This is a genomic window from Rhodococcus sp. NPDC060176 (assembly GCF_042728675.1).
Classification (GTDB): domain Bacteria; phylum Actinomycetota; class Actinomycetes; order Mycobacteriales; family Mycobacteriaceae; genus Rhodococcus_F.
Genome location: NZ_JBHWYS010000002.1, coordinates 571395 through 686737, shown reverse-complemented (window position 1 = coordinate 686737; position 115343 = coordinate 571395). Strand labels below are relative to the sequence as shown.

The window sequence follows — 115343 nt, the reverse complement described above, 5'->3', positions numbered from 1 at the left end:
TGTCGAGGACCGCGTACCGGCCGTCGACCTTGCGGAGGGCGATCTTCTCGAAGATGTCCGCCATCGGCCCCGCGTCGTCGAACGCGCCGAGACGGCCGTAGTCGATCGACGCTCCGGAACGGATGAAGCTGTTGCGGAACTGAACTGGATCCTTGGCGTCACAAGCTCGCCAGTAGCCGTGCTTGAGCTTCTTGATTTCCTCGATCTGTTCGAGCGCGTCGAGGCGTTGTGCGAGATCCAACGTCGGTCCTTTTCGTCTGGGTTTCCCGGAGACATGTCGGATCGACTGTAGGGTGTCCTCAGTCACATGTGTGTAGTTTTTCCCAGTGACCGGTCAGGAATCGGTGTCGGTTTCGGTTTCGCTCGAGGATTCGTCGCCGGTGAGCGTGATCGCAGTCGAGTCGCTGAAGACGCTGCCCCAGAGCTCGCCGAGGGCCGGATCTTCTTCGGCGTGTTCGGGCGCCATCATTGCGAGCAGATTGTTGATCAGCATCCCGTTCGCGATGAACAAACGCGCTTGCTCGGGCGTGCAGCCGGTGCGCTCGCGCAGCAAGGTGTAGATGCCGGACATGGCGTTCCGGGATACGGCGGCGACGTCATCGGTGCTGGTGGCGAAGCCGTGCAACATGACAAGTAGTAGATCTCGGTCGAGAACCAGTTCGCCGTAGGCGGATCCGAGCTCGGCCCAGAACTGCGGATTGCTCGGATCGATCGTGACCGTATCCAATTTGTCGTTGAACGTGCGCACGATTTCGTCGAGCGCGCGCGTGAACACCGCGTGGAACAGATCTGCCTTGGTTCCGAACATGCGCACGACGTAGGGCTGCGAGACACCGGCTTCCTTGGCGACGGCGTCCGTACTGGTTCCGGAGTATCCGCCCTTTGCGAATGCTCGCGTTGCCGCGGCAAGGACGAGCGCGCGACGTTCCGGTGCGCTCATCCTGCGGGTACGTGGTTCAGCTGCACCGATCGACATGTTGACACGTTATCACCGGATAGCTTAGTTTCGACTTAAGTAATCATTCGATGCCTTAAGGCACCTTCACTTGAGGAATCACGATGACCGTTTTGACGAAGTCCGGATCGGACGCCGCATCCGGGTCGGAAAGCAGTGGAGGACGTAAGGTTTCGATCGCGATAGCGATGGTTGCTGCTTCTCTGCCCATGTTCATGGCCACCCTCGACAACCTCGTGATGACGAGCGCGCTGCCGGTGATCGAGAAGGAACTGAACGCGTCCGTCGGGCAACTTCAGTGGTTCATGAACGCGTACACACTCTGCTTTGCGACGCTGATGCTTTCGGCGACGACGCTCGGCGATCGGTGGGGGCGCCGCAAGATGTTCGTGTTCGGGATCGGGCTGTTCACGGCGGCGTCGATTGCTTCGGCGTTGTCGACGACACCGAGCCTGCTGATCGCGGCCCGAGCTTTTCAGGGCGCCGGCGCTGCCGCGATCATGCCGCTCTCGCTCACTCTCCTCGTGGCAGCGGTGCCGGAAGCCAAGCGCGCCATGGCAATCGGCGTGTGGGGTGGAGTCTCCGGACTGGGAATCGCGATGGGTCCGGTTGTCGGTGGGGCAGTAGTCGACGGGTTCTCATGGCAGGGCATCTTCTGGATCAACGTGCCGGTTGCGATCGTCGCTGTTCCTCTCGCGCTGTACGCGTTGCGCGAATCGACCGGTCGCACACAGCCTCTCGATCTTCCCGGTGTCGCGCTCGCCGGGCTCGGCGTGTTTCTGGCGGTATGGGGAATCGTTCACGGCAACGACGAGGGCTGGGGATCCTTCGGAGTGGTGGCGTCGCTGGTGGGTTCCGCAGTTGCCTTGGCGCTGTTCGTTCTTCGCGAGATGAAGGCGTCGCATCCGGTGATGCCCCTACGTCTGTTCCGCTCACGCAGCTTCTCGATGGCGAACGTCATCGGCTTGACCTTCTCGATCGGTATCTTCGGGGCGGTGTTCCTACTGTCGCAGTATCTCCAGATCGTGATGGGTTACAGCCCGTTCCAAGCAGGCCTGCGGACGCTTCCGTGGACGGCAGCGCCGATGATCTTCGCACCTCTCGCCGGTTTTCTGGCACCGAAGGTCGGGCTCCGTTCGCTCCTGCTGACCGGGCTGTTGCTCCAGGCCGGAGCCCTGTTCTGGTTGGCCGCGTTGATCGGTCCGGACGTGACGTACGCGTCGCTGGTTCCGGCGCTGCTGATGGCTGGCATCGGCATGGGCTTGACCTTCGCGCCGAGCTCGACGGCGGTACTCGTCGACATGGACGAGCCTGATCACGGAACGGCCAGTTCGACGAATTCCACGCTTCGTGAGATCGGTGTTGCTCTGGGAATCGCAGTTCTCACCGCAGTTTTCCTCGCCGCCGGCGGTGCGCTCACTCCGCTGGGCTACGGCGATGCGCTGACACCCGCTCTGCGCGTCGGCGGTTGCTTCGTGTTGGTCGCGGTAGTCGCGGCGTGGTTCGTGCCCTCGCATCGAAAGGCCTGAGCACTGCTGTGCGCCTTTATTAACCGCCGGGGGTTAATAAAGGCGCACAGCAGTTTACGAAGTCGGGTCCCCCGGAAACGCTGAGGTGGCCGGAGCGGTTCCCAGCGCGGAACGCCAACCGGCACCGCGGATTGCCGCATCGGTGAGGCCGTCGATTCCGAATGTGCGGAGTTGGTCGGTGTCGACTTGTTCGACAAACGCCCGGTAGGTCACGGCAGTGTCGGCTTCGATCTGCGCAGCCAGTTGTGCTGCGGTAACGGCATCGGTCACCGGGAACGGAATCTCGTAGGCCGCCGCGGCGGTCGGCGGGGTCTCGCCGGCTTCGGTCGAGAGTGCCACCAGAGCATCGCGTCGAGCGCGGTGCGCAGCTGTATGCGTAGCAACTTCGTTGACGCGGGCAGGGTTCGAAAATGCGGCGACTACTCCGTAAGCGAAGATCGCGGCATTCTCGGATTCGATGGCGGTCAGCAAGGCAGAGCTCTCGGATCGACGGGTGTGCGAGGTGATCACGGAAGCAACACCGCAACCTGGGTTGAACACGACGCGCTGATCGAGCCGAGCAAGCCTGCGCGATAGCCGGACATCGTCCGCGCCAGGTCTGCGGCACTGCGCGCCGAATCGGCCAGCGAGGTACCCAGCGCGTCGACGCCCGTAGGAGCGTTCGCGGCCGAGGTCGACGGCGATGCAGTGGTCGTAGCGCTGCCGCCCGCTGCCCGCGCGATCTCGGCGTCGAGTTCGAGTGCATGCGCTGTTCGTTCGGCGCTGATCGTCGTCAGCGGGGCCGACTTGTCCGGTGCAAGAGCGATCGCGGCGGTTGCCGAGGCCGCGTCCGAACGAGCTCTCTCGGCCTGGGCCGTCAGCTGGTCGACTTCTGCAGCCGCCTCCGCTGTGCCGTCGTCGGTGCAGGCGGACAAGGTGAAGGCTGCAGCGCCCAACGCTGCTGCGGTTCCCGTCATCTTGATCGCACTCCGCCGGGAGAGTGGGGTAGTGGTCATGGGCGTCAGCACCAGTCCATCGTGCCAGGTGGTCGGCCGATCGTTCGAATCCGCGGGTCGTGTTCAACTGTGACGTGCGTCGGGCACTCTGGTCACGGAGGCGCGCAATGAGCGGTACTCTTGGATGCTTGCAGCATGTGGCACCTGGTGTCTTTTCATGCTCGCAGCCGCCCACGTCGACCGTCGACACAAGTCGGACAATCGACGACAACTGAAATGAGGAGTTCGCGAGATGCCGGTGCCATCCAGGGAGAGGGTGATCGAGCTGATCTCCGAACTCGTGCACGCCCAGGGTTACGACGTCGAAGACGTAGTCGTGACCAATGCGGGCAAGCACAGCGCGGTGCGCATCATGGTCGACAGCGATGCCGGGATCGAACTCGATGCCGCCGCAGAGGTCAGCAGACTCGTTTCGGAACTCTTCGACAGTCTCGAGGAAATCGGTGAAACGCCGTACACCCTCGAGGTGACCTCGCCGGGAATCGATCGTCCGCTGACGCTCGAGCGTCACTGGCGTCGAGCCCGGGGACGTAAAGCGCGCATCGATTTGGCCGGCGAGACCGTAGTGGGCCGTATCGGAACGTTGAACGACGATTCGGTTGCGGTTGTCATCGGTGGGCGCGGCGGACTGAGCGTGCGAGAGATTGCCCTGGCCGACGTGCAGAAGGCAGTCGTTCAGGTGGAGTTCTCCAAGCCCAGTGAGGCGGAGTTGGAACTCGCGGGCGGCATCCCGGAGGGCCGTGCAGTCCCCTCGGATGCGACTGATGTCGGTGTCGACGGCGCTGAAGACGACGAAGCAGAATTAGAAGACGTAGAAAACGAAGAAGGGTTCGACAAGTGAATATCGACATTGCAGCGTTGCGAGCGATCGAAGCCGAAAAGGGTGTCTCGATCGAAACTGTGATCGCCACGATCCAGACCGCGCTGCTGACGGCGTATCGCCACACCGAGGGGCACAAGCAGAACGCTCGGATCGACGTCAACATCAAGACCGGTTCCGTGCGAGTGATGGCGCACGACACCGATGCAGACGGCAACATGATCGGCGAGGAGTGGGACGACACTCCTGAAGGATTCGGGCGGATCGCGGCGACAACCGCACGCCAGGTCATCCTGCAGCGCCTGCGCGACGCCGAGCACGAGCGCAGTTTCGGTGAGTTCTCCACCCATGAGGGTGAGATCGTCGGCGGTGTCATCCAGCGTGACACGCGAGCGAACTCTCGTGGAATGGTCGTCGTTCGCATCGGCAGCGAATCCAATGGCGCAGAGGGGCTGCTGCCGCCGGCAGAACAGGTTCCCGGCGAGAACTACGAACACGGTGAGCGCATCAAGTGCTACGTCGTCGGAGTTGCTCGCGGCGCCCGTGGCCCACAGATCACCCTGTCGCGGACCCACCCGAACCTGGTACGCAAATTGTTCGCCCTCGAGGTTCCGGAGATCGCGGACGGCAGCGTCGAGATCATCAACGTCGCGCGTGAAGCGGGACACCGTTCCAAGATCGCCGTTGCCTCACGCGTGCAGGGACTCAACGCGAAGGGCGCGTGCATCGGCCCGATGGGTCAGCGCGTCCGCAACGTCATGAGTGAACTCGCGGGCGAGAAGATCGATATCATCGACTTCGACGAAGATCCGGCGACCTTTGTCGGCAACGCACTTTCCCCGTCGAAAGTGGTCTCCGTCACTGTCGTCGATCCCGAAGCTCGTGCGGCCCGTGTCATCGTGCCCGATTTCCAGCTTTCCCTGGCCATCGGAAAAGAGGGCCAAAATGCCCGCCTGGCTGCGCGGTTGACGGGTTGGCGTATCGACATTCGCAGCGATGCGGCACCCGCTGGAGATACGTCCGAGCGGCCCGCCACGTCCAACGGATAACGGTGGAATGCAGTGATCGAGACGGTTCGGCGGTAGAGTGGACAATGGTTCGACGTGAGTCCTCGGATTCTGCGCGCGTGAAACCCGGTTCGCCGGTCAGAACGTGTGTGGGGTGCAGGGAACAAGGGTCGGCTGTCGATCTGTTGAGGGTCGTGGTTGGTGAGCAGGGGCCGGAGGGTTCCCCGCTGATCCCCGACGTATCGCGAAGACTCCCCGGTCGAGGTGCATGGCTGCACCTGGATCCGAGTTGTCTGAGCCTGGCAGAGCGGCGCCGAGCATTCAGCAGAGCACTGCGAGTGTCCGGAAATCTGGACACGTCCGCTGTCGACCAACTGGTCGACGCAGTTCACACAAAAGCAGTACCTCTCGAGAAGAACAGGCACAAGCACTCATGAGCACACCGTGAAGCACCAACGATGAACGTCCATCGGCGATAACCCGAGGTCGTGCGGGACCCACATCTGTGGGATGCCTCCTGCTCGACCTCATCAGTGAGGAGAGCAGTGGCAGGCAAGGCCCGCGTGCACGAGTTGGCTAAAGAACTCGGTGTCACCAGCAAGGAACTACTCGCAACGCTCAAAGAGCAAGGCGAGTTCGTGAAGTCTGCGTCATCCACAGTGGAGGCGCCCGTCGCCCGTCGTCTGCGGGAGTCATTCCCGTCGGCCGGCGGAGCAGAAACCAAGACCGAGACCGGCGCATCCGCTCCGGCCCGCCCCGCGGCAAAGCCCGGTGCACCGTCGCCGTCAGCTGCAAAGCCCGGCGCCCCGCGTCCCGGCCCCAAGCCGGCCGCACCCGCACCGGCCGCTCCCGCAGCACCGGCACCGGCAGCCCCCGCGGCTCCCGCAGCCGCTGCTCCGGCAGCACCGTCGGTGCCGGTCCCCACCCCGACGTTCAACGCTCCGAAACCAGCGCAGCCGGCACGCCCGGCTCCGGCTGCTCCCGCAGCGTCGGCACCGGCAGCCCCCGCGGCTCCGGCCGCACCGTCCACCGGCGCAAAGCCTGGCGGACCGCGTCCGGGACCGAAGGCACCTCGCGTCGGTAACAACCCGTACTCCTCGGCTCCTGCCGAGCGTCCGGCTCCTCGTCCGGCTCCCGGCGCACCGCGTCCGGGTGCAGGCCAGGGCGGTTCTCGTCCGGCTCCGGGTCAGGGCGGTCCTCGTCCGGCTCCCGGTCAGGGTGGACCTCGTCCGGCTCCCGGCCAGGGTGGTCCCCGTCCGGCTCCCGGCCAGGGTGGACCTCGTCCGCCTGCAGGTCAGGGCGGACCCCGTCCCAGCCCCGGCTCCATGCCTCCTCGCCCGAACCCGGGTGCAATGCCTGCTCGTTCCGCTCGTCCCGCGCCCGGTGGCGGCGGACGTCCGGGTCGTCCCGGTGGCGCTCCCGGTGGTCGTCCGGGTGGCGGCGGCGGTGGATACCGCGGTGGCGGCGCTCCCGGCGCCGGTGCCGGTGCAGGCGCTCCCGGTGGAGCAGCTCCGGCCGGTGGATTCCGCGGTCGTCCCGGCGGCGGTGGCCGTCCCGGTCAGCGCGGCGCAGCGGCAGGTGCATTCGGTCGTCCCGGCGGAGCAGTTCGCCGTGGACGTAAGTCGAAGCGGGCGAAGCGCGCCGAGTACGAAAGCATGCAGGCTCCCGCCGTCGGCGGCGTCAGGCTGCCACGCGGCAACGGTGAGACCATCCGTCTCGCTCGCGGCGCATCGCTGTCGGACTTCGCGGACAAGATCGATGCGAACCCCGCAGCACTCGTGCAGGCGTTGTTCAACCTCGGTGAGATGGTTACGGCAACTCAGTCGGTCAACGACGAGACGCTGGAGCTGCTCGGCGGCGAAATGAACTACGTCGTGCAGGTCGTCAGCCCGGAGGACGAGGATCGCGAGCTGCTCGACAGCTTCGACCTCACCTACGGTGAGGACGCCGGCGGAGAAGAGGACCTCGAGTCCCGTCCGCCTGTGGTCACCGTCATGGGCCACGTCGACCACGGTAAGACCCGTCTGCTCGACGTGATCCGTAAGGCGAATGTCCGTGAGGGCGAAGCCGGCGGCATCACGCAGCACATCGGCGCCTACCAGGTGCTGACCGAGCTCGAGGGCAACGAGCGTCTCGTGACGTTCATCGACACCCCGGGTCACGAGGCCTTCACGGCCATGCGTGCTCGTGGTGCCAAGGCCACCGACCTCGCGATCCTTGTCGTCGCAGCCGACGACGGCGTCATGCCGCAGACGGTGGAAGCGATCAACCACGCCCAGGCGGCCGACGTGCCGATCGTGGTCGCGGTGAACAAGATCGACAAGGAAGGCGCGAACCCGGACAAGATCCGGCAGCAGCTCACCGAGTACGGACTGGTGGCCGAGGAATACGGCGGAGACACCATGTTCGTCGACATCTCGGCGAAGCAGGGCCTCAACATCGACGCACTGCTCGAAGCAGTGCTGTTGACGGCCGACGCTTCCCTGGATCTGCGCGCCAACCCGGACATGGACGCTCAGGGTGTTGCCATCGAGGCGCACCTCGACCGTGGCCGCGGCCCCGTCGCTACCGTGCTCATCCAGCGCGGAACGCTGCGGGTCGGCGACTCGATCGTTGCCGGTGATGCTTACGGCCGCGTCCGCCGCATGGTGGACGAGCATGGTCAGGACGTCCACGAGGCACTGCCTTCACGTCCGGTCCAGGTCATCGGCTTCACGTCGGTCCCCGGTGCAGGTGACAACCTGCTCGTGGTCGACGAGGACCGTATCGCTCGCCAGATCGCGGACCGTCGCAACGCACGTAAGCGCAACGCGCTTGCAGCGAAGAGTCGTAAGCGCATCAGCCTCGACGATCTCGATGCAGCTCTGAAGGAACATTCACAGCTGAACTTGATCCTCAAGGGTGACAACTCGGGAACCGTGGAGGCCCTCGAAGAGGCTCTCCTCGGAATTCCGATCGACGACGAGGTGCAGTTGCGCGTCATCGACCGCGGTGTCGGTGGCATCACGGAGACCAACGTCAACCTGGCTGCTGCGTCCAACGCGATCATCATCGGCTTCAATGTCCGCGCCGAAGGCAAGGCAACGGAGCTGGCGAACCGCGAGGGCGTCGACATTCGCTACTACTCGGTGATCTACCAGGCCATCGACGAGGTCGAGAAGGCGCTCAAGGGTCTGCTCAAGCCGGTGTACGAAGAGGTCGAGCTGGGCAAGGCAGAGATCCGCGCCATGTTCCGTTCGTCCAAGATCGGCAACATTGCCGGTTGCTTGGTCACGTCGGGCAGCATCCGTCGCAACGCCAAGGCACGTCTCATCCGCGACAGCAAGGTCGTCGCCGAGACGGTCACCATCTCCTCGCTCAAGCGGGAGAAGGAAGACGCAACCGAGGTTCGCGAAGGCTACGAATGTGGTTTGACCGTCACCTATTCCGATATCAAGATCGGTGACGTTCTCGAGTGCTACGAGCTTCGCGAGAAGCCGCGCGACTGATTATGTCGACACGGGCGTTGGGGCGGACGCACGTGAGTACTAGCTGACATGGACTCTCCCGGACTTGAACATTCAAGTCCGGGAGAGTCCATTCGGCTCTGTCTAGGGGGAAAATGTTTGTAGGGGCACTGGAGTTCGACATCCTTTTCGGCGATGTCCACTCACTCAAGGAAAAGCGTTCGATGCTGTCGCCGATCCTGACGGAACTCCGTCGATTCGGCGTGAGTGCAGCGGAGGCAGGGGAGCAGGGACGCCTGCGTCGTGCGCTCGTGGGCGTCGGTGTGGTCAGCTCGTCCGTCGATCACCTGCACGATGTTCTCGATCATTGTGAACGGGCAGTGGCCGAGCGTCCGGAGATTCAGTTGCTGGCAGTGCGAAGGCGTATCTTCGGCCCGGAAGACTGAGCGTCACCGATCGGTGTCAGTGAGCCACGTTTCCAGGCGGCGTACCGAATCGAGTTCGTCGGCAAGGGATTCGGCGTCTCCGGGGCCCAGTGTGACGGCGTCCACCGCATCGCGTATTTTTCGCGCAATCTCGATTTCGCCCAGCGCAATGGCGATCTCGGCGCGAGCGGTCAGCGCTTTCACCAGATCCACCGCGTCGGTGCCAGGGAATCGACGTAGTCCGACGTCCAGAACCCGAGCGGCAGTGCGATCGTCGTTCTTGAATTCCCGAAGAATGCGGGCGTTGTCGACGGCCCTTGCCAACCCTTTCAACGACTTCGATCCGCCGTACTCGAGGTCTTCGGGTTCGTCACGCTGAATGAAGATGATGTTATTGCCCGAGGGATCGACGACGGTGAACCGACTCTGACCCGGCCGGAAGCGCGTGATTCGAGGCGCGCCCTTGGCGAGGACCTTGCCGTAGCTCGACACGTCCGCGCACGGGAGAAGTGGGACGGTGGTCTCGTTCTCGACTACGGAATCGATATCGGTCACAGGACTCTCCTCGATCCGATCAGGGTGGGGCTGATGTGTCGATGCTCACGCCCGATGCACCGGGTTGCCGTGGAGATCGACGACGACCTTGCCAGCGGTGTGAATGTGGTCGAGAACCTCTGCGTATGGTGATTTGGTTGCCGGGTAGCCGATGGACGAGACTGTTGTCGGTAATAATTCTTGTTAACCAGAACTTTGATCGATCGAGTCACCTCGATTCGAGTGGCCAGGTAGAGGAGACTGACAGTCATGGTAGATCCAGCCCGGGCACGCAAGTTGGCAAAGCGTATCGGAACCATCGTCGCGACGGCGATCGATCACGAGATCAAGGATCCGCGACTCGCATTTGTGACCATCACGGACACCAAGGTCACCAACGATCTGCACGACGCGACGGTGTACTACACGGTCATGGGCGAGAAGGTCGATTCCGCGCCTGATGTGGAAGCCGCAGCCGCAGGTCTCGAGAAGGCCAAAGGTGTTCTGCGCTCGAAGGTCGGTGCCGGAACCGGAGTCCGCTTCACACCGACTCTGACGTTTGTCGCCGATACTGTTCCCGACACCGCGCGTCATATGGAAGAACTGCTGGCCCGTGCCAAGGCCGCCGACGACGAGGTCGCCAAGGCGCGCGAGAACGCTCAGCCCGCCGGAGATGCAGATCCGTACAAGGAGCCGCGAGCAGCTGCAGACGAAGACGAGGCGTCGCCAGATGTTCGTGAAGCCGACTGACGCGCACCGAGAATGACGATCACCGCACTTTCGGACGTCGACCCCTGCGAGGCGAAGTTCGCACAGGTGGCCGAGGTTCTCGAAGCAGCACACACGGTGACAATTCTCTGCCATGTGCAGCCGGATGCGGACACGATCGGTAGCGGACTTGCACTCGGCCTCGTTCTCGAGCGTCGGGGCGTTTCGGTGCAGGTCGCGTTCAGTCGGCCGTCGGCGCTGCCCGAGTCGATGGGTGATTTCCCAGGTGTTCACTTGCTTGTGGCGCCCGCCGATGTTCGTGAAAGCGTCGATGTTCTGGTGACCGTGGATGTCGGGAGCGAGGGCCGGCTCGGTGAGTTGGCGAGTCGACTCGCCGGCGCGAATCGCACGATCGTCCTCGATCACCATCGCTCCAATTCCGAATTCGGAACGATCAACGTCGTCGACGAAACCGCGGCTTCGACGACGGCACTCATCGCACGCTTCTTCGATGCGTGGGGAGTTGCGATCGATCTCGATCTTGCGCACTGTCTCTATGCCGGACTGGTCACCGACACCGGCTCCTTCCGGTGGGGTGGTCCGCTTCCGCATGTGCTCGCGGCGCGTTTGCTGGCGACCGGCATCGACGGCGACGCGATTGCGCGCAAGCTGCTCGACACCCATCCGTTCGGGTGGTTGCCGATGCTGGCTTCGGTACTCGGGTCCGCGGTGCTGGTCCCGGAAGCTGCGGACGGCCGTGGGCTGGTGTACGCGGTGATCCGACGCAGTGACATCGGCAATCTTCGTTCCGAGGAGATCGAGAGTGTCGTCGATATCGTGCGAACCACTTCGGAAGCCGAAGTTGCCGCAGTACTCAAAGAGTCGGTTTCCGGAAGCTGGTCGATCTCGTTGCGGGCAAAGTCGGCGATCGACGTGTCGGCGGTCGCTGAAAGTCTTGGTGGTGGCGGGCACCGGCTATCGGCCGGATATACATCGACCACTTCCAGCGACGAGATTGTTGCCGCGCTCGTCGCGGCACTCGGCTGAATCCGCGGCATTGAGCGAATCCGACGCCACCTCGGCGGGATCTTCAGCAGCTGATTTCGACGTCACTGGACGACGAATCTTTTCCCTCGCCTTTCCGGCGCTCGGGGTGCTGGCGGCCGAACCTCTCTATCTGTTGTTCGACATCGCCGTGGTCGGCCGACTCGGGGCGCTTCCGCTGGCCGGGTTGGCGGTCGGTGGTCTGATCCTGTCGTTGGTGAGTACGCAGCTGACCTTCTTGTCGTACGGGACGACGGCGCGCGCGGCACGGCTGCACGGAGCGGGCCGCGAGCGCGACGCGGTGGGCGAGGGCGTTCAGGCGACCTGGCTGGCGGCCGCGATCGGCTTGGCCTTGGTAGTGATCGTGCAGGTGATCGCCGGCCCGTTGACTTCGGCGGTGGCCGGGACTCCTGACATCGCCGCGGCTGCGGAAAGTTGGCTTCGGATAGCAGTATTGGGTGTACCTCTGATCCTGGTAGCCCTGGCCGGCAACGGGTGGATGCGCGGGGTTCAGAACACGGTGCGACCGCTGCGGTTCGTCCTTGTCGGCCTGGGTATTTCGGCGGTCTTGTGCCCGATTCTCGTTCACGGTTTGCTCGGTGCTCCGCGTATGGAACTCGAAGGGTCGGCTGTCGCGAATCTGGTTGGCCAGAGCGTTTCGGGTGTCCTGTTCGCCTGGGCGCTCTTTCGTGAACCGGTCTCCGCCCGACCGCATTTTGCGATCATGCGGGCGCAGATGCTGATGGGCCGTGACCTGATTCTGCGCAGCCTCGCATTCCAAGCGTGTTTCGTCTCTGCGGCCGCGGTGGCGTCGAGGTTCGGTGCTGCCGTCGTGGGTGCACACCAAGTTGTCCTCCAACTGTGGAACCTGGTTTCGCTCCTTCTCGATTCACTGGCCATCGCCGCTCAGACGCTCATCGGGGCTGCACTCGGCGGCGGATTCGCAGCCGCGGCGAAGAAAATGACCTGGCGGATCACCGCATGGTCGACGGTATTTGCCGTGGTGCTCGCGATCTTCTTTGCCGCCGGCCACTCCGTGATCCCCGGACTCTTCACATCCGACGCCGAGGTGCTCGGTCAGATGTCGATCGCGTGGTGGTTCTTCGTCGCGATCATGCCGGTAGCGGGAATCGTGTTTGCACTCGACGGTGTTCTACTCGGTGCCGGCGACGTGGTGTTTCTGCGCAACGCGACCATGCTCTGCGCAGTTCTCGGGTTTCTGCCGGCGATCTGGCTCTCCCTCGCCTACGACTGGGGGCTGGCCGGAATTTGGGCAGGGCTTACCGTGTTCGTAGTACTTCGGATGGTCGCGGTGTCGTGGCGAGCGTTTTCCGGCAAGTGGGCCGTGACAGGTCCGGCGACGGCGATGCGCGGAAGTTCAACTGAGGAAGCAGAGGGATCGTGGCAGCAAAGTTGATGGCGGTGAGCGACATTCATGTCGGTCACAACGGCAACAAGCCGATGACGGAAGAACTGTTTCCGGATTCGCCTGACGACTGGCTCATCCTCGCCGGTGACGTCTCGGAGAAGACGGACGACATCCGGTGGGCGTTGAGGCTCCTTCGCAGCCGATTCGCAAAGGTCATCTGGATTCCGGGCAACCACGAGCTGTGGACGACCGCCAAGGATCCGGTTCAGATTCACGGAGCGCCGCGGTACGAATACCTGGTCAACATGTGCCGCGAACTCGACGTCATCACGCCCGAGGACCCGTTCCCGGTCTGGGAGGGCGACGAGGGGCCGGTCACGGTTGTCCCGATGTTCCTTCTCTACGACTACTCGTTCCTGCCCGCAGGTGCGCGGGACAAGGAACACGGGCTCGAGATCGCGCGGGACAAGAACGTCGTCGCCACCGACGAGTTCCTGCTCTCACCGCAGCCGTATGCAACGCGCGACGCGTGGTGCCGGGCGAGAATCGAATACACCCAGGCACGCTTGGACGCGCTCCCCGAAGGCACAAGAACCGTTCTCGTAAACCATTTCCCGATGGTCCGGCAGCCGACGGACGTGCTCATGTATCCGGAGTTCGCATTGTGGTGCGGAACCACTGCGACGGCCGACTGGCACGTGAAGTACAACGCGGTGTGCTCGGTGTACGGACACCTGCACATTCCCCGAACCACGTACTACGACGGCGTCCGCTTCGAGGAAGTTTCACTCGGATACCCGCGCGAATGGCGTCGGCGCGGTCTGCCGGAGAAGCTGTTGCGTCAGATTCTTCCCGTGCCGGAGTACCCGCCGGGAACGCTCAACAAGTGGGGTGGCCACTTCAAGGTCACGCCCGAGCAGGAAGCCGAAGTCGAGCGCATGCGCGCCGGACGCTGAGAGGTATCGCTACGTGATCGAACAGATTCTTCCCGGTGGGGTCGCGACGGCTGAGGCCTTCGTCGATCCGCCCGGTCTGGTACCGCATCCCAGCGAGGAGGCGTTGATCGGCCGCGCCGTCGAGAAGCGTCGTCGCGAGTTCGTGACTACTCGGCACCTTGCGCGTCAGGCGATGGGCAAGCTCGGTGTTCCGTCTGCAGCCGTCATGCGCGGCGAGCGTGGGGCCCCGCTGTGGCCGCAAGGAGTGGTCGGGAGCCTCGCCCATTGCGACGGTTACCGCGGCGCTGTCCTGGCGTACTCCATGCAGGTCCGCTCACTCGGGATAGACGCCGAACCGCACGGCCCGCTGCCGGACGGGGTTTTGCCCGCGGTCAGCATCGAGGCGGAACGAACGTGGCTGGGTGCCCAGGAGACCGGCGGTCCGGTGCATTGGGATCGAGTGCTCTTCTGCGCGAAGGAAGCCACGTACAAAGCGTGGTTTCCGCTCACCGGGCGTTGGCTGGGGTTCGAGGACGCCCACATCACGTTCGAGGCGGATTCGGAGACTTCCGGAACTTTCACGTCACGTCTGCTCGTCCCCGGTGAGGCGACGTCCGGTCCGCCTCTCACCTCTTTCGACGGCAGGTGGTTGGTGTCGGACGGGCTGATCCTGACGGCAATTTCGGTGCAGTGAGCGCGACTGGCAGAATCGGCACACGTGTCAGCTCGTGAAAAGCCTTCCTCCGGTCTTGTCGGCGCCGGAATCCTGATCGTCGACAAAGAGGCGGGTATCACCAGCCACGACGTGGTCGCTCGGTGCCGCAAGTTGTTGAACACCCGGAAGGTGGGACACGCCGGGACGCTGGATCCCATGGCGACCGGCGTCCTTGTTCTCGGCGTGGAGCGTGCGACCAAGTTGCTCGGACTCCTGGCGCTGACCACCAAGGCGTATTCGGCGACTATTCGTCTCGGGGCATCGACGGACACGGACGACGCCGAGGGGGAGGTCCTGACTTCCGCAGACGCTTCGCAGGTGACGGACGCGGAGATCGCGGCGATCGTGGCCACGCTGACCGGAGACATCAAGCAGATCCCGGCGAGCGTGAGCGCTATCAAGGTCGACGGTCAGCGCGCACACGCACTGGTGCGAGCCGGAGAAACCGTCGAGCTCGCGCCTCGCCCGGTGACGGTGTCGACTTTCGAGGTTCTGGCTCGGCGAGATGTCCCGGGTGGATTCGTCGATCTGGATGTCGACGTGGAGTGCTCGTCCGGTACGTACATCCGCTCGCTCGCACGGGATCTCGGTCGTGAGTTGGGCGTCGGCGGTCATTTGACGGCACTGCGCCGCACCCGCGTCGGGCCGTTCACTCTCGAACATGCGCGCACGCTCGAAGATCTGGCGCAGCAGCCGGGTGTGAGTCTCGACATCGATCAGGCCGCGCAGACGGCCTTTCCGCATCGGCAGATCACCGCAGAAGAAGCCGAGGCGATCAGCCAGGGGCGCTGGCTCGAGCCGATCGGGATCAAGGGGATCTGTGCGGCCATCGATCCCACCGGTCACACGATTGCGCTCCTGCAGGAGAAGGGTCGACGCGCCAGCTCGGTGATGGTCGTGCGGCCGGCGACGCTGCGCGGATGATCGTTCGCGAGCGTGTCGACGGCGACCTCGACGGTTGCGTCGATGTGCTGGCGCGGGTCCACGAGTGCGACGGATATCCGAGCACATGGCCGCTGAACCCGCACCGCTGGCTCAGTTCGCCCACACTGGTGAAGGCGTGGGTCGGTGAGAGTGACGGCCGTGTTGTCGGTCATGTCGCCGTGGACAGCGAGGTCGGAGGTGCGCCGGTAACCGCGGGGTCGACAGCCGTGTCGCGATTATTTGTTCATCCCCGTGTACGCGGGAAGGGACTGAGCGGTGTGCTACTCGACGCCGTGACGGATTTTGCAGCCGAGAGTAAATTGGGACTGGTGCTCGACGTCGTGGATGACGCTCTGCCGGCGATCGCGCTGTACGAGCGTCGAGGTTGGGAGTACGTCGACGAGAGGCTCGCCGACTGGACCCGGGCAGACGGCGTCCGGCCTGTGGAACGTCGATACCGGTTGCCGCTCTGAGCGGTTAGACAAGCCAAATTGCTTGAGCGACTGGGCTTCCCAAGTCGATGGTGTTCGGGCTGTCGCCGAGTCGCACGGATACGGTACCGGCGAAATCGCGGCGCTCCTCGACGGTGATCTCGACATCGAGACTGACGCCGACGGAATCGAAGTACCGGAGCATTTCGGGATCGGAATCGGAGATCCGGGCAACGCGGCCCCGTTCGCCGTTGGCGAAGTCGCTGAGCTGTCGGGCAGGGGGAGTCGGTACCGAACCATCGGTGGCGGGAATGGGATCACCGTGTGGGTCGCGTTCGGGGAAGCCGAGTTTGGCGTCCATCCGGGAGATCATCAAATCGGAAACGGCATGCTCGAGGACTTCGGCCTCGTCGTGGACTTCGTCCCAGCCGTACCCGAGTTCCTGAACCAGGTAGGTCTCGATCAACCGGTGGCGCCGGACCATGGACACAGCAGCGGCGCGGCCGCTGTCCGTCAAGGCGATGGAACCGTAGCGGGCGTGATCGACCAGGCCCTGGTCCGAGAGTTTGCGGATGGCCTCTGACACGGTCGAGGCCGAGACGCTCATCTTCTCGGACAGGAGCTTGGTGGAAACCCGTTCGTGGGACCACTCCTGGATCGTCCAGATGACCTTGAGGTAGTCCTGAGCCACCGACGAGAGCGCGAGCGTGTCGATTGCCGCGTCGTGCGCCGAAGTGTTGTCGCTGTCCGACGCCGATGATGCTTCCGAGGTTCCGGTCTTGTGAGCTGCCACAACGCTTAGCTTAGGCTACGAAATCCGGAACTTCCGTACGTGAGCGGCAGCACAGCGGTGATTCGCTGGGCGGGTCCGAACGTGACCCGCCGCTAGTGGACCCGTAGGCTGCCAATCGTGCTGAGATGGCGTGGTCTCGACGAAGTTCCGGCCGATTGGGGTCGTTGTGTGCTCACTATCGGTGTGTTCGACGGTGTGCATCGTGGGCATGCCCAATTGATAGCGAGAGCGGTTACCGCTGCCCGCAAACGTGGTGTTCCGAGCGTGTTGATGACGTTCGACCCGCATCCCATGGAGGTTGTGCGGCCGGGTAGTCATCCAGCCCAGTTGACGACGCTGCAACGGCGTGCGGAATTGGCTCAGGATCTGGGCATCGACGTCTTCTGCGTGATGCCGTTCACCGCTGATTTCATGAAGCTGACGCCCGAGCGCTACGTCCACGAAATTCTCGTCGAACGCCTGCATGTCGCCGAGGTGGTGGTGGGGGACAACTTCACCTTCGGGAAGAAGGCGCTCGGTAACGTTGATCTCCTGCGTGAGATGGGCGCTCGTTTCGGCTTTGCCGTCGACGGCGTCCAGCTGCTCGCCGAGCATGCGGTGACGTTCTCGTCCACCTATATCCGTTCGTGCGTCGACGCGGGCGACATGGAAGCGGCTACCGAAGCTCTCGGCCGTCCGCATCGTGTCGAAGGTGTAGTCGTGCACGGTGACAAGCGTGGACGCGAGCTGGGATTCCCGACGGCGAACGTTGCACCGCCGATGTTTTCGGCCATTCCGGCCGACGGTGTGTACGCAGCGTGGTTCACGGTGCTCGGCGCCGGTGAGGAACTCGGAACCGTCGTTCCCGGTCGTCGATACCAAGCCGCAGTCTCTGTAGGGACCAATCCGACCTTCTCCGGCCGGACCCGCACCGTCGAGGCCTACGTACTCGACACCGAAGCCGACCTGTACGGGCAACATGTCGCGGTCGACCTGGTTTCGCGGATTCGCGGGATGGAGAAGTTCGACTCGATCGAGTCGCTCGTCACGGCGATGAACCGGGACGTCGAACGCGCACGCGAAATCTTGAGTGAGGACGCAGAGCGCAGCGTGGGCTGAGCCCCGCGTTAGTGGCGGCGGCCACATTCGCTGCGGGCGTGCGAATATGCCGCATTACTGCTGGTAGGATCTTCTCTCGGTGCGTGCTGCGGTTTGCGGTGGCCGCGCCCGATCTAGTTCCTTTCACGCAAACGTCATTACAGGAGTGAATCAAGTGGCATTGACCACGGAAGAAAAGAAGGTCGTTCTCGGCGAGTACGGCTTGCACGAGACCGACACGGGATCGCCCGAAGCTCAGGTGGCAATGCTCACCAAGCGCATCACCGATCTCACCGAGCACCTCAAGACCCACAAGCATGACCACCACTCGCGTCGTGGACTGCTCTTGATGGTCGGTCGCCGTCGTCGTCTGCTGAAGTACGTGGCAAAGACCGACGTCGCTCGCTACCGCACGCTCATCGAGCGTCTCGGCCTGCGTCGCTAGATTTTTCTCACGACGCTGATCGAAAGCAACACGGCACGCTTCGGTTTGCCGAACACTCCGTCAGCCGGCGAAGCCACGCATATACTGGGCTTCGCTGGCTTTCGGCGTTAGCTGCCGCAAGGCAGTTTCCGCTGTCGGCGCACATGCACATTTGCCAATGCGCAGTTGTGCAGAGCGCAGTCAGCACACCGTATGCACCAGAGAACGTGGTGTCGGTTGTCGGTAGTGGTTCTCCGGACCGGGCAAGTGCCCGAAAGTTCCGGCGGACTTCGATCGACGGCCGCCCGAACGTCGTGACGTCCCGAAGCAGAAATCGCTCGCATAGTAGGAGCGTCTGCAATTCAAGAGGGGGACGTCCCTCGGTGCGCAGTTTCCACCAGGAGGGTGGAAACGCCCGCGCGGGTACGGCGAAGACGAGAGGGAAGTGAAGAGAAAAGAATGACAGACAATTCCGTAGTAGAGGTCGACGAAGGCGTGTTCGAATCCACCGCCGTGATCGACAACGGGTCTTTCGGTACCCGCACCATCCGTTTCGAGACCGGACGCCTTGCTCAGCAGGCCGCCGGCGCCGTCGTCGCTTACCTGGACGACGAGACCATGCTGCTGTCCGCCACGAGCGCCAGCAAGCACCCCAAGGAGCACTTCGACTTCTTCCCCCTGACGGTGGACGTCGAAGAGCGCATGTACGCAGCGGGCCGCATCCCCGGTTCGTTCTTCCGTCGTGAGGGACGCCCCTCCACCGACGCGATCCTGACCTGCCGCCTCATCGACCGGCCGCTGCGCCCGTCGTTCGTCGACGGTCTCCGTAACGAGATCCAGGTCGTCGTCACGGTCATGAGCCTCAACCCGCAGGATCTGTACGACGTCGTGGCTATCAACGCCGCTTCCGCGTCGACGCAGATCGCGGGCCTGCCGTTCTCCGGTCCCGTCGGTGGCGTGCGTGTTGCACTCATCGTCTCCGAGGACAACAAGGCCGGCCAGTGGGTTGCATTCCCGACGGTCGATCAGCTCGAGAACGCTGTCTTCGACATGGTCGTTGCCGGCCGCGTCGTGTCCGGCAGCGGTGACAACGCCGACGTCGCGATCATGATGGTCGAGGCCGAGGCCACCGACAACGTCATCGCGAAGATCGCCGACGGCGCTCAGGCACCGACCGAGGCCATCGTCGCCGAAGGCCTCGAGGCCGCCAAGCCGTTCATCGCACGCCTGTGCGCTGCACAGGCAGCACTGGCATCCAAGGCTGCAAAGCCCACGGGTGACTACCCGGTCTTCCCGGCGTACCAGGACGACGTTTTTGCTGCCGTCGAGGCCGCTGCGTCCGAAAAGCTCAATGCCGCACTGACAATCGCCGGCAAGCAGGAACGCGACGACAAGACCGACGAGGTCAAGGTCGAGGTTCTCGAGCAGGTTGCACCGAACTTCGAAGGCCGCGAAAAGGAACTGGGAGCAGCGTTCCGCTCGCTCACCAAGAAGCTGGTTCGCCAGCGCATCCTGCGCGATCAGTTCCGCATCGACGGCCGCGGCGTCACGGACATCCGTTCGCTCTCTGCCGAGGTTGCGATCATCCCGCGCGCACACGGCTCCGCACTGTTCGAGCGCGGCGAGACCCAGATCCTGGGTGTCACCACTCTCGACATGGTCAAGATGGCGCAGCAGGTCGACTCGCTCGGTCCCGAGACCAGCAAGCGCTACATGCACCATTACAACTTCCCGCCGTACTCCACTGGTGAGACGGGCCGCGTCGGTTCGCCGAAGCGTCGCGAAATCGGTCACGGTGCACTCGCCGAGCGCGCTCTCATGCCGGTTCTGCCCAGCGTCGAAGAGTTCCCGTACGCGATTCGCCAGGTCTCCGAGGCTCTGAGCTCCAACGGCTCCACCTCGATGGGCTCGGTGTGTGCTTCCACGCTCGCACTGCTCAACGCCGGTGTGCCGCTGCGTGCTCCGGTTGCCGGTATCGCCATGGGTCTGGTTTCCGACCAGGTCGACGGTGAAACCCGCTACGTGGCTCTGACCGACATCCTCGGCGCCGAAGACGCTTTCGGTGACATGGACTTCAAGGTCGCAGGCACCAAGGACTTCGTCACGGCTCTGCAGCTGGACACGAAGCTCGACGGTATCCCGTCGCAGGTCCTCGCCGGCGCATTGTCGCAGGCGAAGGACGCACGGACCACGATCCTCGAGGTCATGGCGGAAGCCATCGACACCCCGGACGAGATGAGCCCGTTCGCTCCCCGCGTGACGGCCATCAAGGTCCCTGTCGACAAGATCGGCGAGGTCATCGGCCCCAAGGGCAAGATGATCAACTCCATCACCGAGCAGACCGGTGCCAACATCTCCATCGAAGACGACGGCACCGTGTTCGTCGGCGCCACCGATGGACCGTCTGCACAGGCCGCGATCGACATGATCAACGCAATTGCCAACCCGCAGCTCCCCAAGGTCGGCGAGCGGTTCTTGGGCACGGTCGTCAAGACCACCGCCTTCGGTGCCTTCGTTTCGCTCCTGCCGGGACGCGACGGACTGGTGCACATCTCGAAGCTGGGCAGCGGTAAGCGCATTGCCAAGGTCGAAGACGTGGTCAACGTCGGATCCAAGATCCGCGTCGAGATCGCCGACATCGATGCTCGCGGCAAGATCTCGCTGATCCCGGTCGAAGAGGGCAACGACGAGGCTGCCGCTCCGGCCGCCGACGAGGCTGCTTCCGAGTAGATCTCACTTCGTACTCTGATGCGGCCCCGCGCGGATTTCCGTGCGGGGCCGCATCTGTACTGTCTGTAGACACGAACCTGTAGATACCTGATTCACCACTTGCACCGAGGACTGCTGAACCTTTTCATGGCAAAGACCACCCCCAACACCACGCGCAGCCGCAGCGCTGTGCTGAAATCGCCGATCGATGCGAAGTCTCCTGAATCGGGAGTGCAGCGCACGGTCCTTCCCGGCGGCCTGCGCGTCGTCACCGAATTCATCCCCGGTGTGCGTTCGGCCTCCGTCGGCGTGTGGGTCGGAGTCGGCTCCCGCGACGAGCAGCCGAGTGTGGCCGGTGCCGCGCATTTTCTCGAGCACCTGCTGTTCAAATCGACGCCGTCACGGACAGCGTTGGACATCGCGCAGGTCATGGATGGTGTGGGCGGCGAACTCAATGCATTCACGTCGAAGGAACACACCTGTTTCTACGCGCATGTGATCGACGACGACCTTCCGATGGCGGTGGACCTTGTCGCCGACGTCGTGCTGCGCGGGCGTTGCAGAACCGCGGACGTCGACGTCGAGCGGCAAGTAGTGCTCGAAGAGATCGCGATGCGCGACGACGATCCCGAAGACTTGCTCGGCGACGCGTTCCTGACCGCGTTGTTCGGCGATCATCCCGTCGGTCGTCCGATCATCGGTAGCGTCGAATCGATCGAGTCGATGTCGCGCAATCAGTTGCATTCCTTCCATATTCGGCGTTACACGCCGCAGCGGATGGTGCTCGCCGTAGCGGGAAACGTCGACCACAAGCAGGTTGTGACGCTCGCTCGCCGTGCATTTGCCGGGCATCTCGAGCGTGGGGTCAAGCCGGCGCCGCGGCGCGAAGGCACTCTGCGTTTGCGAACGATGCCTGAACTGAGCTTGACCCACCGCGACAGCGAGCAGGTCCACCTTGCGCTTGGGGTGCGCGCGTTCGGTCGGCACGAGGGCCATCGCTGGGCGCTGTCGGTTCTCAACGCCGCAGTCGGTGGCGGGCTGAGTTCTCGTCTCTTCCAAGAGATTCGGGAGAAGCGCGGGCTCGCGTACTCCGTCTATTCCGGCGTCGACACCTTCGCGGACACCGGAGCGTTCTCCGTGTACGCGGGTTGTCAGCCGGAGAACCTCGGGGAGGTCGCCACGGTGATCCGCGAGGTGCTCGCGAACGTGGCGAGGGACGGAATCACCGATGCCGAGATCGCCCGCGCCAAGGGATCGCTGCGCGGCGGATTGGTTCTGGCACTGGAAGATTCAGGCTCACGCATGAACCGTATCGGTCGCAGTGAGCTGAACTACGGCAACCATCGCAGTGTTGCGCAGACGCTCGCGACCATCGACGCAGTCACCTCCGAAGAGGTGCTCGAGGTGGCGCAGGTGCTCTTGACGAGGCCGTTTGCAGCCGCCGTCGTCGGCCCGTACAAGCGGGTTCGTGACCTCCCCGCGTCGGTACGCGGGATCGTGGGCAAGTAGCTCGAACAATCGAAATCGGGGTGTGCAGTTGAAGATCCGTGGTGCAGTGCTCGAAGAGATCGGCCGGGAGCGTCCCTTTGTGGAATCGACCCCGATTTCGATTTCGGAGCTTGATCTCGAATCCCCGGGCCCCGGCGAGATCCTCGTCAAGATCGAAGCTGCCGGGCTTTGTCACTCCGACCTCTCCGTGGTCGACGGGAATCGCGTGCGTCCCGTGCCGATGTTGCTGGGACACGAGGCTGCTGGTCGAATCGTCGAACTCGGCGACGGAGTCGATTCGCTGTCGGTTGGCGCCCGCGTCGTGATGACGTTTCTTCCGCGGTGTGGTGACTGCGCGGGATGCGCCACCGACGGCCGGATGCCGTGCACGGTGGGTAGCGCCGCCAACAACGACGGCAGTTTGCTCGGTGGCGCGCAACGGTTGCGGCGCTCCGGCGAGAACGTCAAACATCATCTCGGTGTTTCGGGTTTCGCGACGCATGCGGTGGTCAATGCCAAGTCGGTAGTTGCCGTCGACGACGACATCCCGGCCGAAATTGCAGCCGTACTCGGCTGCGCGGTGTTGACCGGAGGGGGAGCGTTGCTCAACGCGGCCAGGCCTCGCCCGGCCGACACGGTGATGGTGGTCGGCTTGGGCGGAGTCGGGATGGCCGCAATCCTGACGGCGAGGGCACTCGGGGTCGAGAACGTCATCGGCGTCGACGCACTGGAGTCGAAGTTGGCCCAGGCTCTGGAACTGGGCGCGACCGAGGTCTTCACACCGTCCGGCCTGTCCGAGAGTGGCGTTCGCGCAGACATCGTCGTCGAGGCCGCGGGAAATGCTCGGGCCTTCGAGACCGCGGTGGCTGCGACGGCAGCGGGTGGCACGACCGTCACGGTCGGGTTGCCGGCGCCTGACGCGCGCTCGTCGATCTCACCTCTCGGGCTGGTCGCCGAAGCGCGGACCATCATCGGCAGTTACCTCGGATCCGCCGTCCCGGCTCGCGACATCCCGATCTACGCGCAGTTGTGGCGAGACGGGAAGCTACCGGTCGAGAAGCTGATCTCCTCGCGAATCGAATTGGACGACATCAACTCCGGTATGGACGAACTGGCGGACGGAAAAGCAATCCGACAGGTCATTATTTTCGACTCGGAGTAGCGCCACGCTGGCGTTATGCAGCGTTTATGCGCCTGCGACGAGATGAAAATCCACGCGAGCCGCCCGGGAAAATCGTTACCTCCTGTAACGCTCATCTCGTACTGGACGACTACTCGAATGACGTTGCGTGACGCCCCGGGGGTCGGTCGTACGTTTTCCAAAAGCTGATTGGGGAGAAGATATGCCGGTTCGTGGGTTCTTTTCGCGACATCGAATACTGGCGGGTGCAGTAGCGCCCGCAGCGCTCGGCGTGGCCGCACTTGTCGCGGTCGCAGTTGCCGTGGATTCTCCGCAATCGCAGACGATCGAGACCGAGTTGACCGCGTCTGTCACCGAGTGCCACGACACGGTCGGGATCGGTGTCGCCGGTCGCGGTGACACGCCGGTCGAGGGCACGACGAAGATGCTCGTCGGTGCGGATGGAAAGACACTCCTGCCGGCGGCGCTCACAGACGACTACAGCAGCCACTGGGTAGACGGGGTACTCAAGGCACCCGCCGGTTCGGTCAAGGACGGCTCGTACGCCTCCGTCTACATCGCGTACCCCGCCAACATGGACAGTTACGAAGAAGCCGTGACTACGGGCGCGGACAATACGCGCGCTGTCATGAAGGCGATCAGCGCCGCGTGCCCGAACACGAAGTTCTCGATTGTCGGGTACAGCGAGGGCGCTGACGTCGTGCGCCGCGTCGCGATGGACATCGGCTCGGAGTCGAGTACCTCCGGCATCAATCCGGACAATGTTGTCGGTGTTGTCATCTTCGCCGACGCTGGTCGACTCGCGGGCGAGGGCCCGTTCCCCGGCGCGAAAAACCCCTACACGAATCCTGACGGTTTCAACGAGAAGTATCAGAACGGCAAGAACACCGCTTCCGGATCCGGGGCACTGCCGGGAACCAGCGGAGATTTTGGTGCCTTGAAGGGCAAGGTTGCGTCCTTCTGCTCTGACGGCGACCTCACCTGCGCAGCCCCCGAGAACATTTCACTCCTGATCCTGGCGGCAAACGTCGGTCGGCAGCTCAACGTCGATCAGTTGCAAGCTCAGAATCTGACGCCCGCCACCGGCATGGATATCGCGACGGTGATGGGACGCGTGATGTTCGACGCGTTCAACGACATCTCGAGCAATCCCACCTGGATGCAGAGCGACGAAACCTTCCTCCAGGTCTTGCTGAAGGTGTCCGACCCGGCATACAAGCCGAGCGAGGCCACCACCAAGCCAGTCGCGAAGGACTCGGTTTCCACTGAGGAAGTGTCGCCGTTGGCGTACCTGCCGCAGAAGCTGTTCAAGGAAATCGTGGGGCTCATCGCCACGAACCAGAACACGATCCCCGTAATCATGAACGACCCGTACGGCCTGACCTTGGGTCCGGACGTCGGCCACCACTTCGACTACTGGCGTGATTCGGATGTTGGAAACGGAAAGCCCCTGACATCAGCGGAGTACGCAGCCGCGTGGCTGACCTATCTGGCCAAGCAGGCTCAGGACGGCAAGCCTGTCGATTCGTCGGCGAAGCCGACCGCCGAAGAAATGGCGAATGCAATCGATGCCTTGGCTGCCTCACCTTCGGTTACCGACTCGGCCAAGACCACGACAACCACGGCCGCAGCGGTACAACCCGCACCCGCTGGTTCGGAATCTGCAGCACCGGTTCCCGCGGCTCCGACGACGACATCCGTTGCCCCGGCTGCGTCGCCGAGTGTGACTTCAACCGTGGCGCCGTCGACTTCAGTCGAGTCAAGTGCGCCGCCGACCGCGACCGCGACCGCGACGACGACAACGACGACGACGCAAACTGCGGCCGGGTAACCGTCAGGTTTCCGTTCGTCACGAATGACGCTGTCACAGGCTGCGATCCGCAATTAGTTGCGGATCGCAGCCTGTTTTCGTGTACGGGTTCCGTACGCCGACCGTTGGTGCTTATCGTGGAAGGGAGGTTTCCGGATCACGAATCGTGGGTTTCACCGTGCACGAGCTGTCTATTGCGCAGAGTGTGGTCGAAGCCGTGTGTGAGCGTGCCGGCGAGCGACGAGTATCGAGCGTGCGGCTGGAAGTAGGGCAACTCTGCGCGGTGGTTCCACACTCCCTGTTGTTCTGCTTCGACGTCGTCACTGCGGGTACTCACGCCGAAGGTGCCAGCTTGCACATCGATCAGATTGCAACCAGCGCGCGATGCAAAAGCTGCGGCGTGACGTTCTCGCCGCCCGACATGTTCTTGCTGTGTGAATGCGGCAGTGCTGATGTCGAGGTGCTTGCCGGCCGAGAGTTGCGGATCCTGTCGATGGAAGTGAGCTGAGCATGTGCGCGACGTGTGGGTGCGGGGATACCACAGGACCCCGGGTGTCGGTAGTCGCAGACGGAGAACACGAGCAGGAACAGGGTCACGGTCACGGTCACGGGTATGACCATGAGCACAGCCACCCCGACCACACTGTGATTCTCGAGCAGCAGGTGCTTGCCAAGAACGACGGCATTGCCCTGCACAATCGTGAGTGGATGCGGGCGCGCGGAATCACGGCGCTCAACATCATGAGTTCGCCCGGCGCGGGGAAGACGACGTTGCTGGCGCGAACGATCCGCGAACTCGAACGGCAACGACCTGTCGCAGTGATCGAAGGTGACCAGGAAACCCGCCTCGATGCCGAACGGATTCGCGAGACCGGTGCGTCGGTGGTCCAGGTGAACACCGGGGCCGGTTGTCACCTCGACGCGGAGATGGTCGACCGCGCACTACGCGCCCTGGACCCCGCAGACGAGTCGCTGCTTCTGATCGAAAACGTCGGAAACCTGGTGTGCCCCGCGCTCTTCGACCTGGGCGAGGAAGGCAAGGTTGTCCTAATTTCGACACCGGAGGGGGATGACAAGCCGAAAAAGTACCCGCACATCTTTGCCGTCGCGGACCTGGTCGTGATCAACAAGATCGACTTGCTCCCATACGTCGAGTTCGACGTCGATGCCTGTGTCGCACAGGCGAAAATCCTCAATCCTGCTGTGCGCGTGGTTGTTTTATCTGCGACGACAGGTGAGGGCATGGACGAGTGGTACGAGTGGATCGGTAGTCGTTCGGCGATTTCTCCGGTGGCCGTTGACAACTGATCTGCTCGGGTAGTTAATGAAATGAGTGGGTGCCACGCAAGTGGGCCGAGGTTCGACTCCGGTGGCGTCAGCGTTTCGGTGCCGCGGCAATTCGAGGCCACAGAGTTTTGAGGCCATAGCGTGTCAGGCCGGTGGCGGCGCCGAGAATCAGGCGCAAGTGCACCCGTGAAAGCGGCTGACATGGACACACAAAAATCGACTGCTGGCACCACGGCGGAACCTGCCTCCGAAAGCGCAGCGACCTCCCGAAGCGCAGCGGCGAAAGCGGAAGAAACCTTGATCCACGTGCTGTGGATCAATGCCGGGCTCAGTTGCGACGGTGATTCGGTGGCGCTGACTGCCGCCACGCAACCCAGTATCGAGGAGATCGCGCTCGGTGCGTTGCCCGGCCTGCCTCAGGTAGCGGTTCATTGGCCGCTCATCGACTTCGAATGCGGACCGCAGGGTGGCGCTGACGATTTCCTGGAGTGGTTCTGGAAAGCCGACCGGGGAGAACTGGAACCCTTTGTTCTTGTTGTCGAAGGATCGATACCGAACGAGAAACTTCACGACGAAGGGTACTGGTGTGGTTTCGGGAACAATCGCGAAACCGGCCAACCGGTCACCACGAGCGAATGGCTCGACAAGCTGGCACCGAAAGCCACAGCGGTAGTCGCAGTCGGCACGTGTGCGACATACGGCGGGATACATGCGATGGCCGGCAATCCGACGGGTGCGATGGGTGTGCCGGACTATCTCGGGTGGACCTGGAAATCGAAGGCGGGCATCCCGATCGTGTGCGTTCCCGGGTGCCCCATTCAGCCGGACAACCTCTCCGAGACCCTGACTTATCTTCTTTACATGGCCACTGACCAGGCGCCGATGATTCCCTTGGACGAATCCCTGCGCCCGCAGTGGCTTTTCGGTGCCACCGTTCACGAGGGCTGTGACCGTGGCGGATACTACGAACAGGGCGAGTTCGCGACGGAGTACGGGTCACCGAAGTGCATCGTCAAACTCGGGTGTTGGGGACCGGTCGTGAAATGCAATGTCCCCAAACGCGGTTGGATCAACGGAGTTGGCGGGTGTCCCAACGTCGGCGGGATCTGCATCGGGTGCACTATGCCGGGGTTCCCCGACAAGTTCATGCCGTTCATGGATGAACCGCCCGGCGGCAAACTCTCCACCAATGCGGTGGGAATGTACGGGTCCGTGATTCACAGTCTGCGCCGGATCACCGGTCACACGTTGGACAAGGAACCGCACTGGCGCGAGCGCGGGTCGAAGTTGCTCACCGGTGCAACGCGTACGTGGTGACCGACCGGATACATTCAAATCAGTTCGTGAGCAACGTCTCTGGGAGGCACTGCAATGACGGCCATCGTTCCCGAACCCACCTCGACTGCGGACCGCGACGGTCTAGTCGAGATGGCGTGGGACCCCATCACCCGAATCGTCGGCAGTCTGGGCATCTACACCAAGATCGACTTCGCCAATCGCGAAGTGGTGGAGTGCCACAGCACGTCGTCGATTTTTCGTGGGTATTCCCTGTTCATGAAGGGGAAGGACCCGCGTGACGCGCATTTCATCACCAGTCGTATCTGCGGCATCTGCGGTGACAATCACGCCACGTGCTCGTGCTACGCACAGAACATGGCGTACGGCGTCAAGCCGCCGCATCTGGGCGAGTGGATCGTCAATCTCGGCGAGGCCGCCGAGTACATGTTCGACCACAACATCTTTCAAGAGAATCTGGTCGCAGTCGATTACTGCGAGAAGATGGTCTCCGAAACGAATCCCGGTGTGCTGGCGCAGGCGGAGAACACGCGCTGCCCGCACGAGGATCAGCATGGTTATCGCACGATCGCCGACATCATGCGGACCCTCAATCCGTTCACGGGTGAGTTCTATCGGGAGGCGCTGCAAGTCTCGCGTTCGACCCGTGAAATGTTCTGCCTGATGGAGGGTAGGCACGTCCACCCGTCGACGCTCTATCCCGGTGGCGTCGGCACGGTCGCGACGATCGAACTGATGACGGACTACATGTCGAGGCTGATGCGGTACGTCGAATTCATGAAGAAGGTCGTGCCCATGCACGACGACCTGTTCGACTTCTTCTACGAGGCGCTGCCTGGTTACGAAAAGGTAGGACTGCGGCGGACCCTGCTGGGTTGTTGGGGTTCGTTCCAAGACCCCGAGTACTGCAATTTCTCGTACAAGGACATGACCGACTGGGGCCGGAAGATGTTTGTCACTCCCGGTGTGGTTGTCGACGGCAAGCTGGTCACAACAGATCTGGTGGACATCAACCTCGGTATCCGAATCATGCTGGGCTCCTCGTATTACGAGGACTGGAGTGATCAGGAGATGTTCGTCAAAACCGATCCGCTGGGTAACCCCGTCGATCGCAGGCACCCGTGGAATCAACACACCAACCCCCACCCGCAGAAGCGGAACCTCGAGGACAAGTACAGCTGGGTCATGTCTCCGCGATGGTTCGACGGAAAAGACAATCTCGCTCTGGACACCGGCGGGGGAGCATTGGCTCGTCTGTGGAGCACCGCTCTTGCCGGCCTGGTCGACATCGGATACCTCGAGTCGACCGGACACAGTGTGAAGATCAATCTTCCGAAAACAGCGTTGAAGGGTCCGGTCTCGCTGGAGTGGAACATTCCAGAACACGGCAGCAACACTCTCGAAAGGAACCGTGCGCGAACCTATTTCCAGGCGTACGCAGCGGCTGCTGCCCTTCATTTCGCCGAGAAGGCGCTTGTCGAGATCCGGGCCGGCCGCACCAAGACGTGGGAGTCGTTCGAGGTCCCGGACGAGGGTATCGGCTGCGGATTCACCGAAGCCGTCCGCGGAGTTCTCTCACATCACATGGTGATTCGTGACGGAAAGATCGCGAACTATCACCCGTACCCACCGACGCCGTGGAACGCGAGCCCGCGCGACAGCTACGGAACCCCCGGTCCGTACGAGGATGCCGTGCAGGGTCAGCCGATCTTCGAGGAGAACGATCGAGATCACTTCAAGGGCATCGACATCATGCGGACCGTGCGTAGTTTCGATCCCTGTCTGCCGTGCGGCGTCCACATGTACCTCGGCGGCGGTAAGACCCTGGAGAAGTTGCACTCGCCGACGCAGTCCGTGACCGGGGAGTGATCGATGGAACAATCGGCCGACTACTGGCGCGGAGCAGGTGAGCGCATCGAGACGTTGTTGCAGGCCAATGCCGGTGCAGGCCCGGTGGCCAAAGATCGCGCCGAACAACTGGTGCGCGAGGTCGTGCAGTTGTACGGCGAAGCACTCGAACACACCGTCGCGCTGGCGGATCCGGCCACGATGGATGCGATGGTTCGCGACGATCTGGTGTCCAGCCTGCTACTGGTGCACGGACTTCACCCGCACGACGTGGAGACCCGCGTCCGCACTGCGCTCGACAGCGTCCGTCCGTACCTCGGTTCGCATGGCGGCGACGTCGAACTGATCGAGGTGGCGGGCGGCGTGGTGCGACTACGGCTTCTCGGGAGCTGTAACAGTTGTCCTTCGTCCTCGGTCACCCTCGAAACCGCCGTTCAGGATGCGGTGCAGGCGGCGGCACCCGAGACCACCGGAATAGACGTCGAAACACCCGACCCGCACGAAGTGAAGTCGGGTGTGATCTCGGTCGAGTCCTTGTTCTCGCACGTACACGCAGGCGGGGGAGGTGCGCACTGGGTGGAGGTCCCCGAATTCGCCGAAGTCGACGTGGGCGAGGTCGCGGGGTTCCGGGTATCGGGCACCGATCTGTTGGTCTGTCGCTCCGGTGACGATCTGTACGCGTATCGCGACCATTGCCCAGTGTGTGAGCACTCGATGGCGGGGGCTGTGCTCGAACGCATGATGGGCCGACCTGCCCGAGACGCCGCCGTCCTCACCTGTCCGACGTGCTCTGCCCATTTCAGTGTGTACGGAGCGGGAGCGCGGGTGGGTACCGGTTCCGAGCACCTGGCGCCTGTGCCGGTGCTGATTCGCGACGGGGTGCTCTCGGTCGCGCTTGCTGACGATTCAGCGATATCGGTGACCTAGCCGTGAACGCAGCCCGGTCATGAAAGTCACTGTGGGAGAGGTGCTCACACGAATCGCCTCGGCGCGTGCCGTTCCGTCCGGACCGCGGTGTGAGATGTGTGCGGCGGGCATAGGCGACGAACACCAACACGTCGTGGACGTACAGGTCCGGAGCCTGATGTGCGTGTGCCGTCCCTGCTATCTACTTTTTGCGCCGGTCGACGCGGACCTTCGATACAAGGCGGTTCCCGATCGGTATCTCGAATTTCCGAACTTCGACCTCGGACCTGGCCGGTGGGAGTCTCTGGAAATCCCCGTCGGCCTGGCATTCTTCTTTCGAAACTCACTCCTCGACAAGTACATAGTCTTCTACCCGGGGCCGGCCGGAGCTACCGAATCCGAGTTGCCCATCGACTCGTTCGAGACTGTGCTCGCGGAGAATCCTGGGCTTTCGCAGATGCGGGCCGACGTCGAGGCGTTGATCGTGTCGGTGCCCACGTCAGGACAATCGCCGAGATGCTTTGTTGTTCCCGTCGACGCCTGTTACGAACTGGTGGGACGGTTGCGCACCGTGTGGCGCGGATTCGACGGTGGCCAGGATGCCGCACGCGCAGTGGACGAGTTCTTCGGGCGCGTCGAGGCGCGAAGCAGGTCGGCATGACTGTTCTCGACTTCTCGGTCGACGACGTGGAGGTGGAACCGTACGCGGTTACGCCGAATCTGACGGTGAGATTGAGGATGTCGGAATCCACCGGCGCGACCGTCCGTGCGGTTGCTCTGCGCGCGCAGGTTCGAATCGAACCGCACCGCCGACCGTACTCAGACGCGGAAGGCGAAGGTCTGCGCGATCTCTTCGGTCCGCGGGAGCGTTGGTCGAGTACGCTGCGCACCTTCCTGTGGATGGAATGTTCCACGGTCGTTCAAGGATTCACCGGAACCACGGTCGCGGCCTTACCCATGGCGTGTACGTACGACTTCTCGGTGACGGCGTCGAAGTACATGCACGCACTCGGTGACGGAACAATTCCGATAGTGGTTCTACTGAGCGGAACCGTATTCACCGACGGGCAGCGCGGTTTCTCGGTCCAGCAGATCCCGTGGGACAGATCTGCTGCCTACGAATTGCCGGTCGACGTGTGGAAACAGCTGATGGCCACGCATTATCCGGCCTCTGGTTGGGTACGCCTCGACCATGAGACGATTGCCGATCTCGTGCGATTCAAGGCAGCTCACGGCCTCACGGACCTCGATTCAGCCGTGCGGCAGTTGCTGACGGCGAGCCAGGTGCAGCGATGACCCGAACGGAGATGGATCACGACGTCCGCGCCGTGGCCGACGCTGTCCTGTACGAGGGATATCTCCTCTATCCTTACCGGGCCGGCTCGGCGAAGAATCAATCCCGTTGGCAGTTCGGGGTTCTCGGACCACCAGGCGCCGCCGAGGTCGGAGTCGGCGAGGAACCGTCGATGTCCGCGCAATGCCTGCTCGGCGAATTCGAGGGGAGGGGCCCTGCTGCCGAACCCGTCGAAGTGACTGCGACTGTGAGATTTCTGCATCACCAGTCGCGGACGGTGGAACGACTCGGTGCCGGCGGCGCGTGGATCCCGGTCGATCGGTTGGTAGTCGACGAGCGCGAGTCGATCTCGTGGGACGAAGCCACCGAATCCGAGATCGTGTTGGGTCCGTGGGGTCTGGACGAGCTCGAGGCCGGCGTCGAAGGAACCTTCTGTGCGGCGGGGGTTGTCGACGGAGAGACTTTGTCGGACTCTCGGGGCAGGGTGGTCGGACGGATCGTTCGGACGCGGCTTCCGGTGAATGGCTTCTTGGCAGTGAGCGCCTCCGCCGGGGGCGGGCGCACGGTGATTTCCGTGAAGATCATGAACGCCACGAGCGTCGACGCAAGGGACAAGGGCACAGCCACGGCGCAATCGATGCTCGGCACTCACGTCATTGTGAACTGCACAGGCTCGAGGTTCCTGTCGTTGTTCGAAGACGCAGATCACTCGGAGTCGCTGCGGCAAAATCGCTGTTATCCGGTGCTTGCGGGGACCGAGGACCCCGCTCACCCTGGTACATCGCCCACGGTTCTGGTATCACCGATCATCTTGTACGACTTTCCCGAGATTGCGCCGCAGAGCGAGGGATCTCTCTTCGATTCGACCGAGATCGACGAAATTCTCACCCTGAGAATCCTCGCCATGACCGACGAGGAAAAGGCGCGGGCGCGGGCAACCGACTCCAAAGCCGCCGACATCATCGACCGATGTGAGCGCTTGACGGACGATGATCTAGCCGGCCTTCACGGTGTGCTGCGAGATCCGCACGCCGGTTCTGATCTGATCCCCGAGGTGCCTGACGGCGTGGACTGGTGGACCCCGGAAGCCGACACCAGTGTTCAACCACGCACCGACGCAGTTCTGATCAACGGCGTCCGCGTCTGTGGTGGAAGTACAGTTCGGCTTCACCCCTCACGTCGCGCCGATGCTCAGGACCTGTTCTTCGACGGCCGGATCGCCCACGTCGCCACCATTCATGAAGACGTGGACGGCGACATTCATGTTGGGGTGACACTCTTGGACGATCCGGCCGCCGATCTGCACAACTGGTACGGCCGCTACCTGTACTTCGCGCCGGACGAGATAGAGCCGATGCCGCGAGACAGCGCGAGTTGACGTACTTCAGAGCTATCGGACTTCACAGCTATCGAGAGGAGAACTCGCCATGAGGAACATGGGATTGCTGTCGACGGCACTTCTCGGCGCCACCGCGATCGCAGCCGCGGTCGTTCTGGTGGTGTCGATGCCGGACATCCAGCGTTATCTGCGAATGCGAAAGATGTAAAACGCTGTGCGCGTGCTGATTGCAGGTGTCGGAAACATATTTCTCGAAGACGACGGATTCGGCCCCGAAGTTGTTCGGGCGCTGCAGCATGAGATTCTCCCGTCGGGAGCTCGCTTGGTCGACTACGGGATTCGGGGCGTGCATCTGGCCTACGACTTGTTGGAGTCGTGGGACGCGCTGGTGCTGATCGACGCCTTACCGGTGACCGGAGTCCCGGGGAAGCTCGCGATCATCGAAGTGGACCCCGAAAGTGAAGGTCCGCAAGGAGGTTTCGACGCGCACTCGATGCATCCGAGTTCGGTGTTTGCCAGCCTGCAGGCCCTCGGCGGAACACTCCCGCGGACGTTCGTGGTGGGGGCACACGCGAAATCGATTGGCGACGGAATCGGATTGAGTGCAGAGATGCGTGATTCGGTCGGACAAGCCGCCTCTGCGGTGATGGCACTCGTCCGGTCGATCGACGTGGATTGTGATGCCACCACATTGGGGCCGGAGGTGTGAGTCATGTGTCTGGGGATTCCGGGACGGGTACGCGAACTACTGGACGGATACGGCGGTCAACTCGCCCTCGTCGACGTGGAAGGTGCACCACGCAAGGTCAACATCGGAATGCTCGACGAAGGCGCCGTCACGGCAGGTGACTGGGTAGTGATCCACATGGGCTTTGCAGTCGAGAAGGTCGACGAGCAGGGAGCACGCCACGCTCGGGCCGGCCTCGAACTGATGGGCCGTGGTGATCATGACGGTCAGATCGACGACTCCGATACTCGTACGGGCGAGGTCGGGACATGATGATCGCCTGCCATGTCATCGTTCGTGGCGTAGTCCAGGGGGTGGGATTCCGGCCGTTCGTTCATGCGACCGCCACCGAGCTGGGACTCTCGGGTTCGGTAGGAAATTCTGCGCTCGGTGTCGTGATCGACGTCGAAGGCGACGGAGAGGCAATCGATGCATTTGTCGCTCGGGTGCGCAACCGCCCCCCACCGCTGGCCCGGGTGGAGTCGGTAGAGCGCGAGGACTCGCGGCCGGTAGGTCGTCAGGGGTTTTGCATAATCGAGACGGATGCAGGGTCGGTCGGACGAACGTTGGCGCCGGCCGACGTCGGGATCTGCGACGATTGCCTCCGCGAACTGACCGATCCGAGCGATCGACGATTTCGTCATCCCTTCATCACCTGTACCAATTGTGGTCCACGATTCACGATCATCGAGTCGCTGCCCTACGACCGAGCCGCCACGACGATGAAACGGTTCCCGTTGTGCGCGACCTGTGCGGCGGAGTACGTGGATCCCTCGGACCGGCGGTTTCACGCGCAACCGATTGCCTGCCCGGAGTGCGGTCCGACGCTCTCATTCGTGGAACGGGGCACGGACGCGGTGAGCGGCGAGGCCGCACTGCTACGAGCCCGATCGCTACTACGAGACGGGAAGATTCTTGCTGTCAAGGGGATTGGAGGGTTCCACCTGGCCTGCGATGCCCACGATGATCGCGTGGTCCACGAATTGCGTGAACGCAAACATCGAGCAAGCAAGCCGTTGGCGGTGCTGGTGCGAGATGTGCGAGAAGCCGGAGAGCTGGGTGCGGTCGGGGATGCCGAGGCCGATGCCATGTCCTCGCACGAGCGTCCGATAGTGCTGGTTGCCAAAGCGTCTGGCTATGCGCTTTCGCCCTCGGTTGCGCCCGGCATTCCGGATATCGGAATCATGCTGGCCTACAACCCGGTTCAGCACCTACTTCTGGGTTTGGCCGGAGATGCTGCGGGCCCGGCGGTGTTGGTCATGACATCGGCGAACATCGGTGGCGAGCCGATTCTGTACTCCGACAACGATCTCGATCGATTGGGCGAGTTGGCCGACGGAGTCTTGACGCACAACCGTCCGATCTTGATGCCGTGTGACGACTCGGTGATGCGAATAGTGGCCAGCCGACGACAGTTGCTTCGTCGCTCGCGCGGATATGCTCCGCTGCCCGTCACCGCGCCGTTCGACGTACCGCCTACCTTGGCGGTTGGGGCCGACCTGAAGAACACCTTCTGTCTTGCAGAGGGCGGATATGTGTGGCCGAGTCAGCACATCGGAGACATGGGCGACCTTGCTGTTATCGACAGTTTTGCTGCGTCGGAGAGTCACTTCGAATCGATCACGGGAGTAGTGCCGCACCAGATTGCCTGCGACGAGCATCCGCGGTATCGCTCGTCCTCGTGGGCTCGCAGTCGTAGTGGTGACCGACCGGTGCGCGTCGTCGGGCATCACCACGCACATGTGGCTGCCGTGATGGGGGAGAACGGCCGGGACGGGAGCGAACCAGTTCTCGGAATGGCGTTCGACGGCACCGGTTACGGGGCGGACGGCGCAGTGTGGGGAGGGGAACTACTGCTGGCGACGTACAAGGGTTATCGCCGTCTCGCGCATCTGGGATACGTACCGCTGCCCGGGGGCGATGCCGGAGTGGAACGGCCGTACCGAATGGCGCTCGCTCACCTGTGGCATGCGGGGTTGGACTGGGAATCCGACCTCGCGCCCGTGGCAGCCTGTCCGCCCCGAGAGCAGTCGGTCCTACTTCATCAGTTGGAGGCCGGTTTCGGGTGTGTGGACACCTCCAGCATGGGGCGGTTGTTCGACGCAGTCTCCTCGCTGACCGGAGTCCGACAGAGGGTCGACTACGAAGCGCAGGGTGCCATCGAGTTGGAGGGGATTTCGAGGGGAATCGACAGCGCCGGTACGCGGTACACCTTCGACGCGGTGCAGTCGGACGACGATTCGTGGACAGCAGATCCGCGGTCGGTCATTCGGGCTGTCGTCCGCGATCTCCGGGAGAAGGTGCCCGCCGAAGTGATCGGCGCCCGTTTCCACGAATCCGTAGCGCACCTGGTGCTCGAGTGGGCAATTCGTGGCCGGGAACTGGCGGGAGTGGACGAGGTAGTACTCACCGGAGGTGTCTTCCAGAACCCTCGCCTGCTCGTTCGGGCGTGTGCTCTGCTCGGAGCCGCTGGATTCACGCCGCTGACAGGACTGGAGCTACCACCGAACGACGGCGGTCTCGCTTACGGCCAAGTGCTGGTCGGGAGTTCGTCATGAGATCAGGAGTTGTGCCATGTGCCTAGCCGTACCAGGACGTATCGAGTCCCTGGAGGAACGCGACGGAACGACGATGTCGGTGGTGAACTTCGGCGGCGTCCGAAAAGAAGTGTGCCTCGAGTACATTCCGGGCGCCCAAGTCGGCGAGTACGTCGTGGTGCACGTCGGATTTGCCATCCAGCGACTCGACGAGGAATCTGCTCGCAGCACGCTGGCGGAATTCGAGCACCTCGGCGTACTCGAAGAGGAATTCGGTGACGGGTTCGAAAGGGCTGCCCGGGCCGCAGGGATCGAACCGAAGGAGAAAGAATCATGAAGTATCTGGACGAGTTCTCCGATCCGGAACTGGCCGGCAAACTGCTGGATCAGATCCGCGCGCTGGCCACACGGCGATGGGCGATCATGGAAGTGTGTGGTGGTCAGACACATTCGATCATCAGACACGGCATCGATCAACTACTTCCGCAACAGATCGAGATGATCCACGGACCCGGATGCCCGGTCTGCGTCACCCCGCTCGAGATCATCGACAAAGCTCTCGAAATCGCGGCAAGACCCGATGTCATTTTCTGCTCCTTCGGGGACATGTTGCGAGTTCCGGGGAGTTCGTCGGATCTGTTCCGGATCAAGAGCGCCGGCGGCGACGTGCGCGTGGTGTACTCACCGTTGGATGCTCTGACTGTTGCCAAGGAGAATCCGGACCGGCAAGTGGTGTTCTTCGGGATCGGATTCGAGACCACCGCGCCGGCCAACGCCATGACCGTCTATCAGGCCAATCGCCTGGGTATCGAGAACTTCTCGCTACTCGTCTCGCATGTTCTGGTCCCGCCGGCGATGGCCGCGATTATGGACTCGCCAGAGTGCCGCGTGCAGGCATTTCTGGCGGCCGGGCATGTGTGCAGTGTGATGGGAACGTCGGAGTACCCGGCGCTGGCCGAGAAGTACAAGGTCCCGATCGTCGTCACCGGATTCGAGCCACTGGATCTGCTGGAGGGCATCAGAAAGACGGTGCTGCAGTTGGAATCGGGTCGATACGAGGTCGAAAATGCCTACGCCCGTGCCGTCACGGCCGAGGGCAACACCGCAGCGAAGGCGATGCTCGAGGACGTGTTCGCGGTGTCGGATCGGACCTGGCGCGGCATCGGATCGATCCCGGACAGCGGTTGGCAGTTGGCACCGAAGTATGCGTATTTTGATGCCGAAGAGCGTTTTTCGGTGACCGATATCCATACTGACGAGTCGAGTGTCTGCCGTTCCGGAGAAGTGTTGCAAGGTTTGATCAAGCCACACGAGTGCAGTGCCTTCGGGAAGGAATGCACTCCGCGGAATCCGCTCGGTGCCACGATGGTGTCGTCCGAGGGGGCATGCGCTGCGTACTACCTGTACCGGCGCCTGGAACTTCAGGAGGCGGGTCATGCCGGCTGAGGAGACCGCTGTCGTGGACTTGTCGGCGTGGGTCTGCCCACTGCCGCTGCGTGATTCGCCGAATATCGTCATGGGGCACGGTGGTGGGGGAGCGATGTCCGCCGAGCTCATCGAGCATCTGTTCCTTCCCTCGTTCGGAAGCGCTGCCGATGCAGAACTCGGTGACGCGGCCGTGTTCGACGTCGGCGGGGTGCGGCTCGCCTTCTCGACCGACTCGTACGTCGTGAAACCCATGGTGTTTCCCGGTGGAACGATCGGTGACCTTGCTGTCAACGGAACGGTGAACGACCTGGCGATGGCGGGAGCGCAGCCATTGGTGATGTCGACGGCATTCATCCTCGAGGAAGGGACGGCGCTGACCGACATCGCGGGAATCGCGAAGGCACTCGGGCGGGCCGCGCACGTTGCCGGCGTCCGACTGGTGACGGGTGATACCAAGGTTGTCGATGCCGGTCACGGCGACGGAGTCTTCATCAACACCTCGGGAATCGGGATTGTCGCCGATGGTGTGGACATCAATCCCACCCGCGCACAAGAAGGCGACGTCGTAATAGTCAGCGGCGACATCGGCGTTCACGGAGTGGCCGTGATGAGTTGTCGCGAAGGTCTCGAATTCGGGACCGAGGTGCGCAGTGATTGCGCTTCCTTGAACGGCGTGGTCGCCGACATGATTGCTACGGGCGTCGACATCCATGTCTTGCGCGACCCTACCCGGGGCGGAGTTGCCGCGACCCTCAACGAGATCGCTCAGGCGTCGAACATCGGGGTTGCGCTTGTGGAGCGAGATCTGCCGATTCCCGCTGACGTGCGTGATGCCTGTGGGCTACTCGGGTTGGATCCGTTGTACGTCGCAAACGAGGGCAAGTTGATCGCTTTTGTTCCACGCGAAGATGCCGACCGAGTTCTGGAAGCGATGCGCGCCAATCCACTGAGTGTGGGAGCTGCCGTGATCGGGGAGTGCGTGGCCGAACATCGCGGAATGGTGGTGGCGCGAACAGCATTGGGGGGCAATCGGGTAGTGGATTTGCCGGCGGGTGAACAACTTCCGCGGATCTGCTGATGACTGCCGTCGATATGGACGGGCCGGTGTTGTTTGCTCGTTACGCGTATCCGCCGAACGAGTTGGGTTACTGCGGACCCGACGATCCTTCAGTGCTGCTTCGACAGGCCCACGGCATCTCGGCGAGTGGCGACCGTGACCGCGCTCGTCAATTCGACGGTGCGTGGCCGTACCTCGAGGCCTTGGCCGTAAGTGCGGGCATCGACGACCCCCTGGATTCGCGAGTGATCGAAGCCTATTGGGTGGGAGGTGATCTCCTCGACTCTCTCGATTCGGGGAAGTTGTTGCAGCACCTGAGAATAGCCTTCGGTAAACGCGAGAACACCGGGTTCCTCCCCGTCCTCGGGGATCGGGACCGCGCCCTCGCTCACCACAGCTTTCACGTACTTCTGGTGTATCCGTGGGTCAAACTGCTTCGGAAGCGCGGTGAGGTCCCACTGTCGGTCCTCCAGAATTGCCGGATCAGATGGGGAGTGGTCGAGGACGTCGGCGAGGAGCACGCGTTGGTGGTTTCGTCCCCGCTCGAGTTCGACGGTGAGAGACTCGCACGCGGCACGCCGGTAGCGCAGCGAGTGCGATGGAGCGTAGACGGCCGCTCACTTGCGGCGACGCCCGTCCCGGGCGCCGTGGTGACGATGCACTGGGATTGGCTGTGCGACAGCATCACTGCCGAGCAGTCACTGGCGTTGGATGCCGCGGAAGACTCGGCATTGCAGATCGCGAACCAGATGCTGTCGACCGATACGTGATCGTTGGTTCCTCTCCCGGACGGAGGCTGCGGTGAATTGGAACAACGCGGTACCGGACAGCGCACTGTGGTTGGCAGAGGCCTTCGCGATCACGGTTGTGGCTCTCGTGATCGCCGGACTGCTACTTGGCCGGTACACCCGCTGGGGCAACCAGTTTCGTCGAATGGCATGGCCCTACTTCGATCCCCGACGCAAAGTCCTTCCACTGTTGATTCTCGCGTCACTGCTGTTGCTGACGATTTTCGGTGTCCGCGTGACAGTGTTGTTCTCGTACTGGTACAAGGATTTCTACGACGCCATCCAGAACCTCGACGAGACCGCTTTCTGGCACTATCTGCGAGTGTTCGCGATTTTGGCAGCAGTCCACGTCGTGAGTTCCCTGGTCGTCTACCTGGTGGGCCAAACACTCGATATCAGCTGGCGCAGTTGGCTCAATGACACACTGACCGACGATTGGCTCGACGGCCGCGCCTACTATCGCGGAAATTTCTTGGAGAACCCGGTCGACAATCCGGATCAACGTATTCAGGCAGACATAACCGCGTTCGTCACGTCGTCCCGCACGTTGTCCATGGGCGCCGTCGCCGCAATGGTGTCGATCGTCAGCTTCACCAAGATCCTGTGGGATCTGTCCGGGCCGTTGACTGTTTTCGGTGCCGAGATTCCGCGAGCGATGATCTTTCTCGTCTACATCTATGTGTTGGTGACCACGGCACTCGCATTCTGGATCGGCCGGCCTTTGATCATGCTGAACTTCTTGAACGAGAAATTCGGCGCCACCTTCCGGTACGCGCTGGTTCGACTACGGGAGTACGGCGAAAGCATCGCCTTCTATCGCGGTGAAGATGCTGAACGGCGCACACTCGGAACACGTTTTGCTGCAGTGATCCGGAACATGTGGGCAATTGTTTTCCGGACGCTGAAGTTCAGTGGCTTCAATCTGGCAGTAGATCAGACAGCGGTGGTCTTTCCGTTTCTGGTGCAGGGATCTCGATTGTTCAGCGGGCAAATCACTTTCGGGGACGTGATGCAAACTGCACAGGCGTTCGGCCAGGTGCACAATTCGTTGTCGTTCTTTCGAGAGTCCTATGCCGATTTCGCAAGTTTCCGGGCCACACTGATCCGTTTGACCGGGCTCGCCGATGCCAATCGGCGTGCCCGCGCACTTCCCGTGCTCGACGCGTTCTCCTCTGGCAGTCATTTGGTTGTTCGGGGACTCGACGTGCGCACGCCGGGTGGTGAGGCATTGATCTCCGAACTCGACTTGTCACTGGGGCCCGGCGATGCACTGCTGGTGAAGGGTCCGTCGGGTAGCGGCAAAACCACGCTGCTCCGCAGTATCGCGCAGTTGTGGCCGTATACAAACGGTTCCGTGACCACCCCGGTCGGAGACGTCCTGTTCCTCTCACAACGGCCGTACCTACCTTTGGGTTCTCTGCGCGCGGGTTTGGCATATCCAGATCAGTTGCCCTCAGGTCAGCCGAACATCGGGCGCTCGAGCTTCGACGACCGCAGGCTCCACGACGCTCTCGCCGAAGTGCACCTCGCACATTTGATCGGTCGACTCGACGAGGCTGCTGATTGGACTCGAATTCTGTCGCCGGGTGAACAACAACGGTTGGCGTTCGCCCGAGTCCTCCTGATCCGACCGCGAACCGCGTTTCTCGACGAGGCGACATCCGGAATCGACGAAGGCCTCGAGTACACGCTCTACGACATCGTTCGCCGTGAACTGCCCGACAGCATCATTGTCAGCGTCGGCCATCGCAGTACTCTCGACGTTTTTCACAACCGACAACTCGAACTGCACGGCGTTGGGCACTGGGAGATCACCGATCGTGAAGGCTGAGAGTGCCTTTCGGGGCGCTGACAAATGACCGGTCTCGCTGCGAATGCGCGGTGGTCAGGCCCAGCGCGACGAGTTCGGCCACCCAACTCCCGCAGCAGTCGCAGCGAGTTCTGGAATAGCTCGATCCCCGAAGGACGGGTGCCATGACGCCACAGCGTGCACCCGTAGTTCGCGCCTCATTCGAAAGGGATGAGAGGCTCATTCCATCTTTCTGACGCGCTTACGATTCCGGCATGAAACGTGTGTGGGAAGGTGTGCGGCGCTATGGCAAGACGCTGCATTCGGTCGGGTTGTCTTTCGGCTTGGTGTTTTTCGTCCTCTCGATGAGCCCGTCGCTCTTACCGCGCGCGTGGTACCTGCAGGGCGTGGCAACGGGTATTTCCGTCGCCACGGGGTACGGCATCGGTGTGAGCGTGGCGTGGATGATCCGCAAATGCGGAGTCGAACCGACATGGTCGGATCGGACCAAGAGAATTGGTTGGGCCGTACTCGCCGTTCTGGCAGTGATATCGGTACCTCTCTTTCTGATCTTGGGTTCGTGGTGGCAGCAGATCGTCCGTGATCTGGTCGAGGCACCTCGCGTCAACCGGGCGAACTATCTTCTGGTGCTGCTGATTTCGATAGCGGTGTGGTTGATCTTGCTCGAGGCGGTTCGCGGTCTGCGGTATCTCACCAGAAGTCTCGCTGCTGTTGCTCTGCGGTTTGTTCCCAAGGAAGCGGCGAAAGTCGCAAGTTTGGTCGTCGTCTTCGCGTTGGCGATCTTCGTCGTCAACGGTGCCCTCTACAACGGGCTCATCGCGTTCGCGAACTGGAGTTTCTCCGGCGCGGACAACGACACACCGGATGGTATCGACCAGCCTTTGATCGCCGAACGCAGTGGTTCGCCGATGTCTGCCGAGGCATGGGATTCACTGGGCAAGGAAGGACGTACCTTCATGGGTAGCGGACCGTCTGCGGACAAGATTGCCGCGGTGACCGGCCGAGACGCGAAGCAACCCATCCGCGTGTACGCCGGCCGCGAGTCGTCCGATTCCGTCGACGGCGTCGCACAGCGGGTCGTCGACGAACTCGAGCGCACCGGCGGCTTCGACCGTGCCGTCCTGGCAGTGGTGACCACCACCGGCCGCGGCTGGGTCAACGACGACGTGGCGTCCGCTTTCGAATACGTCCAAGGCGGCGACACCGCCATCGCGGCGATGCAGTACTCGTTCCTTCCCAGCCCCTTGGCATTCATCGCCGACCGCGAAACCCCGATGGCCGCAGGCCGGGCGCTGTTCAACTCTGTCTACGCGAAGTGGATCGATCTGCCGCTCGACAAGCGTCCCAAGCTTGTCGTTTTCGGCGAGAGCCTCGGATCGTACGGGGGACAGGCCGCGTTCGCGGGAGCACAGGACATGGCGACACGTGTGGATGGGGCATTGTGGTCGGGCACTCCGAACTTCACCGCTCAATGGCAGGAGATCACGGGCAGTCGTGACTCCGGCTCACAGGAAGCCGTGCCGGTGATCGACGACGGGCAGTCGATCCGTTTCGCTGCCTATCCGGAGGATCTCGAACTGGATGCGCCGTGGAACGACTCTCGCGTTGTGTACTGGCAGCATGCCAGCGACCCGATCGTCTGGTGGTCCTTCGACCTGCTTCTGAACAAACCGGACTGGCTTGCCGAGCCTCTCGGCCGTGATGTCGATCCGGGAATGACGTGGATACCGTTCGTGACGTTCTGGCAGGTGACACTCGACATGGTCTTCTCGGCTGACGTGCCGCCTGGTCACGGGCACAACTACGGAGCCGAGGCAGCGGATATGTGGGCGCAGATCCTGCACCCCGAGAACTGGTCGCAGTCGGACACCGACGCGATTCGCGGCGCCTTGACGAACAACTTTCAACCCACCAAGTAGTAGTGCGGAGTACGGACCTCGCGACGGTGTCTCGTCGTTGGACCGGGAGTACTCGCTCTTGATCGTTCGATCATTGTTTGTCAGCTATCTAACAAGGAGCGCGATGCATTCATCAAGAACACTCGTAGCTGCGGTGGCGCTGAGCGCGATCACTGTATTTGCCGGGGCTGGGTCCGCGGTTGCCGCGCCGGCGATCGGATCTGTCGACTTCGGTTCGTCGAGCGGATCCGGAACCGGTTCGTCGAGCGGGTCCCATTCTGGTTCTGTCGATTTCGGATCCGGCGGACCGGACGTCGAGCATCCGGTGTCGACCTGCTTCTGGTCCGTGCCGATCAATCCCGAGCGCGCGGACCCGCAGCTCAACTACGCCTTTCCTGACACCGCGGCGATCTATTGGGCTGCGCAGTTCACAATCCCCGAGGATGCCGAGTTGGTTATCCGAGGGCAGTATGCGCATGCGCGCTATCAGTCGTTGAACTCGTACAACGCGGCAACCGCTATGCCGACCGCCGTCCTCAATGACATTTCGACTGCTCCGGACGCAGGCTCGCGCAATACCTATCTTCCCGGTGCCGATCGATCGAACGAAGGTGCCAGGTCATACACGGCTTCCGTCCTCAACGAGGCCTCGCCTGCTGAGCCGAAACCCAACACCTTGTATGCCGGTGTGCCAGGTCAGGACCGGATAAGCCTGCTTTATCGCATCTACCTGCCGGACAATGGGCGTGATCTCACCGGGGGCGTAGGACTGCCGGAGCCAGAGCTGCACCTTGCCGGTGGTCAGGTGCTGCGGGGGCAGGATCTGTGTTCAGCGGTCGGTGCGGACAACGGAATCTTGAAGCCGGCTTCGCTGCCGTTGGACACGTACAAGGCATTGCGTGATCAACCGGGCAAGCCTGCGACATTCCCTTCCGAGCAGACACCTGTCTGGCGGGCGTACTACAGCGCCGAGTTCACGCTCGGCTGTACCTATCTCGGCAAATGCGATGGCACACCCCAGCGGGTGGGCGGGCAGTACTCCAACATCGACAACAGCTACGTCACAGCCGAAGTCAACCGTGGGTTCGGCGATATTTTGGTACTTAGGGGAGAGTTGCCGAGGACTCCGAAGACGACTACCGGCGCAAAGAATCTCGACAGCGCTGTCGACATGCGGTTCTGGTCTATGTGCAGCAATGAATCGCTGGCAACGACGAAGGTAGCTACGTGTCTGTTCGACGAGCAGATGGCCACTGATGCGGATGGTCGCTACACGATTGTCGCGTCGCTGCCTGAAGACCGACCCGCAAACGCTACGAAGGAATGTGGGGTGTCATGGCTGTCGCTCTCGCCGGCCGGTGATGGCGCGGGGCATCTCGACGATTCCCTTCTGATCATGCGGAACATGCTGCCGGCCAAGGACTTCAGTCACGCCGCACACGATACCAAGACGCCCGGTGACGAGAAGGCCGTGATGGCGCAGTACTTGCCGGACGGGCAATATACGTCCAAGCTCGCGTTCGAGGAGAGTGGCTGCGCGAAGTAGACCGACTGACTCTAGGGTGAGTTCAGCGCCTGGGATTGTGTCTGGGCGGTCCTCATCGACGGTGTCGGCTGCGCTCAGTTGCGAGCGCAGCCGACACCGTTTCGGCGCCTGTACGCGTCAATCGATTGGACGAGGCCAGTGCCAGTTTGCGTTGGCGATGCACATCGCGAGTGAATCAAGGACGGCGGTTCGGGCACTCATCCCTTTCGAATGAGGTGTAAACGATGTAGGCGCACAGGGTGTCAGCATTGGCGCGCAGCGGTATCGACTGCGCCCCGATGAGAAACGAGTTTTGACATGGGTTCCGTTATCGGAGATCTCCTCCCCATAGCCGTCGGTGTGGCCGTGTCGCCGGTAGCCGTCATCGCCACTATCTTGATGTTGCTCTCCAAGCGAGCGGGTAGCACCAGCGTCGGGTTCGCCGTGGGCTGGTTACTCGGAATCTTCATCGCTACAGTTCTTTTCGTCATTCTTTCCAGTGCCGTCAGCACTTCGGACGATGGACCGTCTGCCACGGTTTCGTGGATCAAACTAGCCCTCGGTGTCCTCCTGTTGACGGTCGGGGTCAAGCAGTGGCGGGGGCGCAGCGGCGAGCACGAAACACCGAAGTGGATGCAAGCCGTCGACGAGATGACCGCGGTCAAGGGCTTGGGCCTCGGATTCGCGCTCGCCGCGATCAACCCGAAGAACCTGCTCATGTGCATCGCTGCCGGAGTGTCGATCGGTTCGGCGTCGCTGGCGACCAGCGGAGTGATCACCTCGATCCTCGTCTTCACGATCATCGCCAGCTCAACTGTCGCGATCCCGGTTATCGGATACCTGGTGGCTGCTGATCGCCTGCGCGAGCCGTTGGCCAATCTCAAAGTCTGGCTCCAAGACAACAACACCACGGTGATGAGTGTGTTGATCCTGGTCGTCGGCGTTGTTCTGATCGGCAAGGGAATCGGCGGAATCTTCTGACACCCACTCTTTCACGTGGTGTGAACGCACAATTCCCGGATGATCGTTCGATCAGGCTGGTTTAACCGCGTAGTCGCCGTCGGCGTGGCCGATCAGTTGCCATCCGCCCTCGATCGGGGACAGTCGGACGTCGGAGAGATTCGTGATCTCGAGCTGTGGCCGGTCGGTTCCTGGGTACCAGGCCTCGACCCTTCCGGAGCCGGTCCCGGTAAACCCGTTGCGCGACACCTCCGTCAGCGTGCCGGGCGCTGCTCGCGGATACGCTCGCGAGAGTGGAACGGCGAATCCCTCGACGAGCCCCAGTGATTCACCGGACGGGCAGTCGATGCGATTCAGATTTCCCTGTGGCTGGTGGGTATTGCCGTCGCGAACGGGGTGGGGGTCACCGCACGCTTGGTTCCATGACCACCACGCGCCGCCCATCCGGTACTTGTCGGTGGCGTCGACGAAGCGGTCGACGTCTGCTCCCTGCTCGTCGGCGTCCCCGAACCAACCCCATTCGCCCGTCCACAACGGGGCGTCGTACCAGGCGGCGGCGCCGTCGGCGATCCGAAATCCGTCTTCGATCGTGGGGAATTCGCTACTGACCGTGATGGATTCGCTGTAGAGGTGCGGCGAGAACACCACCAGAGGATCGGTCAGGTACTTGCGCGGGGGCAGTGCGTCGAAGCCGAATGCCGACCAGATCGCACTGGGTTCGAAGAACACCAGGTGCGGGAACCCACCTGCTTCGGCTTGCCGGATGGCGTCGGTGGCGCGCTGGTAGAACTGCCCGATCTGGTCTGCTGCAGTGAAGGGGTCGCGCAGACCGGGGTTCGGTTCGTTCAACAGGTCGTATCCGGCCACCGCGGGTTCGTCTTTGAACTCCGCGGCCAACTTCGCCCACGTCGCCACCAAGCGACTCTGAATTCCTTGCTCGTCGTCGTAAAACGCCTGGAAGGCATGGGCGATGGCCGGCGCACCTTCCCGGAGCCCACCGATGTTGCAGGTTGTCCATCCGCCGGTCAGGGTTGCCCACTCGGGTGCGCCGTCCCAGCCGACTCCCGGCCGCATGAATGACGGGCACGACTGGTCGCTCGGGGTGCCGACGTACGGGCCCCATGCGTCCTGATGCATGTCGAGAACGGTGTAGATGCCGTGGTCTTTCGCATCCTCGACCGCTACTCGAATGCGGTCGACGTACGCAGTGTCGAATGTTCCGCGGGTCGGTTCGAGGAGTGACCACGCGACGTTGAGTCGTACGACGTTGAAGCCCAGCGCTGCCATGTGCGCGAAGTCCGTTCGTCCCAGCGGCGTAACGGTGGGTAGCCCGGTGCCGTTGGTTGCGTAGTCGTTGAGACCGTTGGCGTTTACGCCGCGTAGCAACACCGTTCGTCCGTCGACGTCCTTGATCGTGCGATCTGCGACAGTCAGTTGGGGGAGAGACCAGCCCGATTCCGGTGGTGCGGCGTGAGCGGCCGGAGCTGCAATCTGAAGTGCCAGGATTGCAAGGGTGGCAAGCAGCAGCGCGCGCATCCGTAAACCTTTCTAGACAAACGTCCAATTCCGAGATGAGGCTAGCGTGACAACGCCCTTTTCCGGCACGCTTTGCTCATACCTGCCACGGTCGCCTTGTTGCCGAGTACACGTCGGCTACGTGCTGTTGCTGGAGGTGCGATCATTGTCGACAAGTCTCGACCCAAGGGAGCCCCGGTGAAGCTTGCATTGACCGATCTGATCGAACGAGTGTCTCGTGACGATGCGGCGAGTACCCGAGCGTTCTACGAGTCGCGGCCCGCCGGCGTCGGTCCGAGTTCACTGCAGGAACTGCTTGTGGTGCGAGCCTCCCGAGTGGTTGACCCAACACCCGCGACCCGGGCAGTTGAACACACGCTCGACATCGAGGGCCGATCCGTCTCGGTGCGTGTAGTCACGCCGAAACATGGCGATATCAACGGGGTCTACCTATATCTTCCGGGTGGTGGTTTCTACATGAGTTCAGCGGCTAGCTCTGACGCTCGTAGTACGAGACTTGCCGACGCGGTCGGAGTAGCAGTGGTTACCGTCGACTACCGGCTTGCGCCGGAATTCCCTTGGCCGGCAGCGCCGGACGACTGTGAGGCGGTCGCTTTGTGGCTGCTTGACGTCGCTGCCGAACGGTTCGGGACGACCAGACTAGCCATTGGTGGTATGTCGGCGGGAGCAACCTTGGTGATGACAACATTACTGCGCCTTCGCGATCGAGGTCTGGCCAAGGCATTTTCGGGTGCGGTGCTGGAAGCGGGCACGTACGACGTCAGTGCCCAGACTCCCGCTGGCCGCACCATCGGCGACGAATACTTCATCGAAGCCTATGTGGGCCATATCGGTGACCGCACTCTCCCGGATATTTCTCCGACATTCGGCGACCTGAGCGGCTTGCCGCCGACCCTCGTTGTCGTTGGATCAGAAGACGTGGTCCTGGCTGAGAACCTTGCGATGGTGGCGCGACTGTCGGCGGCCGGAAACGACGTCGACTTGCGTCTCTATCCTGATGTCCCGCATGGATTTACAAGCCATCCAACGCCTGTTGCCCGCCGCGCTGCGCTCGATATAGGTGCCTGGCTTGGGCATTGTCTCGACGGCGAGTCAGAGTGACAAGCACGGGCGCGGTTCAGCGTGCCGAAGGTGTAGGAGTGGCAGGAGCTCGTCCTGCGCGACCCAATAACGTAAGTCTTCGTGACGCAGGCACGCAATGTGACGCTCAAACCTCATCACGGCCGCGCCGGACGTGTGGAGCCGCCGCGGCCGCGGTCTGTCGTTCGAACGGGCCCGGCGTGGTCGATGGCGACGCAGTGACGGGCAAGAGTTTCTTCCTGCAGGATCGCGGCTGGCCGGGCACCTGAACACATGTCCGGTTTCTGGGGCAAAGTCGGGACGAGGAACGCGCCGCCCTTGTAATCTCGCACGTGGTTTGCGGGGCGCGGGGTCCTCCCGCACAGCGAGTGAGAGGATCAGAATGACGACTGTTTACGCGCGCCGCCGAGGGGTGCGCCCTTTCGGAATCGCCCTCGCTGCGCTGGTTGCCGTGGGTGCGGCCCTGACCGGTCCCACACTCGCCTCCGCCTCGAGCGACGACCTGCAATTGGGTTCGAGCCAATTCGGATCGTCCGGGGAGCAACCGCCGCTGCCGGAGATCCCACCGCCGTCCGCGGCCGAGATCAGGCTCGACGAGGCGCGGAACTTCCGCGACATCGGCGGCTACCGGACTACCAACGGCAGGACCGTCCGGACAGGCCTGGTGTTCCGTTCCAACAAGCTCAGCTCGCTCAATGAGACTGATCTGGCAAAACTCACCGCCGCGAACCTGACCCTCGACGTCGACCTGCGCAACGCCTCCGAACGCGTAGAGGATCCCGATCGGATCCCCGCCGGGGTCACCTACCAGGTCGCCGACGTCGTCAGTATCGAACACGGCATTGCGTTCCACGAGTTCGTTCCCCTGACCCTCGGTCGCGCGTTGATCGACGGCGCAGTCAAGGGGACCTCGAACATCGGCCAGAGCATCGGCTACCCGTTCATGGTCAACTACCGTGGTTCCGATGTCGCCTTCCATGACCTGCTGACTGCGATCGCGAACAATTCCGACGGCGCAACCGTCTACCACTGCAGTGCAGGGAAGGACCGCACCGGTTGGGGTACCGCGATCCTTCTGACCATTCTCGGTGTCCCGCGTGAGTTCATCAGTGCCGATTTCATGGCGTCGAACACGTACCTGGGCCGGGACGACGCGGTGGACCTGTCGTGGCTCGATGCGGCGTATGCACAGGTCGACCGGCTCTACGGCGATATGGATACTTACGTACGGGAGGGCCTAGGCGTCGACCAGGGCACTATCGACTCTCTGCGTGCCAAGCTTCTCCTCTAGGGGTAGCCCCACACCTCGGCTTCTTGCCCACTCGGACCCGCTGCTGTCCCAGTGCGACTGATGGTTGAGGGAACGCGTAATTGTGTGGCACTGCTCCTGTGGTGGGCCCGAGGTTTCTTGACCGCGTGCGATCACCAAGTGGCGCAAGCACTTTGCTGGCAGAAAGCACGCCTGATCACGCACTCGATGCTGGCCAATTGGTCAGCATCGAATCGAGTGCCTCGAGGATCCTGGACCAGCTTTCGGCGCTGTCCGGTGCACTGTGGCTGAACGATCCACCCAACTCGAGGCTGGCGTACCCATGAAAAACGCTGCCGAGCAACCGAACTGCGTGGGTCTGATCGAGATCGGTGAGGTTGTACCCGCGCAGAATAGATCGCATCATCTGCGAGTGCCTGAAGCCCGCGCTCGCAGCTGCTGCCTCCGGGGTGAGGCGCATCTGCGACGCGGCGTACCGACCAGGGTGTGACCTCGCGTAGTTGCGGTACACGTTCGCGAAGGCGGTCAAGGCGTCGCGGCCGGACCGGCCCGCAACGGCGTCGGAAGCCTGGTCGGCCATCTCTTCCAAGGCAAGCAATGCGATTCTGGTTTTGAGGTCGTTCGAACTCTTCACGTGCGAGTACAGGCTTGCCACCTTGACGTCGAACGCTCTGGCGACGGCCGATACGGTCACCTGCTCGAAGCCCACCTCGTCGGCCAATTCGGCGCCCGCCACGGCGAGGCGTTCGGGTGTCAGTCCTGCGCGAGGCATGTCCGTTGATCCTGTTCGTCGAGAAGTGAAACCGCTTGCCTAAATAGTATAGGCAAATTACTGTGTGGTCTAGTTAATACCTTCGCAACTTATCTACAGGTGAATGAGATGAACAGCCAGAGCAGCTGGATTACTACCGCAATTTCCGAGGACATCGTGCGCGGAGCCCTCGAGCTCGAGCGGACCGAACGCGGTGTGCTGACACACCGTCTGCCCGCCAGGGCTCGCACACAATTCGCTGACGGCCAGATGGCAATGGCGCAATCACAACCGTCCGGAGTGCGGCTGGTGTTCCGAACCAGCGCTACGGCCATCGAACTCGACACTCTGCCCACGAAAATGATCTACATCGGTGCCCCGCCGAGGCCACAGGGGGTGTACGACCTGCTCGTCGACGGCGAACCAGCCGGGCACGCAATCGCTGAGGGCGGCAACACGGTGACGATCGACATGGCGACCGGTACCGCTCAGAGACAATCCGGACCCGTCAGCACCATCCGCTTCGCGGACCTGCCTGCGCGATCAAAGGCTGTCGAGATCTGGTTGCCGCACAACGAAACCACCGAACTTGTCGCACTACGGACCGACGCCCCACTCGAACTCGCGGTCGAGACGAAGCGTCGCGTGTGGCTCCATCACGGAAGCTCGATCAGTCAAGGCTCCGGCGCTGAAAGTCCCTCCCGCACTTGGCCTGCTCTCGCAGCCTCCCTCGGCGGCGTGGATCTGATCAACCTCGGGTTCAGCGGCAGCGCCCTGCTGGACCAGTACACCGCCCGCGCTATGCGAGACACCGCAGCTGACCTGATCAGCATCAAGATGGGCATCAATCTGGTCAACTCCGACGTGATGCGCCTGCGGGCCTTCACGTCGGCAATGCACGGCTTCCTCGACACGGTCCGCGACGGTCATCCAGCGGCTCCACTGTTGGTCGTCTCGCCTGTCTATTGCCCGATTCACGAAGACACGCCGGGGCCAGGTGCATTCGATTTCGACGCGCTTGCCAGAGGCGAAATGCGATTCGTTGCTACCGGCGATCCCGCCGAGCGCGCAGCCGGAAAGCTGACGCTGCGCTCTATTCGGGAAGAGTTGGCGCGCATCGTAACCCAGCGATCGGCGGATGATCCCAATCTGCATTACGTCGACGGCTGCGATCTCTACGGTGCGGCCGAGAACGAAGAGTTGCCGCTTCCCGATCAGCTCCATCCGGACGCTGCGACGCACCGCCTCATCGGCGAACGCTTTGGCCAACGTGTATTCGCAGACGACGGCGCATTCGCACGCACGGTGTGATCGCGCAATCCGGTTCGATCGGATTTCACACGATTTGACCCTGACGTAGCGTGAGGGCTCACGATGACTTCATGACCGATACTTACCCAGCATTCGACATCAGCCCCGTCCCTGTCCCCGCTACCGATGCCGTGCCTCCGGAACAGTTCCGAGGTCTCTACGGAATGCCCATGTTCGTGTCGGTTCCGACTTCGAATCTGGCCGAATCGGCCGACTTCTGGATCGGTGGGCTCGGTTTCTTCGACCTCTTTTCGGTACCGGATCGACTGACGCACCTGCGACGCTGGGCATTTCAAGACGTTCTGCTCGTGCCCGGAGAACGGTCAGATTCATCACCGTCCGTCAGTGTGAGCTTTGCGTGTGTGCTGAGTCAGATCGATCAGATAGCCAAGGCGTGTGAGGAATTGCGGCCCGGATGCACCAGCGGTCCACATCTGAAGCCCTGGAATTCACTGGAGTTGGAGATTGTGACACCGGAGAACGCGCGCGTGATCATGACGGCCGCTCGTCCGTACGACCCGAACAGTGCCGAGTCCGAGTATCTGCGAGGTATGGGAATTGACGGACCCGACGACTGAACAGAGGGCTGACGCCGTGGCCTCCCGCACCGCGTCTGTCAGACTGGACGCCGTGACGGAGCAACTCTTCGGAGACGACGCAGGCAGTGCTCTCACTGTCGGTGCTGCCGCATCACGACTAGGCATAACCGTACGTACCCTTCATCATTGGGACGCAATCGGTTTGGTGCGCCCGTCCGGGCGCAGTGACGGGGGCTACCGGCTGTACACCGACGCGGACCTCGGCCGCATCGGCCGGGTGCTTGTCTACCGAGACGTGGGCTTGTCGCTCGACGAGATCGGGATATTGCTCGATGCGCCCGCAGCCGACGTGGACGAGACGCTGCGTGGGCAGCGCGCCGAGTTGCGGCAACGGATAGCCGACTTGGAGGAACTGGGCGAGTCCTTGGATCGCATTATCGATGCCAGGAAGTCGGGTGTGCTGCTGCCGGCACACGAGCAGGTCTCGATCTTCGGCCGACACTGGCAGCCGTCATGGGGACCTGAGGCGCACGAGCGTTGGGGTGACAGTGCGCAGTGGGCGCAGCACGCGGAACGGTCGGCGGGTAGGACCGCCGAGGATTGGCAGAAGATCGCCGACTGCGTCGAGACGCTCGACGAAGATCTGGCGCTGGCCTGCCGATCCGGTGTCGAACCGGGAAGCGCCGAGGCGAATTCGCTGGCAGAACGGCACCGAGCGTCGATCGGGGTTTACTTCGACTGCACACATTCGATACAGGTGTGTCTGGGACGGATGTACGTGGCCGATCCGGGATTCACCGCGTTCTACGAGCAGGTCGAGGCCGGTCTGACCGTGTGGCTCCGTGCTGTCATCGATGCGAATGCTCGGGCCAACGGGGTTGTCCCCGAATCGGCGACGTGGGTGTGAGTGAGCTGGTGGTCGCTCGTCAGTCCAAAGACGCGCAGGCAGTGCACCACGGTCGGCCGTCGACTCCGGGGGCACGATGGGACACTGCGATGCGCGCGGCCAAAATGCAGCTTTCGTTGTCGTGATAGACGTCGAGATCCGAAGGAACCGTCGAGTGGAACGCCGGGACCTTCATGTCTACCTCCGTTGTGACTTGCCAGGGAGTTGGCTCGTTGCGGTAATCCTCCCACCCCAGAGATCATCTCGCCTGTCGGCAGAAGCGGGAGTCAAGGCAGGGGCCGACACGTGCGGTCCCGTCCTCGCGATTGTGCAGCCCCGCAGCGACTTACAGGTGTGAGTGATTGGTCGTCTTGCCGGCCTAACAGATGCGCACTGCGTGCGCGGTGTGATCTTCGACGGCGCTCACCGCAGAGAATCCCGCAGGGATAGGCTGGACGGATGCGTGGAGAGTACAAGGTTCCTGGTGGAAAACTGGTCGCGGTCGACGTCGAGGTGGCGGACGGTCGGCTGGCCGAAGTCGCAGTCTCGGGGGACTTCTTCCTCGAGCCCGACAGCGCGCTCGACGACATCAACGCGGCGTTGCGCGGAATGCCCGCCGACTCGGATGCAGAACAGTTGGCGCATGCCATCTCCACTGCGCTCGACGAGTCCGTCTCGATGATCGGCTTCACGCCGCAGTCGGTCGGCATCGCGATCCGGCGCGCACTCGGCCACGCCACGAGCTGGGCGGATCACACGTTCGACCTCATCCCGCCGGTGGTTCTCGATCCCGCGATGCACGTCGCGCTGGACGAGGTCATCGCGCGTGAGGTCGCATCGGGTGAGCGTCCGCCGACATTGCGTTTCTGGGACTGGGACTCGCCCTTGGTCGTGATCGGATCGTTCCAGTCCGTGCGTAACGAGGTCGACTCCGAGGCGGCTGCGCGGCACGGCATCGGGGTGGTGCGCCGAATCTCCGGTGGCGGCGCGATGTTCATGGAACCGGGCAACTGCATCACGTACTCGTTGGCAGTACCGGCGTCGTTGGTCGAGGGATTGAGTTTCGAGCAGTCCTACGCGTTTCTCGATCAGTGGGTCATGGGAGCGCTTGCCGAGGTCGGTATCAACGCTCGGTATGTGCCGCTCAACGACATCGCCTCGGACAAGGGCAAGATCGCCGGCGCCGCTCAGAAGCGATTCGCGTCCGGCACCGTGCTCCATCACGTGACCATGGCCTACGACATCGACGCTGAGAAGATGACGCAGGTGTTGCGAATCGGACGAGAAAAGATGTCGGACAAGGGAACCAAGAGTGCGGCCAAGCGCGTCGATCCGCTGCGTTCGCAGACCGGAATGACGCGTGCAGCAATCCTGGAGTCGTTTGCGCAGCACTTCCGAGGTCAATACGACACCCACGACAGCGATTACACGGACTCGGAGTTGGAGCAGGCGCGCAAGCTGGTGGAGACGAAATTCAGAACCGAAGAGTGGACTCACCGCGTCCCGTGACGCCGTGAAACCGAGAAACCGGGACGAGACCCGAGCGGTCTCGTCCCGGTCGCCTAGGTAGCCGGAGTCGCTGAGTTTGCCCCGAGGAGCTCGGCGTCGGCCGTCCCGGAGTTCCGCTTCGGAATGGTGAAAGTTGCGCTCACGCACAGGATTGCGATGACGAAGCACGCCACTGTGTACCAGAGGTTCCCGATGGGATCTCCCGCGCTGGTGGAACCGTCGACCGCGTCGAAGAAGTCGGGAAGCGCACTCGCCCACAGGACGGCCATGACAACCAGGTACACCACGCTGTAGATCTGCACGAACCTGTTGGTGTGTGCAGGAGTGTTCGATTCTGCCGAGCGCAGGTGCGTCCATTGGCGGACGAGAACCACGATCGCGACCACTGTGAGGACTGCAAGTTCAGCGGCGTAGAGGAACCCACGAACGGTGTCACTGCCCATCCCGAAGACCGTCGCCGGGAGCGGGAGGATGAACGTACCCAGCGAGGCCAGCAGGCCGATCACGATGGTGCGCCATACCAACTGAAGCCCGGAGAAGTGCTTGCCGGCATCGACGTGCCGTCCGACGAAGTACTGGACGCAGAATGCCAGCGACATGGGCCACAGCGCGGCGAAGACGACCACGCTGGGCAGTGGAACCGCGTCGAACATGGGTTGGTTGATCGGGTTCGACGTCGACCACTCCCACCACCGCAACTGGGGTCCGAGGTGATCGAAGATTTCGTAGAACGCATGGTGGACGAAGCCGACGCAGACTGCGCCCAGTAGTGGACCGTATTTGCGGAAAACGCCCAGCATTCTGACTATTTCGAAGGCCAACGTCGCCATCAGTGGATAGATGGCAACGATGTACAGCGGCAGTCGACCCCACATGAAGTCGACGGTGAACACGTTGTGCGCGAACATCGTGTCCACTTGTTCTTCGATGCCGAACGCCGCCGGGAAGTACAGCGGAGGCTCGATGATGAACAGGTAGGCGGTGGCGCCGAACCAGAGAACCAGATTGGTGGGGTCGCCGTTGCGGCGCAACCGCACGATCGCCAGGACCAGTGCGAGCACCGAGCCGACGATGATGGTCCATTCGAGGACGGGCAGGGTCCAGTTCTCCAGCGCCGCCGGGTTACGGAACTCGACGAGTCCACCTGCTTCCTGACAGGAGAAACCGAGTTCTGTTGCGAGCTGGGAGAACGTAGGGGAGCAGTGTTCTGCCATCAGTTGGCCCCTGACGTGATCGACTCGGCTTGTGCCTGAGCTTCGGCGGTGTACCAGCGTGTGCAGTCGTAGCCGTCGTCGTAACGCTTGAACCACTGGTCGGCCAGTGCGGGGAGTTTCTCGTGATCCGGGTTGTGATTGGGCATCTGGCTGCGGAAGACACCGCCGAGCGCGACGAGTTGTTCGCCGAGTTGTAGGTGATCGAAAGCGCGGGGCATGGTGCCCTTGGTCAGGTAGGGCGCAAACGACGTCAGAATCTTCTGCTTGGTGCGGTGGGTGGCGAACATCGACAGTGAGTCCACTTGACGCTCGGAGAGCGGAACGTGCTGGTTGAAGCCTGCGCAGGCGATACGAATCACCTTCATCACGTGCGCGAAGATCGACGGCGCCATCCGCATCCGGTAAAGCTCGCTTCCGACAACGGAATTGAAGATGATCAGAGCCGAGCTACGATGCTCGACCTCCTCGACGAAGTGCCAGATGAACAGCGACGCGACGCGGTCGTCTCCGGGGCGGAACAAGGTCGCCTCGTTGTCGAGCATCAGTTTGAACACCGGTGTGAAGGTCGCCTCCAGATCTGCGGTGTACGCGAGCCGGTAGTTCAACGAGGTCGCCTCGGTGAGCAGATCGAATTCACCGATCACGGCGTCGAGCGTGTTCTGTAGTCCGGGATAGCGCCGGATCAGAGCCTTCACATGCTGGCGGTGCGCGGTCGAGTGATGGCCTTCTTGCCGCATGAATGCCACGGCTTCCTCGGCAACCTCCGGATCGCTGATCCTCGACTTGGTCTGCATGATCATCTTCACGATCATCTTCTCGAAACCGATGGCCAGGAACGAGACCGCGTTGGACATGCTCGACCAGGCCGGGTTCTCCGGGTTCCACAGGAAGGGAACGTCATGATCCTCGAATCCGAAATCCATCTTTCGGGGCTGAAGGTTGGTCACTTGTCGAACCTCGTCTTTCGGAGGGGCTGGTCAGGTGGCCGCTCTGGCACTGGAAGCCACGTGTGGCGGTAATCATACATATCGGTGTGCAGTTGTATGTTCACTTTCGCCGACGGAGGGAAATTCAAGCGGTCCGGATGCAAATCTCGCCTGTGTTAGCCTGTGGCTCTTGGACTTCGAGCGCAAAGACATGGTTCGAGCCTCGTTCGAGCGAGGAAGTGGGCAGTGGCACGAAGGCGTGGGTGGGGCGGCAATCCACCGGACAGTGACGAAGATGCGTCTCGTCGCATTATCGAGGCCGCGGTCGAGCTGATCGGACGGACGAGTTCGGAAATCAGTATCGGCGACGTCGCCGAGTCACTGGGCGTGATCCGGCAGACCGTGTATCGATACTTTCCCAGCGCCGACGCTCTGATGAGGGCAGCTGCGATCGCGTCGGTCGACGGCTATCTCGATCGACTGACCACGCACGTGAGCGGCATCGAAGACCCCGTCGAGGCGATGACCGAGGGTGTCGTCTACACCCTGACCCAGGTCCACCGAACGCCCCATCTCGGCATTCTGCTCACAAGCACGAATTCGAGTCTTCATCCCGAAGGTCTGACCTCTCAGGAGGCGCAGGCCTTCGGAATGGCGATGATCACCCGCTTCGACGTGGACTGGCTGAGTTACGGATACGACGACGCATCACTTCAGGAACTGGTCGAATACGTCCTGCGGACTATGCAGTCGTTTTTCCTCGCGCCCGGCGATCCGAAGCGGAGTGACGAGGAACTGCGGCGATACTTACGACGCTGGATGGGTTCCGCGATCATCGCGCAGTCGGGTTCGATGAGAAGTGACCCGGTCAGCGCAGAGTTATCGTCAAAGCGACCGCGCACGCGCACGCAACAATGACGACGACCAAGGCGAACAGGTCGGCCAGCTGAGGGCGCTTGGGGTACGCCGCGATCAATCCGGTGCCCCCGCGAGCGGAGATCGCTTCGCCCATTTCGGCAGATCGCCGAATTGCCACCGACATGGTTGTGGTGATCAGGTCGACTATCGAGTTGTCGGCAGCGCTGTTCACCACAGCTTTCGGGCGCAGTCGCCGTGCCGCAACGAGAGTGAGCATTTCGTCGATCAACAGCGGAAGCGAACGAATGCAGAGGGCTGTCGCGATCGCCCATTCGTCGACGGGAATCTTGAAGAATCGAAGCGGTCGGCCCAGAGTGGCCAGGGCAGGGGCCACATCGCTCATCGATGTCGTCCACGCCAACATCAGTGAGACACAGAGCAATACAAGGCCGAAGGTCACGGCTTGCAGGTACAGGAACACCGCGTCGAGGCCGATCGGAAGGTTGATCAATGCGCCGAGCAGAACAAGCGCCCACAGCCACCACGGAGGGTGGGGAACTGCTGTCGGGGGAATGCGTCCGATCACCGCGGTCAGCAGCAGCAGTCCGAGCACGACGCCGATCGTCGGCCAGGACGGTGTCACAACCACCACGATGCTAACGAGTACGACGGCCACGATCTTCGTTCCGGCCCACAGTCGATGGACCGGAGAAGAAGTCGGAACTTCACGCAGGAGGGTGGTCACGTTGTCGATCCTTCCAAAGCTGCGCCGGCGGCCGGATCGAGTATGCGACCCTGCGACAGTCGTATCGTTCTGCTGCACACGGCATCCATGCCGTCGACGTCGTGGGAGATGACGACAACTGCGGTTCCGTTCCGACGAATCCACCGGAGTACGTTCAGGATTTCGTGGCGGCCGGGCGGATCGAGACCGGCGAGAGGTTCGTCGAGAATAAGCACTCGGGGTTGGCGGACGAGGAGACCGGCCAGCACGACGCGTCGCATCTGCCCGCCGCTCAACTCGTCGATACTGCGGCCGGCGATGTGACGGTCGAGTCCGACGGCGTCGAGCGCCCAGGACACTTGTACGGATCCGATCTCCGGACCACCGGCGGCCTCGATGTCTTCGGCGACGGTTCGGCGTTGCAATTGCAGCCGCGAATGTTGGAACGTGAGCCCGACGGTGCCTAGTTGGCGCGAGACAGGTTTGCCGTCGAAGACTGCGGTTCCCTTGCTCGGTGTGATCAGGCCGGCCATGATCCAGGCCAGAGTCGATTTACCGGAACCGTTGCCGCCCAGGATCAGTAGCCCGTCCCCGTCGCCGATGGTCAGGTTCACCTCCGACAGTGCACGTCTCGACCACGGAGTCCGGTCGTTATAGGTGTGCGTCACATCGGTGAGTTGGAGGACCGTGCGAGTGCCGGCCGGCCAAGGCGCGGCGGGCGGACCTGCAAACGTCGACGTCATCCAACCGGGTTGGTGGTCGATCTGCCGTCCGCGTTGCAGTTGAATCACCCGATCTGCCGCGCGGGTGTCGGCGTGGTGATGGGTCACGAGTACCACGGCCATGGGATGGCGTCGTGGAAGTTCGGCGAGGAGTGCGACCAATTCCTCCCGGCCGGCCTGATCGACCATCGCGGTGGCTTCGTCCGCGATCAGGAGAGCGGGGCGCCGCGCCAGAGCGGCAGCAACCGCCAGACGTTGCATCTCGCCACCGGAGAGCCCCGAGGTCTCGCGCATACCCATGCCGGCGAGCCCTACTTCAGTGAGCAGTGCATCGACGTCGGGATGTGACTCTGGGGGGAGCCCCCAGACGACGTCGTCCGCGACGCGGGTTCCGAGGATCTGGCTCTCCGGTCGTTGCAGGACGATGGCGGTTCCGCCCTGTCGGCCGAGGCCGGCGGACCCGGGTCTCGTCAGGGCCCCGACAGTCGGGGCGCGACCGGCGAGCAACCGGGTGAGTGTGGACTTGCCCGAGCCGTTGTGGCCGACGACAGTGACGAACTCTCCGCGTCGGACGGTGAAGTTGACATCCACGAGGGCTGGCGTCGATGCACCCGGATAGGTGAAGCCCACGTGATCGAAAGTCACCGGCAACGGATCGATCGGACGGTCGTCGGGTGTTGTTTCGAGAGGGTCGGACGAGGGGAGTGCAGCCAATCGATCGAGGACGGCGCCGAGGACAAAATAGGAGACGACGGTGCTCAGGACGATCCCGGAGATGATCGACGCGGCGATCCACAACCACCAGTAATCGATGATCGAGCCGATGCTGTTCTCGATCCACTCGGCTGCCCCGACCAGCGAAGGTGCACGCTTCAAGATTGTGGCCACACCCAGCGCGGTGTTCTCGAGCGAGTTCAGGAACAAGTTGCGCAGGGGCGCGAGAACAAGCAACAAGACTATGGAGAACAACGCCAGCGCCGGCCCGATGACAAATGACGACAGCAATGCGGAGATGAAGCCGAGACCACGCCGCTTGACCGTGCCGATGATTCCGCCGAGTAGGGCGCACAGTGCCACCGCCCATGCCGATCCCGAACCGGCGGCGACAAAGGCGACCGCAGTAGCCGACACTCCGGCCGTCACTACTGCACGGACCCGAAAGCGCTGGGCAACAATTCCCATCGGAACCGCAGCCACGAGGTTGAGGGCGCTGGCCATGGGGATGACCGTGGCGATTACGGACAACGCGACCGTGAATCCAGCCATGACGGCACCCGTTGCCAACTCGAGTGGTCGAAGGCTGCCGGTTTCGCGGACTTGCGGACGGTTGCTCACCACGTCCAGTGTGCCAGTGGTGACATAACTCCTGCCCGACTGATGGTGAGCGCATCAGCGCGATTGCGTAGGCTTCACCTCAAACAATGCATCGGACGGAGCGTGGAAGACGTGAGTGCAGCACCCATCAGGGTCGGGGTTCTGGGAGCCAAGGGCAAGGTCGGTCGAGCGATCTGCGAGGCAGTGGAAGCTGCTCCCGATCTGGAACTTGTTGCGCAGGTCGACACCGGTGATCGCATCGAGACGTTCGTCGACGCCCGCACTCAGGTAGTGGTCGACTTCACTCACCCCGACGTCGTCATGGGAAATCTGGAATTCCTCGTGGCCAACGGAATTCACGCTGTGATCGGCACCACCGGTTTCGACGAGTCCCGGCTCGCGACTGTGCAGTCCTGGCTCGACGCCCAGCCGGCAACGGGTGTTCTGATCGCGCCCAACTTCGCCATCGGTGCGGTGCTGTTGATGCGTTTCTCGGCCGCGGCGGCGCGCTTCTTCGATTCCGTCGAGGTCATCGAACTTCACCATCCCAACAAGGCCGACGCGCCTTCGGGCACCGCATACAGAACGGCCGCCATGATTGCCGAGGCTCGCGCGGAAGCAGGCGTTGGACGCAGTCCTGACGCCACCACGACCGAACTCGAGGGTGCGCGCGGAGCCGACGTCGACGGCGTCCGGGTTCACTCCGTGCGCATGGCCGGCCTGGTTGCGCATCAGGAAGTCATTCTCGGAACGCAGGGCGAGACGCTGACCATTCGGCACGACTCCATCGATCGGAATTCGTTCGCGCCGGGCGTTCTGCTCGGTGTTCGTCAGATCGGTTCGCATCCGGGTCTGACGGTCGGTATCGATTCCTTCCTCGATCTATGAACAAGACCACCCGCACCCTCGCGCTGATCGTTGCGATCTGTATCGCGCTCGCGGTGTACTTCGTGCTGCTCGGTCAGCGCGGAATCCAGCTCATCCAGGACGGCGGTGGCGCCGCAATCGGTCTCGGGATCGGAGTGCTGATCCTGCCGTTCCTGGGGCTGTGGCTCGTCATCGCCACGCTCCGTGCGGGGTTCACGCACCAGCGTCTCGCGCAGCAGATCCACGACGAGGGCCTCACGGTCGACGCCTCTTCGCTTCCGAAATTGCCTTCGGGTCGGATCGAGCGAGCGGCCGCCGACGAGTTGTTCGCTCAGATCAAGGTCGACTGGGAAGCAGATCCGGACAACTGGAAGCAGAACTTCCGACTCGCTCGCGCCTACGACTACGCCGGTGATCGAAGCCGGGCGCGGGAAACCATGCGCCGGGCAGTGGAACTGGAACGTCGTTCGCGAGGCAAGTAGTTTCCTCTGCTGAGACCAGGGGATCGGTGAGGTGCTACCGCTCCGGAACCGTTGTGGGAGAAGACGGATCCGGAGTGGTGGGGTCGAATGGCGGCGGGTTGTTCGGGTCGAAGCTCGTTACCGGCACCGAACACGTCGCGCCCACTTCGGGATACGTGTTCGGATTGACCCGCAATGCCGAGACGAATTGATCGATGCGAGCGTCCTCGGCGTTGTCGAGCTTGAGTTGACGGCCCCATGACTGCAGCGAGATCGGCGAATCCAGGGTCGGGTACGGCGACATCAGTGTGTAGCTCATGCCCTCGACTCGCTGCGCCAAGCGGGTCTGATCCTCGCCCGAGACGAGGTCGGGGTTGTACGTGATCCACACAGCTCCGTGTTCGAGAGAATGAACCGCATTCTCGGTCCGAATCGCTTGCGGATAAACAACTCCGGTGCAGTTTGCCCAGACCGAATCATGACGGCCGCCGAAAGGCGGTGAATGCGTGTACGCCACACGTTCGTTCGGGCGTACGTGTTGAGCGGCTGGGTAATCGACCGCGACAACTCCGTCGATGGCTTCGGACGGATCCGGGTTGTCGACGCTCGGAACAAACGCATCCGGACGAGGTTTTCCTTCGACGGAATTCGCGCACGAAGCCAGCGCGAGAACTGCCGCGATCGCCACTGTCGCTCGAAGTTGTTTGTTCACTCGGTCATGATAGCGGCGTCCGATCGCTTTCCCTGGGACGTGAATCGACTACGAGCCGAGAGAGCCGCTCGCACCGCCCGACAGTGCGATGTCACTGGCACCGCGAAGAATTCGCAGCGGCGGCAACGGCCCTTTGTATGCCTCGGAACCGCTGATCAGATCACCCGCAGCGTCGAACGCGATCGCTTCACCTTGTGGCTCGTCGGGAAGGGGAACACGAATCGGTTTGGTGGTCAACGCTTTCACGACATCACCATCGGGAGCTGAATACAGGTAGACGTCCGTGTACGTGCGAAGCCCTACCACCGTGCCGTCCTTGCTCACAGCGCCGCCCGTGACGGCCATCGTGCCGGCATGAGGAACCGGCCCACCGGAAGTGAGGGTGGGTGTCAACCTCAGCTGGCCCACTTCGGCCAATATGGTCGGCGACGACGTACTCAGATCTTGAACATGCTGTCGCTCAGCGGTTGTGTAGACGACGCTTGCACCGAAATAGTCCTTGGTGACGATGACGGGAAGCCCGTCGCTCTGGATCAACAGTGTCTCGGCGTCGTGCGCCCCGTCCGGATAAACAAGGGGGTAGGAGGTAGCGGTACCTGAAGTCGGATCGAGTTCGATCAGCCCGATCGACGTTCGTACCGCGTTGTTGTCGCCGATGTCTGCCAGCCACAGATGGCCGTCAGGAGTCGACGAGAGATCCTCGACATCGACGCGAGGAGTGCCCACATTGATCCAGCGCTGAACGTGACAGTTCGAATCGAGTTCGGCGACGCGATCGTCAGAGCCGCTGTCGCCGATTGCGTACACCCCGGCCGCGGTGACGGTGAGTCCGGACAGCTCGGACAGGCCCGCATCGATGGGTGTGCACAGTGCGTCGAAGACGCGCGAGGCCTGGTGCGCCGCCGCCGGAGCAGCGTGAACGCCGACGATTGCGGCGGCGAGAGCAACCGAGCCGGCAGCCGCGGAGATCGAATGGGCAAGCGCGCGATTCCACATCACAATTTCCACATCACAATGGAGTCCTTCTTGCCGAAAATCGGGACTTAGTACCCAGACAATACTGGACGTCCGTCTCGGTTTGTCAGAAAGAGCAAGAAATGGTCTACGCCTCGACGTCGTGATGCGTCAGTGGTTCGCCGAATGAATGTGGGTGCCGGAGGGGATACTCGACTCACCGGCGATCGGCGACAACGAGCAGGAAGTGACGAAGCGATGGCGAAGAGTGATCCCGAAAAGCAGAGTGATCCCGAAAAGCAAGGCGCAGACTCCCCGTCTCAGTTGATCGACAAGCGAATCGAGGAACTCGGAGATTGGCGGGGCGAAACGCTCTCGCGGATACGCACTCTGATCAAAGAGGCGGATCCGGATGTAGTGGAGGAATGGAAGTGGCGAGGAGTCCCGGTGTGGTACCACGCCGGAATGATCTGTACCGGTGAGACTTACAAGAGCGCAGTCAAGGTGACTTTTGCCAAAGGCGCATCACTCGAGGACGCCTCAGGTCTCTTCAACTCCAGCCTCGAGGGCAACACGAGGCGGGCGATCGACTTTCACGAGGGCGAAGCCGTCAACGAAAAGGCGTTCAAGGCACTCGTTCACGCCGCGATTGCCCTGAACACCTCGAAAAAGTGACTCCCAGTCAGAGCTGATGTTCAGCGAGGTCGAACGCGCTGAGTAACGTGCGGAATTTTGTACTGGTCTCTCGCAGTTCGGTTTCAGGATCGGAAGAAGCGACGATGCCGCCGCCGGCGTACGCCCGCGCGGACAGACCGTCTGCGGCGATCTCGGCGCAACGAATGGCTACCATCCACTCGCCGTCTCCGGTGCGGTCGCACCAGCCGATCGCACCGGCATAGAACCCGCGATCGCCCTCGGTTGCGGTGATGTGCTCGCGCGCAGCGTTTGTCGGTGTTCCGCAGACAGCGGGAGTCGGGTGCAGCGCCATTGCCAGTTCGAGAGAGGTCAGGCTCGGGTCGGTCAGGACGCCTTCGATCTTGGTCCCGAGGTGCCACAGTTGCGGTGTCCGAAGCAGTTCCGGAGCACTGGGTGCACTGAATGACGTGCACAGCGGTCCGAGTATCGCGCTGATGGAATCGACGACAAAAGCGTGTTCGGTGAGATCTTTGGTCGAAGCGCGGAGTTGCTCGGCGTTCGCCTCGTCCTGATCCGCATTCGGATGCCGTGCAATCGAGCCCGCCAACGGGTGGCAGGTGACGATGTCGCCTCGCCGTTCGATCAGAACTTCTGGTGTCGAGCCGACCAGCGAACGTCCGCGGTACCCGCCACCGGCGGGGGACAGGTCGACGCAGAAGCCGTTGTGCGCGTGGTCGAGTGCAATCAATTTCTCGGCCAGAGCGGAGGGGGAGATCGCGGACTCGGCTTCGATTTTCAGCGAGCGTGCGAGGACAACTTTGTCGAGTTCGCCTGCTCGCAGACGGGCGATGGCGCTGCGGACCCTGTCGGTGTGGATCTGTGGACTCGGTTCGAATCCTGCTACCCGCGAAGAGGGGAGTACCGGAACGTTCGAGTGATATAGATCACCGCGGACTCGCGTGAAACTCAGCGGCGCAGTGAGGGCGGACGGTGTCTCCGGGGAGAAGGGCAGGGCGCCGACGACCGAGTCGATACGCCCCGTTTTGAGGGCTTCAGCCGCGTCGAAGGCCGAGTCGAATTCTTCGACTACTCCCGAAGTGCGGATCGACGTTTCCCTACGTGAGAGCAGGAAAACGGAGTCCGTTCCATCGTCAGTCCGGTTGTTGCGCAACGGGAATTCGGAGACTTCGGCGAGTGCTGACATGGACACCCTTCCAGTTCGACAGGATTGCTTGCTATGTTGAGGCTAGCCTTAGTTCGGACGAATTTGTGTCGCGAGCGTCTGGGTTGTGTACTTCCGTACCGTTATGGTTAGGCTGGCCTAAAGTCAAGGCGTGCGGACGGGGTCGACACGAGGGTGGGTTGGCTCGATCTGAGCGCGTCGACCACTACTCGAGGAGACCGATGAGCAACACCGTGGACCGTGACCAGATCGTGCGCGACGTCGCCGAGGTTCTGTCGATGAGGGCAGAACAACTCGGCGACGACGCGGACCTGGGTGACGAGGGCCTGGACTCGGTTCGTTTGATGACGCTCGTCGAACGGTGGCGAGGAGCGGGCGCGGATGCCGACTTCGCCGAGTTGGCAGAAGAACCCACGATCAATGCCTGGGTTCAGGTTCTGTGCCCGCAGTGAGCGCGCACCGAATCGCCGTGGTCACCGGTGCGGCGGCGGGTATCGGCGCTGCAGTTGCCCGGACTCTTGCGCGCGACGGGTATTCGCTGACGCTTCTTGATCGCGACGACGTCGAATTGAAGCGGGTAGCCGCGGAATTGGCAGAAACCATCACCGATGGCGCCTCGATCGAGTCCCACGTCGTGGACGTGACCGACCGGCAAGCAGTCGATGCAGCAGTGACCTCCACGATGGACACGTACGGCCGGATCGACGCGCTCGCGCACGTCGCCGGAATACTCGACACCGGATCGGTGCTGGACTCTGATCCCGATCAGTGGCGGAAGATCTTCGGCGTCAACGTCTTCGGTTTGCTCAACGTGCTGCAAAGTGTGGGACTGGAAATGCGTCGTCAGCGGACCGGGTCGATCGTGGTGGTCTCGTCCAACGCAGCCGGTGTGCCACGTATCGGGATGGGTGCTTACGGTTCGTCCAAAGCTGCTGCGACGATGTTGGTTCGAACCGCTGGACTGGAGTTGGCCACCGACGGGATTCGTGTCAACGTGGTCGCTCCGGGATCCACCGACACAGCAATGCAGCGTTCGTTGTGGTCGGACCCCTCCGACGATTCGGGTGCCGACGCGGTCATCGAAGGCAATCTGGCGAGCTATCGCCTGGGCATTCCGCTCGGAAAACTGGCCACCGCAGACGATATCGCCGACTCGGTGCACTTCCTGCTGTCCGACCGAGCGGCCCACATCACCATGCAGGCGCTGTACGTCGACGGTGGAGCGACGCTCAAAGCGTGAGACGTATTTGCTGACAGCACTTTCGAAGAGGAGTCACTTGTATGACCTCGAGGATCGCTCGCGAGCCCTTGGCGCCCGTCGCACAGTATCCGCCCGAATTGGTGACGCACTATCGGGAACGAGGCTACTGGACGGACGAGACGCTGGCCGGATTCATCACGGATGCGGCCGCACGACATCCCGACAACGAAGCTGTGGTCGGTAGCGATGCCGCTGGAGCAAAAACACGGTTGACGTATTCCGAGCTCGATCGTCGCAGTTCGGCAGTGGCCGGAGGCCTGTTCGCGTTGGGTGTTCGCGCCGGTGATCGTGTGCTCCTGCAGCTACCGAACATCGTGGAATACGTCGAAGCATTGTTCGGTGTGCTGAAGCTCGGCGCACTGCCGGTTTTCGGGTTGCCGGCGCATCGCCGAACCGAAATCGGATACTTCTGCCAGTTCGCTGATGTCGCTGCCTATATCGTGGCCGACTGTCATGGCGGGTTCGACTACCGCGCACTGGCGCGCGAGGTGAACGAAGGCCTCGAGACTCCGCCTGTTGTGATCGTGGCTGGTGATCCCGAAGAGTTTGTCGGTTTCGATTCGTTGCGCGGATACGAGGTTCCCGTTCTTGCCGACGTCGATCCGTTGTCGGTCGCCTTTCTTCAGCTTTCCGGTGGCACGACCGGTGTTCCGAAGCTGATTCCGCGAACGCACGCCGACTACCTCTACTCGGTGCGAGCATCCAACCCGATCTGCGGCGTCGACGACTCCACGCGCATGTTGGTGGTTCTTCCTGCAGCGCATAATTTTCCGATGAGTTCGCCAGGAATCCTGGGTGTTTTCCACGCGGGCGGCTCCGTAGTTCTGGCGCCGGACACCATGCCCTCCACAGCTTTCGGTCTGATCGAATCCGAGCGAGTCACGCACGCGTCTTTGGTACCACCGATCGCGTTGGCCTGGATGGCCGCCCCCAGCAAGGCAGATCACGATCTGTCGAGCTTGCGGGTTCTCGGCGTCGGCGGAGCGAAGTTCAGCGCCGAAGCCGCCGCGCGGGTACCCACGGAGCTGGGCTGCACCCTCCAACAGGTGTTCGGGATGGCCGAGGGGCTGGTCAATTACACCCGCCTCGACGACACACAAGAATTGATCGTCAGCACGCAGGGTCGGCCCATTTCACCCGACGACGAGGTTCGGGTGGTCGACGACGAGGGCGCGCTCGTCGAGCCCGGAACCACGGGGCACCTGCTGACGCGGGGGCCGTACACGATCCGTGGCTACTACCGTGCAGATGCGCACAATGCCGAGGTCTTCGATGCCGAAGGTTTCTACCGCACCGGCGATCTGGTCAGCGTCACCGCCACTGGTCACCTGATAGTCGAGGGGCGTGCAAAGGACCAGATCAACCGCGGCGGTGAGAAGGTTGCAGCGGAGGAGATCGAAAACCACCTGCTCTCGCATCCTGCGGTCCACGACGCGGCCGTCGTGGCTGTTCCCGACGAGTACCTGGGCGAGCGAACGTGTGCAGTCCTGGTGATTTCGGGAGAAGCACCGACTGTCGGCGAGATCAAGCGATACATACGAGGCCGAGGCGTTGCGGCGTACAAGGTTCCGGATCGAGTGGAATTCGTGACCGAGTTCCCCGTCACCGGCGTCGGAAAGACCAGTAAGGCGGCCTTGCGCCGTGTTCTCAGTGAATCGATTGCGGCGCAGACGCTGTCGAGTTGATCGGTTCTCACTCCCACTCTCTCGAGGAGATTTTTCATGGCGCTACCCACCGCAGTCCGATACGAGATGCCTACCGAGTTTCCGCAGAATCGGGTCGACTGGACACTCGATCCTTCCCGGGCGGTGCTGCTTCTGCACGACATGCAGGAGTATTTCGTGAACGCGTACGACCGAAGCGTCGACCCGCTCCAAACCGTGGTTCCGAACATCGACCGCCTTCGTTCGTCGGCGCGAGCTGCCGGGATCCCGATCGTCTACACCGCCCAACCCGGTGATCAAGATCCCGAGGAGCGCGCGTTGCTGTCGGATTTCTGGGGACCGGGGCTGAAGGCAGATCCTGCTCACACCGACGTGATTGCCGAGTTGGCTCCGCATCCGGAGGACGTCATGCTCACTAAATGGCGCTACAGTGCCTTCATCAAGACAGACTTGCGTGAGCGACTGCGCGAGAGTGGGCGTGACCAGCTGATCATCACGGGAATCTATGCCCACATCGGTTGCCTGACTACCGCTTTGGACGGGTTCATGCAAGACGTGCAGATCTTCTTCGTGGGCGACGCGGTCGCCGACTTCTCCCTGGACGAGCATGTCGGTGCACTCGAGTACGCGGCCGGACGCTGCGCCTCGGTCACCCGAACCGATGACCTGGTCAAGGCGATGAGCTCGGAAACGGTTTCGGCGTAGGAGTGAACGGCGACGGGTTCGCCACCCGTCGCCGTATTGTCAGTGTGTGAAGACTTTGTTGGTGGTTCACCACTCGCCCTCGCCGACAACCCACGAATTGTTGGATGCGGTCCTTGCCGGGGCCCGCGATCCCGAGATCGAGGGCGTCGAGGTGAAGGTGATGCCGGCGTTGGCTGCGACAGTGCCCGACGTACTCGCTGCTGACGGATATCTTTTCGGTACCACCGCCAATTTCGGATACATGTCGGGTGCGCTCAAGTACTTCTTCGACACCACGTACTACCAATGCCTCGGCGCGGTTTCGGATCGACCGTACGGCCTGTGGGTTCACGGAAACAACGACACCGCTGGTGCTGTGTCGTCGGTGCGCAAGCTCGCCACCGGGCTCGGATTGGTCGCGGTGGCGGATCCGCTCGAAGTGACTGTGAGCGTGGACAAATCGGTGCGCGATCGTTGTTACGAACTGGGCGGGACCGTCGCGGCAACGTTGATGGACTAGCCCTCACGTTCGTCGTTTCGATTCACGAAAGAACCTGCCCCACAATTTGTTGTGGCTGTGCGTGTCGACCCGCGAGTTCGTCGTGTGCTGTCGGTTCAGCAGATTTTCAGGTCGGGGGCGGGGCGGATTCCCCGATTCATCGACATTTAGTTTAGGCTACCCAAAATGACGTTAGGTCACCCTTGGGTGACGTGTGTCCACAGACGAGGGGATCAGTGTGAGCGTTCTTCCAGGTTCGAACTCCGGAGCGGCGAGCGAAGCTACGTTTGCTCTCACAGGAGCTCAACTCGGGATTTGGAACGCACAGAGACTCGATCCCGAATCCCGGAGCTACCTCGTCGGCGAGGTGCTCGAAATCTCCGGCGACGAACCGATCGACACCGAACTTCTGACAGCCGCCATCACTGCGACGATCGGTGAAGCCGAAACCATGCGGCTGCGGATGATCGAGACAGCGGACGGGCCGCGTCAGTACATCTCAGGCGAGCCGGTTGGCGTCATTCCCGTCACCGACGTCCGTGACGAGCGTGATCCGGTGGCCGTGGCGCACGCACTGGTCGACGCCGAGCGTAGCCGGGCCTCCGAGTACTGCCGCGTGATGGTGGAGCGTCCGCTGTACACCTACTCGCTGATCAGGCTCTCCGATCGCGAGATCTGGTGCATCCAGCTCTATCACCACCTGATCGTCGACGGATACAGCGCGGCCATGATTTCGCGCCGAGTCGCCGCGCACTACACGGCCGCGAAGAAGGGAACCGACGTAGCGCCAACGCGATTCGGTTCGATGACCGACCTGGTGACCGAGGACGAGGCATACCGGTCGGGCGAACAGTTCGTGGAAGATCGTGACTACTGGCGTGATGTCCTGACGCCGTTGCCCGCGTTGGACGGACGCGGCCAGCAGGTCACCGGTCCGGCGGAACGAACGATCCAGGTTCGCGAAGTCATTACCGCCGACGCTCTCCACCGCCTCAAAGAGGTGGCAGACGCGACGGGAACAACGTGGGCCGAGGCCCTGATCGCCTGCTACGGCGCGTTTCTCCACCGGCTGCTCGGCGAGACGGATGTTGTCATCGCGATGCCACTGATGGCGCGCGTGGGGCGCACGGCACTCAAGACGCCGGCCATGGCAGTCAACGTCCTGCCACTCCGGTTGACAATTCGCAGCCACGATCGACTCGGTGATCTGAGTAAGCAGGTGGCCGCCACGATGAAAAGCCTGCGCGCGCACCAGCGATACCGTGGTGAGAATCTTGCTCGGGACCTGGGCGTCGCCGGCACCGGCGCACTGCTTCACGGGATCGGAATCAATCTCAAGGCTTTCGACTTCGCCCTCGATTTCGCCGGCGCTGTGGGTGTACTGCGTAACGTCGCCGGGGGGCCGCCGGAGGACCTGGGTTTGACGGTGACCCCCATTGCGGACGGCGAAGTTCTACTCGGATTCGAAGTGGACGCACGTACCAATACTCGGGATTCGGTTCAGCGTCGCCTCGCCGGTTTTGTCAGCATCGTCAACGCGATGGTCGGGGAGGGAGATCCTGCCGTCGGTCAGGTGGAGATGATGACGGCGCCCGAAGCTGCCCGGATTCTTGCCGGCCGCGAGACCGAACCTGTGCCCGGCTCTGTCGACCTCGTCCCCGACGTCTTCGATCGCATCGTCGTCGAGCACGCGGATGACACAGTCCTCGTGTGCGGTGAGGAGCGTTTGACAGGCGCAGAACTCGGTGCCCGCGTCCGCAAGCTCGCCCGGTTGCTTCGGGCCCGCGATGTCGGCCCGGACGACATTGTCGGACTTGCGCTTCCGCGTACGTCCGAGATGGTGGTGGCGCTGTTCGCGACATTGGACGCGGGCGCAGCGTACGTGGCCCTGGATCCGCAGTACCCGGCCGAGCGGTTGCGGGATCTGATCGACGACGCACAGCCGAAGGTCGTGCTCTCCACTTCCACTCTGGCTGAGCAACTCGCCGGGGATTCTCGGCCCGAGCCGCTCGTCCTCGATTCCGACGCGGTGCGCGAAGAACTCCGTGCCAATTCCGAGCTTCCACTCGAACTCGGTGAACTGGCAGCGGCGCGGCATGGTGACCACCTGGCGTACGTCATCTACACCTCAGGATCGACCGGCAAGCCCAAGGGCGTGTTGGTCAGAAGCGGTGGATTGGCGCACCTGCTTCACCACCATCGCGCCACCATCTACCGGGACACCGCCGAGCGCGTCGGAAACCGCCAACTGCACACCGCGCACACGGCGTCGTTCGCCTTCGACGCGTCTCTCGATCAGCTGTTGTGGATGCTGTCTGGTCATCGGGTACACGTATACGACGAGGAACTGCAGAAGGACGCCGTTGCCCTGGTCGCGGTGTTCGAGCGAGATCGTGTCGACGTGGTCGACACGACGCCGTCGATGGCGGCAGCGATGGTGGACAACGGATTGCTGAGCACGCAGCGGTTGCAGCTCCTCGTCGTGGGCGGCGAGGCGGCACCGCCGGCACTGTGGGACGCGATCATCGAATCCGGAGTGCCGGCTCGAAACCTGTACGGCCCCACGGAAACGACGGTCGACGCGATCGCGACCACGGTCGTCGGTGCCGGACCGCGTATCGGGTACCCGCTCGCGGGCACCCGGGCATACCTGCTCGACAGCGCGCTCGAACCGGTCGCCGACGGTGAACGAGGTGAGCTCTACCTGGCCGGACCGCAATTGGCCAGGGGGTACCTCGGTCGAGCCGGCGCGACTTCCGAGCGTTTCGTCGCGGATCCCTTCGGGGCTCCGGGAGATCTCATGTACCGCGCCGGGGACGTGGCGCGCTGGGTGCCGGGGCGGGGATACGACTTCATAGGTCGCAGCGACAAGCAGGTCAAGATCCGCGGACATCGAGTCGAATTGAGCGAGGTCGAGGCTGTTCTCGGATCGGTTCCCGGCATCGGTGCGGCTGCCGCGCTGATCCGCACGGATGGGGGACGGCCCAGCCTGGTCGGCTACGTTGTCGCCGCTGTCGGCGCGGTGCTTGGGCCGCAGGAAGAGTTGCGCCGTGACCTCGCCGGTCGCGTACCCGATCATCTGGTTCCCGCCGCAATCGTCGTTCTGGACGAACTGCCGGTCACGGTGAACGGAAAGCTCGATCGTGCGGCACTACCCGCCCCGGCTGTCGAGTCGGAAGGTCGCGCGGCCTCCACACCTCACGAAGAAATTCTCTGTGACGTGGTGGCCGAGGTGCTCGGCCGCGAACGCGTCGGCGTGGACGAGGACTTCTTCGGCCTCGGTGGTGACAGCATCACGGCAATCAGCGTCAGCAGTCGCCTGCGGGTGCGCGGACTGGTCGTTGCTCCGAAAGAGCTACTTGCACAGCGAGATCTGGGAACCATCGCCGCTGCGGCGCGTGAAATTGACGATCAGGCCGACGTCGCTGCAGCGGTCGTGGACGTGGCGACCGGCACCGTGATCGCTCCGCCGATCGTTCGGGCACTGATCGACAAGAATTCGACTGACGAGGCAATTGCGGGCTACGCGCAGTGGACCGCAGTGCGCATCGACGACGGACTCTCGCTCGGTGACCTGCAGACCGGCGTACAGACGATCCTCGATCACCACGACGCGCTGCGTCTGCTGCTGCGGCGTGACAACGAGAGCGGTACTACCGAATTGATCGTCCGGGACGCGGGCGCGGTACGCAGCGAGGGACTCGTTCGCGAAGTGTCCGACAGTTCCGAGCCGCACCGGATCAGAGAGCTCGCCGAGGCGTCGGCGGCGAGTCTCGACCCTCGCGCCGGTGAACTCCTGCGAGTTGTGCTGGTCAATACCGAGGCCGGTCGACCCGACAAATTGATCATGGTGGCTCACCATCTGATCGTCGACGGCGTGTCCTGGCGAATACTGCTTCCCGATCTCCACGAAGCTACCGACGCTGCACGCGAGCGTAGGTCGGCCCGGTTGGCTACAGGCGGCAGTTCGTGGCGCCGATACGCGGGGTTGCTCGCAGAATTCGGGACCTCGGGCAGCAGGGCATCAGAGCTCGAGTACTGGAAGTCTTCATCGGTGCAGGTGAATGACGCGCCTATCGGCAGCCGTCGTCTCGACCCGAAAGTCGACGTGAGCGCAACCGCCTCCCGCACGACAACTGTTGCGCCGCCGGCCGTCACCGACGCGTTGTTGACCACACTTCCGGCGGCGTATCGAGCCAAGGCCGACGAAGTGCTTCTCGCGGGATTGATGCTTGCATTGCGCTCGTGGCAGCACAGCCGGGGCCGAATCGGGCTGCCCGCGCAGACCGTCACCGTCGAGGGCCATGGACGCGACGCGCTCACCAGCGACACCGACTTCGCCGGAACCATCGGGTGGTTCACCAGTGAATTCCCGGTTCGAGTGCCCACCGCCGCACTGATGACCGCCGAGGATCTTGCCGACGCGCTCAGTGGCGGAGCAGCCGCCGGGCATCTGCTGCGTGCGGTGAAGGAGGCAAAACGAGCTGTGCCCGCAGGTGGAGTCGGTTACGGAGTTCTCCGGCATCTGGATCCCGACGCTGCCTCTGATCTTTCCGAGTGTGCTGCTCCCGAACTGCTGCTCAACTATCTCGGCCGCTTCCCGTCCCTGCCCGGAACCGGATGGCGATTGCCGGAAGAGGATGCATTCGCGGTAATCGAACCGGCCACCAAGGCAATGTCGGAAGTGTTGGCGCTCAACGCATTTGTCCGTGAGGACGGCGCGCCGACGCTGGCAGTCGAGTGGACTGCGGCCGGTGCGGTGCTCGACGAAGCGACAATCGTCGAGCTGCAAGCACATTGGGAACGGGCGCTTGCTGCGCTGACAGCGCATGCCGCGCTCTTCGCCGGTGGTTTGACGCCTTCCGATTGCTCCGCCACGATCTTCGGCCAAGGCGCCGTGGTCGATCAGGCCGGGATCAACGAACTCGAAGCCGTCCACGGACCACTCGCCGATGTGCTTCCGCTCTCGCCGCTACAGGAAGGTCTCTTGTTCCACGCGGTCCGCGACGGCGCCGCAGACGTCTACACGCTCACTGCGCGTTTTGATCTCTCCGGCTCGTTGGACGAGGTGAAGTTGGCCGACGCGTTCGAGACCGTGATCGACCGGCACCCGAACCTGCGCGCAGCCTTCCACTACGAGCAGTTCGAACGTCCCGTTCAGGTCATTCCGTGCGGTGCCAAGGTTGCATGGCGTTCGGTCGACCTGACGTCGGTTCCAGAGTCCACTGCATTGCGCTCTGCAGATCAGCTCGAGGACGAGGCCGCCGAGCATGTCTTCGACGTCAACACACCGCCGCTACTGCGCGCACTACTCGTCAGGCTGCCCGGTGGGGTGCACCGACTGATCCTCAACGCGCACCACCTGCTCACCGACGGGTGGTCGACGCCGATCGTCTTGCGCGAGTTGATGAACGTCTACCACGACGGCGACGCGCACCTCCCCACACCGACACCGTACCGCGACTACCTGGCGTGGATCGCCGGCCGTGATCAGGACTCAGCTCGAGCAGCGTGGAGTGAGCGTTTGCGTGGGCTCACCGCGCCGACCCTCGTTGCCGAGGTAGGGGCACCGCGGAGTGTGCCCGTGGCGCTCGAGGTTCCGCTCGCGGCATCGGATGCCGACGCGTTGATCGAACTCGGCCGTGCGCGGGCGCTGACGATCAACACGCTGGTCCAGGGAGCGTGGGCGGCAGCGCTCGCCGAGGCAACGGGAGCGTGGGACGTCGTGTTCGGGGCCACCGTGTCTGGCCGACCTGCCGAACTCTCCGGGGTGGAGGGAATGGTCGGGTTGTTCAGCAACACGATTCCGGCCCGCCTCGACATCGACACTGACGAGCCTTTGCTGGATCAGTTCGCCGGGCTGCAGAACGCGCAGTTCGACATCGTGGACGTCGAGCACACCAGTTTGGCCGAGATCGAGCGCATAGCCGGGATCGGGCAACTGTTCGACACACTCCTGGTGTTCGAGAACTTCCCGAACTCCGGTGCGGGACAGCCCGCGTCGCACACCCTTCGGGTCGAGGGATTCACCAATCGCGGGGTCACGCACTATCCGATGACGTTGATGGCGCCGCCGAGCACCGGTCTGGATCTGGTTCTGTACCACGATCCGGCAGTCGTTTCCGAAGCCACGGCGCAGCAAATGGCTACCCGGCTCGCCGAGATATTGCGTGCGTTGCTGACAGAGCCGACAGCTCCGGCATCCGCTGTGCTGAAGGTTGTCCCTCAGTCACGCCCCGCTGTCGATGCGGTGGCTGTCACCGAAAAGGCAGTCGCGCCGGATCAGGTAGTCGATGCCGATCCCGCTGTCGTCGATGCAGTGTGCGCTTGTGTCGCAACGGTGTTGGAAATTTCCGACGTCGATCCGGGCGAAAACTTCTTCACTCTCGGCGGCCACTCGCTCACTGCGATGCGGTTGGTGGGAAGTCTGCGGAAGATGGGCATCCGCGTCGTCGTCTCGGATGTCTTCGACACCCCGACCCCCCTCGGCCTTGCCGCGACTGCCCACATCGATCGCAAGAAGTTCTCGCCGGATTCGGTTGCTGTCGTTGATCGACCCACCGTGGACGCGCGAACGGTCCGCCCCTCGGCTGTGGCTGGAAATCCTGATCACGAGCGGTACTGGGTTCGCACGCTTGCAGGCTTGCCCCTCGAAACGGACCTTCCCTACGACCGCCCGCGAGGCGCGGAATACCGTCCGCACACCTACGTCCGTCAGCTTCGCGATGCTCGGTTCGGTGACGGCTCGGGATTCGACACGGTGCTGTTGGCCGCGGTCGCAGCGACGCTGAACGGCTTCGGAGGTGGTCGAGACCTTGCTGTCGGACTGTCCTCGGAAGAGGCGGACACCCTCATTCGGGTCGACCTGTCCGGGCGGCCCAGAATTGCCGATGTCGTTCGACGAGTCGAAAACGCGCTGTCGGAGGCGCGGGCGCATTCCGATGTCAGCCTCGACCGTATCGCCGAACTACTCGGGCGCCCCAGTGGCAGCCTGTTCGCTGCCCGTGTCGGTCACTCTCTCGAAGCGAGCGCCGACCTCGAATTCGTCCGAACCGCAACAGAACTTCGATTGACGGTCGATGCCGGGCTGTTCGACGCATCCACCGCGGACGCATTGCTCGACGGTGTGATCGCGGTCCTGGGTCACGAAAACACCACTGTCGTCGCAGATCTGCGGCTGCCGGAGAATAAGTCGGATCGTGACCCGGGCCGACGCACGACGCCACCGGCAGGTATCTCGCAGTTGTTCGCTCGACAGGTCAGCCGTCATCCCGACGACATCGCGGTGGTCTGCGGTGAGGCCGGAATCACCTACGGAGAGCTGTCGGCACGCGTCGACGAACTGGCCCGCGAACTGCTCGCGGTCGGCGCAGGACCCGAGAAGGTAGTCGCCGTCGCGCTCGATCGAGGTGCCGATCTGGTGGCGGGACTGCTCGCGGTACTGCGCATCGGCGCGGTGTACCTGCCGCTCGACGTCGACTACCCGAGTGAGCGACTCGAGTTCATGATCGACGATGCGGCGCCGGTGTGTGTCCTGACCAGTATCCACAGCGCAGGACAGCTTCCGTCGGCAGTGCCCACGAGTGTGTTCGTGGACGGTGAGTTCACCAACGTCGATGTCGTGCTTCCGCCGCCGCCGGGTGCGGGTGATCACCTGGCATACATGATCCACACCTCCGGCTCGACCGGTCGCCCCAAGGGCGTGATGGTCTCGACTGCCAACCTCGCGGCCTTCGCGGACACCGTCGTCGAGGATCGCTGGATCAGGCCGGGTGATCGCATTGTCGCGGTGACAACGGTGTCGTTCGACATTGCGGCACTCGAGCTTCTGTGCCCGCTCGCTGCGGGCGCTACCGTCGTGATCGCCGACCGTTCGACGGTTCGCGACCCGGATGCGTTGTTGGCGTTGATCATCGCGAGTGACGCGACAGTGATGCAGGCAACGCCGGCACTGTGGCGAGTGGTCACCGAACACGAGAATGCGGCCCACCTCGCCGCGGTGCGCGCCTTGGTGGGAGGGGAAGCCCTCCCGCAGGATCTGGCCGACGAACTGGTTGCCAACGCTGCTTCGGTCCGGAATGTGTACGGACCCACCGAGGCCACGGTCTGGGCGACGTCTTCGGTCATCACGACTGGTGACCGAGTCACGATCGGTCGGCCCTGGACCGAAGTACACGTACGAATCCTCGACGACGACCTGCGCGAGGTTCCGGAAGGGGTTGCGGGTGAGCTGTATCTGGGCGGCGCGCAGGTGGTTCGCGGATACCTGAACCGCCCCGATCTGACCGTCGCCCGGTTTGTCGCCGATCCTTCTCTGCCGGGGGCACGCCTCTACCGCACCGGAGATCTGGTTCGACGCAGGCGAGGGGTTATGCATTTCCTTCGTCGTGCAGACGATCAGGTGAAGGTTCGCGGTTTCCGCATCGAACTCGGCGAGGTCGAGGGCGCGCTCGGAACCGTAGCCGGTGTGTTCCGCGCTGCAGCCACCGTCCGTGTCGATGCGGCGGGTACCGGAAGTCTGCACGGATACGTGGTCCCCGAAGGTGGAACCACGCTCGATTCGGTACTGGTGCGCAAGGAGATTGCGCGGCTGCTCCCCGAACACATGGTGCCGCAGACCATCACGGTGCTCGAAGCGCTCCCGCTCACTCTCAACGGGAAGGTCGACCGAAAGGCATTGCCCGACACCGTGCCGGATCGTGCGCCGACTCCGCTCGTAGCCGTCGACACAGATCGTCGGACGCGGCTCGAGTCGCTCAGCCCGGGCTGGCAGGACGTGCTACCGCTCGGACCTCTGCAGGAAGGGATGTACTTCCAGTCGGTTCTCGACGGCGCCGGCGGTACGGATGCCTATCACATGCAGCCGAGATTCGAGTTCGCTGCCGACGCCGACATCGACGTCCGCTCACTCCGCGCAGCAGGGGATGCGCTCTTGCGGCGTTACCCGAACTTGCGGGCGGGCTTCACGCACGCCGGGTTCGATGCCCCGGTGCAGTTCGTGCCCAGGGCAGCCGACATGCCGTTTCGAGAGATCGATCTGAGCGCAGTCGCAACCGAGGACATCGATCGCGAGGTTCGCGCCGTCGACGAGGCCGAATTCGGCAGGCTGTTCGACTTGACTGCGCCGCCACTCATCCGAATGGTGTTGGTCTGGTTGCCAGGTGGGGGAGCGCACCTCGTCTTCACCCAACACCACCTGCTGACCGACGGTTGGTCGCAGACCTTGATGTACGCGGAGTTGTTCGCGCTCTACGAGTTCGCCCGCTCGCACGGCACGGACCCGGTTGCACTCGACGGCGCGCTCGCCGCGCCCGCGGACTTCCGTGATCACCTGCGATGGATCGCCGAAGCGGATCGCACGGACGCACTCTCGTCTTGGAAGAACTACCTCGCAGATCTCGAGCAGCCCACACTGGTGGGAGGTTCGGGATCAGGTGGACGTGCTCCGTTGCCGGTGTTCACCCGAGTTCAGCTCGAGCAGAACATCACCGAGCAAGTTCGCGAATTGGCCAGGCGCAGCGGTGTGACGCTGTCCACCGTGGTTTCTGCGGCGTGGGGCCTGGCATTGCGCGCCGTGACGGGCCGAGACGACGTGGTCTTCGGATCGACGGTTTCGGGACGTTCACCAGAGGTCGAGGGCGCTGACCGAATGGTGGGCTTGGCGCTCAACACCATTCCGGTGCGTGTCCGGGTACGGCCAGGGGAGGAGATCTCGGCGTTGCTCGGACGCCTGTTCCGCGAACAGGGTTCGCTGCTGGAGCATCACCATCTCGGGCTCGGCGACGTGCAGCGAAGCGCAGGGTTCGCCACGCTCTTCGACACGCTCTACGTTTTCCGCAACACCCCTCGCGACGAACAGGCACGTCGAGACACGTTCGGGCGCAGTGGGATCGTCGGATTCGATGCGGTGGACGGCACTCACTATGCGCTCACGCTCGACGTGGATCCCGGCGTCGGGGATGCGGCGATGGCACTGACTCTCGAAAATCGTCCCGACCTGATTCCCCACGACGTGGCTCGGGACGTCCTCTCACGGACCGTCACGATCCTCGAAGTGATGGCGAATGCCGATACGGCTACGGTGGCGGACACGACGATTCCGCTTTCGTACACTCCCGCGGAATTCGCCTCACAGCACATCGTGATGCCGCGGCCGGATCAGGCCGGCGGCAGCGTGGACGCACTGCTACGCGAAAGGGCGGCGGCCACACCGGACGAGACGGCACTGGTCTTCGGTGACGTCACACTCAGTGCCGCCGAGATGAACGCTCGGGTGGACAGGCTGGCTCGGATACTCGTGTCGGCGCTCGAGGGGTCGGCGTCGGGCGAAGGGAGTTCAGGACCTTCCCGCGTTGTGGCGCTCGCACTTCCGCGTACCGCCGATCACGTCGTCGCGATCTTCGCTGTAATGAGAACCGGAGCGGCCTACCTCCCCTTGGATCTGGCTCACCCACCGGCACGATTGCGCGAACTGATCCTCGACTCCGACGCGGCGCTGGTGGTCACTACGACGCAGACGCGTGACCTCGTTGTTCTCGCCGGACAGGCGTGCGTCGTCCTCGACGACCCGGACGTGGTCGGGGTACTCGACGGGCAGTCTCCGGCACCTGTTGTCGACGAGGCCGCGGTGTGCGGGCCGACCTCACCGGATCAGCCTGCCTACGTCATCTACACCTCGGGCAGTACCGGGAAACCGAAGGGTGTCGTCGTGGGGCACCGCGGGCTGACGACGATGTATCACAACCACAAGGCCGAGATCTTCACCCCTACCGAAAACAGTGTGGGTGGTCGACGTCTGCGCATCGCGCACACAGTCTCGTTCTCGTTCGACATGTCGTGGGAGGAACTGTTCTGGTTGCTCGCCGGGCATGAAGTTCACGTGATCGACGAGCAGGCGCGACTCGACCCCGCGTCGCTGGTGAAGCACTACCGCGAAGTCGGGATCGACGTCGTGAACGTAACCCCCTCGTATGCACGGGAACTGATGGCTGCCGGTCTTCTCGACGGTGAGCGGACGCCGGTGTTGGTGATGCTCGGCGGCGAAGCGGTGCCGGCCGAACTGTGGTCGCGGCTACGCGATCAGGACGGTGTCGACGGGTACGACCTATACGGGCCTACCGAATTCACGATCAACGCGATGGGATCCCCGGTTCAAGGCAGCGAGACGCCGTGCTTGGGTCGTCCGATTCTGAACGCATCTGCGCGGGTACTCGATTCGGGTCTGCGTGAGGTTCCGATCGGTGCGGTGGGCGAGCTGTACATGTCCGGAGACGGAACGGCGATGGGCTACCTTCGCCGGACCGCGCTGACCTCCGCCGTGTTCGTCGCTGATCCCTTCTCCGTCGGCGGGCGCATGTACCGCACGGGTGACGTCGTGCTGCGTCGCCGCGACGGTGAACTCGAATACCTGGGTCGCGCGGACCACCAGGTCAAGATCCGAGGCATTCGGATCGAATTGGGTGAAGTGGAATCTGCGCTCGCGTCGTTGCCGGGAGTGCTGAGAGCCGCCGCTTCCGTCCGTAGCGAAGACGGTGCGCCGCCGCGACTGGTGGGCTACGTCATCGAGGAATCCGGGGCCGATTCAACCGATCTACGAGCTGCGCTGCGGGAACGGGTACCGGCGCACCTGGTTCCGTCGGACATCGTTGTCGTGGATTCGATCCCCCTGACGCCCAACGGGAAACTGGACCGGGGTGCGCTTCCGGCACCCCCCGCCCGAGCGGCGGCCCGAGCACCGCGCACCGAGATGGAAAGGCAACTGTGCCAGGTCTTTGCGCGGGTTCTCGGCGTCGAGGTCGTGGATCCCGAAGAGAGCTTCTTCGATCTCGGCGGCGACTCGCTTCGAGCCATGCGACTGGTGGGGGAGGTGGAGCACGACCTGTCGGTGAGCGTCGGTGTGGGAACGCTGATGGCCCGTCCTACAGTTGCCGAGCTCGCAGCACACCTTGACGAATCGGGGTCCGAGGTCGACCTGAGCCGCGATCACCTCCTGACGCTGCGAGCCGAAGGCAGCGGTGAGCCACTGTTCTGCGTACACCCGGCAGGTGGATTCGCTTGGCCCTTCGCACCTTTGACCGGCGTACTCGAGGCTGACCGTCCTCTGTTCGGCCTTCAATTGCCCACTGTCGCCGGAGAGCCACTCGAACCGACGAACGTGGATCAACTGGCAGCGATGTACGTCGACACGATTCGGGGCGTGCAGCCGAGCGGGCCGTACCACCTGCTCGGATACTCGTTCGGTGGCAACGTCGTTGCCGCGATGGCGGCTCAGTTGGTCGATATCGGCGAGACGGTGGAGTTCGCGGGTCTGATCGATACTCATCCACTGGGAGATCGCGACGAGCGCGACCGCGACGACGTCGACGACCGCGATCTTGCTGCCGCGCTGCCACCCGAGATCCTCACTCAGGCACCGGCACTGGTCGAGGCAGTTCGCGCTGGATTTGATGCCACTCGTTTGCTCGCGGCCCGCTCGACTGACACAACGTACGACGGACCGGTTACTCTGATCACCGCCGACGCCGAGGCGTCCGGACAAGTGCTGGCCGATCGCTGGCGCAGAGTCCGCGGAGACCGGGACATGGCAGTACATCATCTGCCCTACGACCACGCCGGATTGGTGACCCCAGCCGGGTGGGCGGCAATTGCCCCGCTGCTCGACAGTCGTCTGTCGAAACGCACAGGCCACAGAGTTCGAAACCGCACAGTCGAAAACCACACAGTTGGAAACACAATGGGAGCTCAATGATGAAGTCCACACCGCCCCTCGCGATACGGAGTTGGCGACGATTCGTCGCCATCGCAGGGTTGCTGATCGTCGCACTCGTGGCGATGATCGGTTGCAGTAGCGATTCGAACGACGAACCGACCAAGGCTGCAGAGCCCACGACCCGCGTGATCGAAACCGAGAAGGGTTCGGTCACCGTGCCCGCGTCAGCGGAGCGCATCGTGGTTCTGAGCGGCGGTCTCGCCGGATACCTGTACGCCCTGGACGCACCGGTGGTTGCCACCGATACCCGCGTCCTCGGTGTCACGAACCTCGACGGTGGATTCCCGCCGGCATGGTCGGACGCCGCAAAGGCGCAGGGCACCAAGGAATTGCCGGCCGGCGAGCAGCTCAACATCGAAGCCGTCGCGGCGGCTGAACCCGACCTGATCATCGGCGGTGGACAGGGCATCACCTCGGTTCAGGCCGAGGAACTCTACGATCAGCTCACCGCTATCGCACCCACCGTCTTGGTCCCCAAGACGGTCGCCGCGTGGGACAAGCAGCTCGAAATCGTCGCCGACGCGGCGGGCCGTTCCGACCAGGTTCCGGCACTGATGAGCGCATACGAGGACAAGGTCAAAGAGGTCAAGGGCAAGATCAAGGTTCCCGAGGGCAACGTCGTCTACTTCCTCTCGGTCTCGAGCAACAAGCCGTACCTCGTTCCGCCGACGGCCGCGCTGCCCGCGATGCTCGCCGAGCTCGGCTTCAAGGCCGACGACGTCATGGCCAAGGCAGGCAACCCGCAGCTCTTCGGCTCAGGTGACTCGTTCGAGGTCAGCCCGGAACTGCTCTCGCAGGTCGCCGATGCGCCTGTCGCCTTTGTCATTCCGGTATCCGGTCGCCCGATGGCCGAGCTTGCCACCGATCCGCTCTACTCGCAGTTGCCGTCGTTCAAGGCAGGCACGACGTTCGAGCTCCCCGCCAGCAGCTACCGTCCTGACTACGACGGCGCAATGGCTACTCTCGACCTGATCGGCCAGACCTTCGCATGACTCGATTCGGTGGGCTGGTGATCGATGTTTCACCCTTGCGGACCAGCCGTCCCTTCAGGTACGCCTTTTCCGCGCGATTGATCTCGCTGCTCGGGATCGGACTGCTCGTCGTAGCCGTCCCCGCGCAGACGTACCAGCTCACCGGGTCGACTTTGCAGGTTGCCGGAGTGTCCACGGCGATGGCCATCGCCATGTTCTTCGGCAGCCTGTTCGGCGGCGTGCTCGCTGATCGTTACGACCGGCGACGCACAATCCAGTTGGCCCGCAGCGCTGCGGGTCTCGGCTTTGTCATTCTCGGGTGCAATGCGCTTATGCCGCACCCGTCGATGTGGGTCATCTACGTCGCGGCCGCTGTCGACGGAATGGCCGGCGGCGTCAGTAGTTCGGCCCTGATGGCATTGATGCCGACGTTGTTGCCGCGCAACAAGATGGCAGCGGCCGGCGCGTTGGTAGCGCTGACCACGGACATCGGGACGATGATCTCGCCGGCAATCGCCGGTGTGATCATCGCCTCCGGCGGCATCCCCGCGACATATTTTGTTGCTGCCGTGGCTACCGCAGCAACGGTCACGTTGTTCCAAGCCATAGGCCCGTCGCCTGCACCGGGTACGAATCACGAAAGCCCGATGCGCGCGCTCGTGACCGGCGTGAAATTCGCCGGCACGCACACCGTCATTCGCGGCATCCTGATCAGCGGTCTGTTGGTCATGTTCGTCAGCGGGCCGATGGTGTTGCTGCCTGCCTTCGTCGACCAGGTCCTCGGCGGCGGACCCACCATGCTCGGTCTGCTCTACGGTGCACCGGCCGTCGGCGCCGTGATCGGTTCGCTCACCAGCGGCTGGACCGGACGAGTACGCCGCAACGGTGCCGCGATGCTGATCTCGGTAGCGTTGATGCCGCTCGGCCTCGTGGTTCTGGGTGCGTCGGGAGCAGCTATCGTCGCGTTCCTCGGTCTCGCCGGATTCGGCCTCGGACGCGCCCTCAACGACATTTTGAGATTTGCCGTCCTTCAACAGAACACGCCGGACGAATTGCGCGGACGCGTGTCGAGTCTGTGGATGGTGCAGGCCGTGACGGGCACGGCGATCGGTTCGATGGCAGCCGGGTTCCTCGGGCAGTGGCTCGAGCCTGGCGCCGCACTGCTGGCCTTGGGTCTCGCCGGTCTGACACTGGGCCTGGTGCTCCTGGCAACCTTGGGTTCGGTGCGCCGGGTAACTTCGGAGATCACCGAAGTAGATCACTCCGACATCATTGTGCCGGTGGGTAATGCTCCGCCGGAAAAGGAAGGTAGTTCATGAACCGAGGAGACCACCTCGCGACCATCGCCGAAGTGCTGGCGGGCAACACCGGTGCAAAAGTGCCATACCCCATCGGTATTCGCGAACTCGAAGTTGTTCGCAGCGAAATGGTCGGATCAGGACTGCTGCGTCTGACCTTGGGTGGACCCGAGTTGGCGGGCTTCGAATCGCACGCACCCGACGAGCATGTCCGCCTTGTCTATCCGGATGCCGACGGCACTTTGCGACTGCCCGAACGAGACGGATTCAGCCTGAAGTGGCCTCGTCCACTGCCGATTTCGCGTGAGTACACCGTCCGTCGCTACGACGCCGAGGGTGGAGAGTTGGACCTCGACTTCGCGCTCCACGAAGGTGGCTACGCCTCTGACTGGGCTCAGGCCGCAACGATCGGCACTCGGGTGCACGTGGCCGGGCCGCCCGGCGGCATCGTGGTTCCGTGGACCTACGACCGCTATCTGCTCGCCGGCGACATCACCGCCCTTCCTGCCATTGCTCGTTGGCTCGAGATGATGCCCGCTGCTGCAGCAGGGTGGGTGTTCGTCGAGATCACCGACCCTTCGCAGGAAATCGAACTCACCGTTCCGGAAGGCGTCGAGGTGCGATGGCTGCACCGCGGCGACGTCCCAGCCGGTCACTCGGATCTGCTCGAGCAGGCAGTGCGGACGGTCACCGTCCCTGAGGGCGAACGCGTCTACGCCTGGATCTCCGGTGAGGCCACCAGCCTCAAGCCGATTCGCAGATTCGTGCGCGACGAACTCGGATTGAGCTCGGGCGATCACCTGATCACCGGTTACTGGAAGCGCGGAGTCGCGGACTTCGACGAGGACGACGACCACTGAACGTCGGTAGCCCCAGCCCCAGCCTTCGGCATCGTCACCGCGACAACGAGTCCGACAATCGCAACGATTGCCGCTACACCGAAAGCTGTGGCGAATGCCGAGTGCTGGGGAAGACCGCCTGACGATGTCGCGCCCGCGATGATCCCGGCAGCAATCTGGGTCCCGACGGCGGAACCCAACGACCTGGCGATAGTGATGATCGCCGTGGTGACACCCACTCGGTCTGCCGCTGCGCTGTCGGCGGAGATGACGAATACTGCAGTCGACGCAGCGGCGACGCCGGTACCCGCCAAGATCAGGACGACAACGATCTGCCACATTGTCGTGGCAAAGACGCCGACCGCGCCGCTGAGGCCGAGGAAGGCAACTCCCGCTACTGCAACGGCTTTCGTACCCACACGTTGTGCCAACTTTCCGGAGATCACCGAGGCGATCACCGCTGCGCCGTAGCCGATGCACAGCAGGAATCCGATGGCACTGGTCGACGCGCCGCGGCCGAATCCGCTCTCCGCCGGTACGGCGAGTTGTTGCGGAAGGAGATAGACGACTGCGCCGTAGGTAAATCCGAAAACCACGCCGGCGACCACAGCGCTCCACATCGAACGATGCCGCATCATCGTCAGGTCGACCATCGGCTCGTGTGTCCGGCTCTGATACCTGGCCCAGATCGAGAACACCGCAGCGGCAGCGAGAACAAGCAGCATCGACGTCGGTGCGCCCCACCCGTTGCTCGACGCGCTCGCCAGCCATGCTGTCAGCGTCAGCAGCCCCAGCGCCAATCCGCCCGCTCCCGGCCAATCGAGTCGGCCGCCGATGTTCGAGTTGTGATCCCGTGGTGTGCTCACGGCAAAAGCAAGAGCGCCGAGGAGGACGAAGGCGGTCGGCACTGCGTACATCGCTGTGCGGGAGATGTTTTCGGCTACCGGTCCCGCCAGCACGACTCCCAGAGCCCCGCCCGCGACGACGACGGCACCGAGCAATCCGGTAGCAGTTTTCAGTTGTTCCGAGGACAGAGTGCGTCGCAGGACCACGAAGCTCACGGGCAACAACCCGAGCCCGAATCCCTGGAGAAACTGGCCGAGGACAAATAGCGGGAACATCGTTGCGAGAGCGGACACACTGCCGCCGAGGACGACGATGGTCGTGATCGCGAGCAACGTGGGACGGGCGCCGTAAACGTCGGCTATTCGGCCGGCCATCGGCGTGACGAGAACGGTGCTCAACGTCAGAGCGACGGATGCCAACGCCCCGACGTCGGCACTCACCCCGAAGTCCCTCTGTACCAGGGGGAGTGCGGGGACGATGATGCTTTCGAGAGCGGCGACCGCAGCGATCAGCAATGTCAGGCTGGCAATTGTTGCTACCGGTCGCTGCCGATTTCCGGAGTTGCTCTCAGTGGTCATCGGGCTCTCTTTCGATCGGGGAGTGAGGAGCTTCTGGACGCGACGAAGCGCCGCCCCACCAAGAGTCCGGAAGGGTTGTGGCACTGGTTGTATCGGGCAGTGCAGTAGAGCGTCTTGTTATTTCGTTACGCGTATCGTTATTGTGGAGAAATGTAGTCGGAGTCAGCGCACAAAGCAAGAGTCGAATGGGGCGGAAGTGGCGCCAGGTATCGCGAGACCACGACGGGCGAAGTTCGCCGTCGCCGTCGGCCAGTGTCAGGTGATGTGACGATCGGGCCTATTTCTCGACAAGCATGACGCTGGTCACCAAAATGATTCTGCGAGCAGGGAGTTCATCTGCCGGACACATCCAAGGTCCCCGTTTGAATGCCGGGTTTGTTAGCTTTCTGCCTGTGACGCGACGTCACGGAAAGTTCACGAATTACGGAGGATCACCATGGGTTCCATTTCGACGATCATCGGCATCTTCGAGCTCTACAAGCTTCTCGAGCCGCTGCTGAGCTCGCTGAGCTGATTCAGGTGTGAGATCCGCTGTCGAGCCGGGGCGCCGAGGGACTCGGCTCGACAGCGGACGTCGACGATTCGGCCGCGATCAGGATCCGTGGAACGGATGTCGGCACCGGCAGAATTCCATCGCTCCGGTGTAGTGGTCCATTACCAGTATTTCTGCGCACCGAGCGGGCTGCGGTGCGAGCCTGAGGCAGCGCTCGATCCATCCGCGCTCCAGCGAAGGGGCGGGATGTGTGCAGTTCGTGCATCGACCGGGACGTTCTGCGACACGAACGGAACCATGGTGCTCCGGGGGCATGCAAGCATCTTGGTGGTGCGAGGTTTCAACGACAATGGTTCCGCTCGAGCGGAAGCTATGTGAGGTGCGTCAGCTGATATCGCTGATATGGGCCAGCCCGACGGCGGCACCCGCATCGGCGACAACGACGTACCCGATATGACCGGTGAGCCGCAGCGCAGCTGCAAAAGTTGGCTCCGTCAGACCCACCGTCGGTAGGGACGGCGCGAGATGCGAGACTGCCAGTTCAGCATCGCCCGCCTCGCGTAGCCCATCGACGGTTACGATTCCCAGGATCTCGGTCACCGGAACGGACCCGCGGACAGATCGTTGTAACGCTACGGGCAACAATTCGCCATTGCCGATCAGCTCTCGTGCCACTGCGACCGACGCGGATGCCGGGACGTATCGAAAGAGGTCGTAGCGGTTCTGCAGTGTGTCGCGGACGACCGGGCCGGGAGCACTGCGGTACAGGGGAAATCCAAGTGGACCGAGCCAGTCGTCATCGAAATACTTCGACAAGTAAGCCCTTCCGGAATCCGGTGCAATAACGACGACGACGTCCTCTGCGCCGAGGATTCGCGCTGCTCTCAGCCCGGCCGCCACCGCTATACCGCTCGAACCTCCCAGCAGCAGCCCCTCCTCACGAGCCAGCCGATGAAGCGTGACGATAGCCTCGAGGTCGGTGATCTGTTCGATCTGATCGACGATGTCGGTGTGGTAAGAGTCCGGCCAATCATCCTTCTCCGTGTCCGGATGCAAGAAGTGGCCGACCGCCTCCACGTGCCAGGCGCGTCCGTCGCCGCCACCGTAGACGGAGTGCTGCGGGTCGGCTCCGATAACGGTGACCGTCCCACCGGACACTTCCTTCAAATATCCGCCTGCTCCGGTCACGGTTCCACCTGTGCCGATCCCCGCGACGAAATGACTTATCCGGCCGGAGGTCTGGTTCCAGATCTCCGGGCCTGTGGATGTGCGGTGAGCAGCAGGGTTGGCGGGGTTGTCATACTGACCGGCCAGCCAGCCGCCCGGAATCTCCTGAGCGAGGCGAGCAGCGATGTTGCGGACGAATTCGGGATGATGCGAAGGGCGACCACCCGGTGTCACCCGCACTTCTGCTCCGTGCGCTCGGAGAAGAGCAATCTTCTCCGAGCTTGTCTTGTCGGGAACCACGACAACTGTCCGGTATCCACGCGAGGCCGCGATCATTGCCAAGCCGACGCCGGTGTTTCCTGACGTTCCTTCGACCACCGTTCCACCGGGGCGTAGGTCGCCTGCGGCTTCAGCCGCACGGATCATCGCCAGCGCTGCGCGATCCTTCACGCTCCCACCCGGGTTGAGATATTCGAGCGTCACGTAGACCGTCGCGGCTGCACCGTCGGTCACGCTGTTGAGTTTGACCAGGGGAGTGTTTCCGATTGCGTCTGCGACTGAGTCGTACACGCCGACTCCTTGTGCGGCGGACTTCCAGTTGTCAGTGGTGACCATCGGTGATTTCTGATCCGTCCTCGATCTCCCACATCGATTCGAAAGCCCGAATCGGAGGTAGGGGTTCGTTGTACTTTTCGATTTGAACGAGTGCGCTGTGAGCACTGGGTCCTTGCGCGAGCCGGGACGTCCCTCGATCGGCCGTCAGAACGTTTGGATTCCCGTGGACGTCGAGGCCTCCGGGGGCGATCGGGTCGTACCATGCCCCGGTCGACAGTCGAACGACAGACCGGCGAAGTGATTTCGTCAACTGCGCGCCCGCGAGAACCTGACCTCGCTCGTTGTACACGCGAACAATGTCGCCGTCGGCGATACCGCGTTCGAGCGCGTCCGTTGTATTGATCTGGATTGGTTCTCGCTCACGGATCTTTCCTGCGCGTGAATGGGATCCGTTGTCGAACTGCGAGTGCAGGCGTCTCTCCGGTTGTCCGGACAGAAGATGGAACGGATAGTTACGTTGCGCCGTTGATCCCAGCCACTCACGAGGTTCGAACCACGCCGGGTGTCCGAGGCAATCATCGTATCCGAAGGAATCGATCGTCTCGGAAAAGATCTCGACCATGCCGGACGGCGTCGCGAGCGGGTTTGCCTCGGGATTCTCCCGCAGGAGCCGCAGTGGCCCCGGCGGCGCGGGAATCGACGGCGCGGGAATGACTCCGCGACGGCGTAATTCGTCCCAGTCGGGGATTGGGAAGCCCGACTCTGCTGCGCGCTCCCGAGTCCTGCGATACAGCTCTTGCACCCATTCGTCGGCGGTGCGGTTTTCGGTGAACTCTCCTCCGAACCCGAGTCGACTGGCTATTGCGCTGAAGATCTCGTAATCGGTGCGCACGTCGGGTGGTGGTTCGGCAGCCTTCACGATCGCGGATATATGGTCGTCGGCGCCGGCGGCAAAATCGTTACGTTCGAGCCAGGTCGCTGCAGGCAGGACAATATCAGCGTGTCGTGCAAGCGAATTGGCGAAGTGCTCGTGGACGACGATCGTCTCCGGTGTCTGCCACGCACGAACGAGACGGTTGAGATCCTGGTGGTGGTGAAACGGATTACCGCCGGCCCAGTAGATCAGTCTCGTGTCGGGAAATGTGTACCGACCGCCGTCGTAGTCGAATGTGCCGCCGGGGTTTTCGAGCATGTCGGTGATGCGAGCCACGGGGATAAACGAGTCGATCGGCCGAACCCCCTGATCGAAGGATGCGGGCTTGAATCCGTTCTGTGGTACGCCGACCTGGTGCAATGCGCCCAACGCACATCCGAAACCGCCCCCGGGAAGCCCGAGATTTCCTGTCAGTGCGGCCAGCGTCAGCGCCATCCAGGGCGCTTGCTCGCCGTGATCCGCTCGTTGCAACGAATACGAGGTGGTGAAAACCGTTCTCCGGCCGACGATCTTCCGTCCCAGCTCGGCGATGGTAGTCGGCGCGATGCCTGAGATTCTTCCCGCCCACTTCGGGGTCTTGGGTATTCCGTCGCTGTGCCCCAGCAAGTATGCCTCGAACTGAGGCCATCCCACGGTATGAGCATCGAGGAATTCCCGGTCATGGTGGCCGGAGACAACCAGCTCGTACGCCAGCGCCATCATGACTGCGACGTCGCTGCCGGGGATGACGGGAAGCCAGTCTGCCTCGAGCCCTGGATGCGCGTCGCCCGAGGCGGGAGAAATCAATACGAATTCTGCTCCCGCGCGGCGGGCGGTCAACTGGTCTCCGAGATTGCGATGGACACCTATCCCGCCGCCGTTCACGGAACTGTTGTGTGCGGCCATTCCTCCGAAGGCGACAACGAGACTGCGATGCTGCGCCACTTCTTCCCATGTTGGATTCGATGCGAGGACCCCTGCGTAGCCTCCGGCGACTCGACGGAGAATGACCTGCATCGCGGCGGACGAGTACGACTCGACTGACGCGGTGTATCCGCCGGCGAGATTGAGAAAGCGATGGATCTGCGACTGCGGGTGGTGGAATCGTCCGGCAGATCCCCATCCGTAGGAGCCGCCGAAAATCGCCGCGTTTCCGTGTTCGGTACGTACCCTTGCAATTTCGTTGGCCACCAGTCCGGTAGCAGTATCCCAGCTGACTGGTACATACGGGTCGTCGCCACGCGCGGCGAAACCGCGGCGTGTATCTCCAGGCCCGTGTCGGAGATAGCTCCGACGAACCAGCGGTCTTGTCAGGCGCGACGGCGCGTCGAGTGTGGACGGCACCCCCAACCCGATCGAAGACGGATCGCCGTCGATGGGGTTGGGGCGAAGTCCGAAGATCTGGTTGCCATCGGACCGTGCAAGATATGTACCGAAGTGCCCGGCGGTGGGAAATTCGGTGACTGCGCGAGAATCGATCTGCGTCATTTCGACTTCACTACTTCTCGATCCATGCATCCACGTAGGACGGCCACCACGGTGCTTGGAAGGCAAGCCCGTGCACCTTCGGTCCGGCGGCTTGGGTCTGGCTGCCTTCGGTGGCGGGGAACGCGTACCCCTTCTCGACGATGATCCGCTGTATTTCAGCGGTTTGTTCGTTGCGTTGGCTCGGATCGAGTTCGGTGCTCTGGGCGGTCAGCAAACTTTGCAGTTCGGGGTCGTAATCCTCGGTGAAGTACAGACTGAATCCGGGGCCGAAGGATGACACCAGCACGTCGGGGTCGGGTCTCGTGAGATTTCCGTACTGCAGTTGCCAGTTACCGGAATTGCGGTTGGTGATTATTTCGGCGGCGGTTACCTGGTCGATACGAAGCTCGACTCCGATCTTCTTCAGTTCCTGCTGTGCAAGTTCGTGAAGTGGCTTGTCACTCGAAGCGCTGAATTGGATACTGACGGAAAGTTTCTGGCCGTCCTTCTCCCGTATGCCGTCGGATCCTGGCTTCCATCCAGCTCTGTCGAGGATCTCCCTCGCTCGGTCCGGATCGTAGGCAAGATCGGCGCTCAAGTCCGTGAAGTTCGGATGAGTCGACGACAAGATGCTGGTTGGGACCTTTTGATACCGGTCGAAGATCGTGTCGTGGATCTCGTTTCGGTCGAGCCCGGATTGGATCGCGCGGCGGACAGATTCGTCGCGGAGCACAGGGTCTTTCACGTTGGCGTAGTAGGTGTAGACCACCCCCGCGGACGAGCGCGAAGCGATGTCGAAACCTTGCGCCGAGATGTTCTCGGAGTCATTCGCCGGGACGGTGGTGGCAACCTGAATCTGGTCGCTGAGAAGGGCGCCGGTGCGTACCGCGTTCTCGGGCAGGATTTGGAAAGTGATTCCGTCGAGATACGCAGGTCCCTGGTGAGCGTTCTTCGGCGAGGACCACTGGTAATCGTCGCGCCGCTTCACCTCGATCTTCTGGTCCTGGACGACATTGCTGATCACGAAGGGGCCGCTGCCGATGACTCCCTGGGCGAGCCGCTCCTCGGGTGTTTTCGTGGTGATCGTCTCAGGGGCGATGATGCCCAGGGGCTTCTCTGAAAGGGCTTGCAGAAAACCAGCTTTGGGTTGGTTGAATGTCACCTGGACCGTACGTGGGTCGATGACGGTCGATCCCTGATATCCCAGCAGGTAGGCAGACGACTGGAAAGCCCGGCCTTGCTTGCCGAGTTCGACGATATTGTCGAAGTTCAGCTTCACGGCTTCTGCATCCAACGTTTCTCCGTTGCTGAATGTCACACCATCCAAGAGATGGAAGACGTACGAGGTCCCGTCTTCGGAGACATCCCAGGACTTTGCCAACCATGGCACTACTTCGCCGGTGTCCGGGAGTTGCTCGGTCAGATTGTCGACGATTTCGACGTTTGTGAAATTGCAACCGGACGTCTGTGCCTTGTCCAACCCACATGGTGCGATGATGCCGACCGTGAGATGGCCCCCGGTCTGTGGCTCGCCGACGACCCCGACAGCATCGGGGGTGGAACTGCAACTTGCGATGGCGGCAGTGATGGCTACGATCGCGAGGACCGATAATCCTCGTTTCATGGGTATTCCTGTTCTGTCTTCGTAACTGGTTGTCGTTCAACGATTGTCAAAGTACTTGTAATCTTTCGGATTACGTCGACTTCTACGAACGCTGATTCAAACTCTCGTTCGAAGCAGGATCCAGCCTTAAGGTTCGGTGTCGGTGTTGGATTGCAGTGAGAGCGGATGGCAGGAGTCGAACCTGCGTGGACGGTTTTGCAGACCGCTGCCTTGCCGCTCGGCCACACCCGCATTGATCCAATTGTGTTCGTAGTGAACAACAATCGCCATGATTGCGATCAGGGTGAGTTGATCGCAGTGTGACGGGTTGCAGGGCGGAAGGCTATTGCCGGGCTAGGAGCGCGAGAACACCGCGACGAGGAATTCGGAATTGTCCTTGAAGGGGCGCAGATCCCACGTGGAGAGCAGCAGATCAGTCTCGAGGCCACTCGCGGTCGCGTCGGCAAGGAACTCGGGGAACTCGTATCCGCGCCCGACGCCGAACCCGATGACCACTCGGCCGCTCGGAGCGAGATGACGAGCGAATCCGGCCAGTACTGCTTGCCTGGTGGACGGGGCGAGAAATGCCATCACGTTGCCTGCCGACACGATGACGTCGAAATCTGCCTCGACACCGCGCGCCGGAAGATCGAGTTCGGCGAGATCGCCGACAAGCCACGTCGGGCCGGGATGGTCCTCCTCCGCGGCAGCGATGAGAACCGGGTCGACATCGACGCCGACAACCGCGTGACCGACGTCGTGCAGGTAACCGCCGAGTCGGCCAGGCCCGCACCCTGCATCGAGAACCCGACCACCGCGTCCGAGCATCGCGTCGATCAAACGTGCTTCCCCGACAATGTCCTTGCCGTCCGCTCTCATGGAACGGAAACGCTCGACATATCGTGTGGAATGCGTCGAGTCGGCTGCAGTAATCTCTTCCCACTGGCTGGGGGTGCGCTCGTTCGGGGCCTGTGCAGTCATCTTCCGAGGGTACCGACAGCTCACCTGATGCCGACGACCGTCCCGTCCGCGGCATATCCGACGAGGGTTGGTCGCGGGAACGTGAGCGCCAATGGAATCCAACCGTAGAAGCGGTCTTCGGCAAGAACAGTCGGATAGATCTTGCCGTCAACGGTGTGGAGTTCGGCCCGAACGGCGCCTCCTGCCCCTGCGTCGTAGATTGCCTCGTGCGGACCGGCAACCATGATGCCGGCTCCGCCTCCGAATGAATCTGCGCCGTAAAAGTCATCGCTAGATCTGCAGCCGTGTCCGAGGCTGATGAATTTCGACGGTCCAACCTTGTCGACGTCGGATGACGCCTCGAAAACCGGGGCGACGCACCTCCATCCGTCCGCGCCGTGGGCAACGAAGACGCTGAACAGGGATCCGTCAGGTCCGGGGATGGACCCGACCCGCTCGGCGGTGGACGGATCTATACCGCCGTTGATTCCCGGCATCGTCTGCCAACCCGAGTACATGTCGGTGAACGGTTTCGGCATCATCGCCGTGGCAGCGGCGCAGCCCACCACTCCCGCAGCGCAGACCGCTGCGACGAGAACGATGACACTGACTCGGCGGCGCGGAGCTTTGGTTGCCCCAATGTTGTTTTCGGTAGCCATTATTCGCGCGCGGGCGGCCTCCTGGACGTTCTCGGGCCAGAATTCGGCGGATACCGTATCGCTCGGTCGCAGCTTCTCGAGCGTGGTCAGCAGATCTTTGCTCATGGGGTACTCCCGTGTTCGGCGGCAGCGCAAGGTCGGGCGGTGTTCATCGGGATTACGGTGACGGATTCCGAAGCCAACCCGGCGCCTAATCGACGCCGAGCGCGAAAGAGACGAACATGCATGGCCGGAACCGAACACCCAGCGACCCGCGCGGCTTCGGTGGCGGTCAATCCGTCCCAGGCAGTCAAAAGCAAGGCTTCACGTTCGGTGACGGTGAGTGTTGCCAGTGCTTCGAGCAGTTCCGTGCGTTCGGTGACAGTGACGTCGGCGCCCGGCGTCGATGCCGCAATCTGCTCGATGCGTCCCATCTTGTCGGTGAGCGCGTCAAGGCGCCGAACGCTGCGACGGTTGTTGTTCACGGTGTTTCGAGCCACCACCAACAGCCACGGCAGTGCCTGCTCGGGAACTTCGTCCAAGCGTCGCCAGGCTACGAGGAAAGTCTCGGCGACAACTTCCTGCGCACTGTGATGATCGACGTGGCGGTAGGTGTACGCGAACACACGGTCGGCATAGGCGTCCCACAGGGCGGTGAACCGCTCTTCGTCTCTCGGTGGCGGCTGTTCCTCGGATTTCGGGGTCATATGAAGAGATGGCCAGCTGGTTGCTGATCCTTACAGCCTCTGAGCTAATGGCCGGTTTGTCGTATTACTCCGGCCGAGAACTCCGACTGTCAGAAGCAACAGAGCGAGGATGTACTGCGTCATGATCCAGATGCCCGCAGCGGCAGGCTGCCACCTGTTGGCCTGACCGAGCAGGATGAGGGCGTCGGAGACGAGGAAGAGAGCGCCGCCGATACCGGTGATCGTGTTGTACGCCAGTGCGGTTGATGCAGTTCCCACCAGGATTGCGGCGTACACGGGGACAGCAATTCGAAGTTCAGGTTCGAGACCGGTCCAGGTGTACGACACAAGAGCGATTCCAGCGACGGTGTAAGCGCACAGAAACCATGGCCGCCTTCGTATATCCCGAAGAGCGCCGCTTGAGAGAAAGAATCGGATGAAGCAGAGGTGACCGATCGCGAAGGCTGCCATCCCGATGACAAACGTGCTCTCCCAGATCAGGAACAAATCTCCGAAAGCACAGGCAATCAGTGCCGCAGCCACAATTCGAGGTCCGCGGCGGGCGACAACCCAGGCAGCCAGAATCGGAGCGAGCATGACCTTGGTGATCCCGTCCCAGGGCGCAGCATCAGCGGCATTGAGGGTCAGATGGACAATCGCTACCGCTGAAAACCCCACGAACCATGGCGACCGGATGGTGCTCGGCAGTCCGGCGTCCCAATCAGATTCACGCATCGGCTCAGTGTAGGAAGTCCGCTGCACGCTCGGCGAGGTCGAGCGCCGGCTGGGGGAGTATGCCGAGGATGAGCGTGACACCGGCGCCGAGGCCGATCACACTGCTGGTCAGTGCACTCGGCACCACGACGGTCGGAGCGTCTGCGGCCGATTCGGTGAAGAACATCAACACGATCACTCGCACGTAGAAGTACGCGGCGATCGCGCTGCACAGGACGCCGACGATCACGAGAGGTGCGGCACCACCCTCGGCGGCCGCGCTGAACACGGCGAACTTTCCGATGAACCCACTGGTCAACGGGATCCCGGCGAAAGCCAACAGGAACAGTGCAAACACAACTCCGACCAGCGGTGAGCGCCGGCCCAATCCGGCCCAGCGCGAGAGCGTCGCGACCTCACCGTCTGCGTCCCGAACCAGACTCACGACTGCGAACGCGCCCACTGTGCTGAATCCGTAAGCCAGAAGGTAGAACATCGCCGAGGCCAGGCCGGCGTCCGAATCCGCAACCACAGCGGTCAGAATGAATCCGGTGTGCGCGATGGCCGAATACGCGAGCATCCGCTTCATGTCGGTCTGCGTCACAGCGACGATCGATCCGACAACCATCGTGAGTATCGCGACCGCCCACATCAGTGGACGCCAGTTCACGTATTCGTTGGGCAGAGCCACATAGAAGACACGAAGGATGGCACCGAATGCGGCGATCTTGGTCGCGGTCGCCATGAAACTGGTGATCGGCGTCGGCGCCCCTTGATAGACGTCGGGAATCCACGAATGGAACGGAACCGCACCGACTTTGAACAACAATCCCACGGCCACGAGTGCTGTCCCGAGCCACAGGAAGGCATCGGTACCCGACCCGATGCGTGCTGCGTCGGCGATACCGGAGAGTGTGACCGTCCCGGCATAGCCGTACAGCAACGCGATTCCGAAAACGAAGAACGCCGACGAAAATGCTCCGAGGAGAAAGTACTTGAGCGCGGCTTCCTGGGAGAGCAGACGACGTCGACGCGCCAGGCCGCACAGGAGATACAGAGGCAGTGAGAACACCTCGAGCGCAACGAACATCGTCAGTAGATCGTTCGAAGCGGGAAAGAGGAGCATGCCGCCGACCGCAAACAGCGTGAGCGGAAAGACCTCGGTCTGGGCGATACCGACCTTGACCGCTTCTTGTTCCGCAACACTTCCCGGGACGCTCGACGCTTGAGGGGTGAAACTGCCGAGCGCGTCGTGTTGCGCGATCACCTCGGCGGTGTTGCCCGAGCCTCGCTCGGCGATCAGCAGTACTGCGGGGATCGACACGAGAAGGATCGTGGCCTGCAGGAAAAGGGTCGGACCGTCGACCGCTACAGAACCCATCATCGCTGTCGACCGCGTGCCGGCGAGCAGAAGCACTGCCACGAATGCGGCCGCCAAGCCTGCGACACCGAGGACGAGTTGTACGGGGTATCGAATACGCCGGGGTGCAAATGCCTCGATGAGTACGCCCACAATCGCAACACCGAACACGATCAACATCGGCGAGAGCAGGCTGTATTCGACACTGGGTGACGCTGTGCCGGCTGAGCCGAGGACGGTCACGTCGTTGAAGGAACTCATTTGTGGGCACCTCCTTCGTGGTCGGCGACGAGCGGGGTCGGCGCCTCGTCGACCGCTGTGTGACTCACTGCAGGAGTGATGACGTCCAAGGCAGGCTTGGGGTAGATGCCCAGTAGCAGCAGGAGAGCGATCAGAGGGGCGACCACCACGAGTTCGCGTCGAGCGAGGTCGCGGATCGTTCCCTGCCCTTCCTTCACGGGTCCGCCCATCATGCGCTGATAGAGCCAGAGGATGTAGATCGCGGACAGCACGAGCGCGGCGGTGGCTGCGATAGCGGCCACGTGGTAGCGCGAGTACGTTCCGATCAGCACCAGGAACTCACTGATGAACGGAGCCAGACCCGGCAGCGACAGCGTTGCCAACCCCGCAACGAGGAATGTGCCTGCCAGGACGGGTGCGACTTTCTGGACGCCGCCGTACGCTGCGATCGATCGATTACCTCGCTGTGAGACGAGGAATCCCGCGATCAAGAACAGTGCCGCAGTGGAGACTCCGTGATTGACCATGTACAGCGCGGAACCCGCCTGGCTCTGGCTGGTCATCGCGAAGATTCCGAGAATGATGAAGCCGAAGTGTGAGATCGACGTGTAGGCGATCAGTCTCATCACGTCTGTTTGCGCGATCGCCAGTATCGCCCCGTAGACGATCCCGATCACGGCGAGCGTGATGATCCACGGTGCAAAAGTCGACGACGACTCCGGGAACAGTTGAAGGCAGTACCGAATCATCGCGAAGGTGCCCACCTTGTCCACGACCGCCATCATCAACACCGCTGTCGACGGAGTCGACTCCACCGCGGAGTCGGGCAACCAACTGTGCAACGGCCAGAGAGGTGCTTTCACCGCGAACGCGAACATGAATCCGAGGAACAAGGCGTTGAGCACCCCGGGGCCCACGCCGAGTTCACCGCTGTTTGCCGCTGAGGCGATCGCCCGGAAGTCGAAAGTGCCGCTGGTGAAGGGACTCTCGTCGCGAGTGGTGACCACGTACAGGCCGATGACTGCAGCGAGCATGACCAGGCCGCCGAGGAGGTTGTAGAGCAGAAACTTCACGGCGGCGCGAGATCGACCCACTCCACCGAACCCGCCGATGAGGAAATACATCGGTATCAGCATCGCTTCGAAGAAAATGTAGAACAAGAGAATGTCCAAGGCGCTGAACGAGATCATCACCATGGACTCGACAACAAGGATCAGGGCGAAGTAGGTGTGCGGCATTCTCTTGGGTGATGCCGGGTCTGCCGGGACGTCATTCCAGCCCGCGATCAGAAGTAATGGAACCAGCACGGCGGTGAGAAGAACCAGAACGAGAGCGATCCCGTCGAGTCCAAGTGTGTAGCTGGTACCGAAAGCCGGTATCCAGCTGTGGCTTTCGACAAACTGAAATTGTTCGCCGCCGCGGTCGAACGCAACTCCGAGAACGGCGGCGACCACCAGGACCGCCACGGACACAGTCAACGCGAGAGACTTGGCAAATTGGTACGACCGTGCCGGTAAGGCGAGGACTACACCCGCTCCGATGAGCGGAAGCAGCCAGAGCACCGTCAGCGCAGGGAAGCCGGCATTTGTCACAGAGTCGTTCACCGCCGCTTCGATCACCACAGTGTCACCGCCATCATTGTCGCGACCACGAGTGTTGCTCCGACAAACATCACCAGCGCGTACGAGCGAACGAACCCGGTCTGCAGCTTCCGCGTGAGCGCAGACAAGCCGGTGACTACCACCGCAAAGCTGCCCACCACGCCGCCTATTCCCTTGGTGTCGAACACTTCCAACGACTTGGTGAGTTGTCGACCGGGTTTCATGAACACCGCCTCGTTGAAGGCATCGCCGTAGAGATCGTGGCGAGCCGCAACGGTCAACGGGGAGGCCGGAGTCGGCGGCGCCAGTGGAATCTCACGGGTGGCGTACTCGCGGTAAGCAATCGCGACGCCCGCGGCAACTGCGAGCAGCGCCAGCGCGGTGATGGACCATGCTGGTATGGGCGGTTCGACGTGATGGGAGCCGACTACCGGTTCGAGCCAGTTCTGCAAGCTGGACCCGATGGTCAGGAGCACGCCGGCCCCGACGGACCCCACCGCCAAGATGATCATCGGAGATGTCATCACCGCGGGAGATTCGTGAGGTTTCTGGTCTTCCCAGCGGGCCTTCCCGAAGAAGGTCATCAGCATCACGCGGCTCATGTAGAAGGCAGTGAGCGCTGCGCCCAACAGGGTGACGAGGCCCAGCACGACACCCTTCACACCGCCCTCGCCGATCGCAACTTCGATGATCTTGTCCTTGGAGAAGAACCCTGCGAACGGCGGAACACCGATGATGGCAAGGTAACCGAGTCCGAAGGTGACAAAAGTCAGTGGCATGAACGCTCGGAGTCCGCCGTAGCGCCGCATGTCGGTTTCGTCGTTCATCGCGTGCATCACCGAACCTGCGCCGAGGAACAGACCCGCTTTGAAGAATCCGTGGGTGATGAGGTGCAAAATCGCGAAGGCATACCCGGCCGGCCCGAGACCCGCGGCCAGGACCATGTATCCGATCTGACTCATGGTCGATGCGGCGAGCGCTTTCTTGATGTCGTCTTTCGCGCAGCCGATGATCGCACCGAACAAGAGCGTCACTGCACCGACGATGACAACCACGAGCTGAGCGTCGGGTGCGAGATCGAAGATCGGATTCGAGCGCACGATCAGGTACACACCGGCAGTGACCATCGTGGCGGCGTGGATCAGCGCCGATACAGGGGTGGGGCCCTCCATCGCGTCGCCGAGCCACGACTGCAGCGGCACCTGCGCCGACTTCGCGCACGCAGCGAGGAGGAGCATCAGACCGATCGCCGTCAGGACACCTTCGCTTGCGCCCGATGCGTCGCCGAAGACATTGCTGAACGAGAGCGATCCGAATGTGCTGAACATCAACATCATTGCGATCATCAAGCCGATGTCGCCGACACGATTGACGACAAATGCTTTCTTCGCCGCGGTCGCCGCCGATGGCTTGTGCTGCCAGAATCCGATGAGCAGGTACGACGCCAGACCGACGCCTTCCCAGCCGACGTAGAGTCCGAGGAAATTGTCGGCGAGCACCAGGAGCAGCATCGCTGCCAGGAATAGATTGAGGTACGCGAAGAACTTACGACGCTCGGGGTCGTGCGCCATGTAGCCGACGGAGTAGATGTGGATCAGCGAACCCACACCCGTGATGAGGAGGACGAAACACATCGACAGTTGGTCCAGCTGTAGTCCGAACTCGACTTGAAGACTGTCGACCGGGACCCAACTGAACAGGTGCTCGGTAACGGTGCGGTCGGCGGTGTCGCGGCCGAGCATCGCGATGAAAAGTACTACTGCCACGACGAACGACGCGAGAGCCATGACGCAGGCGAGCAGGTGACCCCACACGTTAGTGCGGCGACCCGCCAGCAAAAGGACAGCGGCGCCGCACAGCGGCAGGGCGGGGAGCAACCAGATGGCGGACGTGATTCCTCCTGACATGTCAGTACTTCAGCAGGTCTGCGTCGTCGACGGATACAGAACGCCGAGATCGGAAGATGATCATGATGATTGCCAGGCCGACGACAACTTCGGCTGCAGCGACCACCATCGTGAAGAAGGCGAAAATCTGGCCGTCGAGATTGCCGTGCATACGCGCGAAAGTCACGAACGCCAGATTGGCGGCGTTGAGCATCAGCTCGATGCACATGAACACCACGATGGCGTTGCGTCGCAGGAGGACTCCCGCAGCCCCGATGGTGAACAACAGGACCGACAGATACAGGTAATTCTCGGGATTCATCGCGCAGACTCCTCACCGGTACTCGGATCCGGGGATCGTGGAGTGAGCGCACTGCTGACGGAGAGTGTCGAGAACGATCCGTCCGGCAACAAAGCCGGCATGTCCACCGCGTTGTGTCGTGCGTACACACCGGGGCTCGGGAGTGGAGTGGCCGAGCCTTTTTCGGGATTGTTCTCATCGCTGCCCAGGTACGCGAACCGTTGCTGCGAGAGTTCGCGTTGGCTGAGTGTGGCTCCGATCTTCTCCCGATGCGCGAGCATCATGGCGCCGAGTGTCGCCGTGATCAGTAGTGCGCCCGTCAGTTCGAAGGCCCAGACGTAGCGGATGAAAATGAGATCGGCGAGAGCCTCGATGTTGCCCTGCTCGAGTCCGGTGAAGCCGGTGAAGCCCGAGATCGACGCATTACCGAGGCCACCGATGAGTAGCAGCCCGAATCCGACGCCGATCACGATCGCGCTGACTCGTTGTCCCCGTAGAGTTTCGATCAAGGAATCCGAAGAATCCACGCCCACCAGCATCAAGACGAACAAGAACAACATCATCACTGCGCCGGTGTAGACGACGATCTGGACGACGCCCAGGAACAGTGCGCCCTGCACGATGTAGAACACGGCCAGGATGATCATCGTCATTGCAAGGAAGAGTGCAGAATAGACGGCTTTGGGAGCGGCCACGACACCCAAAGCGCTGATCACCGCCAAGGTTCCGAGGATCCAGAACTGCACCGCTTCGCCGGTGGATGTCGAAGTCATCGTTCCCTCCGCCAGGATCGTGGTCGTGACCGCCGCGATCACTTCTCGGTCTCCTGGCTCGGCTCCGGTTCGGGTACCGCTTGCTCGGGTGCTGCTTGCTCGGCAGCTGCTGCGATGTCGCCGCGGTAGTAGTCGTCCTGAGTTGTGCCGGGACGCAGCGCGTGTGGTGGTGCTGTCATGTCGGGCTTCAATGGTGCGAGGAGGCGGTCCTTCTCGTAGATCAACCCGGCTCGGTTGTCGTCGGTCATCTCGTACTCGTTGGTCATCGTGAGGGCTCGAGTGGGGCAAGCCTCGACGCAGAGGCCACAGCCGATGCACCGCAGGTAGTTGATCTGATACACCCGCCCGTAACGCTCACCTGGGGAGAACCGTTCTTCTTCGGTGTTGTCAGCACCTTCGACGTAGATTGCGTCGGCGGGGCAGGCCCACGCGCACAGTTCGCACCCGATGCACTTCTCGAGTCCGTCCGCATACCGGTTGAGTTGGTGGCGACCGTGATATCCGGGCGCGGTGGGGCGCTTCTCCTCCGGATAGAACTCTGTCTCGGGCTTCTTGAACATTGTCGAGAGCGTCACTCCGAAACCCGCGATAGGTCCGAGGAAATCAGGCATGGGAGTCCTCCGATGTGTCGGAAACATCTGTCCGCCGCGGCGGTGGCACGTTCTGACCCGGTAGATTTCGGTGCGGCACCGTTTGATTAGACGGCGTTTGACCAGGTAGGGGTGGAACCGGGAAGCCGCCCGACATCGCATCGAAAGGCCGGGTCCCCGAATCGGGCACCAACGCGGCGGTTCGGCGACGGCCCCGGAAGGTTCCGGCCAACACCATGAGCAGCGCAGCTCCGAGAACCAGTGCGACGCAGAGCAGTACGAGCCACGTGTTGTAACCCTCGTTGCGGAAGGCGCGAACAGTCGCGATCACCATCACCCACACCAAGGCTGCGGGGATGAGAATCTTCCAGCCGAGATTCATGAACTGGTCGTAGCGCAACCTCGGAAGGGTGCTGCGCAACCAGATGAATACGAAGAGGAAGCCCCACACCTTGGCGACAAACCACAGCACGGGCCACCAACCGGAATTGGCTCCGTCCCACAGGTTGAATGGGAATGGTGCATGCCACCCGCCCAGAAACAGCGTCGTGGCCAGAGCGGACACCGTCACCATGTTCACGTATTCGGCGAGCATGAACATCGCGAACTTGAGTGAGGAGTACTCGGTGTGGAACCCACCTACCAGTTCGCCCTCGGCCTCCGGAAGGTCGAAGGGCGCTCTGTTGGTTTCGCCGACCATCGCTGTCACGTAGATCAGGAAAGACGGCAGGAGGAGAAAGACGTACCAGGCACCTTGTTGGGCACTGACGATTCCGGACGTGGACATCGTTCCGGCGTAGAGGAAGACGGCGGCGAAGGACAGTCCCATCGCTACCTCGTAGGAGATGACCTGCGCGGTCGATCGAAGTGCGCCCAGTAGTGGATATGTCGATCCCGAGGACCAGCCGGCAAGCACGATGCCGTACACACCGATCGAGGTCACGGCGAGGATGTAGAGAACTCCGACCGGTAGATCGGTCAGTTGCAGGGGTGAAAGGGTTCCGAAGATCGACACCTGCGGACCGAGCGGAATGACGGCAAAAGCCATGAACGCGGGCACGACTGCGATGACGGGCGCGAGGAGGTAAATCGGTTTGTCGGCTCCGGTAGGAGTGATGCCTTCCTTGAGGGCGAGCTTGATTCCGTCGGCGAGACTCTGGAGCATTCCGCGGGGGCCGACGCGGTTCGGTCCGACACGCATCTGCATACGCGCCATGACTTTTCGTTCCGCGTAGATCGCCACCAGCGGAGTGAGTACGAGGAACACGAAGATGGCGAGAGCCTTGCCGATCACCAACCACCACGGGTCGTGCCCGAACGCCGACAGGTCGACCGGAGCGGCGACGGTATCGGCGTTCGCGAAGTACTCGTAGCCAGTCATTGCGCCGTCACCTTCGCGATCCTCACCACGGACCCCACGGAGGCGCAGAGCGTTTCGTAGACGGTGCTACCCGGTGAATTGAGCGGCAACCAGACTGTTCGAGGCGGTAGCTCGGTGATCTCCAACGGCAATGTGACGACGCCGGATTCAGTCGATACGGCAACCTGATCGCCGCTCACGGCGTCGATCTCGGCCGCAGTCTCGGCCGACAAACGCACGAGCGGGGACCGTGCAGTGCCCGCCAGGTTGGGCTCGCCGTCCTGCAAACGGCCGTTGTCGAGCAACATCCGCCAACTCGACAACACCGCCTCGCCTGGCGCCGGTGTGGGCACGGTGCCTACGGGTACCTGAGGTGAAGTGGGGCGCAATCCGGACCACACCCCGAGGCGGCGTATCTCTGCGCGCGCGGAAGCTGCGTCGGGCAAGCTCAGGTCGATACCCATCTCGGCTGCGATCGCGTGAAGGACGCGCTGATCTGGCATTACTCCTGTCGTTCTCAACGCGGTGTCGAACACGCGCTCGCGGCCTTCCCAATCGAGGAAGGTACCGGGCTTCTCGGCGACCGGCGCCACGGGGAAGACGACGTCGGCGAGTTCGGTGATTTCGCTGTGACGGATCTCCAAACTCACCACGAACCCTGCGGCTTCGATCGCGGCTCGTGCCTTTGCCGGGTTCGGGAGATCACCCAACTCCACGCCGCCGACAAGAAGCGCCGCAGTCGACCGCCCTGAACCCAGGAGGCTCGCGACATCGCGACCGTCGGATGCCGGGACGGAGGCGCCCCACATCGATTCCACCTCTTGACGTGCCGCCGGGTCGGCAATGGGGCGTCCACCGGGAAGCAATCCCGGCAACGCGCCGGCCTCGACGGCGCCGCGATCACCAGCGCGGCGTGGGACCCAAGCCAGTGAAGCTCCCGTCGCTTCGACGAGACGTACCGCCGCGGAGAAGCCGCCCGCCACCTCACTGAGTCGTTCGCCCAGCAGGATCACTGCGCCGGGTTGTCGGAGGAGCTGACCCTCCACACTTCCAGGGCCTGCCAACGAATCCATCAGAGCTGCTTCACTTCCGGGTACGGTCCGAAGCAGACCGCCGCCCATTTTCTGCAGGCCTCGCGTAGCGAACGGCGCGCTGGCGAGCACTGTTGTCTTGCCGAAACGAGCGGCTTTGCGTAGCCGCAGGAAAATGATCGGTGACTCCTCCTCCGGCTCGAGAGCGACCAGCAACGCGGCCGGAGCTGATTCGAGATCTTGGTACGTCACCGACTCTTCGAGTGTGCGCCCCGCGACGTGAGCTGAGAGAAAGCTGGTCTCTTCGGCTGAGTGAGCGCGGATCCGGAAATCGATGTTGTTGGTAGCGAGAGCAACTCGCGCGAACTTGCTGTAGGCGTACGCGTCCTCCCAGGTCGAGCGTCCACCGACGAGTACGCCCGCGTCGCCGTGGGCCTGCGCGAAGGTTCGCGCAACGAGGTCGAGTGCCATGGGCCACGACGCCGGAATCAATTCGCCGTCAGCGTTGCGGATGAGGGGGGTGGTGATCCGATCGCCTTGGGTCGTGTACGTGAAAGCGAAACGTCCCTTGTCGCAATTCCACTCCTCGTTGACGTCGGGGTCGTCCCCGGCGAGACGACGAAGAACCTTGCCGCGACGGTGGTCGGTGCGCTGGGCACAACCGTCGGCGCAGTGCTCGCACACGCTGGGGCTGGACACCAGATCGAACGGTCGCGCCCGGAATCGGTATGCCGTGCTGGTGAGTGCACCGACTGGGCAAACCTGAATGGTGTTGCCCGAGAAGTAGGACTCGAAGGGCTCGTTGGCGTAGATCCCGACCTGTTGAAGTGCACCGCGCTCGAGGAGATCGATGAACGGGTCGCCGGCAATCTGGCCCGAAAACCTTGTGCACCTGGCACAGAGGACACAACGCTCGCGGTCGAGGAGGATCTCGGACGAGAGTGGGATGGGTTTGGGGTAGGTCCGTTTCTCCTCACCGAACCGCGATTCCGTGCGACCGGTCGACATCGCCTGGTTCTGGAGCGGGCACTCGCCGCCCTTGTCGCACACGGGGCAGTCCAACGGGTGGTTGATGAGCAGAAGTTCCATCACCCCCCGCTGCGCCTTCTCGGCCACCGGCGACGTGAGTTGCGTGGTGACGACCATTCCGTCCGCAACCGGTGTCGTGCAGGACGCCACCGGCTTGCGTTGACCTTCGACCTCCACGATGCACTGGCGGCACGCCCCGACCGGATCCAGAAGGGGATGATCGCAGAACCGCGGAATCTGGGTACCGATCATCTCTGCAGCGCGAATGATCAACGTGCCCTTGGGAACCTGAAGTTCTCGGCCGTCGATAGTGAGGGTGACCAGATCAGTAGGCGGTGCCGTGTCGGCCTTGGTAGCGTCGGCTGCAGTCATGAGACGAACGCTCCTGTCGCGAGAACGGACCGGCGAGGATCGAACGGGCATCCGTTGCCGTCGAAATGCGCGACGTATTCCTCGCGGAAGTACTTCAGGGAGGACATGATCGGGCTTGTCGCTCCATCACCTAACGCGCAGAAGGACTTTCCGAGGATCGTGTCGGAGATGTCGAGAAGTTTGGTGAGATCGGCTTCGGTTCCTGTTCCGCCTTCGAGTCGCCGCAGGATCTGCACCAGCCAGTACGTGCCTTCCCGGCACGGCGTGCACTTACCGCAGGATTCGTGGGCGTAGAACTCGGTCCATCGCAACACCGCGCGCACGATGCAGGTTGTGTCGTCGAATATCTGCAGTGCCTTGGTGCCCAGCATCGATCCCGCGGCGCCGACGCCCTCGTAGTCGAGTGGGACATCGAGGTGTTCCTCGGTGAATATCGGTGTCGAGGATCCGCCGGGAGTCCAGAACTTGAGGGTGTGTCCGGCCCGAACGCCGCCCGCGTAGTCGAGAAGCTCTCGCAAGGTGATGCCGAGCGGCGCCTCGTACTGGCCGGGAGTGGTGACATGACCCGAGAGCGAGTACAGCGTGAATCCCGGTGACTTCTCACTTCCCATCGACCGGAACGACTCCGGGCCGCCGAGGACGATCGACGGAACACTCGCGATGGACTCGACATTGTTGACGACGGTCGGGCAGGCGTAGAGGCCGGCGACAGCGGGGAACGGCGGCCGCAAGCGAGGCTGACCGCGCCTCCCCTCCAGGGAATCGAGAAGGGCTGTCTCCTCCCCACAGATATACGCGCCGGCTCCGGCGTGAACGACGAGATCCAGATCGAATCCCGAACCGAGGATGTTTCGGCCCAGATATCCGGCCGCGTAGGCCTCGGCCACAGCAGTCTGTAGGCGTCGCAGGACAGGGACTACCTCGCCCCTGACGTAGATGAACGCCTTGGCTGCTCGAATTGCGTACGCCGCGATGATCACTCCCTCCACCAACGTGTGGGGAGTCGCCATCATCAACGGCATGTCCTTGCATGTGCCAGGCTCGGACTCGTCGGCATTGACGACGAGGTAATGAGGTTTGCCGTCTCCGGGCGTGTCTTCGGAGACCTGCGGGATGAAGCTCCACTTGAGGCCCGTCGGGAAGCCGGCGCCACCGCGCCCGCGAAGGCCCGCGTCCTTGACCGTCTCGATCACGGCATCGGGGGAGCCGTCGAGTGCTGTGCGTAGGGCCTGGTAGCCGTCGTGACGAAGGTAGCTGTCGAGGGTCCACGAGTTCGGTTGATCCCAGTGACGACTCAGAACGGGGGCGAGTGTCATGTCACTTCCCTTCGCCGGGAGCGTCGACCGCGGAAGGCGGGCCTGATCGGTTGTCGTCGAGAGATCGGCTGACACGAAGTCCGGCAAGAGTTGCCCCGCCGACGGTCTGCGCTTCGGCCGCTTCGATTCGCGTATCCGGGAAACCGGCCAGGGTGCGCGCGGTCTGTCGGAACGAACACAGCGTCGCACCGCGACTGGGCGTCACGCGCTCTCCGGCGCGTAACGCATCGACAAGTGAGCGCGCCGATTCCGGAGTCTGATTGTCGAAGAACTCCCAGTTGATCATCACGACGGGCGCGTAGTCGCACGCCGCATTGCACTCGATGTGTTCGAGGGTGATCTTGCCGTCGGACGTTGAGACGGTGTGTCCGCCTTCGTCCCTGGAGCCTGCCGAGCCCAGGTGCTCTTCGAGTGCCGCGAGGATGTCGTCACCGCCCATGATCGCGCACAGCGTGTTGGTGCAGACTCCGACCAGATACTCACCCGTCGGACCACGGCGATACATGGAGTAGAAAGTGGAAACGGCGGCGACCTCAGCGCCCGTCAAACCTAGCTTGGCACTGCAGAAATCGATCCCGGCCGGCGTGATGTACCCGTCCTCCGATTGCACGAGATGAAGGAGCGGCAGGAGGGCCGATCGACTGGTTATCGCAGCGGCGTCAGGCTCGCGATAACGAGCGATGACGGTGTCGGCATCGGCGTCGAGTCGGGCGAGTACGTCGGGGGGATAGCTCGACCGTGCGCCTGGGCGTACCAATTGAGTGGGTTCCTCCGGTCGCGGTCCGAGTTCGACGAACACCCGCGACGAACCGTTCGGGCCGGTCATCGGTCCACTCCGCCCATGACGGGATCGATACTGGCGACCGAAGCGATAACGTCGGACACCATGCCTCCCTCACACATCGCCGCTACCGCTTGAAGGTTTGTGAACGACGGATCCCGGAAATGGACGCGGTACGGCCGGGTTCCCCCGTCGCTGACCATGTGCACCCCCAGTTCGCCACGCGGAGACTCCACGGCGACGTACACCTGACCGGGCGGCACGCGGATGCCTTCGGTGACCAATTTGAAATGGTGAATCAGACCCTCCATGGACGACTCCATGATCTTGGCAATGTGCTTCTGCGAGTTGCCGAGGCCATCGGGTCCGACGGCGAGATCGGCAGGCCAGGCGATCTTCTTGTCGTCCACCATGACCGGCCCCGGTTGCAGCTTGTCGAGGCACTGCTCGACGATCTTGAGGGACTCCTTCATCTCCTCGACGCGGATGACGTACCTTCCGTAGCAGTCGGATCCGTCGTGCGTGACGACATCGAACTCGTAATTCTCGTAGCCGCAGTAGGGCTGCGCTCGACGCTGATCGTGGGGGAGACCTGTGGCGCGCAGGACCGGTCCCGTCACTCCGAGCGCCATGCAACCGGTGAGATCGAGATATCCGATCCCCTGGGTGCGGGCCTTCCAGATGGAGTTGTCGCTGAGCATCAGTTCGACGTCGCGCAACCGCTTCGGAAGGACTTTCAACAGTTGTCGTACCTTCGCCACCGAGCCGTCGGGTAGATCTTGCGCGAGACCGCCAGGCCTGATGTACGCGTGATTCATCCGCAGTCCGGTGATCGTCTCGAACACGTCCAGAATCAGTTCGCGTTCGCGGAATCCGAACAACATCGCCGTCACGGCGCCCAGTTCCATTCCGCCGGTCGCCAGGGCGACAAGATGTGAAGAGATCCGATTGAGCTCCATCATCATCACGCGAATGACGGTGGCTCGCTCGGGAATGTCGTCGGTGATGTCGAGAAGTTTCTCGACCCCGAGGCAGTAGGCGGTCTCGTTGAAGAACGGTGACAGGTAGTCCATCCGAGTAACGAAAGTCACGCCCTGCGTCCAGTTCCGGTATTCGAGATTCTTTTCGATTCCGGTGTGCAGGTAGCCGATTCCACACCGTGCTTCCACGACGGTCTCACCCTCGATTTCGAGAATGAGGCGCAAGACGCCGTGCGTGGACGGGTGCTGCGGGCCCATGTTGACCACGATCCGCTCAGCCTCGCCGGTTCGCTGCCGGGCGGCCGCGGTGACGATGTCGTCCCAGTCCTGACCGGACGCCGTCACGATGGTTTCCGTCGTAGCGCCGGCGCTGCTTCCTGTCGTGTTGTTCATCAGTTGTACGACCTACGCTCGTCGGGTGGTGGAGTCTGGGCGCCCTTGTACTCGACCGGGATACCGCCGAGCGGATAGTCCTTCCGCTGCGGGTGGCCTTTCCAGTCGTCGGGCATCTCGATGCGGGTCAATGCCGGGTGACCGTCGAAGACGATTCCGAAGAAGTCGTAGGTCTCACGTTCGTGCCAGTCGTTGGTCGGGTAGATCCCGACGATCGACGGAATGTGCGGATCGGAATCCGGCACAGACACTTCCAGCCTGATTCGGCGATTGTGCGTAATGGAGGCGAGTGGATACACGGCGTGGAGTTCGCGACCGGTGTCCTGCGGGTAGTGCACTCCGTCGACACCCAGGCAGAGTTCGAAGCGAAGATCCGGTTCGTCGCGCAGTCTGCGCGCGACCTGCGGGAGGTGAGACCGTTCGACGTGCAGCGTCATCTCGTCTCGAAAAACTGTTACTCGCTCGATTGCGTCAGTGAAAGTGTCACCCGCGCTGCGCAATGTGGCGTCCAAGGAGTCTGCAACCTCGTCGAAGTATCCACCGAACGGTCGAGAAGCCTTGTCTTCTACAGAGATCGGAGGGGCAAGACGGCTGTAGCCTGAGGTGTCGCCACTGCCGCGGACCCCGAACATCCCTCTCGCGCCGGTGTTGCCCGAGGTCATCGCAGCAACCCCTTCATGTCGATGGTGGGGGTGGATGCCAGTGCGGCGCGCTCGGCTGCCGCGCGAGCCTCTTCGCGGTTGACGCCGAGGGGCATCTCCTGAATCTTCCGGTGCAGCTCGATGATCGCGTTGAGGAGCATCTCCGGCCGCGGCGGACAGCCGGGCAAGTAGATGTCGACCGGAACGATGTGGTCGACGCCCTGTACCACTGCGTAGTTGTTGAACATTCCGCCGGAAGACGCGCACACACCCATGGCCAGAACCCATTTCGGCTCGGCCATCTGGTCGTAGACCTGACGAAGTACCGGGCCCATCTTTTGACTGACCCTCCCGGCCACGATCAGAAGGTCTGCCTGGCGCGGCGACGCACGGAAAGCCTCCATGCCGAACCGTGCCAGGTCGAAGCGGCCGGACGTGGTTGCCATCATCTCGATGGCGCAGCACGCGAGCCCGAAGGTGGCAGGCCACAGTGATCCTTTGCGGACGTACCCGGCAAGGCCTTCGACCGTTGTCAGTAGAAATCCGCTGGGGAGCTTTTCTTCGAGACCCATATCCGACTCTTTTCAGTCGTAACAGCTTCGGTATGACCGGTTTTGTCTGATTTCTTTGTGTTGATCGTGTCTTCGTCCAGCTAGTCCCAACCGAGACCGCCTCGTCGCCATTCGTATGCGTATGCCACCGAGACGTTGACTATGAAAAGGCCCATGGCCGCGAGACCGAACAGGCCGAGCGAATCGAAGTGCACGGCCCACGGATAGAGGAAGACGATCTCGATGTCGAAGATGATGAACAGCATCGCCGTCAGATAGAACTTGACGGGAAACCGGCCGCCACCAGAGGCGCGGGGTGCCGGTTCGATTCCGCATTCGTAAGCTTCGAGCTTTGCCCTGTTGTACCGTTTCGGGCCGACCACGGACGCGAGAACAACCGACACCACGGCGAAGGCCATCGCGATGACCCCGAGAACGAGAATGGGGATATAAGCGTTCATGTCACCCGAACTCCTCTCCGCTGTGCGGATGTCCGCCTAGCCCGAAGGTGCCGTTAACCCGAAGGTGCCGTTAACCCGAAGGTGCCGTTCGATTTCGATACTGCCAGCAATTCGATACTTATGTGACCTGCGACACCCACACTAGGGGAGGCCTCCGACATTGGGTTGATTTTCGGGGTGCCGAGTTTCGCTCTCGAAAGTCCGAAGTAGTCGGCGCCGCAACGAATCACCGCTGCAACGGGTGCTCACTGGCTTAGTTGCCGACGGAGAAGCGCGATGACGGTGGAAGCGAGTTCGATCGGATCTATCGGCTGCGGCACTGAGGCTTCCGCTCTCGACCACGACGCCAGCCATGCATCGTCGGGTCGACCGGTCAGTACGAGGATCGGTGGACAGTCGGCGATCTCGTCCTTGAGTTGTTTCGCCACGCCCATGCCGCCGGCCGGACTGGCCTCGCCGTCGAGGATGGCGAGATCGATTCCGCCGGCATCGAGCTTGTCGACGACGATCGGTGCCGTCGCGACCTCGACGTAATCGATGGTGGGCATCGAGGGATGTGGACGCTCGCCGAGTGCGAGCCGGACTTGCTCGCGCGTGTGCGCGTCGTCGCTGTAGACGAGGATGCGCACGGGTGCCATGGAGTTGGGCTCTGCGGTCTCGGCGGACACGCGGCCGACGTTACTCCGGGCAGTCCCCGGCTACCGGCGAATCTTCAACATCGGCAAGAACTTCCGCGAAATCGCAGCTCGGCTTCACAGCAAACGGCCCCTACCCGGCGATGAACGCCGAAGTAAGGGCCGCCTGAATTGCGTGTGCGCTCAGAAGTTTTCGACGAACTTCGTCAGGCCCTTGCTTGCCGTCTCCAGGGCCGTCTTCTGTGCCTTCTTCACCAGGAAACCCGGCAGCGGGATCTTGGGATCGATGGTCAATTCGAAGGTGACTTTGGTTCCACCGTCGGTGGGCGTCAAGATGTACGAGCCGTCCTGCTGGTTCTGCTGGCCGCTCTCGACGAGGGTCCAGGTCACCTTCTCGTCGCCCTCGAAGGTGTAGTCGACTACCTGCTCGTCGTTGATTCCGAGAATGGACACGGCCATGCGAACGCGATGGGGGCGACCGTCGTCGTGGGTGCTCTCGATGGTGATCTTCTTGTGCGCAGACGACCACTCCGGCAGTCGATCGACCGCGGCGACGGCCTGCATCACCGTTGCCGGATCAGCCTTGATCTCGAATTCCTTGACGCCCGAAACGGCCATGAACGTGCTCCTTCTCGCCTTGCGGCAACGGTTCGTGATTACTGCAGTTGCGCAATTAGATCATTCGGCGATCGGGGTGGCGTCGAACTAGTCCATGCCGTTCTTGCGCATCTGGTCCCGTAGTGCGCCCTGTACGGCCTGTGAAACCCACGAGTTGAGGGAGACTCCGTTCTGATTGGCTGCCTCCTCGGCGCGGGCTTTGATCTGCTCCATCATCCTCAACGTCACTCGGCTGATATCCCCGCTGACGTCGTCGAACGAGTAGGTGGAGTCCTTCTTCTCGTCGTCTGCCTTCTCGTTGTCTGCAGCCTCGCCGTCGGTCGAACCGGGCGGGCGAACGACATCGACCAGCAACTCGCTGCCGTCGAGATTGACCTTGACCTCTCGATCGCCGAGCTTCGCCCCGATCTCCTTGGCCAGCTCAGTTGCCGCGGCCAGCAAGACCAGGCGGACCGAGGGTTCGATGGCGGCGGACAGCGACGCCGCAATCCGGCGCGTGTGATCGTCGCCGAGTTCGGCTGCGGTGACGAGGTCGTTCTGCAGCTTTGCGGTGTACTCCGAAATGTCCATGACACCAGAGTGGCGTCAGAAGTGACGTCAGTCAAGGATGCTTGTGACGTCACTCGATCTGGAGGGCGGTCGACCGCTATAGAGTTGCCCCGCACCTGAGGCGAACAGCGTCCGGGTTTCGTGCTGGTTGTTTCGTGCTTGTCGAGGAGTGGGTTGTGCCGAACACGGTGTCGCTGAAAGTGCAGTTGGTGGCGAAGTCCGAGTTCTTCCCGCCCGAGGACATTCCGTGGGAGACGGACGCCGACGGCGGCGAAGCACTTGTCGAGTTCTCCGGTCGAGCCTGCTATCAGAGTTGGTCCAAGCCGAACCCGCGCACGGCAACCAACGCCGGCTACCTGAGGCATCTGCTCGAGGTCGGACACGTTTCGGTGCTCGAGCATGCAACCGTGAGCTTCTACATCACCGGTATCTCGCGCTCGTGCACTCATGAATTGATTCGTCACCGGCACTTCTCGTACTCGCAACTCTCGCAGCGATTCGTCCGCGAGAACGATGCGAACGTCGTCGTACCTCCGGCTGTCGAAGGCGATCCCGAACTCGAAGCACTGTTTCTGTCGGCCACCGACGAAAGCCGTCGCGCTTACGGTGAACTGCTCACCGCCCTCGAAGGGAAACTGCAATCAGTGCCCGGCGCCCCGATGCGAGGGAAGCAAGCCAGGCAAGCTGCGCGCTCGGTGCTGCCCAACGCCACCGAGACTCGCTTGGTCGTGACCGGGAACTATCGGGCCTGGCGGCACTTCGTCGAGATGCGTGCCACCGAACATGCGGATGTCGAGATCCGGCGAGTCGCGGTCGAGTGCCTGCGTCAGCTTCGCGACGTCGCGCCAAATGTGTTCGGGGACTACGAGATTCTCCGCGGAAGCGACGGATCGGAAATCGCCGTCAGTGCATTTGCGGCCGAGTCGTGACTCGTGTGCAGAAGTAAGAGCTGAACCGGGTAACCTTCTGACCATGACCTACGGTGATTCCGCTTCTCTTGTCGAGCGTCCGTTCGGCACCATTTCCGTTGCGATGGTGACCCCGTTCACTGCCGACGGGAAGTTGGACGTCGACGCGGGAGTGCGCCTCGCAGCCCATCTCGTCGACAACGGCTGCGACGGCCTTGTCCTTGCCGGTACCACCGGTGAATCTCCCACCACCACCGAGTCCGAGAAGCTCGACCTGCTCCGCGCGGTGATCGACGCCGTCGGCAACCGCGCGAAGATCGTCGCAGGCGCCGGCAGCAACGACACCGCCCACAGTGTCGAACTCGCCCGTGACGCGGCTCGCGCCGGAGCGCACGGTCTGCTCGTCGTCACCCCGTACTACTCGCGTCCGCCCCAGGCCGGACTTTTTGCACACTTCACCGCCGTCGCCAACGCGACCGACCTGCCCGTCATGTTGTACGACATTCCGCCCCGCTCCGTCGTCCCCATCGAGACCGAGACGATCCGCCGACTCGCCGAGCACCCGCGGATCAAGGCTGTCAAGGACGCCAAGGGCGACCTCAACGCCGGCGCAGAGTTGATCGGCACCACCGAACTTCAGTTCTTCTCCGGTGACGACCCGCTGAACCTGCCGTGGCTCGCTGTCGGTGCTACCGGCTTCGTCAGCGTCATCGGCCATCTTGTTCCGGGTCGCCTCCGCGACCTTCACACCGCGTTCGTGTCCGGCGACATCGCCCGCGCCCGCGAGATAAACCTCAGTTTGATCCCTGTGATTCGTTCCGTTGCCCGCCTCGGCGGTGTCAGCGCTTCGAAGGCGGGTCTGCGACTCATCGGAATCGATGTCGGAGAACCACGCCTTCCGCAGGTTGCACCCACTAAAGAGCAGATCGA

The 115343-nt window shown here is 62.6% G+C and carries 101 protein-coding genes and 1 tRNA gene (2 of these 102 cut by a window edge); 60 read left to right on the top strand and 42 right to left on the bottom strand.

Annotated features, from left to right (window positions below):
- Both ACFWEM_RS11520 and ACFWEM_RS11515 read right to left on the bottom strand, forming a co-directional pair.
- Positions 1-241, bottom strand: partial view of a nuclear transport factor 2 family protein gene (locus ACFWEM_RS11520; protein WP_019748058.1) — the beginning only. It extends 257 nt beyond the left edge of the window; the window shows 241 of its 498 coding nt (coding positions 1-241); it begins with the start codon at positions 239-241; its stop codon lies beyond the left edge, outside the window.
- Positions 242-334: 93 nt separating this feature from the next.
- On the bottom strand, positions 335-976 hold the full coding sequence (locus tag ACFWEM_RS11515; protein WP_378533612.1) for a TetR/AcrR family transcriptional regulator: 642 nt from the start codon (positions 974-976) through the stop codon (positions 335-337).
- 83 nt (positions 977-1059) lie between these two features.
- Between ACFWEM_RS11515 and ACFWEM_RS11510 the strand changes: the two genes are divergently transcribed.
- Positions 1060-2484: an MFS transporter gene (locus tag ACFWEM_RS11510; RefSeq protein ID WP_378533610.1), complete on the top strand. Its 1425-nt coding sequence runs from the start codon at positions 1060-1062 to the stop codon at positions 2482-2484.
- A gap of 54 nt (positions 2485-2538) precedes the next feature.
- On the opposite strand, the gene ACFWEM_RS11505 is transcribed toward ACFWEM_RS11510, so the two are convergent.
- Both ACFWEM_RS11505 and ACFWEM_RS11500 read right to left on the bottom strand, forming a co-directional pair.
- On the bottom strand, positions 2539-2994 hold the full coding sequence (locus ACFWEM_RS11505) for a ferritin-like domain-containing protein (protein ID WP_378533608.1): 456 nt from the start codon (positions 2992-2994) through the stop codon (positions 2539-2541).
- Positions 2991-3440, bottom strand: coding sequence for a hypothetical protein (locus ACFWEM_RS11500; protein WP_378534540.1), 450 nt, complete (start codon positions 3438-3440; stop codon positions 2991-2993). The genes ACFWEM_RS11505 and ACFWEM_RS11500 overlap by 4 nt, the downstream gene beginning before the upstream one ends.
- 271 nt (positions 3441-3711) lie before the next feature.
- On the opposite strand from ACFWEM_RS11500, the gene rimP reads away from it, so the two are divergent.
- From rimP to ACFWEM_RS11475, 5 genes are all read left to right on the top strand, one after another.
- On the top strand, positions 3712-4320 hold the full coding sequence (rimP, locus tag ACFWEM_RS11495; protein WP_378533606.1) for a ribosome maturation factor RimP: 609 nt from the start codon (positions 3712-3714) through the stop codon (positions 4318-4320).
- Positions 4317-5348 (top strand): transcription termination factor NusA, encoded by a 1032-nt coding sequence (nusA, locus tag ACFWEM_RS11490; protein ID WP_378533604.1) that lies wholly within the window; start codon positions 4317-4319, stop codon positions 5346-5348. The genes rimP and nusA overlap by 4 nt, the downstream gene beginning before the upstream one ends.
- 44 nt (positions 5349-5392) lie before the next feature.
- A complete protein-coding gene (locus tag ACFWEM_RS11485; protein WP_095970750.1) occupies positions 5393-5743 on the top strand; it encodes a YlxR family protein in 351 nt (116 codons plus the stop codon).
- Between the two features lie 108 nt (positions 5744-5851).
- The gene (infB, locus tag ACFWEM_RS11480) at positions 5852-8794 is read left to right on the top strand and encodes a translation initiation factor IF-2 (protein WP_378533602.1); all 2943 of its coding nucleotides are present in this window, start codon (positions 5852-5854) and stop codon (positions 8792-8794) included.
- Positions 8795-8907: 113 nt separating this feature from the next.
- Positions 8908-9198 (top strand): DUF503 domain-containing protein, encoded by a 291-nt coding sequence (locus ACFWEM_RS11475; RefSeq protein ID WP_003942205.1) that lies wholly within the window; start codon positions 8908-8910, stop codon positions 9196-9198.
- Positions 9199-9201: 3 nt separating this feature from the next.
- Here the strand turns inward: ACFWEM_RS11475 and ACFWEM_RS11470 are convergent, their stop codons facing one another.
- Positions 9202-9732, bottom strand: coding sequence for a hypothetical protein (locus ACFWEM_RS11470; protein WP_378533600.1), 531 nt, complete (start codon positions 9730-9732; stop codon positions 9202-9204).
- Positions 9733-9981: 249 nt separating this feature from the next.
- On the opposite strand from ACFWEM_RS11470, the gene rbfA reads away from it, so the two are divergent.
- From rbfA to ACFWEM_RS11435, 7 genes are read left to right on the top strand one after another with little or no spacing between them, the layout of a single operon-like run.
- Positions 9982-10461 (top strand): 30S ribosome-binding factor RbfA, encoded by a 480-nt coding sequence (gene rbfA, locus ACFWEM_RS11465; RefSeq protein WP_230813034.1) that lies wholly within the window; start codon positions 9982-9984, stop codon positions 10459-10461.
- Between the two features lie 12 nt (positions 10462-10473).
- Positions 10474-11466: a bifunctional oligoribonuclease/PAP phosphatase NrnA gene (locus ACFWEM_RS11460; RefSeq protein WP_378533598.1), complete on the top strand. Its 993-nt coding sequence runs from the start codon at positions 10474-10476 to the stop codon at positions 11464-11466.
- A 10-nt stretch (positions 11467-11476) separates the two neighbouring features.
- On the top strand, positions 11477-12880 hold the full coding sequence (locus ACFWEM_RS11455) for an MATE family efflux transporter (protein WP_378533596.1): 1404 nt from the start codon (positions 11477-11479) through the stop codon (positions 12878-12880).
- Positions 12865-13788, top strand: coding sequence for a metallophosphoesterase family protein (locus ACFWEM_RS11450; protein ID WP_378533594.1), 924 nt, complete (start codon positions 12865-12867; stop codon positions 13786-13788). The genes ACFWEM_RS11455 and ACFWEM_RS11450 overlap by 16 nt, the downstream gene beginning before the upstream one ends.
- A 13-nt stretch (positions 13789-13801) precedes the next feature.
- Positions 13802-14461, top strand: coding sequence for a 4'-phosphopantetheinyl transferase (locus ACFWEM_RS11445; protein WP_378533592.1), 660 nt, complete (start codon positions 13802-13804; stop codon positions 14459-14461).
- A 24-nt stretch (positions 14462-14485) separates the two neighbouring features.
- The gene (truB, locus tag ACFWEM_RS11440) at positions 14486-15406 is read left to right on the top strand and encodes a tRNA pseudouridine(55) synthase TruB (protein ID WP_378533590.1); all 921 of its coding nucleotides are present in this window, start codon (positions 14486-14488) and stop codon (positions 15404-15406) included.
- Complete coding sequence (locus ACFWEM_RS11435; RefSeq protein ID WP_378533588.1) at positions 15403-15879, top strand: GNAT family N-acetyltransferase; 477 nt, start codon at positions 15403-15405, stop codon at positions 15877-15879. The genes truB and ACFWEM_RS11435 overlap by 4 nt, the downstream gene beginning before the upstream one ends.
- Positions 15880-15883: 4 nt before the next feature.
- Here the strand turns inward: ACFWEM_RS11435 and ACFWEM_RS11430 are convergent, their stop codons facing one another.
- Entirely contained in the window at positions 15884-16630 is a 747-nt protein-coding gene (locus tag ACFWEM_RS11430; protein ID WP_283303847.1) for a metal-dependent transcriptional regulator, read from the bottom strand.
- A gap of 117 nt (positions 16631-16747) precedes the next feature.
- Here ACFWEM_RS11430 and ACFWEM_RS11425 point away from each other — a divergent pair, with 117 nt between their 5' ends.
- From ACFWEM_RS11425 to ACFWEM_RS11300, 26 genes are all read left to right on the top strand, one after another.
- Positions 16748-17728, top strand: coding sequence for a bifunctional riboflavin kinase/FAD synthetase (locus tag ACFWEM_RS11425; protein WP_283303848.1), 981 nt, complete (start codon positions 16748-16750; stop codon positions 17726-17728).
- Positions 17729-17882: 154 nt separating this feature from the next.
- Positions 17883-18152, top strand: a complete 270-nt coding sequence (gene rpsO / locus ACFWEM_RS11420; protein ID WP_003942254.1) for a 30S ribosomal protein S15 — start codon at positions 17883-17885, stop codon at positions 18150-18152.
- 438 nt (positions 18153-18590) lie between these two features.
- Entirely contained in the window at positions 18591-20861 is a 2271-nt protein-coding gene (locus tag ACFWEM_RS11415; RefSeq protein ID WP_378533586.1) for a polyribonucleotide nucleotidyltransferase, read from the top strand.
- A 126-nt stretch (positions 20862-20987) separates the two neighbouring features.
- Positions 20988-22349 carry a M16 family metallopeptidase gene (locus ACFWEM_RS11410; RefSeq protein WP_378533584.1) on the top strand — a complete coding sequence of 454 codons (1362 nt, stop codon included), beginning with the start codon at positions 20988-20990 and terminating at the stop codon, positions 22347-22349.
- Between the two features lie 28 nt (positions 22350-22377).
- Positions 22378-23490 (top strand): alcohol dehydrogenase catalytic domain-containing protein, encoded by a 1113-nt coding sequence (locus tag ACFWEM_RS11405; protein ID WP_378534538.1) that lies wholly within the window; start codon positions 22378-22380, stop codon positions 23488-23490.
- Between the two features lie 181 nt (positions 23491-23671).
- Positions 23672-25300, top strand: a complete 1629-nt coding sequence (locus ACFWEM_RS11400; RefSeq protein ID WP_378533582.1) for a cutinase family protein — start codon at positions 23672-23674, stop codon at positions 25298-25300.
- Positions 25301-25457: 157 nt separating this feature from the next.
- Positions 25458-25787 carry a hydrogenase maturation nickel metallochaperone HypA gene (gene hypA / locus ACFWEM_RS11395; protein ID WP_283303994.1) on the top strand — a complete coding sequence of 110 codons (330 nt, stop codon included), beginning with the start codon at positions 25458-25460 and terminating at the stop codon, positions 25785-25787.
- Positions 25788-25789: 2 nt separating this feature from the next.
- Complete coding sequence (hypB, locus tag ACFWEM_RS11390) at positions 25790-26587, top strand: hydrogenase nickel incorporation protein HypB (protein WP_378533580.1); 798 nt, start codon at positions 25790-25792, stop codon at positions 26585-26587.
- A gap of 180 nt (positions 26588-26767) precedes the next feature.
- Positions 26768-27883, top strand: a complete 1116-nt coding sequence (locus ACFWEM_RS11385; protein WP_378449942.1) for a hydrogenase expression protein HypE — start codon at positions 26768-26770, stop codon at positions 27881-27883.
- 54 nt (positions 27884-27937) lie between these two features.
- Positions 27938-29731, top strand: coding sequence for a nickel-dependent hydrogenase large subunit (locus ACFWEM_RS11380; protein ID WP_378449941.1), 1794 nt, complete (start codon positions 27938-27940; stop codon positions 29729-29731).
- 3 nt (positions 29732-29734) lie between these two features.
- Positions 29735-30637, top strand: a complete 903-nt coding sequence (locus tag ACFWEM_RS11375; protein ID WP_378533579.1) for a NifU family protein — start codon at positions 29735-29737, stop codon at positions 30635-30637.
- Between the two features lie 19 nt (positions 30638-30656).
- Complete coding sequence (locus ACFWEM_RS11370; protein ID WP_378533578.1) at positions 30657-31277, top strand: DUF5947 family protein; 621 nt, start codon at positions 30657-30659, stop codon at positions 31275-31277.
- Positions 31274-31912 carry a DUF6084 family protein gene (locus ACFWEM_RS11365; protein ID WP_378533577.1) on the top strand — a complete coding sequence of 213 codons (639 nt, stop codon included), beginning with the start codon at positions 31274-31276 and terminating at the stop codon, positions 31910-31912. The genes ACFWEM_RS11370 and ACFWEM_RS11365 overlap by 4 nt, the downstream gene beginning before the upstream one ends.
- On the top strand, positions 31909-33288 hold the full coding sequence (locus tag ACFWEM_RS11360; protein WP_378533576.1) for a hypothetical protein: 1380 nt from the start codon (positions 31909-31911) through the stop codon (positions 33286-33288). The genes ACFWEM_RS11365 and ACFWEM_RS11360 overlap by 4 nt, the downstream gene beginning before the upstream one ends.
- 49 nt (positions 33289-33337) lie before the next feature.
- Positions 33338-33457, top strand: a complete 120-nt coding sequence (locus ACFWEM_RS11355; RefSeq protein WP_374227973.1) for a DUF6893 family small protein — start codon at positions 33338-33340, stop codon at positions 33455-33457.
- A 6-nt stretch (positions 33458-33463) separates the two neighbouring features.
- The gene (locus tag ACFWEM_RS11350; protein ID WP_378533575.1) at positions 33464-33958 is read left to right on the top strand and encodes a hydrogenase maturation protease; all 495 of its coding nucleotides are present in this window, start codon (positions 33464-33466) and stop codon (positions 33956-33958) included.
- 3 nt (positions 33959-33961) lie between these two features.
- On the top strand, positions 33962-34249 hold the full coding sequence (locus ACFWEM_RS11345) for a HypC/HybG/HupF family hydrogenase formation chaperone (RefSeq protein WP_378533573.1): 288 nt from the start codon (positions 33962-33964) through the stop codon (positions 34247-34249).
- A complete protein-coding gene (gene hypF / locus ACFWEM_RS11340; RefSeq protein WP_378533571.1) occupies positions 34246-36534 on the top strand; it encodes a carbamoyltransferase HypF in 2289 nt (762 codons plus the stop codon). Before ACFWEM_RS11345 ends, hypF begins: the two co-directional genes overlap by 4 nt.
- Positions 36535-36550: 16 nt before the next feature.
- Positions 36551-36850, top strand: a complete 300-nt coding sequence (locus ACFWEM_RS11335) for a HypC/HybG/HupF family hydrogenase formation chaperone (RefSeq protein ID WP_030535597.1) — start codon at positions 36551-36553, stop codon at positions 36848-36850.
- Positions 36847-37959: a hydrogenase formation protein HypD gene (gene hypD / locus ACFWEM_RS11330; RefSeq protein WP_378533568.1), complete on the top strand. Its 1113-nt coding sequence runs from the start codon at positions 36847-36849 to the stop codon at positions 37957-37959. The genes ACFWEM_RS11335 and hypD overlap by 4 nt, the downstream gene beginning before the upstream one ends.
- The gene (gene hypE, locus ACFWEM_RS11325) at positions 37949-39019 is read left to right on the top strand and encodes a hydrogenase expression/formation protein HypE (protein WP_378533566.1); all 1071 of its coding nucleotides are present in this window, start codon (positions 37949-37951) and stop codon (positions 39017-39019) included. The genes hypD and hypE overlap by 11 nt, the downstream gene beginning before the upstream one ends.
- A complete protein-coding gene (locus ACFWEM_RS11320) occupies positions 39019-39768 on the top strand; it encodes a DUF6390 family protein (RefSeq protein ID WP_378533564.1) in 750 nt (249 codons plus the stop codon). The genes hypE and ACFWEM_RS11320 overlap by 1 nt, the downstream gene beginning before the upstream one ends.
- Before the next feature lie 31 nt (positions 39769-39799).
- Positions 39800-41617 (top strand): ABC transporter ATP-binding protein/permease, encoded by a 1818-nt coding sequence (locus ACFWEM_RS11315; protein ID WP_378533562.1) that lies wholly within the window; start codon positions 39800-39802, stop codon positions 41615-41617.
- A gap of 233 nt (positions 41618-41850) precedes the next feature.
- Positions 41851-43515, top strand: a complete 1665-nt coding sequence (locus tag ACFWEM_RS11310) for an alpha/beta hydrolase (RefSeq protein ID WP_378533560.1) — start codon at positions 41851-41853, stop codon at positions 43513-43515.
- Positions 43516-43618: 103 nt separating this feature from the next.
- Positions 43619-45040 (top strand): hypothetical protein, encoded by a 1422-nt coding sequence (locus tag ACFWEM_RS11305; RefSeq protein WP_378533558.1) that lies wholly within the window; start codon positions 43619-43621, stop codon positions 45038-45040.
- A 297-nt stretch (positions 45041-45337) separates the two neighbouring features.
- Positions 45338-46000 (top strand): GAP family protein, encoded by a 663-nt coding sequence (locus ACFWEM_RS11300; RefSeq protein ID WP_378449862.1) that lies wholly within the window; start codon positions 45338-45340, stop codon positions 45998-46000.
- 51 nt (positions 46001-46051) lie between these two features.
- Here the strand turns inward: ACFWEM_RS11300 and ACFWEM_RS11295 are convergent, their stop codons facing one another.
- Positions 46052-47515, bottom strand: a complete 1464-nt coding sequence (locus tag ACFWEM_RS11295) for a glycoside hydrolase family 5 protein (protein WP_378533556.1) — start codon at positions 47513-47515, stop codon at positions 46052-46054.
- Positions 47516-47692: 177 nt separating this feature from the next.
- Between ACFWEM_RS11295 and ACFWEM_RS11290 the strand changes: the two genes are divergently transcribed.
- Positions 47693-48616 carry an alpha/beta hydrolase gene (locus ACFWEM_RS11290; protein ID WP_378533554.1) on the top strand — a complete coding sequence of 308 codons (924 nt, stop codon included), beginning with the start codon at positions 47693-47695 and terminating at the stop codon, positions 48614-48616.
- A 355-nt stretch (positions 48617-48971) separates the two neighbouring features.
- Positions 48972-49886, top strand: a complete 915-nt coding sequence (locus ACFWEM_RS11285) for a tyrosine-protein phosphatase (protein WP_378534536.1) — start codon at positions 48972-48974, stop codon at positions 49884-49886.
- 175 nt (positions 49887-50061) lie between these two features.
- Here the strand turns inward: ACFWEM_RS11285 and ACFWEM_RS11280 are convergent, their stop codons facing one another.
- A complete protein-coding gene (locus tag ACFWEM_RS11280) occupies positions 50062-50637 on the bottom strand; it encodes a TetR/AcrR family transcriptional regulator (protein WP_378533551.1) in 576 nt (191 codons plus the stop codon).
- A gap of 108 nt (positions 50638-50745) precedes the next feature.
- On the opposite strand from ACFWEM_RS11280, the gene ACFWEM_RS11275 reads away from it, so the two are divergent.
- The 3 genes from ACFWEM_RS11275 to ACFWEM_RS11265 all read left to right on the top strand — a co-directional run bounded on the left by ACFWEM_RS11275 (position 50746) and on the right by ACFWEM_RS11265 (position 53373).
- Positions 50746-51927: a GDSL-type esterase/lipase family protein gene (locus ACFWEM_RS11275; protein WP_378533548.1), complete on the top strand. Its 1182-nt coding sequence runs from the start codon at positions 50746-50748 to the stop codon at positions 51925-51927.
- A gap of 71 nt (positions 51928-51998) precedes the next feature.
- Positions 51999-52505 (top strand): VOC family protein, encoded by a 507-nt coding sequence (locus ACFWEM_RS11270; RefSeq protein WP_378533546.1) that lies wholly within the window; start codon positions 51999-52001, stop codon positions 52503-52505.
- A gap of 52 nt (positions 52506-52557) precedes the next feature.
- Positions 52558-53373, top strand: coding sequence for a MerR family transcriptional regulator (locus ACFWEM_RS11265; protein ID WP_378533544.1), 816 nt, complete (start codon positions 52558-52560; stop codon positions 53371-53373).
- A gap of 19 nt (positions 53374-53392) precedes the next feature.
- Here the strand turns inward: ACFWEM_RS11265 and ACFWEM_RS11260 are convergent, their stop codons facing one another.
- Positions 53393-53548, bottom strand: coding sequence for a hypothetical protein (locus ACFWEM_RS11260; RefSeq protein WP_003942131.1), 156 nt, complete (start codon positions 53546-53548; stop codon positions 53393-53395).
- Between the two features lie 263 nt (positions 53549-53811).
- On the opposite strand from ACFWEM_RS11260, the gene ACFWEM_RS11255 reads away from it, so the two are divergent.
- Positions 53812-54861, top strand: a complete 1050-nt coding sequence (locus ACFWEM_RS11255) for a biotin/lipoate A/B protein ligase family protein (RefSeq protein ID WP_378533542.1) — start codon at positions 53812-53814, stop codon at positions 54859-54861.
- A 53-nt stretch (positions 54862-54914) separates the two neighbouring features.
- On the opposite strand, the gene ACFWEM_RS11250 is transcribed toward ACFWEM_RS11255, so the two are convergent.
- On the bottom strand, positions 54915-56075 hold the full coding sequence (locus ACFWEM_RS11250) for a hypothetical protein (protein ID WP_030535582.1): 1161 nt from the start codon (positions 56073-56075) through the stop codon (positions 54915-54917).
- Positions 56075-57022: a metal-dependent hydrolase gene (locus ACFWEM_RS11245; RefSeq protein WP_378533541.1), complete on the bottom strand. Its 948-nt coding sequence runs from the start codon at positions 57020-57022 to the stop codon at positions 56075-56077. Before ACFWEM_RS11245 ends, ACFWEM_RS11250 begins: the two co-directional genes overlap by 1 nt.
- 225 nt (positions 57023-57247) lie before the next feature.
- On the opposite strand from ACFWEM_RS11245, the gene ACFWEM_RS11240 reads away from it, so the two are divergent.
- Entirely contained in the window at positions 57248-57919 is a 672-nt protein-coding gene (locus ACFWEM_RS11240) for a TetR/AcrR family transcriptional regulator (RefSeq protein ID WP_378533539.1), read from the top strand.
- Here ACFWEM_RS11240 and ACFWEM_RS11235 read toward each other — a convergent pair.
- A complete protein-coding gene (locus ACFWEM_RS11235; protein ID WP_378533537.1) occupies positions 57870-58604 on the bottom strand; it encodes an energy-coupling factor transporter transmembrane component T family protein in 735 nt (244 codons plus the stop codon). The genes ACFWEM_RS11240 and ACFWEM_RS11235 overlap by 50 nt on opposite strands.
- Positions 58601-60640 (bottom strand): ATP-binding cassette domain-containing protein, encoded by a 2040-nt coding sequence (locus ACFWEM_RS11230; RefSeq protein WP_378533535.1) that lies wholly within the window; start codon positions 60638-60640, stop codon positions 58601-58603. Before ACFWEM_RS11230 ends, ACFWEM_RS11235 begins: the two co-directional genes overlap by 4 nt.
- Before the next feature lie 102 nt (positions 60641-60742).
- Here ACFWEM_RS11230 and dapB point away from each other — a divergent pair, with 102 nt between their 5' ends.
- Both dapB and ACFWEM_RS11220 read left to right on the top strand, forming a co-directional pair.
- On the top strand, positions 60743-61507 hold the full coding sequence (dapB, locus tag ACFWEM_RS11225; RefSeq protein WP_378533533.1) for a 4-hydroxy-tetrahydrodipicolinate reductase: 765 nt from the start codon (positions 60743-60745) through the stop codon (positions 61505-61507).
- Positions 61504-61968 carry a hypothetical protein gene (locus tag ACFWEM_RS11220; RefSeq protein ID WP_283303888.1) on the top strand — a complete coding sequence of 155 codons (465 nt, stop codon included), beginning with the start codon at positions 61504-61506 and terminating at the stop codon, positions 61966-61968. The genes dapB and ACFWEM_RS11220 overlap by 4 nt, the downstream gene beginning before the upstream one ends.
- Before the next feature lie 34 nt (positions 61969-62002).
- Here ACFWEM_RS11220 and ACFWEM_RS11215 read toward each other — a convergent pair whose 3' ends face one another.
- Positions 62003-62659: a DUF3105 domain-containing protein gene (locus ACFWEM_RS11215; protein WP_378533531.1), complete on the bottom strand. Its 657-nt coding sequence runs from the start codon at positions 62657-62659 to the stop codon at positions 62003-62005.
- A 48-nt stretch (positions 62660-62707) separates the two neighbouring features.
- Complete coding sequence (locus tag ACFWEM_RS11210) at positions 62708-63667, bottom strand: hypothetical protein (protein ID WP_378533529.1); 960 nt, start codon at positions 63665-63667, stop codon at positions 62708-62710.
- A 204-nt stretch (positions 63668-63871) separates the two neighbouring features.
- Here ACFWEM_RS11210 and ACFWEM_RS11205 point away from each other — a divergent pair, with 204 nt between their 5' ends.
- Entirely contained in the window at positions 63872-64288 is a 417-nt protein-coding gene (locus ACFWEM_RS11205; RefSeq protein WP_378449842.1) for a DUF1801 domain-containing protein, read from the top strand.
- Between the two features lie 7 nt (positions 64289-64295).
- Here the strand turns inward: ACFWEM_RS11205 and ACFWEM_RS11200 are convergent, their stop codons facing one another.
- Positions 64296-65453: an isochorismate synthase MenF gene (locus ACFWEM_RS11200; protein WP_378533526.1), complete on the bottom strand. Its 1158-nt coding sequence runs from the start codon at positions 65451-65453 to the stop codon at positions 64296-64298.
- 200 nt (positions 65454-65653) lie between these two features.
- Between ACFWEM_RS11200 and ACFWEM_RS11195 the strand changes: the two genes are divergently transcribed.
- The 9 genes from ACFWEM_RS11195 to ACFWEM_RS11155 all read left to right on the top strand — a co-directional run bounded on the left by ACFWEM_RS11195 (position 65654) and on the right by ACFWEM_RS11155 (position 85438).
- Positions 65654-65884, top strand: a complete 231-nt coding sequence (locus ACFWEM_RS11195) for a phosphopantetheine-binding protein (protein ID WP_003942230.1) — start codon at positions 65654-65656, stop codon at positions 65882-65884.
- Positions 65872-66672 carry a 2,3-dihydro-2,3-dihydroxybenzoate dehydrogenase gene (locus ACFWEM_RS11190; protein WP_378533524.1) on the top strand — a complete coding sequence of 267 codons (801 nt, stop codon included), beginning with the start codon at positions 65872-65874 and terminating at the stop codon, positions 66670-66672. The genes ACFWEM_RS11195 and ACFWEM_RS11190 overlap by 13 nt, the downstream gene beginning before the upstream one ends.
- Before the next feature lie 41 nt (positions 66673-66713).
- Positions 66714-68378: a (2,3-dihydroxybenzoyl)adenylate synthase gene (locus ACFWEM_RS11185; RefSeq protein ID WP_378533522.1), complete on the top strand. Its 1665-nt coding sequence runs from the start codon at positions 66714-66716 to the stop codon at positions 68376-68378.
- Positions 68379-68414: 36 nt separating this feature from the next.
- A complete protein-coding gene (locus tag ACFWEM_RS11180) occupies positions 68415-69062 on the top strand; it encodes an isochorismatase family protein (RefSeq protein WP_378449838.1) in 648 nt (215 codons plus the stop codon).
- A gap of 46 nt (positions 69063-69108) precedes the next feature.
- Positions 69109-69561 carry a flavodoxin family protein gene (locus ACFWEM_RS11175; RefSeq protein WP_378533520.1) on the top strand — a complete coding sequence of 151 codons (453 nt, stop codon included), beginning with the start codon at positions 69109-69111 and terminating at the stop codon, positions 69559-69561.
- 217 nt (positions 69562-69778) lie between these two features.
- Complete coding sequence (locus ACFWEM_RS11170; RefSeq protein WP_378533518.1) at positions 69779-82288, top strand: amino acid adenylation domain-containing protein; 12510 nt, start codon at positions 69779-69781, stop codon at positions 82286-82288.
- On the top strand, positions 82288-83301 hold the full coding sequence (locus ACFWEM_RS11165) for a Fe2+-enterobactin ABC transporter substrate-binding protein (protein ID WP_378534534.1): 1014 nt from the start codon (positions 82288-82290) through the stop codon (positions 83299-83301). Before ACFWEM_RS11170 ends, ACFWEM_RS11165 begins: the two co-directional genes overlap by 1 nt.
- Positions 83298-84599, top strand: coding sequence for an enterobactin transporter EntS (gene entS, locus ACFWEM_RS11160; protein ID WP_378533516.1), 1302 nt, complete (start codon positions 83298-83300; stop codon positions 84597-84599). The genes ACFWEM_RS11165 and entS overlap by 4 nt, the downstream gene beginning before the upstream one ends.
- The gene (locus tag ACFWEM_RS11155; RefSeq protein WP_378533514.1) at positions 84596-85438 is read left to right on the top strand and encodes a siderophore-interacting protein; all 843 of its coding nucleotides are present in this window, start codon (positions 84596-84598) and stop codon (positions 85436-85438) included. The genes entS and ACFWEM_RS11155 overlap by 4 nt, the downstream gene beginning before the upstream one ends.
- Here ACFWEM_RS11155 and ACFWEM_RS11150 read toward each other — a convergent pair.
- The 26 genes from ACFWEM_RS11150 to ACFWEM_RS11025 all read right to left on the bottom strand — a co-directional run bounded on the left by ACFWEM_RS11150 (position 85390) and on the right by ACFWEM_RS11025 (position 113526).
- On the bottom strand, positions 85390-86841 hold the full coding sequence (locus ACFWEM_RS11150) for an MFS transporter (RefSeq protein ID WP_378533512.1): 1452 nt from the start codon (positions 86839-86841) through the stop codon (positions 85390-85392). The two genes, ACFWEM_RS11155 and ACFWEM_RS11150, sit on opposite strands and share 49 nt — an antisense overlap.
- Before the next feature lie 877 nt (positions 86842-87718).
- Positions 87719-89116 carry a PLP-dependent cysteine synthase family protein gene (locus tag ACFWEM_RS11145; RefSeq protein ID WP_378533510.1) on the bottom strand — a complete coding sequence of 466 codons (1398 nt, stop codon included), beginning with the start codon at positions 89114-89116 and terminating at the stop codon, positions 87719-87721.
- Positions 89103-91457: a molybdopterin-dependent oxidoreductase gene (locus tag ACFWEM_RS11140; RefSeq protein WP_378533508.1), complete on the bottom strand. Its 2355-nt coding sequence runs from the start codon at positions 91455-91457 to the stop codon at positions 89103-89105. The genes ACFWEM_RS11145 and ACFWEM_RS11140 overlap by 14 nt, the downstream gene beginning before the upstream one ends.
- A gap of 10 nt (positions 91458-91467) precedes the next feature.
- Positions 91468-93060 carry an ABC transporter substrate-binding protein gene (locus ACFWEM_RS11135; RefSeq protein WP_378533506.1) on the bottom strand — a complete coding sequence of 531 codons (1593 nt, stop codon included), beginning with the start codon at positions 93058-93060 and terminating at the stop codon, positions 91468-91470.
- Between the two features lie 160 nt (positions 93061-93220).
- Positions 93221-93291 (bottom strand) — tRNA-Cys (locus ACFWEM_RS11130).
- A 102-nt stretch (positions 93292-93393) separates the two neighbouring features.
- Positions 93394-94020: a class I SAM-dependent methyltransferase gene (locus tag ACFWEM_RS11125; protein WP_378533504.1), complete on the bottom strand. Its 627-nt coding sequence runs from the start codon at positions 94018-94020 to the stop codon at positions 93394-93396.
- A gap of 20 nt (positions 94021-94040) precedes the next feature.
- Positions 94041-94763 (bottom strand): hypothetical protein, encoded by a 723-nt coding sequence (locus ACFWEM_RS11120; protein WP_378533502.1) that lies wholly within the window; start codon positions 94761-94763, stop codon positions 94041-94043.
- A complete protein-coding gene (locus ACFWEM_RS11115) occupies positions 94760-95344 on the bottom strand; it encodes an RNA polymerase sigma factor (protein WP_378533500.1) in 585 nt (194 codons plus the stop codon). The genes ACFWEM_RS11120 and ACFWEM_RS11115 overlap by 4 nt, the downstream gene beginning before the upstream one ends.
- Before the next feature lie 30 nt (positions 95345-95374).
- Positions 95375-96058 (bottom strand): lysoplasmalogenase, encoded by a 684-nt coding sequence (locus ACFWEM_RS11110; RefSeq protein WP_378533498.1) that lies wholly within the window; start codon positions 96056-96058, stop codon positions 95375-95377.
- A gap of 4 nt (positions 96059-96062) precedes the next feature.
- Positions 96063-97658 carry an NADH-quinone oxidoreductase subunit NuoN gene (nuoN, locus tag ACFWEM_RS11105; protein WP_378533496.1) on the bottom strand — a complete coding sequence of 532 codons (1596 nt, stop codon included), beginning with the start codon at positions 97656-97658 and terminating at the stop codon, positions 96063-96065.
- The gene (locus tag ACFWEM_RS11100) at positions 97655-99259 is read right to left on the bottom strand and encodes an NADH-quinone oxidoreductase subunit M (RefSeq protein ID WP_378533494.1); all 1605 of its coding nucleotides are present in this window, start codon (positions 99257-99259) and stop codon (positions 97655-97657) included. Before ACFWEM_RS11100 ends, nuoN begins: the two co-directional genes overlap by 4 nt.
- A complete protein-coding gene (nuoL, locus tag ACFWEM_RS11095) occupies positions 99253-101145 on the bottom strand; it encodes an NADH-quinone oxidoreductase subunit L (protein WP_378533492.1) in 1893 nt (630 codons plus the stop codon). Before nuoL ends, ACFWEM_RS11100 begins: the two co-directional genes overlap by 7 nt.
- A 1-nt stretch (position 101146) precedes the next feature.
- A complete protein-coding gene (gene nuoK, locus ACFWEM_RS11090) occupies positions 101147-101446 on the bottom strand; it encodes an NADH-quinone oxidoreductase subunit NuoK (RefSeq protein WP_003942238.1) in 300 nt (99 codons plus the stop codon).
- Positions 101443-102240 carry an NADH-quinone oxidoreductase subunit J gene (locus ACFWEM_RS11085; RefSeq protein ID WP_378533490.1) on the bottom strand — a complete coding sequence of 266 codons (798 nt, stop codon included), beginning with the start codon at positions 102238-102240 and terminating at the stop codon, positions 101443-101445. Before ACFWEM_RS11085 ends, nuoK begins: the two co-directional genes overlap by 4 nt.
- On the bottom strand, positions 102237-102809 hold the full coding sequence (nuoI, locus tag ACFWEM_RS11080) for an NADH-quinone oxidoreductase subunit NuoI (protein WP_378533488.1): 573 nt from the start codon (positions 102807-102809) through the stop codon (positions 102237-102239). The genes ACFWEM_RS11085 and nuoI overlap by 4 nt, the downstream gene beginning before the upstream one ends.
- A complete protein-coding gene (nuoH, locus tag ACFWEM_RS11075; RefSeq protein ID WP_378533487.1) occupies positions 102802-104169 on the bottom strand; it encodes an NADH-quinone oxidoreductase subunit NuoH in 1368 nt (455 codons plus the stop codon). The genes nuoI and nuoH overlap by 8 nt, the downstream gene beginning before the upstream one ends.
- Positions 104166-106580: an NADH-quinone oxidoreductase subunit G gene (locus tag ACFWEM_RS11070; RefSeq protein WP_378533485.1), complete on the bottom strand. Its 2415-nt coding sequence runs from the start codon at positions 106578-106580 to the stop codon at positions 104166-104168. Before ACFWEM_RS11070 ends, nuoH begins: the two co-directional genes overlap by 4 nt.
- On the bottom strand, positions 106577-107896 hold the full coding sequence (nuoF, locus tag ACFWEM_RS11065) for an NADH-quinone oxidoreductase subunit NuoF (protein ID WP_378533483.1): 1320 nt from the start codon (positions 107894-107896) through the stop codon (positions 106577-106579). Before nuoF ends, ACFWEM_RS11070 begins: the two co-directional genes overlap by 4 nt.
- 1 nt (position 107897) lies before the next feature.
- Positions 107898-108722 (bottom strand): NADH-quinone oxidoreductase subunit NuoE, encoded by an 825-nt coding sequence (gene nuoE / locus ACFWEM_RS11060; RefSeq protein WP_378533481.1) that lies wholly within the window; start codon positions 108720-108722, stop codon positions 107898-107900.
- The gene (gene nuoD, locus ACFWEM_RS11055) at positions 108719-110050 is read right to left on the bottom strand and encodes an NADH dehydrogenase (quinone) subunit D (protein WP_378533479.1); all 1332 of its coding nucleotides are present in this window, start codon (positions 110048-110050) and stop codon (positions 108719-108721) included. The genes nuoE and nuoD overlap by 4 nt, the downstream gene beginning before the upstream one ends.
- Positions 110050-110712: an NADH-quinone oxidoreductase subunit C gene (locus ACFWEM_RS11050; RefSeq protein ID WP_378449813.1), complete on the bottom strand. Its 663-nt coding sequence runs from the start codon at positions 110710-110712 to the stop codon at positions 110050-110052. Before ACFWEM_RS11050 ends, nuoD begins: the two co-directional genes overlap by 1 nt.
- Positions 110709-111263: an NADH-quinone oxidoreductase subunit B family protein gene (locus tag ACFWEM_RS11045; protein WP_095970587.1), complete on the bottom strand. Its 555-nt coding sequence runs from the start codon at positions 111261-111263 to the stop codon at positions 110709-110711. The genes ACFWEM_RS11050 and ACFWEM_RS11045 overlap by 4 nt, the downstream gene beginning before the upstream one ends.
- An 80-nt stretch (positions 111264-111343) precedes the next feature.
- On the bottom strand, positions 111344-111703 hold the full coding sequence (locus ACFWEM_RS11040; RefSeq protein WP_378449812.1) for an NADH-quinone oxidoreductase subunit A: 360 nt from the start codon (positions 111701-111703) through the stop codon (positions 111344-111346).
- 245 nt (positions 111704-111948) lie between these two features.
- On the bottom strand, positions 111949-112341 hold the full coding sequence (locus tag ACFWEM_RS11035; protein WP_378534532.1) for a hypothetical protein: 393 nt from the start codon (positions 112339-112341) through the stop codon (positions 111949-111951).
- Between the two features lie 180 nt (positions 112342-112521).
- The gene (locus ACFWEM_RS11030; protein WP_378449811.1) at positions 112522-112956 is read right to left on the bottom strand and encodes an SRPBCC family protein; all 435 of its coding nucleotides are present in this window, start codon (positions 112954-112956) and stop codon (positions 112522-112524) included.
- An 87-nt stretch (positions 112957-113043) separates the two neighbouring features.
- Entirely contained in the window at positions 113044-113526 is a 483-nt protein-coding gene (locus ACFWEM_RS11025; protein ID WP_378533477.1) for a toxin-antitoxin system HicB family antitoxin, read from the bottom strand.
- A gap of 155 nt (positions 113527-113681) precedes the next feature.
- Here ACFWEM_RS11025 and thyX point away from each other — a divergent pair, with 155 nt between their 5' ends.
- Positions 113682-114434: an FAD-dependent thymidylate synthase gene (thyX, locus tag ACFWEM_RS11020; RefSeq protein ID WP_095970584.1), complete on the top strand. Its 753-nt coding sequence runs from the start codon at positions 113682-113684 to the stop codon at positions 114432-114434.
- A 43-nt stretch (positions 114435-114477) separates the two neighbouring features.
- Positions 114478-115343, top strand: the 5' portion of a protein-coding gene (gene dapA, locus ACFWEM_RS11015; RefSeq protein ID WP_003942142.1) for a 4-hydroxy-tetrahydrodipicolinate synthase. 40 nt of this gene lie beyond the right edge of the window; 866 of the gene's 906 nt are visible here — the first part of the coding sequence; the start codon lies at positions 114478-114480; the stop codon falls past the right edge of the window.

What these genes read in the sequence shown, in the direction of transcription:
- ACFWEM_RS11185 (WP_378533522.1), top strand. Translation starts at nt 66,714, where the DNA reads ATGACCTCGAGGATCGCTCGCGAGCCCTTGGCGCCCGTCGCACAGTAT.
- ACFWEM_RS11500 (WP_378534540.1), bottom strand. Translation starts at nt 3,440, where the DNA reads ATGACGGGAACCGCAGCAGCGTTGGGCGCTGCAGCCTTCACCTTGTCC.
- hypD (WP_378533568.1), top strand. Translation starts at nt 36,847, where the DNA reads ATGAAGTATCTGGACGAGTTCTCCGATCCGGAACTGGCCGGCAAACTG.
- ACFWEM_RS11360 (WP_378533576.1), top strand. Translation starts at nt 31,909, where the DNA reads ATGACCCGAACGGAGATGGATCACGACGTCCGCGCCGTGGCCGACGCT.
- entS (WP_378533516.1), top strand. Translation starts at nt 83,298, where the DNA reads ATGACTCGATTCGGTGGGCTGGTGATCGATGTTTCACCCTTGCGGACC.
- nuoH (WP_378533487.1), bottom strand. Translation starts at nt 104,169, where the DNA reads ATGACTGGCTACGAGTACTTCGCGAACGCCGATACCGTCGCCGCTCCG.
- nuoF (WP_378533483.1), bottom strand. Translation starts at nt 107,896, where the DNA reads ATGACACTCGCCCCCGTTCTGAGTCGTCACTGGGATCAACCGAACTCG.
- ACFWEM_RS11415 (WP_378533586.1), top strand. Translation starts at nt 18,591, where the DNA reads ATGACAGACAATTCCGTAGTAGAGGTCGACGAAGGCGTGTTCGAATCC.
- ACFWEM_RS11145 (WP_378533510.1), bottom strand. Translation starts at nt 89,116, where the DNA reads ATGGTCACCACTGACAACTGGAAGTCCGCCGCACAAGGAGTCGGCGTG.
- ACFWEM_RS11255 (WP_378533542.1), top strand. Translation starts at nt 53,812, where the DNA reads ATGCGTGGAGAGTACAAGGTTCCTGGTGGAAAACTGGTCGCGGTCGAC.
- ACFWEM_RS11475 (WP_003942205.1), top strand. Translation starts at nt 8,908, where the DNA reads ATGTTTGTAGGGGCACTGGAGTTCGACATCCTTTTCGGCGATGTCCAC.
- ACFWEM_RS11110 (WP_378533498.1), bottom strand. Translation starts at nt 96,058, where the DNA reads ATGCGTGAATCTGATTGGGACGCCGGACTGCCGAGCACCATCCGGTCG.
- ACFWEM_RS11180 (WP_378449838.1), top strand. Translation starts at nt 68,415, where the DNA reads ATGGCGCTACCCACCGCAGTCCGATACGAGATGCCTACCGAGTTTCCG.
- ACFWEM_RS11460 (WP_378533598.1), top strand. Translation starts at nt 10,474, where the DNA reads ATGACGATCACCGCACTTTCGGACGTCGACCCCTGCGAGGCGAAGTTC.
- ACFWEM_RS11385 (WP_378449942.1), top strand. Translation starts at nt 26,768, where the DNA reads ATGGACACACAAAAATCGACTGCTGGCACCACGGCGGAACCTGCCTCC.
- ACFWEM_RS11345 (WP_378533573.1), top strand. Translation starts at nt 33,962, where the DNA reads ATGTGTCTGGGGATTCCGGGACGGGTACGCGAACTACTGGACGGATAC.
- ACFWEM_RS11135 (WP_378533506.1), bottom strand. Translation starts at nt 93,060, where the DNA reads ATGAAACGAGGATTATCGGTCCTCGCGATCGTAGCCATCACTGCCGCC.
- ACFWEM_RS11270 (WP_378533546.1), top strand. Translation starts at nt 51,999, where the DNA reads ATGACCGATACTTACCCAGCATTCGACATCAGCCCCGTCCCTGTCCCC.
- rbfA (WP_230813034.1), top strand. Translation starts at nt 9,982, where the DNA reads ATGGTAGATCCAGCCCGGGCACGCAAGTTGGCAAAGCGTATCGGAACC.
- ACFWEM_RS11435 (WP_378533588.1), top strand. Translation starts at nt 15,403, where the DNA reads ATGATCGTTCGCGAGCGTGTCGACGGCGACCTCGACGGTTGCGTCGAT.
- ACFWEM_RS11295 (WP_378533556.1), bottom strand. Translation starts at nt 47,515, where the DNA reads ATGCGCGCGCTGCTGCTTGCCACCCTTGCAATCCTGGCACTTCAGATT.
- ACFWEM_RS11045 (WP_095970587.1), bottom strand. Translation starts at nt 111,263, where the DNA reads ATGGGTCTCGAAGAAAAGCTCCCCAGCGGATTTCTACTGACAACGGTC.
- ACFWEM_RS11150 (WP_378533512.1), bottom strand. Translation starts at nt 86,841, where the DNA reads ATGACCACTGAGAGCAACTCCGGAAATCGGCAGCGACCGGTAGCAACA.
- ACFWEM_RS11195 (WP_003942230.1), top strand. Translation starts at nt 65,654, where the DNA reads ATGAGCAACACCGTGGACCGTGACCAGATCGTGCGCGACGTCGCCGAG.
- ACFWEM_RS11510 (WP_378533610.1), top strand. Translation starts at nt 1,060, where the DNA reads ATGACCGTTTTGACGAAGTCCGGATCGGACGCCGCATCCGGGTCGGAA.
- ACFWEM_RS11115 (WP_378533500.1), bottom strand. Translation starts at nt 95,344, where the DNA reads ATGACCCCGAAATCCGAGGAACAGCCGCCACCGAGAGACGAAGAGCGG.
- ACFWEM_RS11485 (WP_095970750.1), top strand. Translation starts at nt 5,393, where the DNA reads ATGGTTCGACGTGAGTCCTCGGATTCTGCGCGCGTGAAACCCGGTTCG.
- ACFWEM_RS11220 (WP_283303888.1), top strand. Translation starts at nt 61,504, where the DNA reads ATGAACAAGACCACCCGCACCCTCGCGCTGATCGTTGCGATCTGTATC.
- hypB (WP_378533580.1), top strand. Translation starts at nt 25,790, where the DNA reads ATGTGCGCGACGTGTGGGTGCGGGGATACCACAGGACCCCGGGTGTCG.
- nuoD (WP_378533479.1), bottom strand. Translation starts at nt 110,050, where the DNA reads ATGAACAACACGACAGGAAGCAGCGCCGGCGCTACGACGGAAACCATC.
- nuoL (WP_378533492.1), bottom strand. Translation starts at nt 101,145, where the DNA reads ATGTCAGGAGGAATCACGTCCGCCATCTGGTTGCTCCCCGCCCTGCCG.
- ACFWEM_RS11305 (WP_378533558.1), top strand. Translation starts at nt 43,619, where the DNA reads ATGCATTCATCAAGAACACTCGTAGCTGCGGTGGCGCTGAGCGCGATC.
- ACFWEM_RS11310 (WP_378533560.1), top strand. Translation starts at nt 41,851, where the DNA reads ATGAAACGTGTGTGGGAAGGTGTGCGGCGCTATGGCAAGACGCTGCAT.
- ACFWEM_RS11120 (WP_378533502.1), bottom strand. Translation starts at nt 94,763, where the DNA reads ATGAGCAAAGATCTGCTGACCACGCTCGAGAAGCTGCGACCGAGCGAT.
- ACFWEM_RS11155 (WP_378533514.1), top strand. Translation starts at nt 84,596, where the DNA reads ATGAACCGAGGAGACCACCTCGCGACCATCGCCGAAGTGCTGGCGGGC.
- nuoE (WP_378533481.1), bottom strand. Translation starts at nt 108,722, where the DNA reads ATGACCGGCCCGAACGGTTCGTCGCGGGTGTTCGTCGAACTCGGACCG.
- ACFWEM_RS11280 (WP_378533551.1), bottom strand. Translation starts at nt 50,637, where the DNA reads ATGCCTCGCGCAGGACTGACACCCGAACGCCTCGCCGTGGCGGGCGCC.
- ACFWEM_RS11035 (WP_378534532.1), bottom strand. Translation starts at nt 112,341, where the DNA reads ATGGCACCCGTGCGCATCCTCGTCTACAGCGACGACGCGCACACGCGC.
- ACFWEM_RS11400 (WP_378533582.1), top strand. Translation starts at nt 23,672, where the DNA reads ATGCCGGTTCGTGGGTTCTTTTCGCGACATCGAATACTGGCGGGTGCA.
- ACFWEM_RS11140 (WP_378533508.1), bottom strand. Translation starts at nt 91,457, where the DNA reads ATGACGCAGATCGATTCTCGCGCAGTCACCGAATTTCCCACCGCCGGG.
- ACFWEM_RS11370 (WP_378533578.1), top strand. Translation starts at nt 30,657, where the DNA reads ATGAAAGTCACTGTGGGAGAGGTGCTCACACGAATCGCCTCGGCGCGT.
- ACFWEM_RS11320 (WP_378533564.1), top strand. Translation starts at nt 39,019, where the DNA reads ATGACTGCCGTCGATATGGACGGGCCGGTGTTGTTTGCTCGTTACGCG.
- ACFWEM_RS11070 (WP_378533485.1), bottom strand. Translation starts at nt 106,580, where the DNA reads ATGACTGCAGCCGACGCTACCAAGGCCGACACGGCACCGCCTACTGAT.
- ACFWEM_RS11050 (WP_378449813.1), bottom strand. Translation starts at nt 110,712, where the DNA reads ATGACCTCGGGCAACACCGGCGCGAGAGGGATGTTCGGGGTCCGCGGC.
- ACFWEM_RS11515 (WP_378533612.1), bottom strand. Translation starts at nt 976, where the DNA reads ATGTCGATCGGTGCAGCTGAACCACGTACCCGCAGGATGAGCGCACCG.
- ACFWEM_RS11260 (WP_003942131.1), bottom strand. Translation starts at nt 53,548, where the DNA reads ATGAAGGTCCCGGCGTTCCACTCGACGGTTCCTTCGGATCTCGACGTC.
- ACFWEM_RS11410 (WP_378533584.1), top strand. Translation starts at nt 20,988, where the DNA reads ATGGCAAAGACCACCCCCAACACCACGCGCAGCCGCAGCGCTGTGCTG.
- ACFWEM_RS11365 (WP_378533577.1), top strand. Translation starts at nt 31,274, where the DNA reads ATGACTGTTCTCGACTTCTCGGTCGACGACGTGGAGGTGGAACCGTAC.
- ACFWEM_RS11275 (WP_378533548.1), top strand. Translation starts at nt 50,746, where the DNA reads ATGAACAGCCAGAGCAGCTGGATTACTACCGCAATTTCCGAGGACATC.
- ACFWEM_RS11380 (WP_378449941.1), top strand. Translation starts at nt 27,938, where the DNA reads ATGACGGCCATCGTTCCCGAACCCACCTCGACTGCGGACCGCGACGGT.
- ACFWEM_RS11040 (WP_378449812.1), bottom strand. Translation starts at nt 111,703, where the DNA reads ATGAACGCTTATATCCCCATTCTCGTTCTCGGGGTCATCGCGATGGCC.
- nuoK (WP_003942238.1), bottom strand. Translation starts at nt 101,446, where the DNA reads ATGAATCCCGAGAATTACCTGTATCTGTCGGTCCTGTTGTTCACCATC.
- ACFWEM_RS11030 (WP_378449811.1), bottom strand. Translation starts at nt 112,956, where the DNA reads ATGGCCGTTTCGGGCGTCAAGGAATTCGAGATCAAGGCTGATCCGGCA.
- ACFWEM_RS11125 (WP_378533504.1), bottom strand. Translation starts at nt 94,020, where the DNA reads ATGACTGCACAGGCCCCGAACGAGCGCACCCCCAGCCAGTGGGAAGAG.
- nuoN (WP_378533496.1), bottom strand. Translation starts at nt 97,658, where the DNA reads ATGAGTTCCTTCAACGACGTGACCGTCCTCGGCTCAGCCGGCACAGCG.
- ACFWEM_RS11375 (WP_378533579.1), top strand. Translation starts at nt 29,735, where the DNA reads ATGGAACAATCGGCCGACTACTGGCGCGGAGCAGGTGAGCGCATCGAG.
- ACFWEM_RS11355 (WP_374227973.1), top strand. Translation starts at nt 33,338, where the DNA reads ATGAGGAACATGGGATTGCTGTCGACGGCACTTCTCGGCGCCACCGCG.
- hypF (WP_378533571.1), top strand. Translation starts at nt 34,246, where the DNA reads ATGATGATCGCCTGCCATGTCATCGTTCGTGGCGTAGTCCAGGGGGTG.
- rimP (WP_378533606.1), top strand. Translation starts at nt 3,712, where the DNA reads ATGCCGGTGCCATCCAGGGAGAGGGTGATCGAGCTGATCTCCGAACTC.
- ACFWEM_RS11200 (WP_378533526.1), bottom strand. Translation starts at nt 65,453, where the DNA reads ATGTCAGCACTCGCCGAAGTCTCCGAATTCCCGTTGCGCAACAACCGG.
- ACFWEM_RS11300 (WP_378449862.1), top strand. Translation starts at nt 45,338, where the DNA reads ATGGGTTCCGTTATCGGAGATCTCCTCCCCATAGCCGTCGGTGTGGCC.
- ACFWEM_RS11335 (WP_030535597.1), top strand. Translation starts at nt 36,551, where the DNA reads ATGTGCCTAGCCGTACCAGGACGTATCGAGTCCCTGGAGGAACGCGAC.
- ACFWEM_RS11025 (WP_378533477.1), bottom strand. Translation starts at nt 113,526, where the DNA reads ATGGACATTTCGGAGTACACCGCAAAGCTGCAGAACGACCTCGTCACC.
- nuoI (WP_378533488.1), bottom strand. Translation starts at nt 102,809, where the DNA reads ATGCCTGATTTCCTCGGACCTATCGCGGGTTTCGGAGTGACGCTCTCG.
- hypE (WP_378533566.1), top strand. Translation starts at nt 37,949, where the DNA reads ATGCCGGCTGAGGAGACCGCTGTCGTGGACTTGTCGGCGTGGGTCTGC.
- ACFWEM_RS11165 (WP_378534534.1), top strand. Translation starts at nt 82,288, where the DNA reads ATGAAGTCCACACCGCCCCTCGCGATACGGAGTTGGCGACGATTCGTC.
- ACFWEM_RS11250 (WP_030535582.1), bottom strand. Translation starts at nt 56,075, where the DNA reads ATGGCAGAACACTGCTCCCCTACGTTCTCCCAGCTCGCAACAGAACTC.
- ACFWEM_RS11205 (WP_378449842.1), top strand. Translation starts at nt 63,872, where the DNA reads ATGGCGAAGAGTGATCCCGAAAAGCAGAGTGATCCCGAAAAGCAAGGC.